The organism is Paenibacillus artemisiicola, assembly GCF_017652985.1.
GTDB classification, from domain to species: Bacteria; Bacillota; Bacilli; order Paenibacillales; family Paenibacillaceae; genus Paenibacillus_Z; species Paenibacillus_Z artemisiicola.
On record NZ_JAGGDJ010000001.1, the window covers coordinates 114,817 to 230,159 of the forward strand.

The 115,343-nt window shown below is 63.6% G+C and carries 98 protein-coding genes and 2 riboswitches (2 of these 100 only partly in view); of the genes, 68 read left to right on the plus strand and 30 right to left on the minus strand.

Annotated features, from left to right (window positions below; genetic code table 11):
• On the plus strand, positions 1-413 hold the end of the coding sequence (locus I8J29_RS00530) for a DMT family transporter (protein ID WP_208845640.1). It extends 499 nt beyond the left edge of the window; 413 of the gene's 912 nt are visible here — the last part of the coding sequence; the start codon falls outside the window, past its left edge; the stop codon is at positions 411-413.
• Positions 414-698: 285 nt separating this feature from the next.
• Positions 699-1,007 (plus strand): hypothetical protein, encoded by a 309-nt coding sequence (locus I8J29_RS00535; protein ID WP_208845641.1) that lies wholly within the window; start codon positions 699-701, stop codon positions 1,005-1,007.
• A gap of 117 nt (positions 1,008-1,124) precedes the next feature.
• Here I8J29_RS00535 and I8J29_RS00540 read toward each other — a convergent pair whose 3' ends face one another.
• Positions 1,125-2,543 carry a DHA2 family efflux MFS transporter permease subunit gene (locus I8J29_RS00540; RefSeq protein WP_240545839.1) on the minus strand — a complete coding sequence of 473 codons (1,419 nt, stop codon included), beginning with the start codon at positions 2,541-2,543 and terminating at the stop codon, positions 1,125-1,127.
• A 236-nt stretch (positions 2,544-2,779) separates the two neighbouring features.
• On the opposite strand from I8J29_RS00540, the gene I8J29_RS00545 reads away from it, so the two are divergent.
• The 7 genes from I8J29_RS00545 to I8J29_RS00575 all read left to right on the plus strand — a co-directional run bounded on the left by I8J29_RS00545 (position 2,780) and on the right by I8J29_RS00575 (position 13,050).
• Positions 2,780-4,396 carry a helix-turn-helix domain-containing protein gene (locus I8J29_RS00545; protein ID WP_208845643.1) on the plus strand — a complete coding sequence of 539 codons (1,617 nt, stop codon included), beginning with the start codon at positions 2,780-2,782 and terminating at the stop codon, positions 4,394-4,396.
• Entirely contained in the window at positions 4,396-6,264 is a 1,869-nt protein-coding gene (locus I8J29_RS00550) for a cache domain-containing sensor histidine kinase (RefSeq protein WP_208845644.1), read from the plus strand. The genes I8J29_RS00545 and I8J29_RS00550 overlap by 1 nt, the downstream gene beginning before the upstream one ends.
• Positions 6,261-8,021 (plus strand): extracellular solute-binding protein, encoded by a 1,761-nt coding sequence (locus I8J29_RS00555; RefSeq protein WP_208845645.1) that lies wholly within the window; start codon positions 6,261-6,263, stop codon positions 8,019-8,021. Before I8J29_RS00550 ends, I8J29_RS00555 begins: the two co-directional genes overlap by 4 nt.
• 183 nt (positions 8,022-8,204) lie before the next feature.
• Positions 8,205-9,176: an ABC transporter permease gene (locus tag I8J29_RS00560; RefSeq protein WP_240545801.1), complete on the plus strand. Its 972-nt coding sequence runs from the start codon at positions 8,205-8,207 to the stop codon at positions 9,174-9,176.
• A 22-nt stretch (positions 9,177-9,198) separates the two neighbouring features.
• Entirely contained in the window at positions 9,199-10,077 is an 879-nt protein-coding gene (locus I8J29_RS00565; protein ID WP_208845646.1) for a carbohydrate ABC transporter permease, read from the plus strand.
• A 121-nt stretch (positions 10,078-10,198) separates the two neighbouring features.
• The gene (locus tag I8J29_RS00570; RefSeq protein WP_208845647.1) at positions 10,199-11,986 is read left to right on the plus strand and encodes an extracellular solute-binding protein; all 1,788 of its coding nucleotides are present in this window, start codon (positions 10,199-10,201) and stop codon (positions 11,984-11,986) included.
• A gap of 149 nt (positions 11,987-12,135) precedes the next feature.
• A complete protein-coding gene (locus I8J29_RS00575; protein WP_208845648.1) occupies positions 12,136-13,050 on the plus strand; it encodes a GNAT family N-acetyltransferase in 915 nt (304 codons plus the stop codon).
• Positions 13,051-13,121: 71 nt separating this feature from the next.
• Here I8J29_RS00575 and I8J29_RS00580 read toward each other — a convergent pair whose 3' ends face one another.
• A complete protein-coding gene (locus tag I8J29_RS00580) occupies positions 13,122-13,487 on the minus strand; it encodes a YmaF family protein (protein ID WP_208845649.1) in 366 nt (121 codons plus the stop codon).
• A 151-nt stretch (positions 13,488-13,638) separates the two neighbouring features.
• Here I8J29_RS00580 and I8J29_RS00585 point away from each other — a divergent pair, with 151 nt between their 5' ends.
• Positions 13,639-14,199: a GNAT family N-acetyltransferase gene (locus I8J29_RS00585; RefSeq protein ID WP_208845650.1), complete on the plus strand. Its 561-nt coding sequence runs from the start codon at positions 13,639-13,641 to the stop codon at positions 14,197-14,199.
• A 293-nt stretch (positions 14,200-14,492) separates the two neighbouring features.
• Here the strand turns inward: I8J29_RS00585 and I8J29_RS00590 are convergent, their stop codons facing one another.
• The gene (locus I8J29_RS00590; protein ID WP_240545802.1) at positions 14,493-15,110 is read right to left on the minus strand and encodes a TetR/AcrR family transcriptional regulator; all 618 of its coding nucleotides are present in this window, start codon (positions 15,108-15,110) and stop codon (positions 14,493-14,495) included.
• A 229-nt stretch (positions 15,111-15,339) separates the two neighbouring features.
• Here I8J29_RS00590 and I8J29_RS00595 point away from each other — a divergent pair, with 229 nt between their 5' ends.
• A complete protein-coding gene (locus tag I8J29_RS00595) occupies positions 15,340-16,098 on the plus strand; it encodes an SDR family oxidoreductase (protein ID WP_208845651.1) in 759 nt (252 codons plus the stop codon).
• A gap of 149 nt (positions 16,099-16,247) precedes the next feature.
• Here I8J29_RS00595 and I8J29_RS00600 read toward each other — a convergent pair whose 3' ends face one another.
• Entirely contained in the window at positions 16,248-16,583 is a 336-nt protein-coding gene (locus tag I8J29_RS00600; protein WP_208845652.1) for a DUF1904 family protein, read from the minus strand.
• A 370-nt stretch (positions 16,584-16,953) separates the two neighbouring features.
• Between I8J29_RS00600 and I8J29_RS00605 the strand changes: the two genes are divergently transcribed.
• Both I8J29_RS00605 and I8J29_RS00610 read left to right on the plus strand, forming a co-directional pair.
• Positions 16,954-18,195: an ATP-binding protein gene (locus I8J29_RS00605; RefSeq protein WP_208845653.1), complete on the plus strand. Its 1,242-nt coding sequence runs from the start codon at positions 16,954-16,956 to the stop codon at positions 18,193-18,195.
• Entirely contained in the window at positions 18,192-23,918 is a 5,727-nt protein-coding gene (locus I8J29_RS00610) for a HAMP domain-containing protein (RefSeq protein WP_240545803.1), read from the plus strand. Before I8J29_RS00605 ends, I8J29_RS00610 begins: the two co-directional genes overlap by 4 nt.
• Positions 23,919-24,019: 101 nt before the next feature.
• Here the strand turns inward: I8J29_RS00610 and I8J29_RS00615 are convergent, their stop codons facing one another.
• Positions 24,020-24,415, minus strand: coding sequence for a LysM peptidoglycan-binding domain-containing protein (locus I8J29_RS00615; RefSeq protein ID WP_208845654.1), 396 nt, complete (start codon positions 24,413-24,415; stop codon positions 24,020-24,022).
• Positions 24,416-24,575: 160 nt separating this feature from the next.
• Between I8J29_RS00615 and I8J29_RS00620 the strand changes: the two genes are divergently transcribed.
• The 3 genes from I8J29_RS00620 to I8J29_RS00630 all read left to right on the plus strand — a co-directional run bounded on the left by I8J29_RS00620 (position 24,576) and on the right by I8J29_RS00630 (position 26,873).
• Entirely contained in the window at positions 24,576-25,250 is a 675-nt protein-coding gene (locus I8J29_RS00620; protein WP_208845655.1) for a YetF domain-containing protein, read from the plus strand.
• 256 nt (positions 25,251-25,506) lie between these two features.
• The gene (locus I8J29_RS00625; protein WP_208845656.1) at positions 25,507-25,782 is read left to right on the plus strand and encodes a cysteine-rich CWC family protein; all 276 of its coding nucleotides are present in this window, start codon (positions 25,507-25,509) and stop codon (positions 25,780-25,782) included.
• A 14-nt stretch (positions 25,783-25,796) separates the two neighbouring features.
• Positions 25,797-26,873 (plus strand): NAD(P)H-dependent flavin oxidoreductase, encoded by a 1,077-nt coding sequence (locus tag I8J29_RS00630; RefSeq protein WP_208845657.1) that lies wholly within the window; start codon positions 25,797-25,799, stop codon positions 26,871-26,873.
• 551 nt (positions 26,874-27,424) lie between these two features.
• On the opposite strand, the gene I8J29_RS00635 is transcribed toward I8J29_RS00630, so the two are convergent.
• The 3 genes from I8J29_RS00635 to I8J29_RS00645 all read right to left on the minus strand — a co-directional run bounded on the left by I8J29_RS00635 (position 27,425) and on the right by I8J29_RS00645 (position 29,757).
• Positions 27,425-27,724 (minus strand): hypothetical protein, encoded by a 300-nt coding sequence (locus I8J29_RS00635; protein ID WP_208845658.1) that lies wholly within the window; start codon positions 27,722-27,724, stop codon positions 27,425-27,427.
• Between the two features lie 223 nt (positions 27,725-27,947).
• Positions 27,948-28,613, minus strand: a complete 666-nt coding sequence (locus I8J29_RS00640) for a TetR/AcrR family transcriptional regulator (RefSeq protein WP_208845659.1) — start codon at positions 28,611-28,613, stop codon at positions 27,948-27,950.
• Between the two features lie 235 nt (positions 28,614-28,848).
• On the minus strand, positions 28,849-29,757 hold the full coding sequence (locus tag I8J29_RS00645; protein ID WP_208845660.1) for a DMT family transporter: 909 nt from the start codon (positions 29,755-29,757) through the stop codon (positions 28,849-28,851).
• A gap of 196 nt (positions 29,758-29,953) precedes the next feature.
• Between I8J29_RS00645 and selD the strand changes: the two genes are divergently transcribed.
• Positions 29,954-31,006 (plus strand): selenide, water dikinase SelD, encoded by a 1,053-nt coding sequence (selD, locus tag I8J29_RS00650; protein WP_208845661.1) that lies wholly within the window; start codon positions 29,954-29,956, stop codon positions 31,004-31,006.
• A 60-nt stretch (positions 31,007-31,066) separates the two neighbouring features.
• Positions 31,067-32,128 carry a tRNA 2-selenouridine(34) synthase MnmH gene (gene mnmH / locus I8J29_RS00655; RefSeq protein WP_208845662.1) on the plus strand — a complete coding sequence of 354 codons (1,062 nt, stop codon included), beginning with the start codon at positions 31,067-31,069 and terminating at the stop codon, positions 32,126-32,128.
• 72 nt (positions 32,129-32,200) lie between these two features.
• Here the strand turns inward: mnmH and I8J29_RS00660 are convergent, their stop codons facing one another.
• Complete coding sequence (locus I8J29_RS00660; RefSeq protein WP_208845663.1) at positions 32,201-33,268, minus strand: permease; 1,068 nt, start codon at positions 33,266-33,268, stop codon at positions 32,201-32,203.
• A 375-nt stretch (positions 33,269-33,643) separates the two neighbouring features.
• Here I8J29_RS00660 and I8J29_RS00665 point away from each other — a divergent pair, with 375 nt between their 5' ends.
• From I8J29_RS00665 to msrA, 3 genes are all read left to right on the plus strand, one after another.
• On the plus strand, positions 33,644-34,141 hold the full coding sequence (locus tag I8J29_RS00665; protein ID WP_208845664.1) for an 8-oxo-dGTP diphosphatase: 498 nt from the start codon (positions 33,644-33,646) through the stop codon (positions 34,139-34,141).
• Positions 34,138-34,839, plus strand: a complete 702-nt coding sequence (locus I8J29_RS00670) for an HAD family hydrolase (protein WP_240545804.1) — start codon at positions 34,138-34,140, stop codon at positions 34,837-34,839. The genes I8J29_RS00665 and I8J29_RS00670 overlap by 4 nt, the downstream gene beginning before the upstream one ends.
• A 163-nt stretch (positions 34,840-35,002) precedes the next feature.
• Positions 35,003-35,971, plus strand: a complete 969-nt coding sequence (gene msrA, locus I8J29_RS00675) for a peptide-methionine (S)-S-oxide reductase MsrA (protein ID WP_208845665.1) — start codon at positions 35,003-35,005, stop codon at positions 35,969-35,971.
• A gap of 22 nt (positions 35,972-35,993) precedes the next feature.
• On the opposite strand, the gene I8J29_RS00680 is transcribed toward msrA, so the two are convergent.
• The gene (locus I8J29_RS00680; protein WP_208845666.1) at positions 35,994-36,902 is read right to left on the minus strand and encodes a LysR family transcriptional regulator; all 909 of its coding nucleotides are present in this window, start codon (positions 36,900-36,902) and stop codon (positions 35,994-35,996) included.
• 208 nt (positions 36,903-37,110) lie between these two features.
• On the opposite strand from I8J29_RS00680, the gene I8J29_RS00685 reads away from it, so the two are divergent.
• Positions 37,111-37,749: an HD domain-containing protein gene (locus I8J29_RS00685; protein WP_208846227.1), complete on the plus strand. Its 639-nt coding sequence runs from the start codon at positions 37,111-37,113 to the stop codon at positions 37,747-37,749.
• Between the two features lie 83 nt (positions 37,750-37,832).
• Here the strand turns inward: I8J29_RS00685 and I8J29_RS00690 are convergent, their stop codons facing one another.
• Genes I8J29_RS00690 through I8J29_RS00700 form a run of 3 tightly spaced genes read right to left on the minus strand, consistent with a single transcriptional unit; the run spans position 37,833 to position 38,946 of the window.
• Positions 37,833-38,402: a manganese catalase family protein gene (locus I8J29_RS00690; protein WP_208845667.1), complete on the minus strand. Its 570-nt coding sequence runs from the start codon at positions 38,400-38,402 to the stop codon at positions 37,833-37,835.
• 44 nt (positions 38,403-38,446) lie between these two features.
• On the minus strand, positions 38,447-38,707 hold the full coding sequence (locus I8J29_RS00695) for a spore coat protein CotJB (RefSeq protein WP_208845668.1): 261 nt from the start codon (positions 38,705-38,707) through the stop codon (positions 38,447-38,449).
• 2 nt (positions 38,708-38,709) lie between these two features.
• Positions 38,710-38,946: a spore coat associated protein CotJA gene (locus tag I8J29_RS00700; RefSeq protein WP_208845669.1), complete on the minus strand. Its 237-nt coding sequence runs from the start codon at positions 38,944-38,946 to the stop codon at positions 38,710-38,712.
• A 160-nt stretch (positions 38,947-39,106) separates the two neighbouring features.
• Between I8J29_RS00700 and I8J29_RS00705 the strand changes: the two genes are divergently transcribed.
• The 3 genes from I8J29_RS00705 to I8J29_RS00715 all read left to right on the plus strand — a co-directional run bounded on the left by I8J29_RS00705 (position 39,107) and on the right by I8J29_RS00715 (position 42,125).
• Positions 39,107-40,648: an FAD-dependent oxidoreductase gene (locus I8J29_RS00705; protein WP_208845670.1), complete on the plus strand. Its 1,542-nt coding sequence runs from the start codon at positions 39,107-39,109 to the stop codon at positions 40,646-40,648.
• A 217-nt stretch (positions 40,649-40,865) separates the two neighbouring features.
• Positions 40,866-41,483: a class I SAM-dependent methyltransferase gene (locus I8J29_RS00710; protein ID WP_240545805.1), complete on the plus strand. Its 618-nt coding sequence runs from the start codon at positions 40,866-40,868 to the stop codon at positions 41,481-41,483.
• Between the two features lie 48 nt (positions 41,484-41,531).
• Positions 41,532-42,125, plus strand: a complete 594-nt coding sequence (locus I8J29_RS00715) for a pentapeptide repeat-containing protein (protein ID WP_208845671.1) — start codon at positions 41,532-41,534, stop codon at positions 42,123-42,125.
• 568 nt (positions 42,126-42,693) lie between these two features.
• Here I8J29_RS00715 and I8J29_RS00720 read toward each other — a convergent pair.
• Entirely contained in the window at positions 42,694-43,416 is a 723-nt protein-coding gene (locus I8J29_RS00720) for an amino acid ABC transporter ATP-binding protein (RefSeq protein ID WP_208845672.1), read from the minus strand.
• Positions 43,409-44,899 (minus strand): ABC transporter substrate-binding protein/permease, encoded by a 1,491-nt coding sequence (locus tag I8J29_RS00725; protein ID WP_240545806.1) that lies wholly within the window; start codon positions 44,897-44,899, stop codon positions 43,409-43,411. Before I8J29_RS00725 ends, I8J29_RS00720 begins: the two co-directional genes overlap by 8 nt.
• Before the next feature lie 289 nt (positions 44,900-45,188).
• Between I8J29_RS00725 and I8J29_RS00730 the strand changes: the two genes are divergently transcribed.
• From I8J29_RS00730 to I8J29_RS00740, 3 genes are all read left to right on the plus strand, one after another.
• Positions 45,189-47,678 (plus strand): WG repeat-containing protein, encoded by a 2,490-nt coding sequence (locus I8J29_RS00730; RefSeq protein ID WP_208845673.1) that lies wholly within the window; start codon positions 45,189-45,191, stop codon positions 47,676-47,678.
• Between the two features lie 311 nt (positions 47,679-47,989).
• Positions 47,990-50,326 (plus strand): cobaltochelatase CobT-related protein, encoded by a 2,337-nt coding sequence (locus tag I8J29_RS00735; protein ID WP_208845674.1) that lies wholly within the window; start codon positions 47,990-47,992, stop codon positions 50,324-50,326.
• A 46-nt stretch (positions 50,327-50,372) separates the two neighbouring features.
• Complete coding sequence (locus I8J29_RS00740) at positions 50,373-50,735, plus strand: GIY-YIG nuclease family protein (protein ID WP_208845675.1); 363 nt, start codon at positions 50,373-50,375, stop codon at positions 50,733-50,735.
• 181 nt (positions 50,736-50,916) lie between these two features.
• On the opposite strand, the gene I8J29_RS00745 is transcribed toward I8J29_RS00740, so the two are convergent.
• Positions 50,917-51,660: an SDR family NAD(P)-dependent oxidoreductase gene (locus tag I8J29_RS00745; RefSeq protein ID WP_208845676.1), complete on the minus strand. Its 744-nt coding sequence runs from the start codon at positions 51,658-51,660 to the stop codon at positions 50,917-50,919.
• A 254-nt stretch (positions 51,661-51,914) separates the two neighbouring features.
• Between I8J29_RS00745 and I8J29_RS00750 the strand changes: the two genes are divergently transcribed.
• The 18 genes from I8J29_RS00750 to I8J29_RS00835 all read left to right on the plus strand — a co-directional run bounded on the left by I8J29_RS00750 (position 51,915) and on the right by I8J29_RS00835 (position 75,690).
• Complete coding sequence (locus I8J29_RS00750) at positions 51,915-53,039, plus strand: sensor histidine kinase (protein ID WP_208845677.1); 1,125 nt, start codon at positions 51,915-51,917, stop codon at positions 53,037-53,039.
• Positions 53,040-53,076: 37 nt separating this feature from the next.
• A complete protein-coding gene (locus tag I8J29_RS00755; RefSeq protein WP_208845678.1) occupies positions 53,077-53,634 on the plus strand; it encodes a GNAT family N-acetyltransferase in 558 nt (185 codons plus the stop codon).
• Between the two features lie 97 nt (positions 53,635-53,731).
• Entirely contained in the window at positions 53,732-55,516 is a 1,785-nt protein-coding gene (locus I8J29_RS34360) for a sensor histidine kinase (RefSeq protein WP_208845679.1), read from the plus strand.
• A gap of 123 nt (positions 55,517-55,639) precedes the next feature.
• Entirely contained in the window at positions 55,640-57,376 is a 1,737-nt protein-coding gene (locus I8J29_RS00765) for an extracellular solute-binding protein (RefSeq protein WP_208845680.1), read from the plus strand.
• A 63-nt stretch (positions 57,377-57,439) separates the two neighbouring features.
• Positions 57,440-58,339: an ABC transporter permease gene (locus I8J29_RS00770; RefSeq protein WP_208845681.1), complete on the plus strand. Its 900-nt coding sequence runs from the start codon at positions 57,440-57,442 to the stop codon at positions 58,337-58,339.
• A gap of 52 nt (positions 58,340-58,391) precedes the next feature.
• On the plus strand, positions 58,392-59,276 hold the full coding sequence (locus I8J29_RS00775) for a carbohydrate ABC transporter permease (protein ID WP_208845682.1): 885 nt from the start codon (positions 58,392-58,394) through the stop codon (positions 59,274-59,276).
• Positions 59,277-59,307: 31 nt separating this feature from the next.
• A complete protein-coding gene (locus tag I8J29_RS00780) occupies positions 59,308-60,420 on the plus strand; it encodes a glycoside hydrolase family 172 protein (protein ID WP_208845683.1) in 1,113 nt (370 codons plus the stop codon).
• A gap of 161 nt (positions 60,421-60,581) precedes the next feature.
• The gene (locus tag I8J29_RS00785; RefSeq protein ID WP_208845684.1) at positions 60,582-62,270 is read left to right on the plus strand and encodes a response regulator; all 1,689 of its coding nucleotides are present in this window, start codon (positions 60,582-60,584) and stop codon (positions 62,268-62,270) included.
• 43 nt (positions 62,271-62,313) lie between these two features.
• Positions 62,314-64,368, plus strand: a complete 2,055-nt coding sequence (locus I8J29_RS00790; RefSeq protein WP_208845685.1) for a hypothetical protein — start codon at positions 62,314-62,316, stop codon at positions 64,366-64,368.
• Positions 64,365-65,615: a right-handed parallel beta-helix repeat-containing protein gene (locus tag I8J29_RS00795; protein WP_208845686.1), complete on the plus strand. Its 1,251-nt coding sequence runs from the start codon at positions 64,365-64,367 to the stop codon at positions 65,613-65,615. The genes I8J29_RS00790 and I8J29_RS00795 overlap by 4 nt, the downstream gene beginning before the upstream one ends.
• A 241-nt stretch (positions 65,616-65,856) precedes the next feature.
• Positions 65,857-66,939: a glycoside hydrolase family 172 protein gene (locus tag I8J29_RS00800; RefSeq protein WP_208845687.1), complete on the plus strand. Its 1,083-nt coding sequence runs from the start codon at positions 65,857-65,859 to the stop codon at positions 66,937-66,939.
• Positions 66,940-66,941: 2 nt separating this feature from the next.
• Entirely contained in the window at positions 66,942-68,099 is a 1,158-nt protein-coding gene (locus tag I8J29_RS00805; protein ID WP_208845688.1) for a glycoside hydrolase family 88 protein, read from the plus strand.
• A gap of 367 nt (positions 68,100-68,466) precedes the next feature.
• Positions 68,467-69,939, plus strand: a complete 1,473-nt coding sequence (locus tag I8J29_RS00810) for a PTS mannitol transporter subunit IIBC (protein WP_208845689.1) — start codon at positions 68,467-68,469, stop codon at positions 69,937-69,939.
• Positions 69,940-70,000: 61 nt separating this feature from the next.
• Positions 70,001-72,055 (plus strand): BglG family transcription antiterminator, encoded by a 2,055-nt coding sequence (locus I8J29_RS00815; RefSeq protein ID WP_208845690.1) that lies wholly within the window; start codon positions 70,001-70,003, stop codon positions 72,053-72,055.
• A gap of 29 nt (positions 72,056-72,084) precedes the next feature.
• The gene (locus I8J29_RS00820) at positions 72,085-72,522 is read left to right on the plus strand and encodes a PTS mannitol transporter subunit IIA (protein ID WP_208845691.1); all 438 of its coding nucleotides are present in this window, start codon (positions 72,085-72,087) and stop codon (positions 72,520-72,522) included.
• Positions 72,519-73,673: a mannitol-1-phosphate 5-dehydrogenase gene (locus I8J29_RS00825; RefSeq protein WP_208845692.1), complete on the plus strand. Its 1,155-nt coding sequence runs from the start codon at positions 72,519-72,521 to the stop codon at positions 73,671-73,673. The genes I8J29_RS00820 and I8J29_RS00825 overlap by 4 nt, the downstream gene beginning before the upstream one ends.
• 20 nt (positions 73,674-73,693) lie before the next feature.
• Positions 73,694-75,430, plus strand: a complete 1,737-nt coding sequence (gene ptsP / locus I8J29_RS00830) for a phosphoenolpyruvate--protein phosphotransferase (RefSeq protein WP_208845693.1) — start codon at positions 73,694-73,696, stop codon at positions 75,428-75,430.
• Entirely contained in the window at positions 75,427-75,690 is a 264-nt protein-coding gene (locus I8J29_RS00835) for an HPr family phosphocarrier protein (protein ID WP_208845694.1), read from the plus strand. Before ptsP ends, I8J29_RS00835 begins: the two co-directional genes overlap by 4 nt.
• Before the next feature lie 164 nt (positions 75,691-75,854).
• Here I8J29_RS00835 and I8J29_RS00840 read toward each other — a convergent pair whose 3' ends face one another.
• Complete coding sequence (locus I8J29_RS00840) at positions 75,855-76,352, minus strand: DinB family protein (RefSeq protein ID WP_208845695.1); 498 nt, start codon at positions 76,350-76,352, stop codon at positions 75,855-75,857.
• A gap of 165 nt (positions 76,353-76,517) precedes the next feature.
• On the opposite strand from I8J29_RS00840, the gene I8J29_RS00845 reads away from it, so the two are divergent.
• The 5 genes from I8J29_RS00845 (at position 76,518) to I8J29_RS00865 (ending at position 79,142) form a co-directional block, all read left to right on the plus strand.
• Positions 76,518-77,078, plus strand: coding sequence for a CGNR zinc finger domain-containing protein (locus I8J29_RS00845; RefSeq protein WP_208845696.1), 561 nt, complete (start codon positions 76,518-76,520; stop codon positions 77,076-77,078).
• A 104-nt stretch (positions 77,079-77,182) separates the two neighbouring features.
• Entirely contained in the window at positions 77,183-77,368 is a 186-nt protein-coding gene (locus I8J29_RS00850) for a hypothetical protein (RefSeq protein WP_208845697.1), read from the plus strand.
• 186 nt (positions 77,369-77,554) lie between these two features.
• Positions 77,555-78,019, plus strand: a complete 465-nt coding sequence (locus tag I8J29_RS00855; RefSeq protein WP_208845698.1) for an RrF2 family transcriptional regulator — start codon at positions 77,555-77,557, stop codon at positions 78,017-78,019.
• A 62-nt stretch (positions 78,020-78,081) separates the two neighbouring features.
• Positions 78,082-79,002, plus strand: coding sequence for an NAD(P)/FAD-dependent oxidoreductase (locus I8J29_RS00860; protein WP_208845699.1), 921 nt, complete (start codon positions 78,082-78,084; stop codon positions 79,000-79,002).
• Positions 78,999-79,142, plus strand: a complete 144-nt coding sequence (locus tag I8J29_RS00865) for a hypothetical protein (RefSeq protein WP_208845700.1) — start codon at positions 78,999-79,001, stop codon at positions 79,140-79,142. The genes I8J29_RS00860 and I8J29_RS00865 overlap by 4 nt, the downstream gene beginning before the upstream one ends.
• A gap of 88 nt (positions 79,143-79,230) precedes the next feature.
• On the opposite strand, the gene I8J29_RS00870 is transcribed toward I8J29_RS00865, so the two are convergent.
• Together I8J29_RS00870 and I8J29_RS00875 are read right to left on the minus strand one after the other, a co-directional pair.
• Entirely contained in the window at positions 79,231-79,566 is a 336-nt protein-coding gene (locus tag I8J29_RS00870; protein WP_208845701.1) for an ArsR/SmtB family transcription factor, read from the minus strand.
• 149 nt (positions 79,567-79,715) lie between these two features.
• Complete coding sequence (locus I8J29_RS00875; protein WP_208845702.1) at positions 79,716-80,816, minus strand: copper amine oxidase N-terminal domain-containing protein; 1,101 nt, start codon at positions 80,814-80,816, stop codon at positions 79,716-79,718.
• Between the two features lie 129 nt (positions 80,817-80,945).
• A riboswitch (purine riboswitch) is annotated at positions 80,946-81,004 on the plus strand.
• A 103-nt stretch (positions 81,005-81,107) separates the two neighbouring features.
• Between I8J29_RS00875 and ade the strand changes: the two genes are divergently transcribed.
• From ade to I8J29_RS00900, 5 genes are all read left to right on the plus strand, one after another.
• Positions 81,108-82,877: an adenine deaminase gene (gene ade, locus I8J29_RS00880; RefSeq protein ID WP_208845703.1), complete on the plus strand. Its 1,770-nt coding sequence runs from the start codon at positions 81,108-81,110 to the stop codon at positions 82,875-82,877.
• 111 nt (positions 82,878-82,988) lie between these two features.
• The gene (locus I8J29_RS00885) at positions 82,989-84,227 is read left to right on the plus strand and encodes a DNA glycosylase AlkZ-like family protein (protein WP_208845704.1); all 1,239 of its coding nucleotides are present in this window, start codon (positions 82,989-82,991) and stop codon (positions 84,225-84,227) included.
• 126 nt (positions 84,228-84,353) lie between these two features.
• A complete protein-coding gene (locus I8J29_RS00890) occupies positions 84,354-84,902 on the plus strand; it encodes an RNA polymerase sigma factor (protein WP_208845705.1) in 549 nt (182 codons plus the stop codon).
• Positions 84,886-85,746 (plus strand): hypothetical protein, encoded by an 861-nt coding sequence (locus I8J29_RS00895; RefSeq protein WP_208845706.1) that lies wholly within the window; start codon positions 84,886-84,888, stop codon positions 85,744-85,746. Before I8J29_RS00890 ends, I8J29_RS00895 begins: the two co-directional genes overlap by 17 nt.
• Before the next feature lie 230 nt (positions 85,747-85,976).
• Positions 85,977-88,298 carry a xanthine dehydrogenase family protein molybdopterin-binding subunit gene (locus tag I8J29_RS00900; protein ID WP_208845707.1) on the plus strand — a complete coding sequence of 774 codons (2,322 nt, stop codon included), beginning with the start codon at positions 85,977-85,979 and terminating at the stop codon, positions 88,296-88,298.
• Positions 88,299-88,387: 89 nt separating this feature from the next.
• On the opposite strand, the gene I8J29_RS00905 is transcribed toward I8J29_RS00900, so the two are convergent.
• Together I8J29_RS00905 and I8J29_RS00910 are read right to left on the minus strand one after the other, a co-directional pair.
• Entirely contained in the window at positions 88,388-89,662 is a 1,275-nt protein-coding gene (locus tag I8J29_RS00905) for a CynX/NimT family MFS transporter (RefSeq protein WP_208845708.1), read from the minus strand.
• 45 nt (positions 89,663-89,707) lie between these two features.
• Positions 89,708-90,415: a FadR/GntR family transcriptional regulator gene (locus I8J29_RS00910; protein WP_208845709.1), complete on the minus strand. Its 708-nt coding sequence runs from the start codon at positions 90,413-90,415 to the stop codon at positions 89,708-89,710.
• A 231-nt stretch (positions 90,416-90,646) separates the two neighbouring features.
• Between I8J29_RS00910 and I8J29_RS00915 the strand changes: the two genes are divergently transcribed.
• Positions 90,647-91,099, plus strand: a complete 453-nt coding sequence (locus I8J29_RS00915) for a MarR family winged helix-turn-helix transcriptional regulator (protein ID WP_208845710.1) — start codon at positions 90,647-90,649, stop codon at positions 91,097-91,099.
• A 200-nt stretch (positions 91,100-91,299) separates the two neighbouring features.
• On the opposite strand, the gene I8J29_RS00920 is transcribed toward I8J29_RS00915, so the two are convergent.
• The 3 genes from I8J29_RS00920 to I8J29_RS00930 form a co-directional block, all read right to left on the minus strand.
• A complete protein-coding gene (locus tag I8J29_RS00920) occupies positions 91,300-91,776 on the minus strand; it encodes a glutathione peroxidase (protein WP_208845711.1) in 477 nt (158 codons plus the stop codon).
• Between the two features lie 270 nt (positions 91,777-92,046).
• Positions 92,047-92,637 (minus strand): TetR/AcrR family transcriptional regulator, encoded by a 591-nt coding sequence (locus I8J29_RS00925; RefSeq protein WP_208845712.1) that lies wholly within the window; start codon positions 92,635-92,637, stop codon positions 92,047-92,049.
• A 186-nt stretch (positions 92,638-92,823) separates the two neighbouring features.
• Complete coding sequence (locus I8J29_RS00930; protein WP_208845713.1) at positions 92,824-93,456, minus strand: CBO0543 family protein; 633 nt, start codon at positions 93,454-93,456, stop codon at positions 92,824-92,826.
• A gap of 189 nt (positions 93,457-93,645) precedes the next feature.
• Between I8J29_RS00930 and I8J29_RS00935 the strand changes: the two genes are divergently transcribed.
• Together I8J29_RS00935 and I8J29_RS34120 are read left to right on the plus strand one after the other, a co-directional pair.
• Positions 93,646-94,125: a GAF domain-containing protein gene (locus tag I8J29_RS00935; RefSeq protein WP_208845714.1), complete on the plus strand. Its 480-nt coding sequence runs from the start codon at positions 93,646-93,648 to the stop codon at positions 94,123-94,125.
• A gap of 175 nt (positions 94,126-94,300) precedes the next feature.
• Entirely contained in the window at positions 94,301-94,513 is a 213-nt protein-coding gene (locus I8J29_RS34120) for a KGG domain-containing protein (protein WP_208845715.1), read from the plus strand.
• Between the two features lie 185 nt (positions 94,514-94,698).
• Here the strand turns inward: I8J29_RS34120 and I8J29_RS00945 are convergent, their stop codons facing one another.
• The gene (locus tag I8J29_RS00945; protein WP_338113000.1) at positions 94,699-95,160 is read right to left on the minus strand and encodes a hypothetical protein; all 462 of its coding nucleotides are present in this window, start codon (positions 95,158-95,160) and stop codon (positions 94,699-94,701) included.
• Positions 95,161-95,468: 308 nt separating this feature from the next.
• On the opposite strand from I8J29_RS00945, the gene I8J29_RS00950 reads away from it, so the two are divergent.
• The gene (locus I8J29_RS00950) at positions 95,469-96,281 is read left to right on the plus strand and encodes an SDR family NAD(P)-dependent oxidoreductase (RefSeq protein ID WP_208845716.1); all 813 of its coding nucleotides are present in this window, start codon (positions 95,469-95,471) and stop codon (positions 96,279-96,281) included.
• A gap of 103 nt (positions 96,282-96,384) precedes the next feature.
• Here the strand turns inward: I8J29_RS00950 and I8J29_RS00955 are convergent, their stop codons facing one another.
• Genes I8J29_RS00955 through I8J29_RS00965 form a run of 3 tightly spaced genes read right to left on the minus strand, consistent with a single transcriptional unit; the run spans position 96,385 to position 100,126 of the window.
• On the minus strand, positions 96,385-97,494 hold the full coding sequence (locus I8J29_RS00955) for a GerAB/ArcD/ProY family transporter (protein ID WP_208845717.1): 1,110 nt from the start codon (positions 97,492-97,494) through the stop codon (positions 96,385-96,387).
• Between the two features lie 5 nt (positions 97,495-97,499).
• Entirely contained in the window at positions 97,500-98,585 is a 1,086-nt protein-coding gene (locus I8J29_RS00960; RefSeq protein ID WP_208845718.1) for a Ger(x)C family spore germination protein, read from the minus strand.
• A 53-nt stretch (positions 98,586-98,638) separates the two neighbouring features.
• A complete protein-coding gene (locus I8J29_RS00965) occupies positions 98,639-100,126 on the minus strand; it encodes a spore germination protein (RefSeq protein ID WP_208845719.1) in 1,488 nt (495 codons plus the stop codon).
• Between the two features lie 206 nt (positions 100,127-100,332).
• A riboswitch (Lysine riboswitch) is annotated at positions 100,333-100,519 on the plus strand.
• A gap of 138 nt (positions 100,520-100,657) precedes the next feature.
• On the opposite strand from I8J29_RS00965, the gene I8J29_RS00970 reads away from it, so the two are divergent.
• The 4 genes from I8J29_RS00970 (at position 100,658) to I8J29_RS00985 (ending at position 106,878) form a co-directional block, all read left to right on the plus strand.
• The gene (locus tag I8J29_RS00970; protein ID WP_208845720.1) at positions 100,658-102,091 is read left to right on the plus strand and encodes an amino acid permease; all 1,434 of its coding nucleotides are present in this window, start codon (positions 100,658-100,660) and stop codon (positions 102,089-102,091) included.
• Between the two features lie 211 nt (positions 102,092-102,302).
• On the plus strand, positions 102,303-103,574 hold the full coding sequence (locus I8J29_RS00975) for an FAD-binding protein (RefSeq protein ID WP_208845721.1): 1,272 nt from the start codon (positions 102,303-102,305) through the stop codon (positions 103,572-103,574).
• A 124-nt stretch (positions 103,575-103,698) separates the two neighbouring features.
• Positions 103,699-105,618 (plus strand): PAS domain S-box protein, encoded by a 1,920-nt coding sequence (locus I8J29_RS00980; protein WP_208845722.1) that lies wholly within the window; start codon positions 103,699-103,701, stop codon positions 105,616-105,618.
• Between the two features lie 303 nt (positions 105,619-105,921).
• Positions 105,922-106,878 (plus strand): ring-cleaving dioxygenase, encoded by a 957-nt coding sequence (locus I8J29_RS00985; protein ID WP_208845723.1) that lies wholly within the window; start codon positions 105,922-105,924, stop codon positions 106,876-106,878.
• Positions 106,879-106,958: 80 nt separating this feature from the next.
• On the opposite strand, the gene I8J29_RS00990 is transcribed toward I8J29_RS00985, so the two are convergent.
• Positions 106,959-107,765, minus strand: a complete 807-nt coding sequence (locus I8J29_RS00990; protein WP_208845724.1) for a helix-turn-helix domain-containing protein — start codon at positions 107,763-107,765, stop codon at positions 106,959-106,961.
• A gap of 130 nt (positions 107,766-107,895) precedes the next feature.
• On the opposite strand from I8J29_RS00990, the gene I8J29_RS00995 reads away from it, so the two are divergent.
• The 3 genes from I8J29_RS00995 to helD all read left to right on the plus strand — a co-directional run bounded on the left by I8J29_RS00995 (position 107,896) and on the right by helD (position 113,116).
• Entirely contained in the window at positions 107,896-108,750 is an 855-nt protein-coding gene (locus I8J29_RS00995) for a phytanoyl-CoA dioxygenase family protein (protein ID WP_208845725.1), read from the plus strand.
• A 377-nt stretch (positions 108,751-109,127) separates the two neighbouring features.
• Positions 109,128-110,357, plus strand: a complete 1,230-nt coding sequence (locus I8J29_RS01000) for a multidrug effflux MFS transporter (protein ID WP_208845726.1) — start codon at positions 109,128-109,130, stop codon at positions 110,355-110,357.
• A gap of 308 nt (positions 110,358-110,665) precedes the next feature.
• Positions 110,666-113,116 carry an RNA polymerase recycling motor HelD gene (helD, locus tag I8J29_RS01005; protein WP_208845727.1) on the plus strand — a complete coding sequence of 817 codons (2,451 nt, stop codon included), beginning with the start codon at positions 110,666-110,668 and terminating at the stop codon, positions 113,114-113,116.
• 109 nt (positions 113,117-113,225) lie between these two features.
• Here the strand turns inward: helD and I8J29_RS01010 are convergent, their stop codons facing one another.
• A complete protein-coding gene (locus I8J29_RS01010; RefSeq protein ID WP_208845728.1) occupies positions 113,226-114,536 on the minus strand; it encodes a hypothetical protein in 1,311 nt (436 codons plus the stop codon).
• 309 nt (positions 114,537-114,845) lie between these two features.
• Between I8J29_RS01010 and I8J29_RS01015 the strand changes: the two genes are divergently transcribed.
• Positions 114,846-115,343, plus strand: partial view of an AEC family transporter gene (locus I8J29_RS01015; protein WP_208845729.1) — the 5' portion only. Its footprint extends 420 nt past the window's final position; only the first 498 of its 918 coding nucleotides appear in the window; it begins with the start codon at positions 114,846-114,848; the stop codon falls past the right edge of the window.

A 115,343-nucleotide genomic window follows, 5' to 3' on the forward strand; every position in this document is an offset into this window, starting at 1 on the left:
TCATCCGCAAGCTGACGACGGGCATGAGCTCGTACGAGGTGACGATCTACGCGACGGTCATCGGGACGATCCTCATGTCGCCGGCCGTGGGCTACGAATCGCTGGCGGGCCAGGCGCAATGGAGCCATCACGCGGCCAGCTGGCTGCTGCTCGCCGGCGTCGCCGTGATCGGGCAAGGCCTCGCGGGCTTCTGGTGGAACAAAGGCATCGCCGTCGCCGGTCCATCCGTCAGCGCGATGTTCATGAACATTCCGCCGTTCGTGGCGATCGTCGTCAGTCACTTCGTGCTGGGGGACCCGATACGCGCCGCTCAGATCGGCGGCGGCGTCCTGATCCTGGCCGGCGTCGCGCTGGCCAATTGGAGGCCGCGTCCGCGGCCGAGAGCGAAGGGGCAGGAAGCGGTCGGATTGTAGCCGAATGTCGGCGGGTGTTCGGTGGAAGGTTGCATGAACGCGGGTCGCCGCACCTTTTCGCCGGGGCGCATCGTCGCCGGGGCGCATCGCCGCCGCGGCCGACCGGTGCCGCCGATCGCTGCCCGCCAATCGTTGCCCGCTATCGCTGCATCCGTCCGCTCGCAATCGTCCCGATAAAAGCCGCGCCCCCCCCGCGCGGTTTTTATCGTTTTTTGCGATCATTTTCACTTTCCTTTCAACATGTCACCTTGCCGAACATATGGTGGAGCAAGGTGGTGATGAACAATGCATTACGGACTCTCGCTCGGGGATTGGGTCGTCTATACGATGTGGGGCGTATTCGCCTTCATGATCCTGGACTTCGCGGTCGCCTTCGCCCGTTCGTTCTGGTCGGGCTCCTTCGATACGACGTTTCTCGGGTATTTGAAGGATATTTTGTTCTATGTCGTGCCACTGAATCTCATCCTCTCGATGACCTCGATCGACCCTACGCATTACACGCTGATCGTGCTTTACTTTATCGGCGGCGCGTCGGTCATTATCAAATACGCCGCAGACATCGTCAAACGGTTCCGCGTGCCGCAAACCGACTAACACTCGAGGGCTCGCGACAGCAAAAAAAAGCACCCTGCGTCCATTCCGAGCTTCCCCGCATGTGGGGCCCGAAACGGACGGTAGGGTGCTTTTTCACGGATCGGCCGGCGCTTGGCGTTAAGCCACTTCTTGCTTGTTCTCTTCCTTCGGCGCCGTGACGCGCTTGATGAAGAAGCCGAGCACCAGCGCGACGAGGCCGATGAAGAAGCCGATCAGGAAGGCGTCCTGCAGGCCGGCGACCAAGCCTTCGGCCGGGGTCGCGTTCGGCGATTTCGTCATGAAATCCTTCGTGCCGGACGACATGATGCTGATGAACAGCGCCGTGCCGATCGCGCCGGCGACCTGCTGCAGCGTATTCAGAATCGCGGTGCCGTGCGGGTACAGCTGGCGCGGCAGCTGATTCAGCCCCGTCGTCTGCGCCGGCATCATGACGAGCGAGATGCCGACGAGTAGAATAATATGGAGCGTGACGACGTAACCCGCCGTCGTGTCGACGGAGATGTCGGTGAACAGCCAGACCGCGAGCAGCACGAGAATGAGGCCGGGCACGACGAGCACGCGCGGTCCGAACTTGTCGAACAGCTTGCCGGAGACCGGCGCCATGACGCCGTTGATGATGCCGCCCGGCATGAGCGTGAGGCCCGCCTTGAACGCCGTCATCAGGAGCGCCGTCTGCAGGAAGAGCGGCAGCAGGATCATCGTGGAGAACAGCGTCATCATGAGGACGAGCATCATGACCGTGACGAGCGAGAACATCGGGAATTTGAACGCCCGCAGGTCCATGATCGGCTCGCGCACGAGCAGCTGGCGGATGACGAAGAGCACGACGCCGACGGCGCCGACGGCGATCGTCCAGACGACGACCGGATCCGTCCAGGAGCCTTCGCCGGCTTTGCTGAAGCCGTAGACGATGCCGCCGAAGCCGACGGTCGAGAGCAGGATGGACAAGACGTCCACCTTCGGCTTGGTGATGTCGGACACGTTGCGCAGGTATGCCGCCGCGAAGGCGACGGAGAACGCCGCGAGCGGAATGACCAGGTAGAACAGCCAGCGCCAGTCCAGCTGGTCGATAATGAGGCCGGCCAGCGTCGGGCCGATCGCCGGTCCGAACATGATGACGAGGCCGATCATGCCCATAGCGCCGCCGCGCTTCTCGGGCGGGAAGATGACGAGAATCGTGTTCATCATGACGGGAAGCATGAGCCCCGTTCCGAGCGCCTGCACGACCCGGCCGACGAGCAGCATCTCGAAGACCGGCGACGCGCCGCAGATGATCGTCCCGGCCAGGAACAGAATCATCGCGCTCAGGAACATCTGCCTCGTGGTGAACCATTGCTGAAGCAGCGCCGTGACCGGCACGAGGATGCCGATGACGAGCATATACGCCGTCGAGAGCCATTGGATCGTGGCCGGCGAGATGTTGAATTCGATCATAAGGTCGGGGAAGGCGATGTTCAGCAGCGTCTCGTTCAGAATCGCCACGAACGCGCCGATGATGAGCGCGGCGACGATCGGCCCTCGCTTGATGCCGCTCAAATCGGTTGAAGCGCGTTCCGCTTCGGTGGAAACGTTCACTTTTTTGCTCCTCCTTTAAATGGGCGATTGGATAACTGGAAAATGCCCTTATCTTTTCCATCTTAGCATCTTCCGGACATTCGAACAACTGTTCGTTTTTGCCGAATAGAAGTTAACGATTGCCAAATCCGCGGGGCATGGCGTATGGTATTGCTTAAGAACGCCGAGAACGGATCACCCGTCGGGGGAGGGGCCGCATGTACAGCGTCATGATCGTCGAAGACGAAATGCTCGTTCGCTTGGGCTTCAAAAACGCGGTCGCGTGGGAAAGGTACGGCATGGCGGTCGTCGCGGACGCGGCGAACGGCCGGGAAGCATGGACGCAGTACAGCGGCGGGCGGAGGCCCGACGTCGTCATCACCGATCTGCGGATGCCGATCATGGACGGCCTGGAGCTGATCAAGAAGATCCGCGAGCGCGACGCGCAGACGCGCATCGTCATCCTCTCGTGCCTGGAGGATTTCGATCTCATGCGCCAGGCGATGCAGCTCGGCATCTCGAGCTACATTTTGAAGCTGACGATGACCGAGGAGGAAATCCACCAGGTGCTGTCCCGCGTGCGGGACGAGCTCGGCGCGCAGCGGGCGATCGGTCCTTCGACCGGCATCATCCGCAATCCCGGCCTGCTGAAGGAGAACGTCATCAAGAATTTCGTCTTCTACAGGCTCTATTCCAAGGAGGAATTCGCCCGCCACATCGACCAGCTGAAGCTTCGCCTGCATCCCGAGCGCCTCGTCGTCTGCACGATGGAGATCGATCACTTCGAGCGCGTCCGCGCGAAATTCAACGACGCCAAGGGCGAGCTCATCCGCGTCACGTTCCTGAACGTGCTGAACGAGCTGCTCGACCAGGCGGAGCGCGGCGAGGTCGTCGCCGACGAGGATAAGCGGTACCTGTTCCTGTTCAGCTTCCGGGATGTCGCGAGCGAGCTGAAGATCCGCGAGGAATTGTCCGCCGTTCTGCTTCAGGTGCAGAAGGTCATGAAGCGGTTCTTCAACATCTCGGCCTCGTTCGGCGTCAGCGGCATGCGGACCGGCTACGGCGCGCTGCACGAGCTGTACCGGGAAAGCGAGCAGGCGATCGGCTGGAAATTCTTCTTCGGCACGGAGCGCCTCCTGTTCAGGAGCGACATCGATCCCGCGGCGGTCGAAGCGGGCGCGCGCCGCAAGATCGGGCTGTTCGGCGAGCAGTGGGCCGGGGACGAGGGCATCGGCCGGCAGGAGCTCGAAGCGATCGTGCGGACCTTCCTCGCGTCCGGCCAACCGGGAAGCGAGCAGGACGTGCGGAAGCTGTTCGTCCGGCTGCTTCACGGGCCGGCGGTCGCCGCGGCGCTGAGCGAGGTCGAGGCGACCGCGCTCGCCGCGAGCCGCGGCGAGGAGATGCAGGCCTGCGAGACGCTCGACGAATGCGCGGACGCGTTCGCCGGCTTCCTGCTCGACGTCGCCGCGGCGCGCGGGACGAAGAAGCGGCTGAGCCCGGACGTCGCCCGGGCCGTCCGGCACGCGCAGGAACGGTACGGCGAGGAGATCTCGCTGCAGGGCGTCGCCGAGCGGCTCGGGCTGTCGCCGAACCACTTGAGCGCGCTGTTCAAGAAGGAGCTGCAGCTGAATTTCACCGAATACGTGAACCGGGTCCGGCTCGAGAAGGCGAAGGAGCTGCTGCTGAACACGAACCTCAAGTCGTACGAGATCGCCCGCCGGGTCGGGTTCGCCGACGACAGCTACTTCAGCCGGGCGTTCAAGAAGCATACCGGCGTCCGGCCGAACGGCTTCCGCCGGCTGTGGATCGACGACCGGCCGGGAGCGGCGGACTGATGGCGCGAGGAGGCCGGCCGCGGCTCGCCGGATTTTCGCTGAAGGCGCAGCTGATACTGTCGTTCATGGCCGTGACGCTGCTCGTCCTGTCGGTCAGCTCGTATTACAGCTATTCGCGGACGCTCGAGCTGTTCAACAAACGGACGCGGGAGACGACGCTGTCGCAGTTTCGCCAGATCGAAATGAATACGCTTACCATGCTGCGCGAGGTCGACAAGCTGTCGAATACCTTCCTGCTGGAGAGCAAGGTGCAGGCGTTCCTGCAGAGCGACCGGCCGACCGACCTGGAATTCATCGCGCTGGAGCGGGACATCACGGAGCGGATCATTCAGTATTTGACGAATTACGATTACCTCGATTCGATTTACATTTTCGGCGAGAACGGCGTCGTCATCGGGGGCACGCTGGCGCAGAACCAGAGCACGAACGCCCTCGGCCGGCAGTATCCGTTCTACGGGACGGACTTGTACGCGCGCGTGAAAGAAAGCTTTCCGCAGCCGATCTGGCAGGGCGGGCTGACGACCGCCGATTTCATGCGGACGTCGATTCCGGCCGGCCTGAACGATAACCGCTTGATCTCGTCGCTGCGCGGCATCCGCTGGATCGGCGGCAGCCGGATCAACGCCGTCCTCGTCTTCAACGTCGACGAACGCTACTTCAATTCCAGCTACGGCAGCCTGCAGAGCACGCCGGACGGCTCGCTCACGATCGCCGACGACGGCGGCCGGGTCATCTCCAGCACGCTGACGGACAGCATCGGCGCGCCGTACCTGTTCGGCGGCGAGGTGCGGGCGAAGCGCGGCTTCGGCAGCTTCGCGGCCGACCGCGGCGGAACGCCGGAGCAGGTGCTGTACTACCGGATGGACGACACCGGCTGGCTGTTCCTGAACGAGGTGCCGACGGCGCATTTCACGAAGGACGTCGCGGAGATCCAGCGCTTCATCGCGGCCGTGTTCCTGCTGTCGCTCATCCTGATCGTGGCGTTCGCGTCGTTGTGGATGAACCGGATCATGAAATCGCTGCAGCTGCTGGTCAAGGGCATGAAGCACGTGGGCCGGGGGCGGGCGGGCTTGACGCTGGAGCAGGCGTCCAATAAGGAAATCGGCGTGCTGATCGAGCAGTTCAACCGGATGTCGACCGGCATTTTGGAGCTGATGCGGCAGAACGAGGAAGCGGAGGGGGAGAAGCGGCGGCTGGAGGTGGAAGCGCTTCAATCGCAGATCAACCCGCATTTTCTGTTCAACGCGCTGAATACGGTCAAGTGGATGGCGGCCGTGGCGAACGCCCCGAACATCATGGAATGCATGACGAGCCTCGGCAGCATGCTGCGGCCGATTTACTACGATCCGTCGCCGTTCTGGACGATCCGGGAGGAGCTGGCGTTCGTCAAGCATTACGCGAACGTCATGAATTTCCGCTACGGGGAAGAGATCCGCCTCGAATTCGACGTGCCGGAGCCGCTGCTCGATTGCCGGACGGTCCGCTTCATGATCCAGCCTTCGGTCGAGAACGCGCTGCAGCACGGCGAGAACCGCAACGGGACGATCCGGGTGTCGGCCGCGGAATCCGGCGGCGAGCTGTCGGTCGTCGTGCGCGACACGCGCGGCGGCATGCCGCCGGAACGGGTCGAGGCGCTCAACCGGATGCTGAGGGACGCGGAAGCCGGCGACCGGCCGTCCAAGGGAATCGGCCTCAGCAACGTCAACAAGCGGATCCGGCTGCATTTCGGCGAGCGGTACGGCATCAAGGTCGGCAGCGCGGAGCACGCGGAAACGCGGGTGACGATGAACATTCCGGCCATTTACGGGCATGCGGCGGATCAGCCGGCGCCGACCGGCGACGACGAAATCGGGAGGCGGAGGGCATGAAGCGGAACGCGACGAAACGCGGAATGGTCATGATCGCGCTTGCCGCCGCGCTGGCCGCGGCGCCCGCCGGCTGCGCGGACGGCGGGGAAGGCGCGGCAGGACCGCCGCCGGGAGGCACGGCCCCGAACGGCGGCGCCGGTTCCGGGCGGAACGGGCAGGACGCCGCCGCCGGCGCGACGGACAGCCGGCCCGTGACGCTGAAGGTCCAGGTCAACAGCACGGGGAAGGACTTCGAGCACACGGAGGTGTACGACGAGATCAAGCGCCTGACCGGCGTTACGATGGACCTCGAGACGTACGACGAGCAGAAGTTCAAGGTCGAGCTGGCCGGCGGGGACTTGCCCGACATCATTCAGGTGCCGAACAAGAACATCAAGGAGCTGATCGAAGGCAACAACATCCTTCCCCTCGACGAGCTGGTCCGGACGCACGGCCCCGACATCGGCCAGCCGGCGCTCGTGCCGAGCTTGGACTATATCCGGCGCTTCTGGAGCGACGGCACGAACAAGCTCTACATGGTGCCGGTTCAGGTCGGCGAGACCGGCTTCGGCTTCGAGCAGCAGGTCGGGCTCAATCTGCGCTGGGATTACTACAAGGAGCTCGGCTATCCGGCCATCCGCAGCATCGAAGACATGGTCGGCGTCATTGCCGAGATGACGGCGATGCACCCGACGACGGCGGACGGCAAGAAGGTGTACGGCGTCGGGATGTGGAACGACTGGGGCTTGTGGGGACTGCGCAGCATCGGGCTCGTGACCGGGAACAACACGTACGACGTCCGGACCGGCCGGCTCGTGAACGACTACGCCGATCCCGACAGCGGCATTTGGGACACGGCGCGGTTCCTCTTCCTGGCCCAGCGGAAGGGCATCCTCGATCCCGACGCTTTCACGGCCAAGTACAACGACGTCGTGGCGAAGGCGTCGCAGGGCACGTTGATCTCGTCGTTCGCGACCTGGCCGTTCGAGCCGGTCAATGCCGAGCTGCTGAAGCAGGGGCCGGACAAAGGCTTCGTGACGATTCCGCTCGACTGGGGCTTCACGAACGCCGGCGGCAGCACGGTCGCCGGGTGGAGCGACCGCGCTTGGGCGATCTCGCGCAACTGCAAGGATCCGGAACGGGCGATGGAGCTGATCGATTTCCTCGTCTCGGACCGGGGCTCCCGGCTGATCGCGAGCGGCATCCAGGGCACGCACTGGGACTACGTCGACGGCATGCCGCGGATGAAAGCGGAGACGGTGAAGCTGGCGGCCGAGGGCGGCGACGAATGGAAGCGGACCGGCATCGGCATGTTCGCCAACCAGCAAGGCTTCACCGACCAGGCGAAGACGAGCGACGGCGGCGTGGTCAGCCTGTTCGAGACGCCGGACGTCTACGCGGCGAAGATCAATTCGCTGAACGCGGATTACGACCGCCATTACGGCGTCGCTTACCCGGCGGAGGCCTACAAGCGGCTGGCCGAGCAGGGCAAAGTGAAGACGCTCGATCACGTGCCGCAGGACATCCTGAACGCCATGCCGCCGAAGCCGGACGACATCATCCGCATCCAGGCCAAGCTCGACGAGCTGCTCGTCAAGGGGATGCCGGCCGTCGTGCTCGGTTCGGCGAACGAGACGGCGTTCGCGGCGAACAAGGCGGCGCTTATCGCGCAGTTGAACGAAGCCGGCGCCGGGACGTATTTCGCCTGGTTCCAAAGCGCCTTCGAGGAGGCGAAGGCGCGGCTTGCCGAAACGCCGCCTGCCAAGACCGCCAAGTAACGCGGCGCCATACCGTACGGACCGGCCTCTCGCGGCACTGCCGCCGAGAGGCCGGTTTTTTGCGCGCTTTCGGCCCGGCGGCGGCTCGCTTCAGTCCAAAAATCGTAGATAACTTCATAGTTCCGTCCGATTCGGTCCCGTATACTGGGGGCATCGACCGAAACCAGATTGGAGGACGGAGTGATGCGCATGCTGACTAAGGAAGCCGGCCGTATGGCGCCGCAAGCGGCTTCGACGGGCGCGCGGACCCGCAGGAAGAAGCCGAAGGCCGCCCGGCTGACGCTGCTGGCCATGGTGCTGCCGTTCGTCGCGCTCGTGTTCGTGTTCAACTACATTCCGTTATTCGGGTGGATCTACGCGTTTTACGATTACAAGCCCGGCATTCCGCTGGCGCATACGCCGTTCGCGGGGTTGAAGTATTTCCGGCTCGTGCTGGACGACAAGGACGATCTGGTCCGGGTGCTGACCAATACCCTCGCGCTCAGCTTCCTCTCGATTCTGGCGTCGCCGCTCGCGGCCGGCTTCGCGATTCTGCTGAACGAGACGAGCGGCAAGCTGTTCAAGAAGGCCGTTCAGACGCTGACCACGCTGCCGAATTTCATCAGCTGGATCATCGTGTATTCGCTGGCGTCGGTTCTCTTCTCCTCGGGCGGTCTGCTCAACGCCGTCTTGTTCAAGCTGCATTGGATCGACGAGGCGACCAACGTGCTCGGCAACGAAGCGGCGACGTGGTGGTTCCAGACGGCCGTCTCGGCGTGGAAAGGGCTCGGCTTCGGCAGCATCATCTACCTCGCGGCGATCGCGGGCATCGACCAGGAGCTGTACGACGCGGCCAAGGTCGACGGCGCGGGGCGGTTCCAGCGGATCATGGCCATCACCGTGCCGGGCATCCTGCCGACCTTCTTCGTCCTGACGCTGCTGAACATCGCCAACGTGCTGTCTTCGGTCAGCTTCGAGCAGAATTTCGTCTTCTACAACTCGCTCGTCGCCGACAAGATCGAGACGCTGGATTATTTCGTCTACCGTACGGGCATCGCGACCGGCGACGTCTCGTTCGGCACCGCGGTCGGCATCGCCAAATCGCTCGTCAGCATCGTGCTGCTGTTCTCGATGAACGCCTTGTCGAAGCGCGTCCGGGGCCAGTCGGTATTCTAAGCGGAAAGGAGCCCGCGCAAGCATGAAAAACGAATCCAGCCTTGCGTTCAACGTCTTCAATTACGGCATTCAGCTCGCGTTCACCCTGATGTGCGTGTTTCCGTTCTACTACATTTTCATCTATTCCGTCAGCGATCCGCAGCAGGCGCTGAAGGGCGTGCTCCTGCTGCCCAAGGGCTTCACCCTCGTCAATTACACGCATATTTTCCGGCTCGACAACATGCTGAATTCGTTCGTCGTGTCGGTGCTGCGCACGGTCATCGGCTGCGCGCTCACGATCGCCTGCAGCTCGTGGTTCGCCTACGCCGTGACGAAGAACGAGCTGTATTTCCGCAAGACGATCTACCGCTTCCTCGTCGTGACGATGTACTTCAACGCGGGCCTCATCCCGTGGTACATCACGATGAAGGAGCTGGGGCTGAAAAACAACTTCCTCCTCTACGTGCTGCCGGGCGCCGTCGTCGCGTACTACGTGGTCCTGCTGAAAACGTTCATCGAACAGCTGCCTCCGGCGCTGGAGGAATCGGCGACGATCGACGGCGCCGGCCATGCCGCGATATTCGCGCGGGTCATCTTCCCGTTGTCGATGCCGATCGTGGCGACGATCGCCGTGTTCGCGTCGGTCGGCCAATGGAACACGTGGACCGACAACTACTTTCTCGTCTCGAGCGACCGCCTGCAGACGCTCCAGCTGATCCTGTACAACTACTTGACGGACGCCCAGCAAATCGTCAACAGCAGCAATCTGCAGGACTTGAACCGCGGACTGGCGACCAAAATATCGCCCGAGTCGATCCGCATCACGATCACGATGGTCGTGACGATTCCGGTCATGCTCGTCTATCCGTTCCTGCAGCGGTACTTCGTCAAAGGCATCATGCTCGGCGCGATCAAAGGATAAGCCGACGCTCGGGCGATCGCGGGGACGGCCCGCGCATGGAATCACGGATGAACCGGCTTCCTTCGAAGCCGTCATCATAGGGACTAGAGGGGATTCACACTTTCGATCGGGAGGTCAAGCGATGAAGGGAAACAAGTCGTTCAAAGGAAGCATGCTCCTCGCGATGACGGCCATGCTGGTCACGCTGACGGCATGCGGCGGCAACAGCGGCGGCAACGGCGGCGGGAACGGTACGGACGGCGCGAACGCGACGTCGGAGAACAACGGAGCGGCCGTGCCGGACAACGGTTCGGGTACGGGGAACGACGCGGCCGGGAATGACGCGGCGGGGAACGGCGGCGCGGCCGCGAACGACGGCGGCGGCACGGACGCGCCGGCGAAAGCGCCGGTCACGATCAAGCTGGAAGTGAACAGCACGCAGAAGGATTTCGAGAATACGGACGTCTACAACGAAATCAAGAAGCAGACGGGCGTGACGATGGACCTGCAGACGTACGACGAAGAGAAATTCAAGGTGGAGCTGGCGAGCGGCGACCTGCCCGACGTCTTCCAGGTGCCGAACAAGTATTTGGCGCAGCTGATCGACGGCGGCAACATCATTCCGCTGGACGATCTGGTGGCGTCGAACGGACCGGACATCTCGAAGCCGCTGTTCCAGAAAAGTCTGAGCTACAGCAAGCAATTTTGGAGCAACGGCACGGGCAAATTGTACGTCATTCCCGTCCAGGTCGGTCAGGCGGGCTGGGGCTTCGATCAGCAGACCGGCTTCAACGTCCGGTGGGACTATTACAAGGAGCTCGGCTTCCCGGCCGTCAAGAGCGTCGACGACATGGTGAACGTGCTCGCCGACATGGTCGCGAAGCATCCGAAGACCGCGGACGGCAAGAAGGTGTACGGCACGGCGATCTGGAACGATTGGGGCACCTGGGGACTCAACAGCATGGGCATGATCGTCGGCAGCGGCGCGGTCGCGAACAACTACACGGACGTGCCGAACAGCGGGTTCTGGCAAACGGCCGAGTTCCTGTACAAGGCGAAGCAAAAAGGCATTCTCGATCCCGACGCGTTCACGGCCAAGTACAACGACATCGTCACGAAGGCGTCGCAAGGCACGCTGCTCAATTCCGCCGCGACGTGGCCGTTCCAGGCGGTCAACGCGGAGCTGTTGAAGGAAGGGCCGGATCATGGCTTCGTCACGCTTCCGCTCGATTGGGGCTTCGCTTGGGTCGGCGGCTCCACGGTCGCGGGCTGGTCGGACCGGGCATGGGCGATCTCGTCCAAGGCGAAGGATCCCGCGCGCGCCATGGATCTCATCAATTTCCTCTCGTCGGAGCAGGGCTCGCGCCTCATCGCGAGCGGCATTCAGGGCGTGCATTGGGACCTGGTCGACGGCAAGCCGCGGATGAAGCCGGAGATCGTGCAGCTCGCCGCGGCGGGCGGGGACGCGTACAAGAAAACCGGCATCGGCATGTTCGCGAACCAGCAGGGCTTGACCGACTTCACGGCGCTCGGCGACGGCAGCGTCGTCAACCTCTTCAACACGCCGGAGGTGTTCGCGACGAAGGTCAACTCGCTGAACAAGGATTACGATGACCATTACGGGGCGACGTATCCGGCCGAGGCGTACAAGAAGAACGCCGACGCGGGCAAGGTGCTGACGCTCGACGTCGTGCCGCAGGACGTGCAAGCCGCGATGCCGGCGCCGCCGGACGACGTCAAGCGCATTCAGACGAAGCTGGACGATCTGATCACGAAGGGGATTCCGGACATCGTGCTGCATGCCAAGGACGACGCGGATTACAAGAAGAAGCAGGACGCGCTGATCAAGAAGCTGAACGACGCGGGCGCGGACAAATACTGGACGTGGTATATGCAGGCTTTTAATGACACGAAGGCGAAGTTTGAATAAGGGCGAAATCGAAGTTTCCGCCAGAGCGAAAGCGAAGTTTGCATAAAAAAAGTCCGACATTCATGGCGAAGCGATGACGAAGCGACTTGAGCGAGGCCGCAAGCCGACGGATAATAAGGGTATCAACGGGGAAGGGCTGGGATCGCCGAATGAACCAAAACGTCAAGCTGCGGAGACTTAGCGAGTTGTCGTACGAAGCGTCGCTTACGCTGTGGAACGAAGGATTTTCGGGCTATTACGCCGACATGACGCGGACGTTGGCCCAGCATGTGAAGTATATCGGGACGGCGAACATCCAGCCGGAGCACTCCGTCGTGGCGGTCGCGGACGGCGAGCCCGTCGGCTTCGTCCTGACCGGCTTGCGCCGGGACGGCGGCCGGACGCTCGCCTGGAACGGAGGCACGGCCGTCGTGCCCCGATATCGCGGCACGGGCGTCGGGACGGCCATGATGCGCGAAGCGATCCGCGTCTACGAAGAGCTCGATGCGCATGCGGCCAGCCTGGAAGCGATCACGGCGAACGACGCGGCCGTCGCGCTGTACCGCCGCTGCGGCTACGCGATCCGCGAACGGGTGCTGATCCTGGCGCAGCCGAAGGAACCGGCGAATAAGCCGTTGTTCCCGGACGGCGCGGACGGCGGACGCGCCGGTGCCGGCGCCTACGCGCTGCGCCGCGCGCACCCGCGCGAGGCCGGGCGCCTGCCGTACTATCGCGGCGACGCGCCGTGGTGCTCGCAATGGCCGAACGCCGCGGACGCGGAAGCGGCGCTGGCGGCGGACGGAAGCGGCGAGACCGCGGGCTTCGCGCTGTACAAGCGCAGCTTCGGCGAGGACGGAACGCCGAGAGGCGTCCATCTCCTGCAGGCCGGGTTCGATCCGGCGCGAGGCGACGGCCGCGAAGCGGCGGCGTTCCTGCTGGCGGCGTTGTACGGCCCCGCGGACGCGCCGATCCGGCGGACCGCCGACAACCTCCCCGAATCGAGCCTCGCGGCGAAGCTGCTTATCGAGGCCGGCTTCGAGACGGCGTTTGCCCAGTACGTCATGGAGCTAACGGTGCGTCCGTAGAATTGGCGCAAGCGCAAAAGCCGCGGATTCCGCGGCTTTTGCGCTGCCGATTTTTCCGGCTTCGCGCGCCGTTAGGTCAACGGGGAATCGATCAAGGTCGCGAAGTTGAATTGGTGCCGATGGTCATCGACGAGGGTCGTCCGGCCGGTGACGAAATGCACGTGCTTGCCGTTGCCGACCGGAATGGCGGGTCCGGTGCGGATTTTGATCAGCTTGTGAAAATGATCGAAGAAATCGGTTCGGTTCAGGACGATTTCGTGCACATGGCTGCTACCCGAGCGAATGGCTTGGCCCGTGACGCCGGCGAAACGGTGATTGTGGCGATCGTTGCCTTCTTCGGCCAATTTCGTGCTGCCTTCGAATTCGTGGATATGCCGCTGCGCCCGATAGCGGGCTTTCGTTTCGTTTTTGAACCGGCTGGCTGTTTTTCTCAACATCGGATTCAGGCCTCCTCGCGGAATGATTACATCGTTATGCTATTAAGCCGGCTCGAGCGGTGTGCTGGGTAGGAGACATGCGGGGACGGCCGCCTCGGATCCCCGTTCGCCCAAGGATTGACAGGCTTGGACGATCGGCGCTACACTACGGATGATTATCGGCTCGCTGCCGGATATCGGCGCGGAGGAAGGGAGCGTTCGGAACGGAATGGAGTTCATCGTTCGTCGGGCAAGCTTGGCGGATGCGGAGGCGTTGCGCGAGCTGTACGTGGAAGCGGCGGCGTGGATTCGCGAGGCGAAGGGCATCGCGCAATGGCAGGAAAGCTGGTTCACGCGGGCGTTCATCGAAAACTTCATCGGCGAGCATGCGGTATTCGCCGCGATGGCGGAAGGCCGCCCGGTCGGCTGCTTCTCGGTGCAGTGGGCGTACGAAGACATCTGGGGCGAGCTGTACCACGAAGATGCCGGTTACGTGCATAAGCTCGTCACGTCGCGCAAGCATCGGGGGCATGGAATCGGAACCCGGCTGCTCGAGCAGGCCGCCGGTTACATCCGGGAGCAGGGCAAGTCGTGGCTGAGGCTCGACTGCATGGCGGACAACCCGGCGCTCAACGCGTTTTACGTCCGGCACGGCTTGACGCTTCGCGGCCGGTTCGACGGGGAATACAGCGCGCATCTGTACGAGATGCGGCTTGATGCCGAGGCCAGATGACGGGATGTTCCGGAGGCGCCGGGACAATTCGAGAGTGTCCGTTTCCCTCTTCGGGAGAATCGCTTGCGGCTGACTTGGCAGCCTCGGCACCGCAGGCGGCTATCGGCTCGCCGGGGCGTCGCGTGCCGGGCCGCCCGGCGCTCTTCTCCCGGCGTTCGCCGGACGAGCCCGCCGCCTCCCGCGCAGCGTACGTAAGCACGCCGTACCGCCGTGCTTTCACGCAGCGTGCGCATCCTGACCAAATCAAAGAAGGCTTCCCGAGCGGGCATATCGCCCGCTCGGGAAGCCTTCTTTCAGTGCTGCGGCCGCTTGACGGTCGACCGGGCCGACGACGGATCCGTGTTGATGATTTTCACCAGCTGCTCCTGCATGTAGGCGGGCGAATAATGGAAGTCGTTCTCGATCCAATAGAAGACGAGCCCGAGCAGCGCATGGATGGCATACACGACGAGCAGTTCCTGGTTAAGCCCGCGCCCGTCGTCCACCGGCTGCAGCTCCTCGACGAGAATCCGCTTCAAGGCGAGCAGCATCGCTTCCTTCACTTTCGGCAGCACTTCGCTCTTCAGCAGCACCGTGTACAACGAGGCGTTCGCGTAAATATGATCGAAAATCATGACCGAATTCGCGGACAGCTCGCTGATCAGAAAGACGTCGGTTCCTTCGTACGGAGCACGGAACGACTGCAGCAGTTCCCGGATGAGCTCGGCAATGATGTCGTCCAGCAGCGCTTCTTTGCCGTCGTAATGCGCATAGAACGTCCCGCGGTTGTAATTGGCCGTTTCGACGATCTCCGTGATGGAGATCGCGCCGAAGCTCTTCTTCTTCATGAGCGCGATCAGGGCGCAGCGCAGCGCTTCCCGGCTGCGCTGGACGCGCCGGTCCGGTTTCTTGTCTTCTTCCGTCATCGTCATCGTTTTCATTCCCTTTGCGCGTTATCGGACATTTCCCATCATACTGTATAGTAAGTCACATTTGAAAGAGGTTTACTGATTGTGGGACTTCCGCGCCAGGCTTATAATCGGCATATACAGACGTACGTTAATGTACATTTGTATATTTTCTTGGCACTAACGGACTGCCCGGCGTCGGAATGAATTCGTGCCGGACAAGCCTACTACACGGAAGCGGAGGAATTCGAACATGAGACTTTCCGGTAAAGCAGCGATCGTGACGGGCGCGGCATCGGGCATGGGCAAGGCGATCGCGGAGCTGTTCGCGGCCGAAGGCGCGAAGGTGGTCGTCGGCGACCTGCGGCTCGATGCGGCGCAAGCCGTCGCGGACGGCATCGCGGCGGCGGGCGGCACGGCGATCGCGGTCGCGGCCAACGTCGCCAAGGAAGACGACGTGCGGCAGCTGGTCGCGAAGACGGTCGAAGCGTACGGCACGCTCGACATTCTCGTCAACAACGCGGGCATCATGGATAATTTCGTGCCGGCCGCGGACCTGACGGACGAGCTCTGGGACAGGGTCTTCGCCGTCAACGCGACGGGCGTCATGCGCACGACGCGCCAGGCGCTGCCGATCTTCATGGCGAAGAAGAGCGGCGTCATCGTCAACATCGCTTCGGCGGGCGGCCTGCAGGGCTCGCGCGCGGGCGCCGCGTATACGGCGTCCAAGCACGCGGTCGTCGGCTTCACGAAGAACGTCGGCTTCCAATACGCGAACTACGGCATCCGCTGCAACGCCATCGCGCCGGGCGGCGTCAACACGAACATCGGCACGTCCATCAACGAGCCGAACGCCTTCGGCATGGAGCGGGCGATGGCCGGCATCCAACTGAATCCGCGGTCGGGCGAGCCGCTCGACATCGCGCGCGTCGCGCTGTTCCTGGCTTCGGACGACGCCGGCTTCGTGAACGGCACGGTCGTGACGGCCGACGCGGGCTGGACGGCTTACTGATTCGAATCCGTCCGGGCGATCCTTCCCCGACATTCGAATCCAACGACAACATACCCCCGGCATCGGATGCCGGGGGTATCGCGCGTTCAGCGGACGTTTGCCCGCGGCCAGCCGCGGCGCGGCGGAAGCCGGCGCCCGTCCGGTCCGGATCAAACGGTCCGGGCTTGGGAATACGAAAGCGGTTTGCCTTCTTTATAATACAGCGAAGGCGAGAGAATGACGAAAAAAATATGAACGTTCTCATAGCCGAAGTCGGTCAGCATCCGGTGCACCTTGGACGCGATGGCGTCATGCAACTCCTGGGCGCGCTGGAACATAAGAATCTCGACGGAGCGGGGGGTGTTCGTAATGAGTTGGATGTCCAGCTGTTCGATCTTCACGATCTCCTTCGGAATGCGGACGAGCTTGGCGAACTCCTCGACGAGCGGCGGCGCGAGCTGCTTCAGAAACGCCGTCGGAAAGCCTTTAAACCGTAAAAATGGCACGCGAATCCCTTCATTTCGTTGGAATGGTCTACTTGTGATTATAATCACAATCTTGGCATTATTCAATGCCGGATGCGCATGATACCGATGCCGGAGCTCGCGCGGTGCCGCGCGCGCGAAGTCCCGATTCGTCCGCGCATGCCGCGCGACGCTTCGAATCGCGTTTTTTCGCGCCCGGTTCCGGGCGCTTCGCCGGTCGTCCGCCCACCGGACGGGCACCCCGTCCCGATGCCGAGGACCCGTTTTCGCGCGGGCTTCGGCTTTTTCTGTCGAGGTCTGCCATAAAGATTCGTTAAAGCGTGATTCATTGTCCGCGAGCGGCGGTGATAAAGGGTATAAGCAACTTTTGAAAAGGAGGGGACGCCGAGCGGTGGAGCCATCCGTACAAGTGCTGATCGTGGACGAACGGCCGGAGCATCTGGCCGCCGTCGAAGCCGCCATCGCCGGAATGCCGGGCCTCGCGATGCGGGCCTATTCGGGGCGCGAGGCGCTGCGCCGCTTGCTGGACCACGACTTCGCCGTCATCGTCCTCGCCGTCCGGATGTCCGAAATGAACGGCTTCGAAACGGCGCGCATGATCAAGGCGCGGGACAAGTCGCGGCATATCCCGATTATTTTTCTTTCCGCGGGCGAACGCGGGGAATCCGGCGAGACGGCGGAATTTCCGGGCGCCGTGGATTATATGGAGTGGCCCGTCATTCCGCAGGTGCTGCGGGCCAAGGTCGAGGGATACATCGGCTTCTACGAGGCGAACCGGTCGCTTAGCCGGCAGAGCGAGCTGCTAAAGCTGCAAACGCATCAGCTGGAGAAAGCGAACCGGGAGCTGCAGCGGGCGAAGGAGGAGGCCGAGGTGGCCTCGCGCGCCAAGTCGGATTTCCTGGCGATGATGAGCCATGAAATCCGGACGCCGCTGAACGGCATCATCGGCATGTCCGATCTGCTGCTGACGTGCGATCTGCCCCGCGAGCAGGCCGAGATGGTCGAAATCATCTTTACGAGCGGGAATGCCCTGCTGAACGTCATTAATCATATTTTGGATTTCTCGAAACTGGAATCCGGCAAATTGGCGCTGAACGAGGAACCGTTCGCGCTCCGCGCGTGCGTGGACGAGACGCTGGAGCTGTTCACGGCGAACGTGCGCAAGCTTCGGCTGACCGTCGGCGTGAACGTCGATCCGGCGCTGCCCGAAGTCATTGCCGGCGATATGCTCCGGCTGCGGCAGGTGCTCGTCAACCTGATCGGCAACGCCGTGAAATTCACGCCGGAAGGCCGGATCGATATCGGCGCGAAGCTGATGGAGGAGCGGGGCGAACGGCTGCTGATCGAATTTTCCGTCCGGGACACGGGCATCGGCATCCCGGCCGGCAAGCTGCGGCTGCTCTTCCAGCCGTTCTATCAGGTCGACGGCTCCGCGAACCGCAAATTCGACGGGACGGGCCTCGGACTGTCCATCAGCAAAGCGCTCGTCGAGCTGATGGGCGGCACGATCGAGGCCGTCCCCGTCCGCGGCCGCGGCGCTTTGTTCCGGTTCACGATCGCGGCGCGACGCGTGCCCGGCGCCGGGCAAGCCAATGGCAAGACCAATCTCGATGAAGGCAGGGATTCCCTATGATCGAACCCGATAACGAATGGCCGATGCAGACGGCCGATCCGCTCGACGCGGGGCTGCTGCTCGGCGCCTTGATGGCGATGAAGAAGGGCGATTTCGCGTATCGGCTGCCCTATCACCTGACCGGCGTATCCGGCAAGGTCGCGGATACGTTCAACGAAATCGCCGATATGATGGAAAGCCTGGTGAAGGAAGCGGAGTCCGTCGCGCGGGTCGTCGGCAAGGAAGGGAAGCTAAGCCGGCGCTTCGTCCACAAGAACCCGGGCGGCTCCTGGGAGACGGCGGTGGATTCGCTGAACGGACTCGTCGTCGACCTCATTCAGCCGACGAGCGAGATGGTGCGGGTAATCAACGCCGTCGCGCAGGGCGACCTGTCGCAGAAGGTGGAGCTCGAGTTCGAGGGGCGGCCGCTCACCGGCGAATTCCAGCGGACGGCGAACAACATCAACCGGATGGTGAACCAGCTGAGCACGTTCGCGTCGGAGGTGACGCGGGTGGCGCGCGAGGTCGGGACCGACGGCAAGCTCGGCGGACAGGCGGACGTGAAGGGCGTCTCCGGCACCTGGAAGGACTTGACCGACAGCGTCAACAACATGGCGAGCAATTTGACGGATCAGGTCCGCAACATCGCCGCCGTAACGACCGCCGTCGCGAACGGCGACTTGTCCAAACAGATCACGGTCAGCGCCAAAGGCGAGATCATGGAGCTGAAGAACACGATCAACACGATGGTGGACCAGCTCTCGACGTTCGCCTCGGAAGTGACGCGGGTGGCGCGCGAGGTCGGGACGGAAGGCAAGCTCGGCGGGCAAGCGGACGTGAAGGGCGTTTCCGGCACGTGGCGCGATTTGACCGAGAGCGTCAATTACATGGCGAGCAACCTGACGAACCAGGTGCGGAACATCGCGGTCGTGACGACGGCGGTGGCGAACGGCGACCTGTCGAAGAAGATCACGGCGGACGTGCAGGGCGAGATTCTGGAGCTGAAGAACACGATCAACACGATGGTGGACCAGCTTTCGACGTTCGCCTCCGAGGTAACGCGGATGGCGCGCGAGGTCGGCACGGAAGGCATCCTGGGCGGACAAGCCGAGGTCAGCGGCGTGGCGGGCACGTGGCGCGATTTGACCGAGAGCGTCAACTACATGGCGAGCAACCTGACCAATCAGGTGCGGAACATCGCGGAGGTCACGACGGCGGTCGCGAAGGGCGACTTGTCGAAGACGATCACCGTCGACGCGAAAGGCGAGATCCTGCAGCTGAAAAGCACGATCAACACGATGGTGGACCAGCTGAGCAATTTCGCCTCCGAGGTGACGCGGGTGGCGCGCGAAGTCTCCAACGAAGGCATCCTGGGCGGCCGGGCGGACGTGCAAGGCGTATCGGGCACGTGGAAGGATCTCACGGACAGCGTCAATTTCATGGCGAGCACGCTGACCGATCAGGTGCGGAATATCGCCGAAGTCACGACGGCGGTGGCGAAGGGCGACCTGTCGAAGCACATCACGGTTAGCGCGAAGGGCGAGATCATGGAGCTGAAGAACACGATCAACACGATGGTGGACCAGCTCTCGACGTTCTCCTCCGAGGTGACGCGGGTGGCCCGCGAGGTCGGCACGGAAGGCATCCTGGGCGGACAAGCCCAAGTGCGCGGCGTGGCGGGCACCTGGTACGACTTGACCGAAAGCGTCAATTACATGGCGAGCAACCTGACGAACCAGGTCCGCAACATCGCGGTCGTGACGACGGCGGTGGCGAACGGCGACCTGTCGAAGAAGATCACGGCGGACGTGCAGGGCGAGATCCTGGAGCTGAAGAACACGATCAACACGATGGTGGACCAGCTCTCGACGTTCGCCTCCGAGGTGACGCGGGTCGCCCGCGAGGTCGGCACCGAAGGGAAGCTCGGCGGCCAGGCGCAGGTGAAGGGCGTCGGCGGCACGTGGCAGGATTTGACCGAAGGCGTCAACAGCATGGCCCGCAACCTGACCGACCAGGTGCGCAACATCGCGGAGGTCACGACGGCGGTGGCGAAGGGCGATCTCTCGAAGAAGATCACGGTCGACGTCAAGGGCGAAATTCTCGAGCTGAAAAATACGATGAACACGATGGTGGACCAGCTGAGCAACTTCGCCTCCGAGGTGACGAGGGTCGCGCGCGAGGTCGGCACGGAAGGGAAGCTCGGCGCGCAGGCCGAGGTGAAGGACGTCTCGGGCACGTGGAAGGATTTGACCGACACGGTCAACTACATGGCGAGCAACCTGACCGTGCAGATGCGGAATATCGCCGGCGTCACGACGGCGGTGGCGAACGGCGACCTGTCGAAGAAGATCACGGTCGACGTCAAGGGTGAGCTGTTCGAGCTGAAGAACACGATCAATACGATGGTGGACCAGCTCAATTCCTTCGCGTCGGAGGTCACGCGGGTGGCGCGGGAGGTCGGGACGGAAGGCAAGCTCGGCGGCCAAGCGCAGGTGCGCGGCGTCGGCGGCATCTGGAAGGATCTCACCGATCACGTCAATATCATGGCGACGAACCTGACGGACCAAGTGCGCGGCATCGCCAAGGTCGTGACCGCCGTGGCGAACGGGAACATGAAGCAGAAGCTGAACGTGGAGGCCAAAGGCGAGATCGCCGAGCTGACCGACACGATCAACAACATGATCGACACGCTGGCGACGTTCGCGGTGCAGGTCACGACCGTCGCCCGCGAGGTCGGCGCGGAAGGCAAGCTCGGCGGCCAAGCCCACGTGCCCGGCGCGGCGGGCACGTGGCGCGATTTGACCGATAACGTCAATTACATGGCGACGACCTTGACGACGCAGGTTCGGGCGATTACGAACGTCGCGACCGCCGTGACGAAGGGCGACCTGTCGCGGACGATCGACGTGGCCGCGGCGGGCGACGTGGCGACGCTGAAGGATAATATCAACGAGATGATCCGCAACCTGAAGGAGACGACGCGGATCAACACGGAGCAGGACTGGCTGAAGACGAACCTGGCGAAGTTTTCCCGCCAGCTGCAGGGCCAGCGCGACCTTAACGCGGTCTGCCGGATGATCCTGTCGGAGCTCGCGCCGCTCGTCTCGATGCAGCACGGCGTGTTCTACATCAACGAGACGGCGAACGGCGAGCCGTCGCTCGCGCTGTTCGCGAGCTACGCCTACCAGCAGCGCAAGCATCTGTCCAATGCGTTCCGCGCGGGCGAAGGGCTCGTCGGCCAGTGCCTCATCGAGAAGCAGCGCATCCTGCTCACGAACGTCCCGAACGACTACGTCGTCATCTCCTCGGGGCTCGGCGAGGCGACGCCGCTCAATATCGTGCTGCTGCCGATCATTTTCGAGGATCAGGTGCTGGCGGTGCTGGAGCTGGCGTCCTTCCGGCGGTTCACGGAGATCGACATCGCCTTCCTGGACCAGTTGACGGAATCGATCGGAATCGTCATCAACACGATGCAGGCGAACCTGCGGACGGAGCAGCTGCTGGCGCAGTCGCAGCTGTTGACCGAGGAGCTGCAGAAGCAGCAGGACGAGCTGAAGAACACGAACGAGGAGCTGGAGGACAAGGCAAAGCTGCTCGTCATCCAGAAGGCCGAGGTCGAGAGCAAGAACAACGAGGTCGAGCTGGCGAAGCGCTATTTGGAAGAGAAGGCGGAGCAGCTCGCGCTGACGTCGCGGTATAAATCGGAGTTTCTCGCGAACATGTCGCACGAGCTGCGCACCCCGCTGAATTCGCTTCTGCTGCTGGCGGAGCAGCTGGCGGAGAATTCCGAGGCGAATCTGTCCGAGCAGCAGGTGAAATTCGCCAAGACGATTCAGGAATCCGGGCTCGACCTGCTCAATCTGATCAACGACATTCTCGACCTATCCAAAATCGAATCCGGCACGGTGACCCCGGAATACGGTAACGTCTCGCTGGCCGATCTGACCGGCGGATTGGACCGGATGTTCCGGCAGATCGTGACGAACAAGCAGCTCGACTTTCGGCTGACGACGGAGCCCGGCGTGCCCGCGGTCATCTCGACGGACGCGAAGCGCTTGCAGCAGATCCTGAAGAACCTGCTGTCGAACGCGTTCAAGTTCACCGAGCAGGGCCAGGTCATGCTGCAGATCCGCCGGGCGGACGGCGGGTGGAGCGCGGACAACGAGGCGCTGAACCGGGCGAAGACGGTGCTCTGCTTCTCCGTCAGCGACACCGGCATCGGCATCCCGGCCGAGAAGCAGCAGATCATCTTCGAGGCGTTCCAGCAGGCGGACGGCAGCACGAACCGCGAATACGGCGGCACGGGGCTCGGCCTCGCGATCTCCAAGGAAATCGCGGCGATGCTCGGCGGCGAGCTGACCCTCTACAGCGTGCCGGGCATCGGCAGCACGTTCAACTTCTATTTGCCGCTCGACGCCGAGGCGGACGAGCCGGCGCCGAAGCCGGCTTACGTGCCGGAGGTGATCGACGTCGCGCCGCAGGTCCGGTCGCGGAGCTTGTCCGCGTACTCGGGCGAGCCGGCGATCGACGACCGGGAAACGATCGCGCCGGGCGACCGGGTGTTCCTGATCGTGGAAGACGACATGAAGTTCAATGAGATTTTGCTCGATCTGCTGCGAAAGAAAGGCGTGAAGGCGATCGTCACCACGAAAGGGGCCGACGCGCTGCACCTGGCCGTCCGTTACAAGCCCGACGCCATCACGCTCGACCTGCGGCTCGGCGACATGGACGGCTGGCTCGTGATCGAGCAGCTGAAGAACAATCCGGACGTCCGCCACATCCCGATCTGCGTCATTTCCGTCGAGGAGGACGCCGTCGAGCTGCTGCGCAAGGGCGTCACCGATTGCATCCGCAAGCCGGTATCGCACGAGGAGCTCGACCGGGCGCTGGAGCGGCTCGGCGCGGAAGCCGGCCGCGGCGTCCGCCAGCTGCTCGTCGCCATGCACGACGAAGAGCGCCGCGGCCGCATGGCGGAGCTCGTGGCCGGCAAGGACGTCAAGCTCGTCGCCGTGGACACGCAGCGCAAGGCGGCGAACCAGCTGAAGGCGAAGGCGTTCGATTGCGTCGTCGTCGACAACGACCTGCCGGACTTCGCGCTCGCCGCGCTGGTACGCGACCTGCAGAAGCTGCCGGAGCGGCGGCATGTGCCGATCGTGCTGCACGCGAGCCGAAAGCCGCTGCCCGGCGAGGCTCGGGAAGCGGAAGAGCTGGCGCGGCACGCCGTGCTGAAGGAGGCCGGGACATGGGTGACGCTGCTGGAGGATACCGCGCTGTTCCTGCATCGCAAGACGGAAAACCTAACGGATTCGTCCCGGGAGATGCTCGTCCGGCAGCGGACGTCCGACGAGTCGATCGCCTTCAAGAAGGTGCTCGTCGTCGACGACGACATCCGGAACATCTTCGCGCTGACGACGATTCTCGAACGGCACAACATGCAGGTGCTTCCGGCCGAGAACGGCCATGACGCCATCCGGACGCTGGAGCAGAATCCCGACGTCGACATCGTGCTGATGGACATCATGATGCCGGTCATGGACGGGTACGAGACGACGCGGGCGATCCGCGAACGAAGCGCGTTCGCCGAGCTGCCGATCATCGCCTTGACCGCGAAGGCGATGAAGGGCGACCGGGAGCTCTGCCTGGAAGCGGGCGCGTCGGACTACATCACGAAGCCGGTCAACAGCGCGCAGCTGCTGACGATGATCCGCCATTGGCTGGGCAAGCCGGTATTGGAGCCGAGATAAGTCGATGCGCGGGGCGGACGAGGTGAGGCAAACGATGGCAGGGAAATCGTAAAGAAAAGGGCAGCCGAGGCTTCGGCTGCCCTTTTCGCCCGGGTCCGGGATTAGTTTTGCTGGCCGTTCGCCATGCCTTGCTGGCCGGCCGCCATGCCTTGCTGAGCGGGCGCTTCCGCGTACGTCTTGTGGCAGTGCATGTTGGAGATGCGGGGAATGGTGACCGTTTCGCCGGCCTTCAGCTGGTTCGGGTTCAGGTGCGGATTCGCTTCTTCCATCATGACGTGCGGCATGTTGTATTTGTGGCAGATCGAAGCCATCGTGTCGCCCGGCTTCACCTGATGCTGGGCGAAGATCATGTCGGCCGCTTGATCGTCGCGGAAGAACGGAAAGAAGAACGGGGAGAAGAAGAACGTCGGGAACAGGAAGCGGCCCGGGAAAAACGGGCTGGGGAACGGGCGGAAGAACGGGCGTCCGAAGCCGCCGCCGAAAAATGCGCGATTCATGGTATTACCTCCGTTGTTTTTAGTGATAGTCAAAAGTCTATATATCGTATTACGCTCCCGCCCATTGGTGACAGTTCAGGACGTTTTTTCCGGCTTCACGCCGCCCGGCCCCGGGTAAAGTTCTTGTAAAAACGCTGCGAAGCGACGGGGGTTGAGAAGGATGGACTATACGATGATCGCGTTGAAGCTCGCGACGGGCTTCTTCGGGCTGTGGCTGATGACGAAGCTGCTGGGCAAGAAGGAAATTTCCCAGCTGACGCCGTTCGACTTCGTGTCGTCGCTCATGTTGAGCGAGCTCGTCGGCAATACGATCTACGACCGGCAGGTGCATTTCCTCGAGCTGATCTACTCGCTCGCGCTGTGGATGGCGCTGTCGCTCGCGCTCGAGAAAGCGGTTCAGCTGCTGCCTTGGTTGTCGGTGCCGCTAAGCGGCAGGCCGGATATCGTCATCCGCGACGGGGAAGTCGATCTCCGCGCCATGCGGCGCAACAAGCTCGACATGCACCAGATCGGCATGCTGCTGCGGGAGCAGGGGGTATTCAGCGTGAAGGAGGTCGCGTTCGCCGTATTCGAGCCGAACGGCAGCCTGAGCATTATGAAGAAACCGGACGAAGAGCCGCCGAAGCGGCGCGATCTCGGGCTTTCGGTCAAGCCGGCGTCGCTGCCGCGCATTCTCATCTCGCAGGGGTACGTGCAGCACGACGAGCTACGGGAGCTCGGGAAGGACGAAGCGTGGCTGCTGGCGCTGCTGCGGGAACGGGGCGTCGAACGGCCGCGGGACGTGTATTATGCGGAATGGTCCGAGGATGCGGGCCTTCACGAACAGCGGTACTGAAGTCGGCTTGCGGCCAGCGGCCTGGCTTATCTCAGAGCTGACGAAGGCGGGTCCGGTCGAAGGAGAGATCCGTCGACCGGACTCTTTTTGGCGCGTCCGTCGATGCGCGGTCGAAACGGCCTTTTCCGTTTTCCGGATGGCGGCTATCTTGGATCGGAATACCCGCGCGCTTGAAATGAGGCCGGCAATGGGGCGATAATGGCGGTACGGCGCTTCCGTTCGGAAGCGCGATGCTCGGGAGAGGGGCGCGGGCCGGATGAGAGAGGCGATTAACGAGGCGATCGGCGAGACGCTTAACGAAGCGGTCTGTCCGCTATGCGGCGGCGTCAACGCGTGCGCGGGCAGCCGGGCTTGCTGGTGCGCGGGCGAAGCGTTCCCGGAGGGGTTATTCGCGTTCGTCCCGCCGGAGGCGCGAGGAAGGGCGTGCATCTGCCGGTTCTGTCTCGAATCTTATAAGGAAACGGGTCACCCCCTGCGGAAGGAGACGCGCGCGAAGGAGAGCGGATCATCCGGGGAGCCTTCGGGCGCATAAGGAGGAGAACGAGCATGAATCTTCGATTGGATACGGACGTCTGCCGGCTGTTCGGCATTCGGTATCCGTTGTTTTTGGCGGGGATGGCCGGCGGACCGGGAACCGCGGAGCTGGCCGCGGCCGTCTCGGAGGCGGGCGGGCTCGGCTTCCTGGGCGCGGCGTACATGGAGCCGGAAGCGATCCGGGAAGCGATTCGCGCGATCCGCGCGAAGACGGGCGCGCCGTTCGGCGTCAATTTGTTTACCGTCTCGCTGACGGACCGGAACGACGGCGTCGAGGCGGTGCAGGGACGGTTGGACGCCATTCGCGACCGGCTCGGCATCGAACGGGCGGGCGCGGCGCCGGTGCGAACGCCGGACCGGTTCGAGGAGCAGGTCCAAGTCGTGCTGGACGAGCGCGTGCCCGTGATCAGCACGGCGTTCGGCTTGCTGCCGGAGCGGCTGGCGGCGCGGGCGAGGGAGGCCGGCATGCGGATCGTCGCGATGGCGACGACCGTGCGCGAGGCGATGCTGGCCGAGCAGGCGGGCTGCGACGCCGTCGTCGCGCAAGGCGCCGAAGCCGGCGGCCATCGCGGCACGTTCGAGCTGGACGAGCACCCGATGGGAGCGGCGGTCGGCACGTTCGCGCTGGTGCCGCAAATCGCGGACCGCGTGCGCATCCCCGTCATTGCCGCGGGCGGGATCATGGACGGGCGCGGGCTCGTCGCCGCCCTGGCGCTCGGCGCTCAAGGCGCGCAGCTCGGGACGCGCTTCCTGACGGCCGCCGAGTCCGGCGCGCAAGCCGCCTACCGGAAGGCGCTGCTCGGTAGCACGGAGGAGAGCACCGTGATCACGAAGGCATTCTCCGGCCGCCCCGCGCGCGGCATCCGCAACGCGTTCGTGCGGGAATGGGAAGCGGGCGGCCTGGAGCCGCTGCCGTTCCCGACGCAAAACACCGCGACGCGCGACATCCGGGGCGCCGCCGCGAAGCAAGGCAACGCCGAATACCTCTCGCTCTGGGCCGGGCAGGGCACGCGGATGCTGACCGACGGACAGCGGGCGGCGGACATCGTCGCGGAGATCGTCGGGCAGGCCCGGGCGATGCTCGGGTGAGCGCAGAAGGTCGTCTACGCATGCGGGATAATAAAGAGATCGATCCGCCTCCGGCGGCTCGCTTGAGCGCCGGCATGGGACCGGTTCGCGAATCGGCGGTGAACGCTCCAAGCAGCGCCGGCGAAGTCGGATCTTCTATCTGGAAGCTGCACCTGTACGCTAAAACGCCAAGAAATCGGATCGATTTCTTGGCGTTTTGATGTTGCGGCTCTGTAGATTCGATTCCGTGAGGTTAGCTGCAAGTTTAGCGGACAGGAGAGACGTTATTCGCAGGATATAAGCCGATCTGACGCGTTTGGCGGACACAGTTGCACTTATTCAGCCTCATACCCTATTCATGGCCGGCAATGGCGGCAATTAACGGAACGTCAGTCCGATCAACGGGCCTAAATCCCAAAAACTAGCCAATAACGGCTTCTGAGTCCGGAAAGTGTAGTGGTGAGCGAAAGACGTCTGTTGAACGAACAATGCTGCTTGATCGAGCTAGCCCGCGGCCCTGCGCCGCCGGCCGCTCGCGGCCCCCGAGCCTCCGATCCCCCTCGCCGGACGCCTCATTCGACGCCGTCGTTAAAATGCTTCTCGTAATGCTTGTCGCCTTTGTGCTCGAGATCGCAGACCGTTTTCTCCAGAATTTGGACGATTTGCTCCTTCACCTGCGAGAGTGTTTCGTAGAACAGCACTTCCTCGCTGCCGACGATCCTGTAGCCGTTGATCGCGTGCATCGCGGTCAGCAGGCGATGATGCTCCGCCAGCTCGTTGATGGCTTTGAGCGTATGCGCGGTTTGCAGAAACAGATCCTTGTGCTGCTGCTCGATAAGCCGGCGTTCCAGCAGTGCCATTCGTTCGTTCATGGATTTCCTCTCCTTCGCTCGCGGGCGACGCGGATTCGGCGCACCGAGGTGGGCCGGTACACTGATTTTTATGAACGGAAGAGGCTCGGCATGACTGCGCGGCCGGCACGGCGGAGGCACCGCCAATTGCGCCGCCGAGCGCGGACGCAGCAAAAAAGCCGCGCGGACGCGGCTGTTCCGGCTTCCCTATGAACGACCGGCAGGATAGGCGCGAAGGCGTTCGTCAATTCAAGGCCCGGTTGAATTTCCCGGCGAAGTGGTCGATGACGGGCTCGATCAGGGCGTCGTCGAGCAGGTCCAGCTTCCCGGCTTGGAACAGTTGGATCTTTTTGAACCGGTAGTAGTCGCGCAGCACTTCATGGACGGTCGTCTGGTTGTGCAGCAGATACTTCACGTTCAAAATCTCGCGAAGCAGCACGTTATCCTGGAGCAGAATGAACTTCTCGTTGATGGCGTTGAAAATCCCTCTATCCTGGCCGTCCCGGTAGAACCGCAGCGTCTGCTCCTCGCGCTTGTGCAGCACTTGCTTCAGTTCGTCGTACAGCTCGGGAAAGGCAGCTTGCAAATCCTTCAGGAATACGTCGGATATTTTGCCGACGAGCGCGATCGATTGCTCGAACAGCTGTTGAAACCAGGTCCCGAACGACCGCTCGTCGCCGTCCTCGGTCCGCTCCTCGAGCTTCTCGATATAATCGATGAAAATCCGCACGACGCCCTCGATGACCTCCTGCTTGGAGGAGAAGTGCTTGTACATCGTGGCCCGGCTGACGTCCATGCTTTTCGCGATATCGTCCATGCGCAGCGATTGAAAGCCCTCTTTCGTGAAGGAGTCGATCAATTTCTTCAGCAGCTTCGTTCTCGCCGGATAATCTTGATTCTCGTTCGTCATATTCGTCGTCTCCTCAGCCGATACTTTTCTCCGTATTATACATGAGTCGTGAACGGATTACACATATTGCGCGCGAAAGACAAATTGGATGCACCTTGATCATTCGGGCTCAGCGCGTGCGGCGCGCCTAGAAAATGACACCCTATGCAAGTTCCTCCAAGAACCGATACCGGCCCGGCGAACAAACAAAAAAGCCTCGCAACGAGGCTTTTTTGTTTGTTCCAGGCTCGCCGAATTACGGCCGGTCGCCTTCCAACGGGACCCCGGTGCCGCCGCGCCGCTCTTTTCGCAGCAGCGGCCGGGCGAGCGCGCCGATCAAGCTGCCGAACAGCAGGAGAATGCCGGCGGTCTGCAGCGGGTCCGGGCGGAAGCCCGTCACGCCGACGTCCAGGAGGATGGCGACGGCCGGGTCCACGAAGACGAGCAGCGACACGGCCGCGGACGGCAAATGCCGGATGCTGCGGAAGAACAGCAGGTAGACGAAGCCGGTATGGATGACCCCGGTCAGGACGGCGAACCGCCACTGCGACGGATCGAGCCCCGAATAGGACGCGAAACGAACGAAAGGCAGCAGCGCCAGCGCGCCGATCATCATCTGGATGAGCGTCGTCGCGTACACGCTCGTCCGGCGGACGCTTCGGCCGAGAAGCATCGTCGCGGCGTAGAAGAACGCGGCGGCGACGGCGTACAGCATGCCCCGCCAATCGGGCGCCGACGCGCGGAAGCCGTCGGCGCCCATCAGCAGCAGCGTGCCGGCGAAGCAGCCCGCGAGCGCGACGACCGAACCGGTCTTCAGCCGGTCCCGGAACAGGAAGCTTCCCGCCAGCAGCACGAGCACGGGCGCGAGGTGATAGAGCGAGATGGCGATCGTGACGGAGATCAATTCGAACGACTTGAACAGGAAGATCCAGTTCAGCACGTTCGTGACGCCGCACGCCGCGATCAGCAGCGTTTCTTTCGCGGACCAGCGCTCGCGCCCGAAGCTGCCGGACAGCACCCACGCGGCGGACAGGAGGGCGATCGCGCACAGGCAGCGCGCGAAGACGAGCTCGAGCGCCGGCAGTCCGGCATGGCGCGAGAAGAAGCCGATCGAGCCGAAGATCGCCATGGCGAGCAGCAATTGCAGCAAAGCGGGTTTATTCATCGCGAACAGTCTCCCGGTCAACGGATTAGGATGCGCATGCGCAACGTGACAGTTGGTATTGTATGACGAACCGGCGGCCGCTTGCAATGCCGATTTGCGCCTGCGGACGGGCGGTGCCGATTTGATCGACGGGGTAAATTGAGGTACGATAAAAGGATACAGGAGATTGGAATGACGGGAGAGGAACGTGACGATCATGAATTCCGAAACAGGCATCAAACTCACTTCGCTGTCGAGCAAAGGCGGCTGCGGCTGCAAAATCGGACCGGCGGACCTGGAGCAGGTCATTCGCCGTCTGCCGAAGGCCGATCCGAATCCCGACCTGCTCGTCGGGCTCGATACGAGCGACGACGCGGGCGTTTACCGGCTGAGCGCCGATACGGCGATCGTGCAGACCGTCGACTTTTTCACGCCGATCGTGGACGATCCGTACGCGTTCGGCCAGATCGCCGCGGCGAACGCGATCAGCGATATCTACGCGATGGGCGGCAAGCCGCTGACGGGCTTGAACATCGTGGCGTTCCCGATCGCGACGTTGGACAAGGGCATTCTGGCCGAGATCATGCGGGGCGCCGCGGATAAAGCGAAGGAAGCGGGCGTGACGATTCTCGGCGGCCATTCCATCGACGACAAGGAGCCCAAGTTCGGCATGGCCGTGACGGGCGTCATCCATCCGGACCGCATCCGGACGAACGCGGGCGCGAAGGCCGGCGACCGGCTCATCCTGACCAAACCGATCGGCGTCGGCATCATGACGACGTCCATCAAGAAGGACCAGCTGTCGGCCGAAGAGACGGCGCGCGTGACGCAGGTCATGGCAACGCTGAACAAGCGGGCCGCCGAGATCATGGACCGCTACGACGTGCATGCCTGCACGGACGTGACCGGCTTCGGCCTGCTCGGACATGCCCTCGAGATGGCCAAGGGCAGCGGCGCCGCGATCACGATCCGCAAGCGGGACGTGCCGGTGCTGCCGCGGACGCGTGAGCTGGCCGAGCTCGGCTTCGTTCCCGGCGGCACGAAGAACAATTTCGCGCATATCGCCGGCAGCGTCACGTTCCCGGACGGCATGGACCAGATCGATCAATGGATTCTGTGCGATGCGGTGACGTCAGGCGGCCTGCTGATCTCCGTCGCGGAAGGCGACGCGGACGCGCTGCTCGCGGACCTCTTGGAAGCGGGCGTCGAAGCCGGCTTGATCGGCGAAGTGACGTCGGCGGGCAGCGGGCATATTCACGTCGAAGCGTAACCGGCGGCGGCCCGGCTGCCGTACATCCCGCAACGCGGACGAACGCAAGGAGCAACCGATATGTTTCAAGACATTACACTCGAGAACTGGCGGGCGCTGAAGGACGATGGAGGCATCACGACGATCGACGTCCGGTCGCCGTCGGAATTCCGCTCGGCCACCATTCCGGGCAGCCTGAACATCCCGCTGTTCGACGACGAGGAGCGTGCCGAGATCGGCACCCTCTACAAGCAGGTCAGCGTGGAGGCGGCGAAGCAGCGCGGCCTCGAAATCGTGTCGGCGAAGCTGCCGGCGTTCATTCGCGAATTCGCCGGCGTTCCCGGCAAAAAAGCGGTGTTCTGCTGGCGGGGCGGCATGCGCAGCAAGACGACGGCGACCGTGCTGTCGCTGATGGGCATTCACGCGTATCGCTTGAACGGCGGCTACCGCGCTTACCGGCAGTACGTCGTCGCTGAGCTGGAGACGATGGCATTCGCGCCGCGCGCCGTCGTGCTGCACGGCAATACGGGCAGCGGCAAGACGGAAATTTTGCGCCGGCTCAAAGCCCAGGGCCGTCCCGTGCTCGATCTGGAGGGCATGGCCGGCCATCGGGGCTCGATCTTCGGCGAGATCGGCCTTCACGCCACCAACCAGAAGATGTTCGACGCGCTGCTGCTGGAGGAACTGTGGGCGACCCGAAACGAACCGTTCTTCGCGGTCGAGGCGGAGAGCCGGCGGGTCGGCAAGGTCGTCCTGCCCGAGCTGGTGATGCGCAAGAAGGAAGCGGGCGTCGGCATCCTGATCGAGCTGCCGCTGCGCGAACGGGTGCTGCACATCGTCGGGGATTACAAGCCCTGGGAGAATCCGGAGGCATGCCTGACGGCGTTCAAGCGCATCAAGGCGCGGCTGCATACGCCGATCGCGCACGAAATCCAGAGCTGCCTGGAGAAGGAATCGTACGAGAAGGCGGTCGAGCTGCTGCTCGTCCATTATTATGACCCGCGGTACGCGCATTCCGCGGAGCAATACGAAGAAGCGCCGCGGTACGTCGTCCGGGCCGGCAGCGTCGAAGAAGCCTACCGCGAGACGGAACGGATCCTGGGCGAGCTGCGGGAGCAGCCGGCGCTCGCGGGCGAGCATTGAATGGACGGGATAGTAACGAAAAGGTCCGCTACCGGCAATCGCCGAGAGCGGACCTTTTGACGTGCGTATCGTTCACAGCGCCAGCTCGCCGACGAAGCCGCAGAGGATGCCGAGCACGACGACGGAAAGCGTGACGAAGGCAAGCACCTTCCGCGGGAATGCCCTCGAAACGAGCAGCAGGGACGGCAGGCTCACGGCCGGCAGCGTGACGAGCAGCACGGCGGCTGGCCCCGCGCTCACGCCGAGCGACAGGAACGACTGGATGATCGGAATCTCCGCCGCGGTCGGAATGACGAACAGCGTGCCGGCAATGGCGAAGAACAGGATTGCTCCCAAGCCGCCATGCAGCCAATTCGGAAGTTCGAAGCTTTGCAGCACGCCGAGCGCGAGCACGGCGACGATGTACACGGGCACGAGCGTGATTGCCATTTTGAATAAGCTCTTGAACCAAGCGACCCACAAGGAGCCTTGCCGAGGCGCGGCTTCGGCGGCCGGCAGCCGCTCCGAGAGGCGCGCGGCCATGGCGCGCGGCGCTTCGAACCGGTTGGCGGCGTAGCTGACGCCGAAGGTGATCAGCAGCCCGAACGCCACCCGGAGCAAGGTGAATTTCCACGACAGCACGAACGTCATGAAGATCAGCGTCGCGGGGTTAAGCAGCGGATTGCCCAGCCAGAACGCCAGGCTGGCGCCGGCCGATACCTGCTGCTTGCGCAGGCCGGCGGCGATCGGAGCGGCGCAGCACGTGCACATCATGCCGGGCAGCGAGGACACGCCGCCGATCAGCGTGCTGCGCATCGACGCGCGACCAAGCACCTTGAGAAGCCAGTTCGCGGGAAGCAGCACTTGGACCATCGAGCCGACGAGCATGCCGAGCACGGCCGCTTTCCAGATGGCCTTGAAGTACGCCTGCGCGTAATCCAGCGACGATTGCCAGACCGACAGCGCATGGTCGGCGCCGGCGCCTTTCAAGATCGAGCCGCCGATGGAATGCTTGTCGGCCGCCGTCAAGGCTTTGCCGTAATACGGCCACCATTTGACGTAGGCTAAGCCGGCCGCGGTAAGGACGAGGAATAGAAGGACGAGCAGCCACGTTTTGCGGTTTGACGCGCTTGGCTGCAAGGTAGGGTTTGCGTGCGACATGGGACCTCCGTTTATCCGATGAGAAGTAGACAGACCTTCTGCATTATAGCACAAACCGGACGGTTAGGGAGCATCGGCGCGGGCAAAAAGCGGCTGCAGAAAAGAGGCGGATCGCCGGATCCGCCTTTCGCCGGCCGCGTTAGCGCAACTAAACGCGGCTGTAGTTGATTTCGTACTATTTGCCGGTCAGCGCGGAAGCCGGGAGCGTCTTGTTCACGCTCGCGACCTGCGTATGGCCCCTCCTCAAAACATGGCCGCAGTACAGGGTGCATCTATTGCCGGAAGCCCTTCGGCGCTTGTCCGCGATCAGCCGCTCTTGCTATAGTGGAGTCAAGCGTCGACGAAAGCCGTCGCGCATCGGAGGAGGGGAACGCGATGGCGGAGAGCGTCCAATATCGGCTGTACACGATGTGCATGATTCAAGACGGGAACCGCGTGCTGCTCGTCAACCGTCCGGACGGGAAGGGCTTTCCCGGCTATCTTGCGCCTGGAGGCAAGGTGGAATTTCCGGAGAGCATCGCGGACGGCGCCGTCCGCGAAGCCGAGGAAGAAACCGGCCTCAAAGTGAGCGGGCTCGTCTTCAAAGGGCTGGACGAGTTCTGCGATACGCACCAAGGCTTGCGTTATATGGTATTCAATTATTTGGCGACCTCGTTCGAAGGCGAGTTGTTGGCGCACCCGCCCGAGGGCGAACTGGTCTGGGTGGAGATCGGGCAGGCGCTCGAGCTGCCGATGCAGCCGTGGTTCAAACGGCGGTTCCCGCTGTTCTTCGAGCCCGGCACGTTCGAACTGAGCTTCGTTCGCGACGGAAGCACGAACGAGACGCTAGGCGCGACCATGCGCCATTACGGGCGGGAGACGCAGCCGATATGACGGCCGATCGGCGAAAGGGAAGCGTGCCGATGCGGACGGAGGCGGTTTTCTTCGATTTGTACGAAACGCTGATCACCGAATTCGAGGATGGCCGGAGACGGTCGAAACGCGCTTACGACTATGACGGACTTCTCGGGCTTAGCGCCGAGACGTTCAAGGCCGAGTGGAGCGCGCGCCAAACGCGGCGCATGAACGGGACGTTCCGCGATTATCCGGACGTCCTTCGCGATATTCTCGCCGCTCGCGGGCTGGCGGTCGACGACCGTGCGGTCCGGTTTTTGCATGAATCGCGTCTTGAAGAGAAGCGCATTCCGTTCGCTCCGATACGGGAGGACGTGCTCGCGCTGCTAGCGCGGCTGCGGGCGCAGGGCATCAAGCTCGGGCTGATCAGCAACTGCGCGCGGGAAGAGGTCGACGCTTGGGAGAGCTCGGAGCTTGCGCCGCATTTTGCCGACCGCGTCTTCTCGTTCGAAGCGGGCTGCAGCAAGCCGGATGAAGCGATCTATCGGCTGGCATGCGGCCGGATGGGCGTGAGGCCGGAAGCGTGCGTCTTCGTCGGCGACGGCGGATCCCGGGAGCTGGAGGGCGCCGAGCGGGCGGGCATGCGGGCGTTCCATGCCTATTGGTACAATACGCATATCGAGAGCGCGTATCCGAAGCTGACCGCGCCGCTTGAGCTTCTGCGCGTGCTTGGCTGACCGCCGGACTCGGGCGCGGATTATCGGCGACGCCGGTCACTGCGGCTCCAGCCGGCCGAAGACGGACCGCCGCGCTGCCCGGCAGGTTGAATCCCGTCCCGCCGGTGCGTCATAATGCAGGTAGACCATATTCGCCAACGAGCTAGGGAAAGGGGCGCATCGCATGAAAATCGGGGAGTACGGGACCGAGCCGGCCACGTTTGCCGGGGGGTGCTTTTGGTGCATGGTGAAGCCGTTCGACGAGCTGCCGGGCATCGTGTCGATCGTCTCGGGGTACACGGGCGGGCATACGGAACATCCGACGTATAAGGAGGTCGGCGCCGAGACGACCGGGCATTACGAGGCGGTGCGGATCGTGTTTCAGCCGGAGGTGTTTCCGTACGAACGGCTGCTGGAAATCTTCTGGCAGCAGATCGACCCGACCGACGACGGCGGGCAGTTCCAGGATCGCGGCCATTCGTACCGGACGGCGATCTTCGCGCATGGCGAGCGGCAGCGGGAGCTGGCCGAGGCGTCGAAGCGGGCGCTGCAGAAGAGCGGGCGATTCAGGAAGCCGATCGTCACGGCGATTCTGGACGCGGGGCCGTTCTATCCCGCGGAGGACGAGCATCAGGACTATTACAAGACGCACCGGGGGCATTACAACAAGTACGTCGAGGCGTCCGGACGGGAAACGTTCGCGAAGCGGCATTGGCATACCGAGCGCGATCGGGAGCGGTGGAAGCGACAGCTGACCGACCGGCAGTTCCGCGTCACGCAGCTGGGCGAAGACGAGCCGGCGTTCGATAACGCCTCCTGGGACGATGACCGCGCCGGCTTGTACGTCGACGTTCTGAACGGCGCCGCGCTGTTCGGCTCGGCGGACAAGTTCGCTTCCGGCACCGGGCACCCGGGCTTCTTACGGCCGATAGAGGAAGGGGCCGTCCGGAGGGAGGCGGAGCTCGGCGGCGGCCGGGCGCGGACGCTGCTGCGCGCGCGGCTGTCGAACGCGTTCCTGGGCGAGCTGCTGCATGACGGCCCCGGCTCCGACAAGCTGCATTACCGCGTGAACGCCGCCGCCTTGCGCTTCGTGCCCGCCGAAGAGCTAGAACGCGAGGGTTACGGTCGTTATGCCGCCCGAATCAAGCCGTGAACCGCGCGAGGCGGTCGGGCGGTCAGACGAACGGCCCCTGCTCCGCAATGCGTTTCTCTTCGACGAAGCGCTGCAGCAGGGCGATGAACGCTTTGACCGGGCGCCCGATGAATTTCTCCCGGTTGTGCACGATGACGACCTCGCGCCTCAAGACCGGATCGACGATCGGGATCGCCCGGATCTTCTCGCTGCCGTACAGTTGAATGAGCGACTTGGAGAGGATGCTGACGCCGGCGCCGGACCCGACGAGGCTGAAGATCGATTCGATCGTGTTCGTCTCGATGATCGGGTTCATGGCGATACCGGACGACTTGCACGTCGCCTCGATCAGCTGGCGGCACTTATGGTCCTGCGGGAACCAGATGACGGGCAGCCGTTCCGCGTCCCGGAACGGAACGCTGGCCGCGTCCGCCAGCGGATGGTCGGGGGCGACGGCCAAATAAAACCGTTCCTCGTACAGCGGCAGCGCCGCGAGCCGTTCGTCGTTCACGGGCATGAACGTAATCGCCGCGTCCAGCTCGTTGTTCACGACCAGCTCGGCGACGTTCTCGACGGCGGAGATTTTGATCTTAATGTTCGGGAACTGCCGATTGAAGGCCACGAGCTGCGAGGCGGCCAGATGATTCAGCTCGCCGGGCAGCGTGCCGACGGAGATCGTGCCGCGGTCGCCCTCGCGGAGCTCCCCGAGTTGATCCTTCGCGCTGCGCAGGGCGCCGAATACGACGGCGGCATGCGTCTTCAGCACGGCGCCCGCCTGCGTCAGGGCGATTCGCTTGCCGATCCGGTCGAAGAGCGGCGTCCCGAGCTCGTCCTCGAGCGCTTTGATCTGGTGGCTGAGCGTCGGCTGCGTGATGCCGAGCTTGTCGGCCGCGCGCGTGAAATGCAGCTCGTCGCAAATCGCGCTAAAATATTCCAGCTGTCTAAGTTCCATGGGACACCGACCTCCGTGCGGGGTTTTCATTGATGACACCTATCATTATAGACGAATGAATGCGGGAAATCTATGATGCGGAGAAGCATGAAATCTAAAATGATCAATTTTATCTATGATTAATATAGAAACGATAGTATTGATCAATGATAGATCGCTTCGTACAATGAAGGCGTAAGCCAACTTGTTCTTATGGAGGTCATTGATGATGTCGAAAACCATTGCCGATATCGCGATCCCGGACAGCCGGCTGGCGTCGCAGGCGGCCGAGCTGCTGCGCGACCACGGCGACGAGCTGCTCTGGAACCATTCCCACCGCGTCTTCCTGTTCGGCGCCCTGCAGGGAAGGCAGGCCGGTCTAGCGTTCGATTCGGAGCTTCTGTATATCAGCGCGCTGTTCCACGACTTGGGCTTGACGAAGCGGTACAGCAGCCCGGACCTGCGCTTCGAGGTGGACGGCGCGAACGCCGCGCGCGATTTTCTTCGTTCGCACGGGGTGCCGGAGGCGTCCGTCCGGCTCGTCTGGGACGCGATCGCCCTGCACACGACGATCGGCATCGCCCAGCACAAAGAGCCCGAGGTCGCGCTCATCTATTCGGGCGTCGGCTACGACGTCATGGGGGAGAATTTCGACGCCTTGACGACGGACGTTCGCGAGCAGGTGACCGCGGCGTTTCCGCGCGACCGGTTCAAGCAGCAGATTTTGCACGCGTTCCTCGAAGGCTTCAAGCACAAGCCGGAAACGACGTTCGGCAACATCAAGTCGGACGTCTGCGAGCTGCTGCTGCCGGGATACAAGCGCCCGAGCTTCTGCGATTGCGTGCTGCACAGCCGCTGGTCGGAATAGCGCCGGGCGGCCCGCCCGCCACGCGCGAAAAAGCTGCCGTCCCTGTCACGGGATGGCAGCTTTTCGCGCGTTTCGCGCCGATGCTAGAAGAAGGCGCGCGTATCCCGGCTTTCCTTCAGCAGCTCCACCGCTTCGCGGAACCGCTGGCCGTGCACGATTTCCCGCTCCCGCAGGAACTTCAGGCCGTCGTTGAGATCGGGATCGTCGCTGAGGTCGATGATGAATTGATACGTTGCCCGCGCCTTCTCCTCCGCCGCGATGTCCTCGTAGAGATCGGCGATGGGATCGCCTTTGCCCGCGATATAGGAGGCTTGGAACGGCACGCCGGCCGCGTTCTCGTAGTAGAGCGCGCTGCCGTGGTTGACGTAGTGCGGCTCGAGGCCCGCTTCCCGGATCTGGTCGGGCGTCGCGTCCTTCGTCAGCTTGAACACCATCGTCGCGATCATTTCCAGATGCGAGAATTCCTCCATGGCGATGTCGGTCAGCAGGCCGATGACCTTGTCCGGAATCGTGTACCGCTGATTCATGTAACGCAGCGCGGCGGCCAATTCGCCGTCGGAGCCGCCGTATTGCTCGATGAGGTATTTGGCCAGCTTCGGGTTGCAGCTGCTCACTTTGACGGGATACAGCAGCTTCTTCTCGTATACGAACATGGAAATTTGCCTCCTTCGCGTTATCTTGCGGGACGTCGCGCGCGCTACAGCTGCCAAGGCCACGGGCCTTCGCTCCAGCTCACGGCTTGTCCGGCCCGGGACGCTTCGCTGCTGCAAAGCGGGCCGAAATCCGCCTCGACCTGTTCCTTCAGCTTCAGCCGCTCGCCCGCGAGCTCGTCGAGCTGCGCCTGCGCCTCCGCGTCGCCGGGATGCGTGTCCAGGTACAGGCGAAGCTCGACGATCGCGAAATCGACGGCTTGCAATTGCTCCAGCTGATTCATCGCTTTGATGGTCGGTTGTTTCATGGTTAATCCTCCTTCTTCCGGGCGCGCGGCTCCGGCTCGAACGGCGATTCGTACGGGCCGAACAAGGCCGGCCAAAGCGTGCCTTTCTTCAGCGCTTCCGCGGGGGCGAACTGTTCGAGACCGGGCTCCTGCACGCCGAGGTACAGGTTGGGCGGCGTCTCGTACGTCTTTTCCTTCAGCGGGGGACAGGGGTCGTGTTTGCCGGGAATCGGCTTCCAGGTTTTGCGATGTTCGCTCATGCGCTTGAACCTCCTTGACGAGATTACGTGTTAATAAACGCCAGCCGGACGGTTGAATCGCGGATCCGTTCGAGGCCTCGCGGGCGGAGATCCGGCGGATGAAGCGTTGGAACGGCTCCGGCAGGTTAATGAATGGCGAGAGACGAACGATGACAGGAGGATGACGATGAACGTATATCCCTACCCCGAATCGTACTGGCTGGCGTCCGCCCCGCTGCCGTCCTATCCTTCGCTGCAAGCTTCCGTCGACGCGGAGGTCGCCGTGATCGGCGGCGGCATCGCCGGCATCACCACGGCTTACCTGCTGGCGCGGGCGGGCAAGCAGGTCGTGCTGGCCACCGCCGGCAAGCTGCTCGGCGGCACGACGGGCCATACCACGGCCAAAATCACGGCGCAGCACGATTTGATCTACGCCGACCTCATTCGCCGCTTCGGCGAGGAGCAAGCGCGGCTCTATTACGAGGCGAATGCCGAGGGACTGCGGTTTATGCGCGAGACGGTCCGCGAACTCGGCATCGACTGCGATTTTCGCGACGAAGAGGCGATCGTCTATGCGACGTGCGAGCGGCAGGCGGAGCGGCTCCGCGCCGAATACGAGGCTTACGCCAAGCTGGGCATTCCGGGCGAATGGCGCGAGCGGCTCGCGCTTCCGTTCGCGGCGAGAGGAGGTCTTGCCATGAAGGACCAGGCGCGGTTTCATCCGGTGCCGTATCTCGCCAAGCTGGCGGAAGCTTTCGTCCGTCTCGGCGGACGGATCTACGAAGAGACGACGATCGAAACGGTCGAGGAAGGCGAGCCGTCCATCGCGGTTACGGCGGACGGGGCGAAAATCGCATGCGAGAACATCGTGTCCTGCGCGCATTTTCCCGTCTTCGAAACCGGGCTGTTCTTCGCTAGGCTGCACGCGGAAAGCTCGTACGTCGTCGCGGCCCGGGTCCCCGGCGAGCATCCGAAGGGGATGTACATTAGCGCCGGCGAACCGAAGCGGTCCATCCGCTCCGTCGCGTTCGGCGGGGAAGAGCTGCTGCTCATCGGCGGCGAGACGCATAAGACGGGACAAGGCATCAACACCGTCGAGCATTACGAGGCGTTGGAAGCCTGGGCGCGGGAAACCTTCGGCGCGGCGGCGTTTCCGTACCGGTGGTCGGCGAACGATTTCATTACGCTCGACCGGCTTCCCTATATCGGCCGGGCGACGAGGAAGCGGCCGCATAGCTTCGTCGCGACGGGCTTTCGGAAATGGGGCATGACGACGGGCACGGCCGCGGCGCTGCTGCTGCGCGATCTGCTGACCGGCCGGAGCAGCCGGTACGAAGCGCTGTTCGCGCCGTCCCGGTTTCACGCGCCGGACGTCAAACCGCTCGTGGCGGAGAACGCCGGCGCGGCCAAGCATTACATTCAGGGCAAGCTGGAATGGTTGGGCCGCAAGCCGGAAGAGCTGAATCGCGACGAAGGCGCGCTCGTGCGCGTGAACGGCCGGAAAGCAGGGGCTTACGTCGATGCGGACGGTACGCTGCATCTCGTCGACGCGACCTGCACGCACATGGGCTGCGAGGTGGAATGGAACAGCGGCGACCGGACGTGGGACTGCCCGTGCCACGGATCGCGGTTCGACTATCGCGGCCGCGTCGCGGAAGGCCCGGCGACGGAGCCGCTCAGCGAGCTGCGGGCCGCGCCGCCTGTGCCGAAACCGGCGCGGTGAGCGAGGAAGACGCAGGTTCGGATTGACGTTCGTTCAAGCGGCTGGACGATTGGATAGGCGGGAAGCCGTTTCTCGCGCGCATATGCGCAAGGGACGGCTTTTTCGCGCTGCGCCGGTCATTCTTGCGCCGGACCCGACGGTTTCCGCGTCCCAAACAGGAGAAAACGGCCCGGGCGTGGAAGTAGGTAGCATCAACCGCGTGAAGGAGGAAAACGTCTTGTTGCAAAAAAGCGATCTCGCCCGCGCTTACGACCGCGAAGCCGAGCGGCGTTCGAATTCCGTTCCGGCGGAATGGAAGCGGTACGAACGGGAGTCGTTCGCGCGCCTGCTGCGGAGCGAAGGGAAGCGGACGCTGCTGGAAATCGGCTCGGGTCCCGGAACGGACGGACGCTATTTTCAAAGCCGGGGCCTGGAGGTCGATTGCGTCGACTTGTCGCCCGAGATGGTCCGCCATTGCCGGGAGATAGGGCTGCGGGCGCGCGTCATGGATTTTTATGCCTTGGACTTTGACGAAGAGGCTTTCGACGCCGTGTATGCGCTGAATTGCCTGCTGCACGTGCCGAAGCGGGACATCGGCGGCGTCCTTGCCGGCATCCGGCGCGTGCTCAAGCCGAACGGCTTGTTCTTCATGGGTTTGTACGGAGGCGCGGACGCTGAAGGCGTTTGGGAGCAGGACGCGTACGAACCGAAGCGATTTTTCGCGTCGTATACCGACGACGAGGTGCGCGCGCGCGTCCGCCCGTACTTCGGGGAACTAGCCTTCCGGGCGATTCCGGTGCCGGGCGGCGGCCCTCATTTTCAATCGCTGACGCTCCGGAGGCGCGAGGACGGCTAACTTGCGCAAGTGGTTCCGCGCGTAACGAACAGGAGTGGAGGAATGGAAATGTTCAACGAATCCGAATACTACGACGAGTCCTTCGGCGAGCTCCGCTTCGAAGAGGAGAAGCTGGAAGGCGTCCGGTTCTACGACTGCGTGTTCACGGATTGCCATTTTGCCGGCACGGCGTTCCGGGACTGCAAATTTTCGGGCTGCAGCTTCGTCCGCTGCGACCTGAACGGCGTGCGGATCGCGGATACGGCGTTCGCGCAGGCATCGTTTACGGGCTCCAGGCTGGTCGGCGTCAATTGGACCGAGGCGGACTGGCCGCGGATTGCCGTGCCGGGCTTGCTTACATTCGAAGGCTGCACGCTGAATCACGCCACGTTCATCGGCCTCGAGCTGCCGCAATGCGTCTTCAACGGCTGCCTGGCCAAGGACGTGGACTTCCGGGAAGCCAATCTGGCGCAGTCCGACATGCGCGACACGGACTTCAGCGAAAGCTTGTTCGGCGATACGGATCTTCGCGGCGCGGACTTCTCCGATGCCGTCAACTACCAGATCGACCCCGGCGCCAACCGGCTCTCGCAGGCGATCTTCTCGCTTCCGGAGGCGTTGTCGCTGCTGCATAATATGGATATCCGGCTGAATGAAGATTGAGCCGGCGATCGTTCCAACCCCCAATTCGCGTTAGAATCAAGCTGAGCGGACACGAAAGCCGTTATTTTGCGATATTCGCCATTTTTGTGAGTTTGGCGGACAGGAGATCCGTTATGGAGGGCGAATGCGCCGAAATGCGGCCGTCTTAGTTCCATGGCGGAACTTGCGGCCGCTTAAACGGAAACAAGGGCGATTTAGCTTAAATAACGGCTGCTGTGTCCGCTTGAGGCGCGGTTCGCGCGAGCATGCATGCGGCGGACAATCTACGTACCCGCATCGTGCCACCTTTAGCAGCGTCCGCATCCGCTCGGCTTTACGCGGTCTCCGCGCCGCGCCGCCGACGCTCGAACGCTCCGCGCCGCCGACGCTCGAACGCCTCCGCTTCGCCGCCGCTTGAACGCTCCGCGCCTCCGACGCACGAACGCTCCGCGCCGCCAGCGGCGAAGCGCAACCGCGCCGCCGCCAAAACTTCCGTGCTGCACTGCCGCCACAATTCGCGCCACGCAAGAAAATAGCCCCGGACAAGGTTCGCTCAACCTTGCCCGGGGCTATTGCGCATGCGGGGCCGCTACAGCACGCGCTCCAGAAACCGCTGCGCGCGTTCGCTCTGCGGAGCGGTGAAAAACCGCTCCGGCTCGGCCTTCTCGACGAGTTTGCCGTCGTCGAGGAAATAGATCGTGTCCGCCGCTTCGCGGGCGAACTTCATTTCGTGCGTGACGATGAGCATCGTCATGCCGGAATCGGCGAGGCCGCGCAGCACCTCGAGGACCTCTTTGACCATCTCGGGGTCGAGCGCGGACGTCGGCTCGTCGAAGAGCATGATCTCCGGATCCATCGCCAGGCTCCGCGCGATCGCGATCCGCTGCTTCTGCCCGCCGGACAGGCGGGACGGGAAGGCGTCTGCCTTCTCCAGCAGCCCGACGCGCTCGAGCAGGCCCATGCCTTTCGCGCGCGCTTCCTCGCGGGACAGCCCCTTGACCTTCACCGGGGCGAACATGATGTTGTCGATGACGGACATGTGCGGGAACAGGTGGAAGTGCTGGAACACCATTCCGATCCGCTGCCGGAAACGGGTGATGTCGGTCTTCGGATCGGTGATCGCCGTGCCGTCGATCTCGATCCGGCCGCCGCTCGGCGTCTCGAGCAGGTTGAGGCAGCGGAGGAACGTCGATTTGCCGGAGCCCGACGGGCCGATGACGGCGACGACCTCGCCGCGGGCGACGTCCGTCGTGATGCCGCGGAGCACCTCGTGCTTGCCGAAGCTTTTCGTTAATTGGTCGACCTTAATCACTGCGGCGCAGCCTCCTTTCGAGCAATCGGGCGAGCGAGGTCAGGACGAGCACGAGCACGTAATAGATCGCGCCGACGAACAGCAGCGATTCGAGCGCGCGGTACGTGGCGGCCTGCACTTCGCTCGCGCGGCGGAGCAGGTCGGCGACGCCGATGACCGAGACGAGCGACGATTCCTTGATCAGCGCGACGCATTCGTTCACGAGCGCGGGCAGGATGTTCTTCACCGCCTGCGGGAAAATGATGCTGACCATCATCGTCCGGTACGGAATGCCGAGCGCCATCGCCGCTTCCCGCTGCCCGCGGTCGACGGCCATGATGCCGCCGCGGATCGTCTCCGACAGGTACGCCGCGGAGTTGAGGCCGAACGCGAGGCCGGCGGCCAATAACGCGGGGATGTCGTAGCCGGTCAGCTGCGGCGTCGCGTAGTAGATGAGCACGAGCTGCAGCAGAAGCGGCGTGCCGCGGAAGACCGACGTATAGACGGTCGCGAACCATTGGAGCGGCTTGACCGTCGACAGCTTGAACAGCGAGAGGATCGTGCCCCAGATGAAGCCAAGCAGGGCGGATACGAGCGTGAACAGCAGGGTGACGAGCGTCCCGCGCAAAATGAAGCCGGTGTAGCCGTCGAGCGAGCTGAAGTCGATCAGCCCCGACTTGGCCTGGACGGCGTCGTGCTTGCCGAACCACGCGTCGATGATGCGCTGCTTCTCGCCGCTCGCGTCCATGTCCTTCAGCGCCTCGTTGAAGGCCGGCGTCAGGCTCGAGCCTTTCGGGAACGCGATCGCGTACCCTTCCTCGGTTGCGCCGGCCGGCAGCATCGCGAAGGACAGGTCCGGGTTCGTCTCGATGTTGTCGAGCGCCACCGCGTCCTCGATGATCGCGGCGTCGATGCGGTTCGATTTGATTTCTTGAATGAGATCGGTAACTTTGTTCAGCTTCTTGACCGCGGCGCCGTCGATGGCCGCGGCGACGCTCTCTTGGGTCGAGCCGAGCTGCGCGCCGACGCGCTTGCCCGCCAATTGATCGAGCGACTGGTATGCGTTTTCCTTGGCCGAGACGATGGTGTTGCGCGCGACGTAGTACGTATCCGAGAAATCGACGCTCTTCTTGCGTTCCTCGGTGACGGACATGCCGGACATGACGAAATCGACCCGTCCCGTCTGCAGCGCCGCGATCAGGCCGTTGAAGTCCATGCCGGTTATCTCGAGCTTGCAGCCGAGCTTGGCCGCGATCGACTTGGCGATATCGATGTCGAGGCCGATAATCGCGCCGCCGTTCTTGGCGTCCGTGTTCTCGTAAGGGGGATAATCGGGCGAGGTGCCCATGACGAGCGTCTTCCCTTGGCAGACGTCGCCCGCCGCGGCGGCCGCGGTCCCGGCCGTCGCCGCGGCCGGCGTCATGCTGACCGCGCCGAATGCCGCAAGCAGCAGCAAGAGCGCGACGAGAACGCGCCCGGCCCGGATGTTCGTGATGTTGTTCATTCCTGACTCCTTCCGGTTCCTTCCGTTCCTGCCTTTTAAACCATTGTTTACTATGCCCTAACGGAAGAAACGCAGTCAATAGTCCTTTTTTGGGATTGCCAGGAGAGGAGCCCGGGTTCGAACGAACGAGCAGTTCCGAAGTCTCTTGTCCGACGTCCGAAAGCAGGCGTTCCGAGAGCCGTCCCGCAAGCGCGGCATTCGGGCCGGTACATCTGCGGACCTAGGCATATCTTCCCGCGCGCCGCATACGATTAGGCGAACGAGAAGGGAATGGGGGAGGCTGCGGAAAATGAACGGATACGACGTTCGGCTGGCGCAGCTGGCCGCGGCGCATCTGCCGGCCGGCGCGGAGCTGGTCTGGATCGACAAGCCTTATCCGCATGCGGCGGTGTGCGCGGCGGACTTGAACGGGGACCGGCGGCCCGAGATCGCGGCGGCGTATCGGGCGAACGGGGAAAACCGCCTGCTCGTGCTGCATTACCGGAACGGCGCCTGGACGGAAGCCTGCCGGGCGAGAGGGCTCGGCTACGGCGTCTCGCTGTTCGGCGCGCTGCCCGTGACGCGCGCGGGACGGCCGAACCTGACCGTCGGCTGGCAGCTCGAAGGCGGCTACACGAAGCCGTCGGTTTACGAGTGGAGCCAAGGCGGGCTGCGGGACGCGGCGCCGCCGGATATGTTCTGCAATCATATGGAAGCGGCGGATATGCCGGGGTTCCGGGGGACGGACGGCAAGGCGGAGCTCGCGCTGTGGACGCATGTCGCGGGCGGCGCGTACCGGGTCGACGTCGTCGGCTGGACGAACGGCGCCTTCGCGCCGGCGCGGGAGTCCTACGCGCATTATTATCCCGGCGTCGCCCGCTATCACGAGGCGCTGACCCGGCAGGACCCGGGCAATGCGTTCTATTGGTATTACCTCGCCGAAGCCCAATGCCTGGCCGGGCTGCCGGAGCCCGCGCTGGCGTCGGTGCGCCGGGCGCTCGGCTGCGCGCTTCCGCCGTCGCGCGAGGAGATGCTGGACCTGGAGCGCGGCTTGCTGGCCATGCTGGAGCCGGACGCGGATTCCCGGGCGGCCGGGCTGTACCCGGCTTCGGTCAAGACGGTAGGCGGGCTGCGCTGGGGTTATATCGACGAGGCCGGCAACATGACCGTGCCGCCGCGCTTTGACGACGCGAACGATTTTCAGCCGAACGGACTGGCCGTCGTGGCGGAACGCGGCAAGTACGGCTTGATCGACGCCTCGGCCAACTATGTCGTGAAACCCGTCTACGATTCCGTCAGCGACTTCTCCGAAGGACGGGCAACCGTCATCGACGCCGACGGCTTCAAGCTGATCGACGAACGGGGACGCGTCCTGACGAAGCGGGCGTATCCGTTCATCGCGGGGATGCGCGACGGCCGGGCGATGTTCTACGTCATGCCCGAAGGCGGCGCTTCGCGTTACGGTTACCTGGACGCGCAAGGCGCCGAGATCATTCCCGCGCGGTTTGCGGAAGCCTATGATTTCGAAGACGGCAAAGCGCTCGTGAAAATCGCCGACAACGAGTACGCGCTCATCGACAGGGACGGGACACGGCTCGCGACGTATGCCTATCCGTACGTCGGTCCGCCCGGGGACGGCCTGCTCGCCTTCCAGAAGGAAGCGAACGGGAAGTACGGCTATCTGGACGAACGCGGCACGATCGTCATTCAACCGGCGTATACGTCCGCCTTGCCGTTCCAAAACGGCCGGGCCATCGTGAACACGGCCGAGGATTTCAAGGACAGCTACGGCATCATCGACAAGCAGGGCCGGTTCATCGTTCAGGCGGGCTACAACGATATCCGGGATCTCGGCCAGGACCGGTTCGCGCTCGGCACGGCGATCGACCCCGAGCAGCCGTTCATCGGCTCGCGGTATGCGATCGCGGACCGCGGCGGCAAGCGGCTGACGGATTTCCTGTACCGCGACGTCGGCGAGTTCAAGAACGGACTCGCTTCGGCCGAGGACGCGAGCGAGACGTATTTCGTCGACCGGTCCGGGAAGCCGGCCCCGGGGCATCCGCGGGTGGCGGGAAGCGGCACGCTGACGATGGAGCCGGGCGGGTTGATCAAGGCGTACGTCGACAGCCGGCTGTCCTACTTGCGGCGCGACGGCCGCATCGCATGGAAACAGAATACCGTGATTCCGCTGCGTCCGCCCTATGCGGTCAAGGAGCTGAAGTTCAAACCGAACCGGGATTACCTCGTCTATTATCCGCAGGTGGAGGGCATGGCCGACCGGACGGCGGAGCGGAGCGTGAACGAGAAGCTGAAAACGATGTCGCAGGTCAAGCCGGTTCCCGCGGACGAGCAGCTCGGCTATACGTACAGCGGCGATTTCGAGGTGGCGTTCTACAAGCAGCAGCTGCTGGAATTGGATCTGACCGGCTATAACTTTCCCTTCGGAGCGGCCCACGGGATGCCGACGAAAACCTACGCGATCGTGGATTTGACCGACGGCCGGATGTTCGCCTTGAAGGACTTGTTCAAGCCCGGAAGCGATTACGTGAAGGTGCTGAGCGGCATCGTCGGCAAGCAGATCAAGGAGGACCCGCAATATTCCTACGTGTTCCCGGACGCCTACAAGGGCATCGCGCCGGACCAGCCGTTCTACGTCACGGAGAACGCGCTGCATCTTTATTTCGCCCCGTACGACATCGCGCCGTATTCCGCGGGCTTCCCGACGTTCACGATTCCGTTCACGCAGGTCGGGCAAATTCTCGATACGAACGGGCCGTTCTGGAAAGCGTTCCACGCTTGAACGGATGCGGAGCTGAGACGGCAGTCGCGGCGCGGCTGGACGTCGTCAAGCGGAAGAAGCGGATTCCGGAATCGGGATCCGCTTTTTTGATTGTTCGAGACGCGAGGATAGCTGCCCGTTGACGCCGGCAAAGGGATGGGGCTATAATGACGATGTATTTACTAAATTACTAAATAATTATGCGAGTTAAATTAGTAAATTACTAACTTAAAGGTCGTTCGATGCGATTCCGACCCCAATCTCAACTCAACCCAAACCCAATCCACAAGCCTTGGCGGCCGGCGGCCGCCGATCGAAAGGAGCACGACCCCATGAACCGACCGCCCCATGAACCGTTGTCGCCGGACAGGCGGCTGACGGCCGACGAACGGGCGCTCGTCTGGACGAAGCCGCCCACGCACGCGGAAAGCGACGAAGAGCGCCGAATCAGCCGCGAAGTCCGGCGCAACTGGCACCGCGGCGACCTGAAGATCGCCACGATCCTGCTCGAGGGCGACGCCGGCTCCGGCAAGACGCAGCTGGCGAAGGCGCTGTCGGCGAACTTCGGCCTTCCTTATACGAAAATCACGTGTTTCGCCGACATGGACAAAACCGACGTCATCGGCGCCATTTTGCCGGTCATCGCCCCCGAGCGGCAGCAGGGCCTGGAGCCGGACGACCGGACGGCGCTGCAGGCGTTGTACGCGAGCGACGGCTTCCGCGGCGCGGGCGAGCTGATCGCGGACGCGCTCGGCCTTACCCCGGAATCGGCGTCCGCCCGGTTGAAGCGATTGATCGGTCTCGTCTCGGCGCAAGCGGGCGGCGAGGCGGTGGCATACCGGTTCTACCCGTCCGAGATCGTCCGGGCGTTCGAGCGGGGCTACCTGCTCGAAATTCAGGAGCCGACGGTCATCCGCGACGCGGCGGTGCTTATGGCGCTGAACGCGGCGCTCGAGCCGGACGGCGCGCTCAATCTGCCGACGGGGCTCCTGCGGCGGCATCCGGATTTCGTCGCCGTCATCACGACGAACCGCGGCTACGCCGGCGTCCGGCCGCTCAACGAAGCGCTGCGGGACCGCGTGCAGCACGCGGAGAAGATGGATTTGCCCGCCAGGGAAGTCATGATCGGGCGCGCCGCCGCCAAGACCGGCTGCCGCGACATACGGGCGCTCGGCACGCTCGCGGACGTCATCCTGGCGCTGGACCGGACGGCCAAAGCGCACGCGATCAAAGGCGTCGCGGGCATGCGCTCGTACTTCGCCTGGGCGGACGCGGTCGCGGACGGCGTGGATGCGCGGGAGACGCTGTACACCAAAGTCATCTACAAAATCTCGACCGACCCGGAAGAAGTCAAGCTGCTGGAGGAGGCGCTGGCGCAGGGCGGGCTGTTCCGCGAGCTGGAGGACCTTGACGCAGCGACGGCCCGCGAGCCGCGCGACGGCGGCGAGCCGTCCGACCGACGGCGGGAGACGCGCGCGGCCGAGACGGAGCCGGACAGCGAAAAGGAAATGGACATCGAAAAGGAAATGAAGATCAAACAGGAAATGGAAAAGGAAACGAAGATCGAAATCAAAACCTGGGGCGCCGCGGAATCCGTCTTGGAAGACGGGTCCGAACCGGAAGCCGATGGCGAGCGGGCGCTCGCGCTGAAGCGGTCGGCCGACAGCGAAGACGGCTCTTCCGGCGCTTCGGCGAAGGATGCCGCCATGGAGCGCTCGGACCGCGAGGAAGACGGAGCGCCGCGGGTTCACGGCGCCGGGCAAGACGAAGCCTCTGCGGAGGAGGTCAAGCAGCGCGAGAAGGCGTTCCGCAGGCAGCTGAACCAAGAAGCGCGCGGCGCGGTCGAAGGGTCCATGCATCAGGGCGTAAAGCTCGTCGTGCACCGCCCGGGCTTCGACGAAGCCGACGAGCGGGCCTACGGGCGCCTTCGCGCCGAGCTGCTGCCGGTCGTGCGCGAGATCGCCGCGCAGACGCTCCCGCTGCTCGAGCACGAGCAGGCGCCCGACTTCGCGCGGCATCAATTCTATGGCGCGCGGTTCCAGGCGGACAGCGCCGCGCGGCGCGATTTCCGCCATTTCGCGAAGAAGCGGCCGCCGTCCGATTCGCCGTCGCTCGCCGTCGGGCTGCGGATCGACGAATCCGGCTCGATGGCGGCGTTCGGCCGGCTGGAGGCCGCGCGGCGCGCGGCGGTCGCGGTGTATGAATTTTGCGCCATGTGCGGCATTCCGGTGCTGATCTACGGCGACACGGCCGACGTCTCGCGGCTGGAGCAGATGTCCGTCTACGCATATGCCGATCCCGCCGGGCCCGACGCCGGGGACCGCTTCAGGCTGATGGGCATCCGCGCCCGCGGCAACAACCGCGACGGCATGGCGCTCCGCATCGCGGCGGACCGGCTCGCGGGCATGCCGCAGAGCGCCAAGCTGCTCATCAGCGTCAGCGACGGACAGCCGAAAGCGATGGACGATTACGCCGGCGAGCGTGCCGCCCGCGACATGCGCGCGGCGATCTCGGACTACGAGCGCAAAGGCGTCGCGTTCGTCGCGGCGGCGATCGGCCAGGACAAGGAAATCATCGGCCGCATCTACGGCGGCGAGCGGTTCCTCGACATCGCGAAGCTCGAGGACCTCCCGGCCAAGCTCGTGCGAATCGTCGCCCGGCATTTATAACGGTCATTACCGAATGGATCCGATCGAACGGAGAGGAAGGAACGCCATGGATAAACAGAAGCGCAAAGAGCTGCAGGAAGCCTACAAGGAAATCAAAACCTACATGGGCGCCATTCGCATCGCGAACGCCGCGAACGGCAAAGTCTACGTCGACGCCTATCCCAACCTGAAAAACAAGTGGCTCACGATCCGCGCCCAACTGGACATGGGCCGCTTCGCCAACGCGGAGCTGCAGCGCGACTGGAAGACGTACGGGGAAAGCGCGTTCGCCTACGACGTGCTGGAGGAGAAGGATGCCGGCGAGGTCGCCGACGTCCGCTGGGAAACGAAGCAGATGGCCAAGCGCTGGCTGGAGAAGCTGGAACCCTACGGCGACAAAGGCTATAACAAGCCGCCGAAGCAGCCGTAACTCAGGCCTGAATATCAAGAACCGGGTCCGCGTTGGCGGACCCGGTTCTTTCTGTTGGCATCGGCGCGGGAAGCAACGATAGGGTTCGGCAAGCCGGCTGCCCGTCAAGCGCCGAAGCGGGGAAGCCGCGGCCATGGCGTAATCGCCGCTTCCCGCCGGAAGGACGCCCGGCGGCTTCGGGCTATTCCTCGTACATCATTTTCCGCGTCATGCCGCCGTCGACGACGAGGTTCGCGCCCGTCACGAAGTCGTTCCCGGGATCGGTCAAGTACAGGCAAGCCCGCGCGATATCGTCCGGCCGGCCGACGCGCTGCGCGGGATGCTGGGCATGGTCGACGGGACGCAGGGCGGCGTAATCGCCGTTCTCGATCCAGCCGGGGCTGATCGCGTTGACCCGGATGCGATCGGGGCCGAGCGAGAGGGCGAGCGCGTGCGTGAGCGCGAGAATGCCTCCCTTGGACGCCGCGTACGCTTCGGAGTTCGGCTCGGACATGAGCGCCCGCGTCGAGGCGATGTTGACGATCGCCCCGCCGCCGGTTTCCCGCATCAGCTTGGCCGCCTCCCGCGCGCACAGGAACGTGCCCCGCAGATTCGTGTTCAGGACGTAATCCCACTCCGCGACGGACAGGTCGTAGACGGACTTCCAGGCGCCGAGCCCGGCGTTGTTGACGAGCGCGCCCAGCTTGACGCCGCGCTCCCGCAGCCAGGCGAAGCAGGCTTCGATCTCGGCGGGATCGCTCAGATCGAGCGCGCGAACGAGCGGCTCCCGGCCTTCGGCGCGCGCGAGCGCGGCCGTCTGCTCCAGCGCCTCGGCGTTCCGGTCCACGAGGACGACGTTCGCGCCCCGCTCGGCGTAGGCAAGCGCCAGTCCGCGGCCGATGCCGCCGCCGGCGCCGGTGATCAGGACGGTTAGTTCATGGGTCATGGTCGTTCGCTCCTATCGTTCGATGCTGAAATCGGGAAGGCTTCCATTTTGGTATACCTTTATTGCCAACCATTGTCAAATCGGATGTTCGTCCGCAGAGAAATATATGGTATTTTGGCGACGGAGCAGGAATACTTCTCGGCATGTGGAAATAGTACTACGTTTCTTTTCGTTTATTTTTCGATTATTTTTCGTTTATTTTTCGTTGCGTTTATCGGCAACTCTCTAATTTTACTTCTAATCGGAGCGATCCCATGAGCGAACTCAACCGTTTTTTTGACACCCAGCAGGACATCATCGTCGAGAGTTGGATTTATCGCATGGAACAAGCCTACCCGGGTTACTTCGATTTGGACGAGCTCCGCATACAAGGCAGGAAGTACGTTCGTTTGGTGGCCGACGTCGAGATTCCGATGAAAGAGCATCCGCTGTTCAAGGAATACGAACGCTGGTGCCAGATGCTGTTTCAAAAAAAAGTATCCATCGAGCATATCTTGAACAGCTCGCAGTTCTTCCGCGAGGCGCTTCTCGACGCGCTCGCCGAATACGACGTCGAACGCGCGGCGTTGACCCGTTTGATCGCCGGCGTCATTTCCCGGATCGATCATTTTCAATCCGCGATTTATATCTATTTTTGGGATCATGCCCATTACCGGATCGAGCGGCAGGACAAACTGATCGAAGACATGCACGACGAGAAGCTGAACCTGATCGGCAAGATGGCGTCCAGCATGGCGCACGAGATCCGCAATCCGCTCACGACGATCCGGGGCTTCTTCACCCTGATCCGCAAGACGCTGCCGGCGGGGGAGCTCGGGGCGGTCGATCGGTACATGGATATCATCGACAAGGAATTCCATACGATCGAAATGCAAATCACCGGTTTTCTCAGCTTTTCCCGGAAACCCATCGCCGATGAAGACAGCGTTTACATCTCGCTGAACGAGCTGATCGAACGGACGCTGTTGCTCGTCGGCCCGCTGCTGCTCAACGAGAACATCGAGCTCGAGCTGTCGCTGCAGGAGAGCCTTCGCGTGAAGATCCAGCGCTCCTCGGTCATGCAGGTGCTGTCCAATTTGCTGAACAATGCGATCGACGCGCTGCGAGACGCGGAAGGGGAACGCAAGATTTTGGTACATACTTATAGCGAGGGCGAAACGGCATGCGTCCGGATCGGCAATACCGGTCCGGAAATCCCCGCCGAACTCCGGCCGACGCTGTTCGACCCGTTCGTCACGACCAAGTCCGACGGCACGGGCCTCGGCCTCGCGATCTGCAAGCAGATCGTCGAACGCAACGGCGGAACGATTACGTTCGAGTCGGACCCGGAACGGACGACCTTCACCGTGGCGTTCGACAGCGCGGCGGAGCGGGAATGACGACGGACGCCTATCCCGACGGGAAGAAGGTGCAGCCATGGAACATGTAACGACCGCGCAATGGGACGAAGCGCTGTGGGCGGAAGCGGAGCCGATCTACGAGGAAGGCTTCCCCGAGCACGGACGGAAGCCGCGCCGCATCGTACGCCGGATGTTCGAGCGGAAGCTATGCGCGCTTCACGTATGGCGCGAGCAAGGGGAGGCGGCCGCCATGGCGCTCACCGCCTTCGACGCGCCGATGGACGTGCTCGTCGTCGATTACATGGCCGTCCGGCATCGGCTGCGGGGCCGCGGCATCGGCCTGCGCTGCGCCGCGTCGCTGCGCGGCTGGGCGCTGGCGGTCCGCCCCGGGTGCCGCGGGATCGTCATCGAGGCGGAAGCGGAAGCGACGGCGGAGAACGCGGCGCGCATCGCCTTTTGGCAAAAAGCGGGGTATGTCGCTACCGAATATGTACACGCGTACATTTGGGTGCCGGAGACGTATCGCGCGATGCGGCTCGGCTTCGACCCGGAGCGGCCGCTGACGGACGACGGCCGCGAGCTGTTCAAGGCGATCGCGCGTTATCACGAGAAGGCCTACCGCGGCGGCACGTAGCGGCGCGAGAAGGGCCCCGGGATGCAGGAAGGGATTCACAGATCACGATCCGCGTTCCTTGCGACGCGGTTTTTTTATTAGGGGGAGGTTGATTCACGTGCAGCAGCAAGTATTCGCGGGACTCCGGTCCAAATCGATTTATCCCAAGATTCTCATCGTGTTCATGCTCGTCGTCGCGCCGCTCTGCGTGCTTAGCCTGGTCGTCAACGCGAAGGGCGAATCGGCGGTCAAGCAGGAGATCGACAAGTCGATCGGCTCCAAGACGGCTTATTTCGTCGACTCGCTCGAGACGGAGGCGAACCGGATGTACGAGCATCAGCAGGGCTTCAACCTGGACAAGGACCTGCAGCGGCTCGTCTACGTCGATTCGACGCTCGGCCGCTTCGAATGGGGCGAGACGATCAAGCGGCTGCAGGAGAAGATGGAGATCATCAAGACATCGAGCAAGTACATCGATACCGTCAGCGTCCAGATGCTTACGCTCGGCAAGGCGATCTCGAACGAAGACCCGTACAATTCGCTCGACCGCGAGGCGGTCGACGCATTCATGAGCCAATATAAAGAGAAGGGCACCTCCATCATCAACGTGAACGGGCGGCTGCTGCTCGGCTACGTCAATCCGGTCGCCATCTTGGCGCAGAAGAAGCCGGACTACATCATTTTCATCCAGCTGTCGGTCCCGGAGCTGCGCAAGGCGATGGCGCAATTCGCGAATTATCCCCATTCGGGAGCCGTTCTCGCGGACGCGGAACGGAAGTGGACGATCGCGACCGGCGCCGACAAGGAACTGCTGGCCGCCATGAACCGGTTCGCGGACGAACGGAGCGGCACCGATGGCCCGGGAGAGACCGAGACGCTGAAGGTCGGCGGGACGACCTACCTGATGTCGTATCAATATTCGACCGCCATCCACATGAAGCTGCTCGTCTGCGTGCCGGAGAAGGAAGTGCTGGGCGACCTGGATTCGTACCGGATCTGGTTCTGGGTGCTCGCGCTGTTGTCGATGCTGATCATCGCCGTGTTCTCGACATGGATCTACCGGCTGATTCATAAACCGCTGAACAAGCTCGTATTCGCGTTCCGCAAAGTCGAGGACGGCTACTTGGAGCCGACCGTGCTCCCGACCGGACAGGACGAGTTCCGCTACCTGTTCGAGGGCTTCAACTCGATGGTCGTCAAGCTTAAGGAGCTGATCCACAAGCTGTACGAGCAGGAAATCCGGGTGAAGAGCTCGGAGCTGAAGCAGCTGCAGTCGCAGATCAACCCGCATTTCCTGTACAATACGTACTTCATTCTGCACCGGCTCGCCAAGATGGACGACATCGAGAACGTCATTTTGTTCAGTCAATACCTCGGCGAATACTTCCAGTTCATCACGCGCAACGGCGCCGCGGAAATCCCGCTCGAGGACGAGGTCAAGCACGGACGGCTGTACGTGGAAATCCAGCAAATCCGCTTCTCGAACCGGATCGACGTCGAATTCGACGAGCTGCCGGAAGGATGCAGGCAAGTCATGGTGCCGAAGCTGATTCTGCAGCCGATCCTGGAGAACGCTTATAAGTACGGCATGGAACGCAAGAAGGACGACGGCCTGATCACGGTGAAGATCCGGCAGGACGACGCCGCGATCCGGATCTCCGTCGAAGACAACGGCGCGGGCATGACCGACGAAGAGCTCGGCAAGCTCCAATCGCAGCTCGGGCTTCAGCTCGAGGGCGGCGAAATCACCGGCCTGCGCAACGTTCACCGGCGTCTGCAGCTGCAGTTCGGCAAGGACAGCGGCCTCCGGCTGCACCACGGAAGCGAAGGCGGATTGCGGGTCGACGTCACGATCCGGGACAAGGCCGGACAGGCCGCGAACGAACCGGACAACAACGCTTGAAACGTCAACGGATCACAAAAGTTTATTATATAAGCGCCTTGTCCTCCGACCCTATAATGAACATGTAGCAGCCAGAATTCAAAAAGTTCTTAAGATTCAGACATTAAAAAGGGGGACTCATGAATGGGCAAACGAAACGTGAAACTGGCCTTCGCGGCGAGCCTTGCCGCCATGATGATGTTGTCCGCATGTTCCGGCAATTCGGGCAACGGCGGGAACGGAAACGGCAACGCGGCCAGTAACGGCGGCAACGCGTCGTCCGGAAACGCGGCGAACGCCGGCAACGCGGGCGGCGACGCGAACCCGCTCGGCAAGTACGATCCGCCGATCGACCTGTCGACTTTCCGCTGCATGAACGACGCCGAGACGTATCCGCCGGGCGACTCCATCGACAAGAACGTCTGGTACACCGCGTATCAGGAAGAGCTCGGCATCAACGTGACGAACAAGTGGACGGTCAGCACGACGCAGTGCGAAGAGAAGACGAACCTCTCGATCGTCTCCGGCGACCTGCCCGACTTCTTCCCGGTCGACACGAAGCAGCTGAAGAACCTCGTCGACGCCGGCATGGTCGAAGACATGACCGAGGTGTTCGACAAGTACGCGTCGCCGCTCGTGAAGGAAGCGTACGCGGCCAATAACGGCGTGGCGACGACCGCCGCGACGTTCGACGGCAAGCTGATGGCGATCCCGGGCACGACGCGCGGCCTGAACAACGTCGACATGGTGTGGATCCGCGAGGATTGGCGCAAGAAGCTGAACCTGCCGGAGCCGAAAACGATGGACGATCTGCTGAACATCATCAAGGCGTTCGTCGATCAAGATCCGGACGGCGACGGCAAGAAGGACACGATCGGCCTCACGATGGGCAAGAACTTCTACGACGGCTACGCCGGGCTGGCCGGCTTCTTCAACGCCTTCCACGCGTATCCGTACACGAGCGCTTCGACCTCTATGTGGATCCAGGACAAGGACGGCAAGCTCGTCTACGGCGGCATTCAACCTGAAATGAAGCCGGCTTTGCAAGCGCTTCAGGACCTGTATAAGGCCGGCGCGATCGACCCGCAGTTCGTCGTCTACGACGGCGCGAAAGCCGCCGAAGCCGAGAACCAGGGCAAAGCGGGCGTCCACTTCGGCTACTTCTGGAACATCGGCTGGCCGATCGACGGCATGGCCAAGAAGAACGATCCGAGCATCGAGTGGAAGCCGTACCCGGTCCCTTCCGTCGACGGCACGCCCGCGATGGTGCAGGTGCCGGATCCGACGGCCTTCTGGAACTTCGCCGTCAAGAAGGGCACGAAGCATCCGGAAGCGATCGTGAAGATGATGAACCTGTTCTTCGAGCATATTTTCAGCGACAACGCCGAACCGGAGAAATACCACTCGGGCACGGTCGACGGCAAGAGCTACGGCTACTTCGATTACGCGGCGGTGCAGGGCGAGCATCCGGAGAAGAACCAGATCGCGTTCCGCAAAGTCAGCGAGGCGATGAAATCCGGCGATGCGTCCGGCCTGAATCCGGAGCAGAAAAAATACTACGACGCGTTGAAGAAGTACCAGGAAGGCGATCTGACGCAGTGGGGCGGGGACCGCACGTGGGGACCGGAAGGCTCGTTCTCCGTCCTCGAGAACTACAAGGACAACAACCTGATCAAGATCAACGAATTCCTGGGCGCGCCGACGAACACGATGGCGACGAAGGGCTCGATCCTGATGGACCTCGAATCGAAGATGATCACGAAGATCATCCTGGGCGACCCGGTCGATTCGTTCGACCAGTACGTCCAGACGTGGAAGCAGTCCGGCGGCGACCAAATCACGCAGGAAGTCAACGACTGGTACGCGAAGAACCATCAATAACCGAAGCGGGGAGAGAGGGGAGCGATGCTTCCCTCTCTTCATAAAGAAAGGAAGGGAGCGGCCATGAACAAGAGATTCAAGCTCGGCGATTACAGCTTATACCTCATGCTGTTGCCCGGCCTGGCGCTGATCGTCATCTTCAACTACGTCCCGATGGCGGGACTGGCCATCGGCTTCCAGCAGTTCAATCCGACCAAGGGGCTGTTCGGCTCCGACTACATCGGCTTCGACAACTTCAAGTACGTCTATTCGCTCGACGACACCATGAACGTGCTGCGCAACACGGTTTCCATCGCGGTGATGAAGATGGCCGCCGGCCTCGTCGTGCCCATCGTCGTCGCTCTGCTGCTGAACGAAGTCGGCAAGGCGTTTTTCCGCAAGGGCGTGCAGACGATCATCTACCTGCCGCACTTTCTGTCCTGGGTCATTCTCGCGGGCATTCTCATGGACGTCCTGTCGCCCTCGACGGGCATCGTCAACCAATTTCTCGCGTTTCTCGGCTTCAAGCCGATTTTCTTCCTCGGCACCCCGTCCTGGTTCCAGCCGGTGCTCGTCCTATCCGACGTCTGGAAGGAATTCGGCTTCAATACGATCGTTTACCTGGCCGCGCTGACAGGCATCAATCCGAACCTGTACGAAGCGGCCCAGATGGACGGCGCCGGCCGATGGAAGCAGACGTGGCACATCACGCTGCCCGGCATTCTCCCGATCATCATCCTGCTCGCGACGCTCAGTCTGGGCAACGTGCTGAACGCGGGCTTCGACCAAGTGTTCAACATGTACAGTCCGGTCGTTTACTCCACCGGCGACATTATCGATACGTACGTCTACCGGCTCGGCATGATCAACTTCCAGTTCGGGGTCGCGACCGCGGTCGGCCTGTTCAAATCGGTCGTCTCGTTCGTGCTTATCTCGGTGTCGTACCTGCTCGCGTACCGTTTTGCCAATTACCGGATTTTCTGACGGCCGCCTAGCGCCGAAATCATCACTTACCGCCATTTAAGGAGGGGCCGTTATGGTACAACGAAACAGTCCGGGCCGCACGGCCTTCGTATACGCCAACTATGCGCTGCTGGTCTTGCTCGGCTTGCTCTGCATTTTCCCGCTGATCCAGGTGCTGGCGATTTCCTTCAGCTCCAGCTCCGCGGCCGCAAGCGGGCTCGTCAAGTTCTTCCCGGTCGACTTCACGTTCGACGCGTACAAGTACGTCGCGACGAAGCCGGAGTTCATCCGGTCGTTCGGCATTACGCTCGAGCGGGTCGTGCTGGGCGTCGCGATCAACATGGTCGTCACGGTGCTGCTCGCGTATCCGCTGTCCAAGGATGCGTCGCAGCTCCGGTTCCGCACGGGCTTCGTCTGGCTGTTCGTCTTCACGATGCTGTTCAACGGGGGACTGATCCCGACCTACGTCGTCATCAAGAACCTGCATATGCTGAACTCCATCTGGGCGCTGGTACTGCCGGGCGCCGTGCCGATCTTCAACGTCATCCTGCTGCTGAACTTCTTCCGCAACATCCCGAAGGAGCTGCTCGAGGCCTCGTACATCGACGGCGCGAGCCAGTGGAGCACGCTGTGGCGCATCGTCGTGCCGGTGTCGCTGCCCGCGCTCGCCACGATCACGCTGTTCGCGACGGTCGGCCACTGGAACGCCTGGTTCGACGGCATCATCTACATGAACCAGCCCGAGAAGTACCCGCTGCAAAGCTACATGCAGACGATCATCGTGGCCCGGGACATGAGCAACCTGTCGCTCGACGACATCGAGAAGCTGAAGAACGTGTCGGACCGGAACATCAAGGCCGCGCAGATCTTCCTCGGCTCGCTGCCGATCCTGCTGATTTATCCGCTGCTGCAGCGCTTCTTCATGACAGGAATCGTGTTGGGCAGCGTCAAAGAATAATAGGAACCCGTTCAGAGAGGGGATACTTCGCATGCTTTACTCCTGTCCAACGCACGTCCGCTCCTATGCCGCCACGGCGGAAAACCAAACCGCGGCGCGGGGCGCCGGCGGCCAGGCGAACAACGGCCGGAAAGGCTCGGCGTGCATCCATCCGTTCAAGGCCGGCGCCGTCCATACGCTGCTCGACGCCGAAGGACCGGGCATCGTCCGCCATATCTGGTGCACCGTGCCGCCCGGCAATCCCGCCGTCATGCGCAATCTGATCATTCGGATGTATTGGGACGGCCAAGAGACTCCGAGCGTCGAAGTGCCGCTCGGCGACTTCTTCGGCGTGGCGCACGGCCGGCAGCGCAGCCTCGTCACGGATTACGTCACGATGCAGAGCGGCAAAGGCTTCAACTGCTGGATCCCGATGCCGTTCCGGAAGCGGGCGCGCATCACGGTCGAGAACGACGCGGGCTTCGACGTCGACATGCTGTTCTATCAGGTCGATTTTACGCGCGGCGACCGGCTGGACGAAGACGCGGGCTACTTCCACGCGCAATTCAGACGGCGGAATCCGTGCCCGCTGTACGAGGATTTCGTCATTCTGGACGGTATCGAGGGACCGGGCGTCTACCTCGGCACCGTCATCGGCGTGCGCAGCATCCTGCAGGCGAAGACGTGGTTCGGGGAAGGCGAGATCAAGTTCTTCATCGACGAGGACGAGACGCACCCGACGATCTGCGGCACCGGCCTCGAGGATTACGTGGGCAGCGCGTGGGGACTGCAGGAGGTCGTCACGCCGGAGCAGGGCGCGCCGCTCGTCGAGTACGAGAAGACGCTGTTCTCCATGTACCGGTTCCACGGGAAGGATCCGATTTACTTCCGCGAGTCGCTGAAGGCGACGCTCCAGCAGCTCGGCTTCGGGCCGCGCGAGTCGTCCGACGCCTTCTACGGCGAACGGTCGGTCTGCTACGCCGCGCCGGGCGTGCCCGAAGACAGCGAGAACTGCCTGTTCGAGCGCAGCGACGACGTCTGCTCCGTGGCCTATTGGTACCAGACGCGGCCGACGAAGCCGTTCCCGGCGCTGCCGGACCGCGAGGCGCGCACCGCGGACCTGATGGAAGACGGGGAGAAAGGGCCGGAACGCGCCGACGTGTAAGCGAACGAATGCACGGGAAACCGCTCGCCCGGCTCCGGCCGCGCGGCGCGGATCGCGCGTCACGCCATATCGGGCAAGGCCGATGTACGGGAGGAAGCCGGGCTTCCTCCCGCGCATGTCATTAAGCACGCAGGAACGCGGATGAGGAGGAGGATGGCGAGATGTACAGACTGCTGGTCGTCGACGACGAACCGATCATCGTGGACGGATTGATCGATCTGTTTTCCGATCCGGCGCACGAGCCGGAGCTGGAGCTGTACTGGGCGTATTCGGCGGCCGACGCGCTGGCATGCCTGAACGCGACGCGGATCGACATCGTCCTGACGGACATCGAGATGCCGGAGATGAACGGGCTTGCCCTGCAGAAGGAGATCAACGCGCGCTGGCCGCGCTGCAAGGTGATCTTCCTGACCGGCTACAACGACTTCAATTACATTCAGGTGTCGAGCCGCAGCGGCGCGACCGATTACGTGCTCAAGACGGAAGGCGACGCCCAGATCGTGGCGGCCGTCAAGCGCGCGGCGGCCGGCCTCGACGAGGAGCTGGCCGTGCGGCAGCTCGTACGGAAGGCCGAGAGCCAGCTCTCGCTCGCCCTGCCGCTCATGCAGCGGGAGTTCGGGCTTGAGCTGCTGAAGGGAGCGGAGCCGGCGGCCGATCCCGCGGCGGCCGGCCGGACGCTGAAGGAGCTGAACATCCCGCTCGCGGCGGGCGAGCCGCTTTACATGATCATGGGACGGATCGATTCCTGGCGGGCGGAGATGAGCCAATCCGACAAGATGCTCCTGATGTACGCCGTGCACAACATCGCCGAAGAATATTTGTCCGATTCGTTCCGGATGTTCCATATCAAGTACGGGCAGGACCGGTTCGTCTGGCTGCTGCAGGCGAAGGACGGGGGAGCCGGCGCGGAAGACGGGACCGCAGGCGCGGCCGCGTCGGCGGCCAATCCGCTCCGCCGGCTGAACGGCTACCTGGAGCTCGCGCAGTCGGCCTGCACGCAGTATCTGCGCGTGCCGTGCTCGTTCGTGCTCGTGAGCGAGCCGTTCGGCTGGCGCCAGATCGCCCACAAGTTCGATACGCTCTCGTTCCTGTTCGCCCGCGGTCTCGGGACGCGGCAGGAAATTTTGCTGTCGGACCAGCAGCTCGTCGACGCGTTCCGGGAGCAGCACGACGGCCGGGTCAAGATGCGCTCGCTCCAGCTGCTGGACGAATATTTGGACAAAGGCCAGAAGGCGGAGTTCTTCGAGCTGTACCGCCAGTTCATGGAGCTGGTCGAAGGCGAATCGGTGTCCAAGACGGGCGTCGCCGTCGAAATCTTCTACTCCATGGTGTCGATGTTCATCACGTACATCAACCGCTGGGGCTTGATGAAGACCGTTACCGACCGGTTCAACCTGAACCAGCTGTTCAACATCGGCGAGCACGCCACGTGGCGGGAGACGACCGCGCGCTTCGAGGGGCTCGCGAATTTGTTGTTCGAGGAGACGGCGAGCGAGAACGAGAAGCAGACGAACGACGTCATCTGGAAGGTGCAGGATTATATCCGGGACAACCTCGGCGGCGATCTGTCGCTGACGAAGCTGGCCGAGCTCGTCTACCTGTCGCCCTCGTACCTGTCCAAGCTGTACAAGCAGGAAACCGGCCAGAGCCTGAAGGATTCCATCATCGACGCCCGGGTGCAGAAGGCGAAGGAGCTGCTGCTGCAGCGGGAAATGAAGATCCACAAGATCGGCCGCGCGGTCGGCTTCGAGTCCGCCGCGTACTTCACCCGCTGCTTCAAGAAGATGACGCAGCTGAGCCCGCAGGAATTCCGGGACGGCAAGCGGGTCGCGGCGGAAGCACTGGAGTAAGCCCGCGCCGGCGGCCGCATGCCCACGAATAGGAGGAACTACCGTGTCCAACGAAACTACCCGCGTGCCGCTTGACGGCGCGCTCGCCGCGTTCATCGCGAGCATGGAGGCGGCATCGCTCGGCGGCGTCCGCCCCGCGGTCGACGCGACGCGCGCCGGCGTCGGCCGGGTGAACGTCAAGCTGCGCTTCGAGCTGCCCGAGCCGGTCCGTCAGGACGATTGGCGGATCGACATCGCGCCGGCCTTCGCGCCGACCTTCCATTGGGCGCCGCATCTGACGCCGACCGACCGCCATATCATCGACCAGCACGGCTTTCGCTCGCCGGCGCTGATCGTGCACGACGCGGACCGCTGGCTGGCCGTCGTGCCCGACCTCGACCTGCTGCTCGCGGGCTCGCCTGTCCGCTGGTACATGGATCTGAACGCCCGGGATAACCGGCTTACGCTCGGCATGAGCCGCTACCGCGTGGCCGAGCACGTGCTGTACGAACGGGAAGCCGGCGCGGCGTATCCTGCGGGAACCGTCGAATTCGGCTTCTTCGTGCTGACCGGGGAAGGACCGGATTACGCGCGGAATCCGTGGCGGCCCGTCCTCGATCTGCTGTGGAGCGGGTGGGGCGGCCCGCTGTTCCGCGCCGGCGAGCCGCTCGGACGGCCGCTCGAGCCGTACGTCGACCACGCGTACCGCTGGGCGTTCGAGGACTGGAAGGACGCGGTGTGGCAGCAGTTCGAGCTGGACGGCAGGACGGTCGGCGCGCCGGTGTTCATCGTGAACGTCACGCAGAGCCCGAACTACCCCGGGCCGGTGAACGAACGGGAATTCCGCTCGATCTGGAATCAAGCCTGGTTCAGCTCGCTCCGTTCGGCGCAGGGGCTGTACCGCTACGGGCTGGAGACCGGCAACCGGGAGCATCTCGAGCGCGCCCGGCTGATGAAGGAGCTGGCGCTGTCGGCGCCCCGGCGGGAGGGCTTCTTCCCGGCCGTCATCGCGGCCGAGATGGAGCAAATCGACGCCGGCGGCAGGACCGTGAGCCGCGCGAAAGGCTGGGAGACGGCGTACTGGGGCAATTCCAACCGCAATCCCGTCACCCGCTCGGCGAAGGAAGCGCCGTACCATATCCTCGACATGAGCTTCACCGCGCTGCTCATGCTGCGCTGGCACGAGGAGCTCGAACCGGACGAACGCCTGCTCGCGTACGCGGAGCGTTACGGCGAGGCGCTGCTGCGCCTGCAGGACGGCAAAGGGTTTTTCCCGGCCTGGCTGGACGCCGCGACGCTGCAGCCGCTGCCGGTCCTGGCGGAATCGCCGGAGACGTCGATGTCCGTGACGTTCCTGCTGAAGCTGTACGAGCTGACCGGCAGCGACGCGTACCGGACGGCCGCCCTGAAGGCGATGGACGCCGTGGCGGAGGAGATCGTTCCCGTCGGACGCTGGGAGGACTTCGAGACGTACTGGTCGTGCTCCGGCTATGGCAGCGATACGCTGCTCGGCCGCAAGGCCGAGCGCAACGACATGTTCAAGCAGTGCAATTTCTCTATGTTCTGGACGGCCGAAGCGCTGCTTGCTTGTCATCGGACGACCGGCGAGGACCGCTATCTGCGGCTCGGCGAGCGCTGCCTCGACGAGCTGCTCATGACGCAGGCTTCGTGGCAGCCGCCGTACATTCACGTGAACGCCCTCGGGGGCTTCGGCGTCATGAACGCCGACGGCGAATGGAACGACGCGCGCCAGAGCTTGTTCGCCGAGCTCATCCTCGACTACGGCCAGCTGCTCGGCCGGCAGGAATACGTCGAACGCGGATTGGCCGCGCTGCGCTGCGCGTTCGTCATGATGTACTGCCCCGAGAATCCGAGGACGAAGGCGCAGTGGGAGAAGGCGCATCCGTTCTTCGGCGAGCGGGATTACGGCTTCATGATGGAAAACTACGGCCACGGCGGCGTCGCGGACGAGAACGGCGAAGGCATCGGCGAATTCACGATCTTCGATTGGGGCAACGGCGCGGCAGCGGAAGGCTTCCTGCGGGTCAAGGCGCACCGGCGCGCGCTGCTCGAGAAGTACGGGCTGACGGAACCGTCGGCGGAAGGAGCGCCGCTATGATCCGGGAATCCATGCTGTCCGGCACGGGCAGAACGATCACGGTCGGCGGGCCGGGCGCGGAGGTTCAAGGCTTCTCCTCGGCCGCCGTTCAAGCGGCCGTCGAGGAGCTGCGCCGCGGCGGGGAAGGGGGCACGATCCTGCTGGACGAAGGCGAGTACCGCGCGACCGGCCCGATCCGGCTTTACGGCGGCATGACGCTGCAGGGCCGCGGCCCGAACACCGTGCTGAAGAAAAGCGGCGGCGTGAAGACGCGCTTCGTGACCGACGCCGATTACGGCGAGCTGCAGGCCGAAGTCGAGGATCCGTCCGGCTTCGAGCCGGGGACCGGCCTTCAGCTGTTCGACGACAAGCAGAAGTGGGGCTGGGACGAGAGCACCGCGGTCGTGACGCGCGTCGAGGGGCGGATGCTGTACTTCGACCGCCATCTGGAGCGCGATTACATCGCCGACCACGGCGGCACGGTGACGAACGCGTGCTCGGTCATCGAGGTGCGCGACGCCCGTCATGTGCGCATTCTCGACCTGACGGTGGACGGAAGCGGCGAGCGGAACGAACCGATCGGCGGCTGCCGCGCGGGCGGCATTTACCTGTACAAGGCCGGCGACTGCCGCATCGAGAACGTGGCCGTCCGGAATTTCAACGGCGACGGGATCTCGTGGCAGATCACGGAGCACGTGGAGGTGCGCCGCTGCGCGGTGACGGACTGCGCGGGCTCCGGCCTGCACCCCGGCGCCGGGACGGCCCGCACCGTCGTCGCGGACTGCCGGCTCGAGGGCAACGGCTTGGCCGGCCTGTTCATCTGCTGGCGGGTGCGGTACGGCGAGTTCGTCCGCAACCGGATGAACGGCAACGGCAGCTGCGGCATCTCCATCGGCCACAAGGACTCGTACAATTTGTTCGCCGACAACGAAATCCGCGGGAACGGCGAATGCGGCGTCGACTTCCGCGAAGAGAAGCCGGGCAACGGGGCGAACGGCAACCGGTGGCTGCGCAACGCCATCGCGGACAACGGCGGCGAAGACGGAGAGGGCTGCGGCATCGTCGTCCGCGGAGCGGCGGCGGACAATGTCTTCATCGGAAACGCGATCGACGGAGCGGCGGACGCCAAGCCGGCCGCGGCGACGGCGGCGGCCGGCGGCGCGACGGAGGCGAGGATGACCGGCGAGCAGGCCGCAGCCGCGCCTCAAGGACGCCAGCGGACCGCCGTTCGGCTCGGCGAAGGCGCGGCGCGCTTCACGTTCGAATAGCGGAATGGGCGCGCGGAAGCGGGCGAAGGCGATCGGGCCTCGCCCGCTTTTTGATTTTGGATAACGAAGGTCAACGGATGTCCGGTTTTTAGTATATGGCGAAGGGCCCGCGGCATCTATAATTACGCTCAGAAGCAACCGGAGCCGCGCTTTCGCTTCCCGATGGAAGAGGAACGGCATGCCGTTCCTCTTCCATCGGGAAGCGGACCATCCATATCTACCGACAGGAGGAAACGACGCAATGAACGGATTCAACGGACTGGGCTTGCATTTGGGCAATTTGCACCTGCTGTCGGACGCCAAGACGCGTTCGACCAGCGCGGAAAATTTCGACGGGGCGAAGGGCCGCGGGGGAATGGCGACGGAGGGCACGGGCGCGGGCTGCGCGCGCGATCTCGGGGTCGGCTGGAAGGTGTCCCCGTCGGTCGAACTTCAGCCGGGCGCGACGTTCGCGATGGCGGACATCGACGGCCCCGGCGCGATCCAGCATATTTGGCTGACCTGCTCGCCGAACAACTGGCGCAACCTGATTCTCCGCTTCTATTGGGACGGAGAGGCGGAGCCTTCCGTCGAGGTACCGCTCGGCGACTTTTTCTGCAACGGCTGGTGCGAGCGCAGCAACGTCAATTCCTTGCCGATCGCGGTCAATCCGGCCGGCGGCATGAACAGCTATTGGACGATGCCGTTCCGCAAGCACGCGCGGCTTACGGTGGAGAACCGCTCGGTCAAGCCGGTCATACTCTATTATCAGGTGACCTATACGCTAACCGACGTGCCGGACGACGCGGCGTACTTCCACGCGCAGTGGCGCCGCAGCAACCCGCTGCCTTACAAAGACGTCCATACGCTGCTGGACGGCGTGACGGGCAAAGGGCATTACGTCGGGACCTATATTGCCTGGCAGGTCAACAATACCGGCTGGTGGGGCGAAGGCGAGATCAAGTTCTTCCTGGACGGCGACAAGGAGTACCCGACGATCTGCGGCACCGGCACGGAAGATTATTTCGGCGGGGCGTGGAACTTCGAGCATCCGTACGGCGAATACGGCAGCTTCTCGACGGCGTACCTGGGCATGCCGCAGGTGATCAAGCCGGACGGGCTGTACAAGAGCCAGCAGCGCTTCGGCATGTATCGCTGGCACGTCATGGACCCGATCCGCTTCGAATCCGACCTGCGCGTGACGATCCAGGCGCTCGGCTGGCGTTCGGAAGGACGTTACCTGCCGCTGCAGGACGACATCGCGTCCGTCTCGTACTGGTACCAATCGGAGCCGCACGCGCCGCATCCGGCGCTGCCGGACCCGGACGGCCTGGAGGTGATCTGACCATGACGCGCGAAACGGATACGAACGCAAGGGGACAAGCGGCCGATACGGAAGCGTGGATCGCGTCGGCTTGGAATCGAACGGCCGCCAAGATCGCCCGCAACGCGGCCGACATCGGCGCGAGCTTCCCGCACGCGTCGCTCGGCGGCCGGTACAATGCCTGCCCGGCGCACGATTGGGGCGCGGGCTTCTGGCCCGGCCTGCTCTGGCTCGCCTACCGCGAGACCGGCGACGCCAAGCTGCGCGAGACGGCCGAGGCGCTGGAGCGGAAGCTCGCCGAGACGCTGACCGCGTACGACGAGCTGCACCACGACGTCGGCTTCATGTTCAGTCTGAGCAGCGTCGCGCAGCATAAGCTGCTCGGGGACGCGGACGCCCGGCGCCACGGCCTCATGGCGGCCAACCTGCTGGCCGGCCGGTTCAACGTGAACGGCGATTTCATCCGCGCCTGGCCGGACTGGAACGGCGAGGACCACAGCGGCTGGGCGATCATCGACTGCATGATGAACCTGCCTTTGCTCTACTGGGCGTCGAAGGAACTCGGCGACCCGCGGTACAAGCATATCGCGATGCGGCACGCCGATATGGTCTTGCGCGAGTTCGTCCGCCCGGACGGCTCTGCGTACCATATCGTCTGCTTCGACCCGGAGACGGGCGAACGCGTCGGCGCGCTCGCCGGCCAGGGCTACGCGCCGGAGTCGGCCTGGGCCCGCGGGGCGGCCTGGGCGCTGCACGGCTTCGCGCTCAGCTATGGCTACACGGGGGAGCATCGGTTCTTGAACGCCGCGAAGCGGGTCGCGCAATTCTTCCTCGCCCGGCTGCCGGAGGACAAGGTGCCGTACTGGGACTTCAGGCTGCCGGACGTATCGGGCATGCCGCGCGATTCCTCGGCTGCTGCGATCGCCGCCTCCGGCCTGCTCGAGCTCGCTTCCCACGCCGGCGGCGCGGACGCGGAGTTTTACCGTTCCGCGGGCGCCGCGATCGTCCGGTCGCTCGACGAACGCTACGGCGCGTGGGAGCAGGACGAGCAGGGGCTGCTGCTGCACGCGACGGGCTACTACGAGAAGAACGCGTACGTCGACGTGCCGATTATTTACGGCGATTACTTCTTCGCCGAGGCGCTGCTGAAGCTGAAGGGGCGGACGGCTTTTTTCTGGTAGGGTGACCGCGATGCGGGGACCTGTAGTCGAGACAAACCGTTCCTCTTAGTTGGACCGTGACCGTCGTTTTTACTTTTCCGTGCAACGCCGAGAAACCGCGTCGCTCCATCCGGGAGCGACGCGGTTTTTTTGGCGTTCCCGGGGTCGCTCGGGCCGCGGAACGGGCGCCGCGCCGCGCTCGGAAACTCCCGCATCGAACCGGGTTCGGCGGGCATACTAGCGGCGTTCGTTTCCGGTCAGCGAAAATGATGTCAACATCGATCATGACTGAAAGCGATTTACATTTGATTGAACCCTCGGCCGCTTGGCTTTACGATAAGGACACAAACCAAGCAACATATATTTCGCAACTGGGGAGGCTATCCTTATGGATACAGCAGCACAACAACGCGCGTCCGCCGGCGGCGCCAGAGTCCGCGTACAGCGGTTCGGCCGCTTCCTGAGCGGCATGGTCATGCCGAATATCGGCGCTTTCATCGCGTGGGGCCTCATCACCGCGCTGTTCATCCCGACGGGCTGGATTCCGAACGAGGAATTGGCGAAGCTCGTCTCGCCGATGATCACGTACCTGCTTCCGCTCCTGATCGGGTATACGGGCGGGACGATGATCCACGGCACGCGCGGCGGCGTCATCGGCGCCGTCACGACGATGGGCGTCATCGTGGGCACGGACATTCCGATGTTCATGGGCGCGATGTTCGTCGGGCCGTCAGCGGCGTGGGTGCTCAAGCGCTTCGACAAGGCGATCGAGGGCAAAGTCAAGTCCGGCTTCGAGATGCTCGTCAACAACTTTTCGTCCGGCATCATCGGAGGCATCCTGGCGATCATCGCCTACCTGGTCGTCGGACCGGTGGTGGAGGTCGTGAGCAAGACGCTCGCCAACTGCGTGCAGGCGCTCGTCGACGCCAACCTCCTGCCGCTCGCGAACGTGCTGATCGAGCCTGCCAAGGTGCTGTTCCTGAACAACGCGATCAACCACGGCGTCCTCAGCCCGATCGCGCTCGACCAAGCGTCGAAGACGGGCAAGTCGATTCTGTTCATGCTGGAGTCGAATCCGGGTCCGGGTCTCGGCGTCCTGCTGGCGTATTGGCTGGTCGGACGCGGATCGGCGAAAATGTCCGCGCCGGGCGCGGCGATCATTCACTTCTTCGGCGGGATTCACGAAATCTACTTCCCGTATATTCTGATGAATCCTCGCCTCATCCTGGCGGTCATCGCGGGCGGCGTCACCGGCACGTTCACGTTCTCGATGTTCCACGCCGGCCTGGTCGCGCCGCCTTCGCCGGGCAGCATCTTCGCTTACGCCGCCATGGCGCCGAAGGGCGGCCTGCTCCAGGTCTTCACCGGCGTCATCTCGGCGGCGGTCGTCTCGTTCCTCGTGGCGGCTTTGCTGCTGAAGACGGGCAAGCAGGCCGAAGGCGAGGACGAGCTGGAGCAAGCGTCCGAGAAAATGAAGCAAATGAAGCAGGCGCCGATCGCGGCGGCGGCAGCCGCATCCGCGGCACCGGCAGCGGTGACGGCCGCACCTTCGGCGGGAGCATCCGTTAACGCCAAGGCGGCGGCGGACGTGCGCAAGATCGTCTTCTCCTGCGATGCCGGCATGGGCTCGAGCGCCATGGGCGCCTCCGTGCTCCGCAAGAAGATGAAGGACGCGGGCGTCGGCGTCACGGTCGTCAATACGGCGATCAGCGAGATTCCGGCCGACGCGGACATCGTCGTCACGCACAAGTCGCTGACGGACCGGGCGCGCGGCCAGGCGCCGCAGGCCGAGCATATCTCGATCGACAATTTCATGAAAAGCCCGGCCTACGACGAGCTCGTCAAACGGCTGAGCGAATAAGACAAGGTAACGCTGGCCGCCAAGCCGGCGTTATCTCCATTTCCGCAAGAGGTGTACGCGCATGAAATTGACCCACAGGCATCGGCAGATTCTGGAGCTGCTGCTCGGCCGGAGCGAGGAAGTGACGGCGGGCGAAATCGCCGCCGAGATCAACGTCAGCACCCGAACGGTGCACCGGGAGCTCGCGGAGCTCGAGGACGCCGCCCGGGAGGCGGGCGTGACGCTGCTTAAGAAATCCGGCCGCGGCATCCTGCTGCAGGGCGACGCCGAGCGGCTGCAGACCCTGCGCCGGTCGCTTCGCGCCTCGTCCGCCGTCGAGTATTCCGCCGAGGAGCGCCGGCTGCTCATCGCCTGCAGCCTGCTGCGGGAAGCGGAGCCCGTCAAGCTCTTCGCGCTCGCCCACGAACTCGGCGTCACCGTGCCGACGGTTACGAGCGACCTGGACGAACTGGAAGAGCCGGTCAAGCAAGCCGGGCTGATCCTCGTCCGACGGCGCGGGTACGGCGTCGGCCTGAACGGCGCCGAGGCGAACATGCGCCGGATGATTTGGCGCCTCGCCGATAATTTCCTGGACGAATCGGATTTGTTCGGGAAGGCCGATCCCGCCGCGAGGCCGTTGACGAAGCGGCTGCTCGAGCTGGCCGGCAAGCCGTTCTTCGCCCAAGTGGAGGAGGCGCTGTGGAAGGCGGAGGACGCCGGGCTGAGCGCCTTGTCGGAGCACGCCTACACGGAGCTGCTGATCCGAATCGCCATCGCGGCGGCGCGGATCGGCCTCGGCCGGCCGATCGAGCTGCGGCCGGAGCAGCAGTCCTTCCGGCAGAGCGAGCTGCTGACGGCCGTCATGGCGCATCTGGCCGAAGCGACCGGACTGTCGTTCTCGACGGCCGAGACGGCGTATATCGCCGGACTGCTGGAGCCGCGCGGGCAGCCGCATCCGAACCAGCTGCTGCCCGAGGAGGAGCTCGGCTACATGGAGCTCGTCTGGCGGCTCGTCCGCGCCATGGAGGCGCGGACGGGCGTCCCGTACAGCGAAGACCGCCTGCTGCGCGACGGCCTGCTCAGCCACCTCGAATCCGCGCTGGACCGGCTGCGGGCCGGCGCGATCATCCGCAATCCGCTGCTCGCGCAGATCCGCAAGGATTACGAGCCGCTGTATAACGAGCTGCGCGCGGCGGCGGACGAGACGCTGACCGCCTACCGCGTCCCCGAAGAAGAAATCGGCTACCTGGTGATGCATTTCGGCGCGTCGCTGGAGCGGCAGAAGCTCTTTCCCCGCAACGTCCGGGCCGTGCTCGTCTGCACGAGCGGGCTCGGCACGTCCCGGATGCTCGCCGTGCGCCTGACGAAGGAGCTGCCGCAGGTGGAGATCGTCGGGCACGCCTCCTGGTTCGAAGCGGCGCGCATTCCGGAGGAAGCGTACGACCTCATCATCTCGACGGTGGAATTGCCCCTCGGGGACGAGCGGTACATCAAGCTCAGCCCGCTGCTGACGGGGGAGGAAGCGGAGCGCCTGCGGCTCTTCATCCAGAACGTCACGCTGCGCAACGACGAGCTCGGCCGCCGCGAACAGACGGTGCCGGTCTACGGGCCGCGGGCCGACCTGCAGAAGCGGATTCAAGCCTACGTCGCCGAAATCGTCCATATTCTCGATCAGTTCCGCGTCTACCGGCTGGATCAGCCGTTCGAGGGCCTGCTCGAGACGCTGGAGGCGATGTGCGGCTTTGCGCGGCGGGCCGGCGTCATCGCGGACGAAGCGCCGGTCGCGCGGCTGCTGCTGCAGCGGGAACGGCAGAGCAGCCAGGTCATCCCCGACACGGGACTGGCGCTCTTCCACGTCCGCAGCGAGCTCGTGCGCGTCCCGTCGCTCAGCCTGTACCGGCTGGAACGGGACCTGGTGCTCGATCAGGTCCTGCCTTCCGGCGTCCGGCAAGTGCTGCTCATGCTCGGGCCGCGCGAGCTGGCGAAGGAGAGCCTGGAAGTGCTGAGCGAGATCAGCTCCTACCTCCTCGTGCCGCGCATGATCGAACTGCTGCGGGACGGCGGGGAGCAGGAGATCAAGGAATATTTATCGCAAGAGCTTGAGCAATTCCTGGAGACCAAAAAACAAAACGGATAGAATCAAAACGAATAGAGGAGAAATCTACGATGAGCATACTTTCGATCGACAAAGTGAAACTGCAGGCGCGGCCAACCGATAAATCCGACGCGATCCGCATGGCGGGCCGGCTGCTCGTCGACGCCGGACACGCGGCGGAAGGCTACATCGACAAAATGCTGGAGCGCGAAGCGACGCTCTCGACGTACATGGGGAACGGGCTGGCGATTCCGCACGGCACCGGCGACTCCAAGGAGCTGATCCGCTCGACGGGCTTGTCCGTCGTGCAAATCCCCGGCGGCGTCGATTTCGGCGAAGGCGAGAAGGCGGTGCTCGTGATCGGCATCGCGGCCGCGGGCAACGACCACCTCGATATTTTGACCAACGTGGCGATGATCTGTTCCGAGGACGAGAACATGGAGCAAATCATGAACGCGACGACGGCCGAAGAGCTGGTGCGCATCTTCGAAAGCGGGATGGAAGCGTGAGGGCGCTCCATTTCGGCGCGGGCAACATCGGCCGCGGCTTCATCGGCTTGGTCTTGTCCCGCGCGGGCTACGAGGTCATCTTCTCGGACGTGAACGACGGGCTGGTCGAGCAGCTGAAGGAGCGGAAGGCGTACACGGTGCGCCTGGCGAGCGAGCTGCAGGAGGCCATCCGCGTCGAGAACGTCACGGCCATCAACGGCAAAAACCTCGACGACGTCGCGGAAGCCGTCGCGCAGGCGGACCTCGTCACCACGGCGGTCGGCGTCAACATCCTGCCGCATATCGCGCCGGGCATCGCGAAAGGGCTGGCGTTGCGCATGGCGCGGGACGCGGCGCCGCTGCATATCATCGCCTGCGAGAACGCGATCGGCGGCAGCACGCAATTGAAGGCGCACGTCTACGCCCTCCTGACCGAAGAGCAGCGGGCGCGGGCGGAACGGTTCGCGGCGTTCCCCGATGCCGCCGTCGACCGGATCGTGCCGATCCAGCATCACGAGGATCCGCTCGAGGTCCAGGTCGAACCGTTCTACGAATGGGTCGTGGACGAATCGCAGCTGCTTCCGGGCGAAGGCCGCATCGCGGGCATCCATTACGTGAACGGGCTCGAGCCGTATATCGAACGGAAGCTGTTCACGGTGAACACCGGCCACTGCGTCGCCGCCTACTTCGGCCGCTATTACGGATTCGCGACGATCCAGGACGCGATGGCGAACGGGCCGATCGCCGCGCTGGTGCGTCACGCCATGGAAGAGACCGGCGCGGTGCTGGTCAAGCGGTACGGCTTCGACGAAGCGGAGCATGCGGACTACATTCATAAAATTTTGGACCGCTTCGTCAACCCGTACCTGACGGACGAAGTCGCGCGCGTCGGCCGCTCGCCGATTCGCAAGCTGTCGGCCGGCGACCGCCTCGTGCGTCCCGCGCTGCAGGCGCACGAGCTGGTCCTCGGCACGAAGCATCTGACGCTCGGCATGGCGGCCGCGCTGTTGTTCGATAATCCGGACGATCCGGAGGCCGTACAGATCCAGACGGATCTGCGCGAGATCGGGCTGAATCGCACGATCGCGAAATACACGTCGATCGCCGAGGAGCATCCGATCCACGCCGCGGTCGCCGCGCAATACGAGCAGCTGAAGCAAGCGAAATCCTGACGAGAGGGCGTGGGCCACAGATGAATACGACAACAAACCGATTGAGCGGCATCGCGGCGTCTCCGGGCATCGCGATCGCCAAAGCTTACAGGCTGCGGCAGGACCGCTTCGTGCCTTCGGCGGACAAAGCCGCGGATCCGGGCGCGGAGAAGGAGCGGCTGGATGCGGCCGTCGCGGCCGCGAAGACGGAGCTGGAAGGCATTCGGGCGATGACCGAGGCGAAGATGGGCGCCGCGAAAGCCGAGATTTTCGAAGCGCATCTGCTGCTGCTGGACGATCCCGACCTGATCGACGGCATCCTCGAGCGGATCGACAACGACGGCGCGACCGCCGAATACGCGCTTCACGAGACGGCGAACGGCTTCGTCGAATTGCTGCTCGCGATGGACAACGAGCTCCTGCGTGCGCGCGCGGCGGACGTCCGCGACGTCGCCGGCCGGATCATGAGCCGGCTGCGGGGCCTCGACTATGCCGCGGCATCGGCCATCAGCGAGCCGTGCGTCCTGATCGCGGAGGACCTGACGCCGTCCGATACGGCGCAGCTGAACGCGGATTACGTGCTCGGCTTCGTGACCGAAATCGGCAGCCGCACGTCCCATTCCGCGATCATGGCCCGCTCGCTCGAAATTCCGGCGATCGTCGGGGCAGGCGCCGCGGCCGGCGGCATCGAGACCGGCGCGACGGTTATCATGGACGCGGTGGAAGGAACCGTCATCGTCAGGCCGAGGGAGGACGAACTCGCGGCATACCGGGCCCGCAAAGCCGACTACGACGCGCGGCAGGCGGAGCTGCGCAAGCTGCTGCACGAGCCGTCCGTCTCCAAGGACGGCCACCGCGTCGAGCTGGCCGCCAACATCGGCAGCGTGGAGGACCTGCAGAAGGTGCTGGCGAACGGAGCCGAAGGCGTCGGCCTGTTCCGGACGGAATTCCTGTACATGGGCCGCGGCGCGCTGCCGACCGAAGAAGAGCAGTTCCAGGTCTACAAGCACGTGCTGGAGCGGATGGAGGGCAAGCCCGTGGTCATCCGGACGCTCGACATCGGCGGCGACAAAGAGCTGCCGTACATGAAGCTGCCCGCCGAGAGCAATCCGTTCCTCGGCCTGCGCGCCGTCCGGCTCTGCCTGGACCGGCCGGACCTGTTCCGGACGCAGCTGCGGGCGCTTCTCCGGGCGAGCGTGCACGGCCAGCTGAAAATCATGTTCCCGATGATCGCGGTCGCCTCCGAATTGCGGGCCGCGAAACAACTGCTGGAAGAGGAGAAGGCGAAGCTGACCGCCGAAGGACGCGCCGTGGCTGAGGGGATCGAAGTCGGCATCATGATCGAAGTGCCGGCCGCCGCGCTGGCCGCGGATACGCTCGCGAAGGAAGCCGACTTCTTCAGCATCGGCACCAACGACCTCATTCAGTACACGATGGCGGCCGACCGGATGAACGAGAACGTGGCGTATCTGTACCAGCCGTGCCACCCGGCGATTTTGCGCTTGATCCGCATGGTCATCGCGGCCGCGAAGCGGGAAGGCAAGTGGGTCGGCATGTGCGGCGAGATGGCGGGCGACCGGACCGCGATTCCGATCCTGCTCGGCCTGGGGCTGCACGAATTCAGCATGAGCGCGAGTTCGATCCTTCCCGCGCGGGCGCTGATCAAGGCGCTCTCCCGCGAGGAGTGGGCCGCGCACGCGGAGGCGATCGTGAACATGGACAGCCAAGAGACGATTCAAGCATTCGTCCATCAACATACGAGGAGCGACAACCGATGACATCCCAAACCTTTACCGTCTTGAACCCGTCGGGCTTCCACGCCCGGCCGACCAAAGTGTTCGTGCAGGCCGCGAGCGAATTTCCGTGCAAGATCAGCGTCTCGAAGGGCGGCAAAAAAGCGAACGGCAAGAGCTCGCTCAGCATGCTGACGCTCGGCATACAGCCGAACGACGACGTGACGCTGGAAGCGGACGGCGAACGGGAAGCGGAAGCCGTAGAGACGCTCGGCGCGCTGCTGACGAAGATTTTCGAGGAATAGCGGCGGGGCGGCGGATCCGCCGGCGAGTGCCCTCATTTTGCGCGCATACAGCGAGCATCGTGAATAAACGGAAAGAAACCTCCGGTTCCGGCATGCGGAAAACGGAGGTTACTTTGCGTTTCGGCGCGTCTTAGCGCGGGGCTTGGAGGGAGCCGCCGCGGGCGTCAGTCGAACGAACGATGCGACGGCCAGGAGCCTTGGAGCTTGCGGATCAGGATGATTTGGCCGGTGTGGTAAGCGTCGTGCAGGGCGAGCGAGTTAGCCCAAATTCCAAACGGCAGCCGCTGCCCGGGAAGCTGGCGCTCGAAATCGTGTTCGTTCCAGGCCGCGATGCGGTCGCGGATGGCTTGGTGCACCTCGGCGAGACGCGCCGCCGCCGCGTGCCAATCCTCCGGCTCGCCGGGCCTCGCCGCGAAGGTGTCATCGTTCGTCACGCCCGGAAGATAAGCGGTTTCTTCCCCGGTCAGCCGGCGGAGGAGCCGCTCCTTGTAAAAAATCAAATGATGGACCGTCTCCCGGATCGTGTTGGCGTGCTCGCCCGCGGGATGCCAATCCGCCTGTTCGGCGGTCAGGCCGTTCAACGCGTCCGCGAGCGGCGGATACCAGTCCTCCTTGTCATGGCAGGCATCCCAATTGCGAAGCAGCAGGTCGTTCGCGTTCATGACGAAACCTCCTCGTTTCCTTTTTCGTTTCCGAAGTTGTAACGAGCTAATGAATGATTAACGGGTTACGTTGCCAAATTTACCATGCGGGGCGCACAGCGTCAAGTAACTAGCAAGCGATCTGTTAGCATGTTACAATATCGAAAAACAACCGGGGGCTTGGCCATGCTTTGGGACGACTTTTTGAATAGTTTGCATCATGATTGGAGAGGCGACGGCGCGATCGACGATCGGCTGGACCGCGCCGATTGGCTCGCCGGCTGGCTTGGCGGTTACGGCTTGTCGGCGCCGGTGCCGCCGTCGGCGGAGGAGCTGCGCGCGCTGAAGCGGATGCGCGACGAGCTGCACGGCATGGCAGCCGGCTTTGCGGCGGGGGCGGCGCCAAGCGAAGCGGATCTCGCGACACTGAACGCCTATATGGCCGCGAGCGCCGTAGTCCGGCGGCTGACGGCGTCCGAGGACGGCGGCTTGCGGATCGGGCATATTCCGGCAGGCGATGGATGGACGGCCGCGCAGGCGGAAATCGCGGCGTCGATGGCGCGGATGATCGCGGCCGGCGATCCGTCGCGGGTGCGCATTTGCCAGAACCCGAGCTGCCTGTGGGTGTATTACGACGAGACCCGCAACCGCTCCAAGCGTTACTGCGACGATAAGATGTGCGGGAACCTCTTGAAGGTACGCCGCTTCCGCGCCAAGCGGAAGGCGCCGGACGCCCCGGCGGAGTGACCGGCCGGAAGCGGCCGACGCCGATCGGCGGCTGAACGGGACAACGAGGTTCGTTTGCGAGGCGGGCATAGTGGAGAGGCTAACGCTAAAAAGGAATTCTCCGCATGATTCTTCGGATCGCTTCCGTCCTTTCGTTCAACAGGCTCGCTTTCCGTCTGAACCGCGTCGGCGGCCGCCAACAAACGGCCAGCGTCCGGGCGTTCACGATGGCGATCCAGCTATTGTTCGACCTGCTCTTCGATTTCAAATTCAAGGGCTATCGGTACGTCGAGAAGAATTCCGTCGATTGAACCGCTGGTGGAACAGCGGCCGCCCGGCCGTCGTCGATCCGATTTTGTTCTTAGTCGTTCTCTTACCGCTGCTTCATTCAATCGCGATAATTCGGATTCCCCCTTGCGTAAGGAGTTCGAAGCGTTTATTATGGACATTATAGGTCCGTAATGGTTGTTAAGGGTCTTGGAAGGAGGAGCGGTCCCATGCAATTCTCCAAAAGCACCGGCAACGCGCTGCATGCCTTGATCCATCTGGCTCACGCGGAGTCCGGACGGCACGTGGGCATCAAGGAACTGGCCGATTCGCTAGGCGTTTCGGACAGCTATCTGTCGAAGATCATGTCCAAGCTGCGCCAGGACGGGATCGTTCGCGCGGTCACGGGCGCCAGCGGCGGCTACGAGCTCGCGCGGCCGCCGGGGCAGATTACGTTCCTCGACGTCGTGCAGGTGATCGAAGGGCGGCAGCAGCTGTACGAATGCTTGAACGCGAACGCGCTGCATCATCCGGTCGAGGGCGGCGAAGGGGAGAACGAAGGTCCGCCGCGCCATGCGGAATGCCTCGTCGAGAAGGTGATGAACGGCGCCGAGCGGGAGCTGCAAGCGTACCTGCGCCGGCATTCGATTCAATGGGTGCTGGATGCGGCGGCGGCCGCGGGCTCGCCGCAATGATTGGCAATCGGCGCCATGCGCGCTTTTAGTATGGATATTACAAGTCCGGGAGGTTGATGACTATGGGAGAGAAGTTCGAAGCGGACGTCGCGATTATCGGCGGAGGACCGGCGGGGCTGAGCGCGGCGCTGGTGCTGGGCAGGGCCCGGAAACGGGTCGTCGTGATCGATGAAGGCCGGCCGCGGAACCGGGTGACGAAAGAAACGCACGGATTCCTGACGCGCGACGGGGTCGCGCCCGGCGAGTTCCGGCGGATCGCGCGGGAGCAGCTGCGGGCGTATCCGTCCGTGGCGTTCCTCGAAGACGCTGCCGTCTCGGCGGCCGGAACGGACGGCGACTTCCGCATCGCGACGGCAGGCGGCGCGGCCGTGCGCGCGAAGAAGCTGCTGTTCGCGGTCGGGATGCGGGACCTGCCGGTCGGCATCTCCGGCTTGAACGACGTATACGGCAAGAGCGCGTTCGTCTGCCCGTACTGCGACGGGTGGGAGCTTCGGGACCGCTGGCTCGCGCTGATCGCCAAAGGAGCGCGGGCGCTGCACATGGCGAAAATGCTGGCGGGCTGGACGCGTAATTACGCGATTCTCACGAACGGTCCGCACGAGCTGACGGATGAACAGCTGCAAGAGCTATCGCGGCACGGCGTGCCGGTCTTCGACGCGCCGATCCGGCATATCGTTTCGAGCGAAGGCATGGTCGAGGCGATTCTGCTGGAGGACGGCAGGAACGTCGCGTGCGAAGGGATCTTCTTCGCGCCGAAGCTGGCGGCCGGCTCCGAGCTGCCCCGCTCGCTCGGCTGCCGGGTGACGGAAGGCGGCACCGTCGTGGTGGACGCGTTCGGCAAGTCGAGCGTGCCGGGCGTATACGCGGCGGGGGATGCCGCCTCGGAGCTGTACCAGGCCATCTCGGCCGCGGCGCTCGGCTCGCTCACCGCGGCCGGAATCAACAACGAGCTGCTGCATGACGCGTGGGAGGCCGTGAATTGAAGGTTGCGGCAACCGGATTGAAATATAACGAGCATCGCGCGGCAACCCCGCGCGATGCTCTTTTTTGCGGCGCGGATCGCGTTGCGGCTCAGACGGCGGCCGGCGGCGAGCTTGCCGGCAATGCCCGCGGCTCCGATTGAGGGCGAGCATGGCGCCGATTTCATTACCGGACATGTGCTTCACACGCCCGTGAAGAAACGAAAAAGAGGAGCCCGAAGGCTCCTCTTTCTAGGGAACAGGATGAGAGGGTTCGTTCATGGGATCTGCCGGTCGTCCGCGGCGAGGGACGATCTCCGCCAACCGGTTCACGTACGCTTGAAGCACGTCTTCCTGAAGGACCAGGCTCATGAATTTGCCCTCGCGGATGCTCTGCACGAGACCGGCTGTTTCCAGCTCTTTCAAGTGATGGGAGACGGTCGCGGCGCTTACGTTATGCGTCTCCAGCAGCATGCCGCAGGGCAGCGGCTCCTTGGACGCGCCGATCTCCTTGAGCATCCGGTAACGTCTCGGCTCGGCCAGCGCGCGCGAGATGCGGGAAAATTGCTGATCGGACAGATCGGACATGGCGGTCGACTCCTTTAGCGGGGCTGGCGTTCCGTCCCTAACCAGCAGGCCGGAAGCCTCTCCATCATAGCACAATCAAACGGCCATTGCCCGCCCAACGCGGAGCGCCGCGCTTGATCCGCCAGGCCCTGTCAACCCTCTCGGAGCGATTATTTCGCCTGCGGCGTAAACTCGGCCTGCACGTCCGCGAGATAGAGCGTGCTCAGCCCTTCGTAACCGGAATCCGTGCCGATGACGAGATACGCCTCGCCATTGGCGTTCGTCGTGACGGAGGCCTCCAGATGAATCGGCTTCAGCTGGTAGCCTTCCTTGGCCGAGTCCGGCTTGGAGGCGTCGCCGACCAAGCGCATGTCTTTGCCGTCCGTCGCCTGGTTGCCCTTGTCGAGGTTCATCCGGTAGTCGCCTTCGGTCTCGACCGCCTTCGGCTCGACGTTCACCACGCCCGCCTTGACGTAGACGGATTGGCCCGGCGAGCCGCCGATGCCGACCGAATCGGAGGCTTCGTTCGTCGCCAGCCGGAAGCCGAGCTTCACGGCGTACGCCGTATTCGGCTTCAAGCCGTCCGCGGCGCCCAGCTTTTTGACGGCGTACATGAACAGATCGTCGCTGCGGTTCATGCCGCTTAGCTTCAGGCCGTTCAGCTGCTTGCCGTCGATTGCCGGCAGCGCCGACCAGTTGAAGGCGAGCTGGTAATCCGCGTCTTCGTGCTGGACCGGCAGATCGGCGAAGCCGCCCGTCCAGCCTTGGGCGTCCTTCTCGAACGCGTAGCCGACGGATACCGGCTGCTCGGCGGAAGCGGCCGCGCGCACGACGGCGGTCTTGGACGCCGGGTTCCAGGCGATGCCGGCGCCGAGCGCTTCGGCAGCGGCGCGAAGCGGGATATAAATTTTGCCGTTTATATTTTGAACGCCGGCCGGCAGCGCGACGGTCTTGCCGCCGGACTGCAGGCTGCTGCCCTGCAGCTTGACGGACAAGCCGCCTCTGGTGAGCAGCAGGCTGCCGTTCGTCCATTGCGCGGCGGCGTTCAAGCCGAGCGCCAGCTCGCGCGCCGGCACCATCAGCGTGCCGGCGTGCAGGAAGGGCGCCTTTTGGACCTGGATTTGCCGGGTGCCGATCTCGACCAGCGTGCTGTCTTGGCGGAAGACCGCGCTGCCGCTTGCGTCTGCCGAAGCGGCGTTCGCCTGCGCGGCGGCCGTCGTGCCCGCCAGCACGGCGGAAAGCATCAGGAGAGATTTTATCGTCGGTTTCATGGATTCGCGAGCCTCCTCTGGATAGTTGCACCTCCTAGACGGGGGGCCGGTCCGAAAGGTTGCACGCCGGCGCGTTGACGCGCCCGGCGCCGGCGTATTATGATGGAGCGGACAACTCCATACCCGAACGTATAACTTCGGCGATACGGGCCGAGGGTCTCTACCAGGAACCGTAAAATCCTGATTACAAAAAGCGCAGCCATGCTTCTTTGTAGTCGGGATTTTTTGCGTTCGCGGCTGTTAACGGGTTCGGGATTTACAAATACTTATCGTTAAGGCAGGGTGAATCCAATGGAACAAACGAACCGATTGAAACGCCTCATCGAGGTCGCGGCGAAGCGCGAGCCGGCCGATCTCGTCATCAAGAACGGCAAGATCGTCAACGTCTTTACCGGCACGGTCACGGAAGGCGACGTGGCGATCGCGGACGGCCGCATCGCCGGCATCGGCGCGTACGCGGGGAAGGAAACCGTCGACGCGGGCGGCCGCCATATCGCGCCCGGGTTCATCGACGGCCATGTCCACATCGAGAGCTCGATGCTGACGCCGCGCGAATTCGCGAAGGTGCTGCTCCGGCACGGCGTGACCGCCGCCGTCACCGATCCGCACGAGATCGCCAACGTCGCGGGCACGGACGGGCTCGACTACATGCTGCGCAGCGCCGAAGGGCTGCCGCTCGACATCTTCGTGCTGCTGCCGTCCTGCGTGCCGGCGACGCCGTTCGAGACGAACGGCGCCCGGCTCGAAGCGGAGCAGCTGGCGCCTTATTACGGGCATCCGAAGGTGCTCGGTCTCGCCGAGGTGATGAATTTCCCGGCCGTCGCCGGCGCGGAGCCGGGGATGCTGGGCAAGCTCGCGGGCGCGGAAGGGCGGCATATCGACGGCCACGCGGCGGGCATCGGCCGCGAAAGCTTGAACGTCTACGCGGCGTCGGGCATCCTCACGGACCACGAATGCGTCACCGCGGACGAAGCGCGGGACCGGCTGGAGCTGGGCTTCTACCTCATGATCCGGGAAGGGACGGTCGCCAAAAACCTCGCCGCGCTGCTTCCGGCCGTCACGCCGCGGAACGCGCGGAGATGTCTGTTCGTCACCGACGACAAGCTGCCGGGCGACCTGATCGAGGAGGGCAGCGTGGACCATATCGTCCGGCTGGCGATCCGTTCGGGCCTCGATCCGGTCACGGCGATCCAGATGGCGACGATCAACGCCGCGGAATGCTTCGGGCTGCGCGGCAGAGGCGCCGTCGCGCCGGGCTACGCGGCCGATCTGCTCCTGCTGGACGACCTTGAGGAGGTCCGGATCCGGGCCGTATACAAGGACGGGGTGCAGGTCGCGGAACGGGACGTCTTGCGCGAAGAAGCCTTTCCGCTTCCGGACGCCGGCGAATCCGGCGACCGGCCGTCGTCCGTCGCGGCGCTGCGCGTGAAGCCCGTCGCGCCGAAGGATCTGGAGCTGCCGCTGAACGGCGCGCGCTGCAACGTCATCGGAATCGTGCCGAACCAGATCGTCACGCGCCGGCTGCTCGAAACGGTCGACGTGCGCGACGGGCGGTTCGCGCCTTCCGTCGCGAAGGATCTGCTCAAGCTGGCCGTCGTCGAGCGGCATCACGCGACCGGCAATATCGGGCTGGCGATTGTCAAAGGGTTCAAGCTGCGCAAAGGCGCGCTCGCCTCGACCGTCTCGCACGACTCGCATAATCTCGTCGTCGTCGGCGCCTCGGACGAAGACATGCTGGCCGCCATCGCGCATCTCGCGGCCTGCGGCGGCGGGCTTGCCGTCGTCGCGGACGGGCGCGTGACGGCGTCGCTGCCGCTGCCCGTCGCCGGCTTGATGTCCGACCGGCCGCATGACGAGGTCTACGCCGGGCTGCGGGCGATTAAGCGAGCGTTGGCCGACATCGGCGCGCCGGACGACTTCGATCCGTTCCTGACTCTGTCGTTCCTGACGCTGCCGGTCATCCCGTCGCTCAAGCTGACCGACCGGGGTCTCTTCGATTTCGAGGCGTTCGGGCATATCGCGGCGGAAGCGGGCGGGGCGGAAGGACCCGGCGCGGGCTAGCCGTCGTGAGACGGGGGCATGAAAAGGAACGAACGCGGTGCGAACGGCCGCCTGAACGTGTATACTGGGAGATAACGGAAATTCGGACGAGGCGAGGAGGAAGACGGAAGGATGAAACCGATACGGACGACGAAGCGGGCGCTGCGGCGCCTGCTTCTGGAACGCCAGCTGCTGCTCGGCCCGCCGGCGAAGCGCGCCCGTTCCGCGGCGGAGCTGCGCCGGCACGTCGTCGCCGCGCTGGAAGCGCTCGAATGCGTGCAGATCGATCCGGTGGCCGCCGTGCGCCCGAACCAGCATTTGGCGCTCGCCGCCCGGATCGCCGGCTACGAGCCGCGCGTGCTGAACGGACTGCTGCGGGACAAGGAAGCCTTCGAATATTTCGCGAACGCCGCCTGCATCATTCCGTTGAAGGATTACGCGATGTTCGAGCCGGTCCGGCAGCGGATGCGGGCGCGCACGAGGGACGCGATCGAAGGGCTCCGCTCCGTCGTCGACGACGTGCTCCGCAAGCTGGAAGCCGAAGGGCCGCTCCCGGCGAAAGCGTTCGAATCCGAGGAGCGCGTGCACGGCTACTGGGACAACGTCGCCGCCAAGACGAAGGCGACGTCGCACGCGCTCAATTTGCTGATGGACGCTTCGTTCATACGCATCGTCGGCCGCGAGGGGAACCAGCGGCTGTTCGATGTATCGAGCCGTAGCGTGCCGGAGGATCTGCTGCGGGAAGCGGAGACGATCGGGCCGGAGGAGGCGTCCGACCGGATGCTGCGCAAATACTTCCGCGCGTACCGGGTATTCGAGCCGAGCGACGCGCGATTCGGCTGGCAGCGGTTCGGCGCGAGCGAGCGGCGGGAAGCGCTGGAGCGGTACGTGCGGGCGGGCGAGGCCGCGCCCGTCGAGATCGACGGCTTGAAGCAGCCGTACTTCATTCTGACCGAGGATGCGGAGCTGCTCGAACGGCACCGGGAGGCGGAGGAAGGGCTGCGCGAGGACGAAGGACCGGTGCGCTTCCTGCCGCCGCTCGACAACTTGCTGTGGAGCCGGAAGCGGCTCGAGGATTTGTTCGGGTTCGCGTACCGGTGGGAGATCTACACGCCCGCGGTCAAACGGACGTACGGCTATTACGCGATGCCGATCCTGGCCGGGGACCGTTTGATCGGCCGGATGGATCCGCGCCTGGACGCCAAACGGAAGCATCTGACGGTCGAGCTGCTGCACATCGAGCCGGAGATCCGGTATACCGCGAAGCTGAGACGGAACGTCGAACGGGCGCTGGACGCATTCGCCCGCGCGCACGGCGCGGAGACCGTGTCGGTCGAGCGGCAGGCGATCGGGCAGGCCTTGCGTCCGTGACGGCCGGTTCAGCGGGGAGAGCCACAGCGATTGTGGCTCTTTTTGCGTTCGGCGGATTTTTTTGCGCGGGCAAGGGAACATTCGAGCTTCGGCGTTGTCTAGTCTATGGAAGGGGAGGGCGGCAAAGTGGAGGACGATTATCTGAGGCACGTCACGCGGCTGAACCCGCCCGAAATCGACGCGCTCGTCCGGCATTATTGGCATGACGTCTGGCAGTACGCGTATTTTCTCGTGCGGAACGAGCATCTGGCGGAGGACATCGCGCAGGAGACGTTCATCCGGGCGTTTCGGGCGATCGAGGCGTTCCGCGGCCAATGTCCGGTGAAGAGCTGGCTGTTCAAGATCGCCCGCAACACGGCGTTCAATTTCCGCAAATCGGCGTTTCTCTGCCGGGTCGTGCTCGCGGGGCAGCCGCCGGATACGCGCCGCGCGCCGTCGGCGGAAGCGGAGTATTGGGACGGCCGGCGGACGGACGACGTCTGGGCGGCCGTGCTGGACTTGCCGCGGGCGCATCGGGAAATGCTCATTCTCCACGCGCATTACGGGCTGACGTACGCCGATCTGGCGGAGGTGCTCGGCGTCGGCGAGGGCACGGTCAAGTCGCGGCTGCACCGCGCCAGGGCGAAGCTGGCCAAACGAATGAAGGAGGCGATTGCGCATGACGACGGGACGTAATCGGGAGGATACGGCTGCTGGCGATCCATGGCTTGCCCGGATGCGGCAAGCCGCGCCGGTCGCGGAGAAGCGCAACCCGCCGGAATGGCGCATCGCCGAGATTCAGCGGGAGACGGCTGCCCCCGAGCGGGCGGCCGCGGCATCGAGAAGGGGATGGCTGGTCTGGTCCGGCGCCGCGCTCGTCTTCGCGATGTTCCTGTTCGCGCTTGCGTACGCGTACGACATGCCGGGCGGCATCGCGGATTGGCGCTATTCGCGCGCGTCGGGTCTTCAGGGGACCGCGCATATCCCGCTCGAGCGGACGCCGGAGGAAGCGGCGCGGAAGGTCCGGGACATTTCGACCATGGACGTGGTGCATCGGGAAAACGTGAACGGCGGAGCGCTCTTATTCGTTAATTGGAGCACGAAGCCCGGCCAAGTCACCTTCGGCGTCGAATTCGTCCGCAAGTCGTGGCTGGGGTGGAAATGGGTGACGGGCGGGCAGTACGGGTTTTCGGGCGCCGGCGTCGACAGCCGAAAGGCGGATTATATGAGCTTGCCGGCCGCGAAAGGCCTTCCCGCGCCGGCGATCCTATTCGGCCAGCTCCTGTCGCCGGACATCGCGAACGTGACGGTCACGATCGGCGGACCGGACGGCGGCGACTATGCGGCGAAGATCGTCCCGTACGGCAGCGAAGGGCGGCGAATCTGGTTCGCCGTGCTTCCGCGGACGGCCGCGGCGCCGTACGGCATATCGGCGACCGGCGCGTCGGGCAGCGCCGTCGCAGGCATCTCGTTCGACGACCCGACGAAGTTCGGCATCCTCCCGCTGGCCAAGGGGCAAACGCTATCCCGGCAGCCGTAGCCGCGAACAATGCCCTCATTTGCATGGGGTTGCCGATACTAGCAGGCACGATTAGCCGAGCGTGCATCCTGCGAGGGCCGGAAGCCTTCCGCCCTATGGCGGAAGGCTTCTTCGCGTCGGCGCATAGGACAACGGTCCTCCGCCATACGATGGTAGAAAAAGCACGCGCGGCGCGCGGCCCGACCGGCGCCCGCGCCGCCGCGTGCCGGCAAGAAGGGAAGCGTGGAGCGATGGAAACCGTCGGCAAAGCCGTACCGCGCGTCGAATCGCGGGAGAAAGTGTCCGGTCTCGCCAGATACGCGAACGACTGCCAATCGCCGGATCAGCTGCACGGCTGGCTCGTGACGAGCCCGTACGCCCATGCCCGGATCGTCGCGATCGACTGCGCGGCGGCGCGCGCGTTGAGCGGTGTACATGCCGTGGTGACGGGCGAAGATTACCCCGTGCTGACCGGCAATTTTTTGGCGGACCGGCCGCCGATCGCCTTCGGCAAGGTCCGTTATTTCGGCGAGCCGGTCGCGGTCGTCGTCGCGGAGACGGAACGGCTGGCCAAGCACGCCGCGTCGCTGATCCGGCTCGAGCTGGAGCCGCTGCCCGTCGTGCGGTCGCCGAGCGAGGCGTTGAAACCGGACGCGCCGCTCATCCATGAAGAGCTGGGCGCGTACCGGACGTTCGGCGGCGCTCTGCCCGTGCCGGGCACGAATATCTGCAACCGGGTCCGCATTCGCAAAGGCGACATGGAAGCCGGCTGGGCCGCCAGCGAGGTGACGGTCGAAGGGAGCTACGCCTTCAACACCTCCGACCATGCCGCGATGGAGCCGCGCTGCTCCATCGTCGAGGCGATGCCGGACGGCACGATCGAGGTGACCACGTCGACGCAGGATCCGTTCATCCTGAAGCGGCTGTTCAACCGCTTCTTCGGTGCCGACCAAGCGAAGGTCATCGTCCGCGCCCCGCTCGTCGGCGGCGGATTCGGCGGGAAAGGCTCCGTGTTCCTGGAGTACGTCGCGTATCTCGCCTCGCTTGCCAGCGGCGGGCGTCCCGTTAAGATCAATAACACGCGCGAAACGGACATCGTCAGCGCTCCGTGCCATATCGGCCTGGAAGCGCGGGTGAAGCTCGGGGCGACGCGCGACGGCAAGCTGACGGCGGCGGAATTCACGCTGCTGTTCGACAACGGCGGCTACGCCGACAACGGGACGATCGTCGTGCAATCGGCGGCGGTCGACTGCACCGGGCCGTACCGGATCGACAACGTGCATTGCGACGCGCTCGCCGTCTATACCAATCATCCGTACGCGACGGCGTTCCGGGGCTTCGGCCATCTCGAGAATCATTTCTGCATCGAACGGACGATGGATCTGCTCGCGAAGAAGCTCGGTCTCGATCCGCTCGAGCTGCGCGCGCGCAACGCGATCTTGCCGGGCGACACGACGCCGACCCAAGCGCCACTGAACCGCAGCAACCTCGGCGATCTCCCGGCTTGCATCGCGAAGCTGAAGCCGCTGATCCGCTGGGACGAAGGCGACCGCGTGGCGGTCGACCGCGACCGGATTCGCGCGAAAGGCTACGCCTGCATCTGGAAGACGTCGGGCACCGAGATCGATACGGGCTCCGGCGCATTCGTGACGTTCAATCACGACGGGTCCATGAACCTGAGCGTCGGCGCCGTCGAGCTCGGGCAGGGCAACCGGACCGTCATGGCGCAGCTGCTGGCCGAACGGATGCGCGTGCCCGTCGACCGGGTGCACGTCATGCTCGCCGTCGACACGCAGGTGACGCCGGAACATTGGAAGACGGTCGCGAGCTGCTCCACGATGAATGTCGGCCGCGCGGTGCTGGACGCGGCGGACGACGCGGCCGGCCAGCTCAAGCGCAACGCTTCGCTTGTCCTGGGCGTGCCGGAGGGCGAGCTCGACTACGACGGCGGCTTCGTGTTCGTCCGGGCGGATCCCGATAAGAAGCTCAGCTTCGCCTCGCTCATGAGCGGCTATATGGACGCGAACGGCAGCGCCATCGGGGAGCCCGTCTTGGGCCGCGGGCGTTTCCGGGTACACGGGCTGACTACGATCGACCCCGAGACGGGCAAAGGCGTTCCAGGCGAGCAATGGACGGTCGGCGCCGAGGCCGTCGAAGTGGAATTCGACACCCGCGATTGCACGTACCGGCTTCTTAAGGCCGTCTCGGTCATCGACGCGGGGAAGGTCATCAACGAAGGGACGGCGCGCGGGCAAGTGACGGGCGGCATGAGCATGGGGCTAAGCTTTGCCTCGCGGGAGAGCTTCCAATACGACCCGAACGGCGTCGTGCTGAATCCGCAGCTGCGTGCCTATAAGGTCATCCGTTACGGCGAGACGCCGGAATACGTGGCCGCTTTCGTCGAGACGCCGTACGCGGATGGTCCGTACGGCGCGCGCGGCATTTCGGAGCACGGGACGATCGGGATGCCCGCCGCGCTGGCGAACGCGCTGTCGGTCGCGGCGGGCGTCGAGCTGAACCGGCTGCCGCTCACGCCGGAGACGATCTGGCGCTGCGCCGCCGGGAAGGATTGATCGGAAGCGAAGGCGGGTCATCCGGACGGAAGCGCACGGAGCAGCAACGAAAAAAGCCCGCGGAAGCGGGCTTTTCGGCGTTGCGCGGGCTAACGCCGCGGCTGCGCATCCGGCTGCGGTTTCGGCGTCTCTTCGTCCGCGAAAACGAACCGGCCGCCGCGGGAAGGCGCGATCCCCGCGAGCAGCAGGGCGGCGGCCGCGAACGCGAGCAGCAGCATCGGCACGGTCCAGTTGCGGACGGCGTCGTGCAGGAGTCCGAACAGGAACGGGCCGACGGCCGCCAGCAGATAGCCGGCCGATTGCGCCATGCCCGAAATTTCGGACGCTTCCCGCGCGGTTCGCGTCCGGAGGCTGAAGAACATCATCGCCAGGCTGAACGAAGTGCCGCCGGCGATGCCGAGCACGATGACCGATGCGGCGGTCATCGCGAGCCCGCCGTTCGCGAGCGTCAGGCCCGCGAAGCCGGCGAAGTAGAGGCCGCACGTCAGGACGAGCAGCACGAGCTGGCTCGACAGGCGCGCGGCAACGATCGGCACGAGGAACGCGAACGGAATCAAGCCGATCTGCAGCAGCGACAGCATGTATCCGGCCTGCGAGTCGGTCATGCCTTGATCCAGCAGCATGTCCGTCAGCCAGGCGACGAAGACGTAGAAAATGAGCGACTGCAGCCCCATGAAGAGCGTAATCTGCCAGGCCAGCCGCGAGCGCCAGACGGAGCGCCGCTTGCCCGCCGGGTTGCCGGAAACGCGTACGGCCTTGGCGTTATGCTTCAGCTGCGGGATCCAGAACGCGGCGGCGATCAAAGTGACCGCCGCGATCGTCAGGAAGGTGCCGCGCCAGCCCAGCGCCGTGCCGTCCGCGATGGGCACGCTGACGGCCGACGCCGCGGCGGCGAAGACGTTCATCGCGATCGAATAGAGGCCGGTCATGAGGCCGATTCGAAGCGGGAATTCCCGCTTGATCAGCGCGGGCAGCATGACGTTGCCGGCGGCGATGCCGAGACCGGCGATGACCGTTCCGGCCGCAAGGGCGAAGGCGCTGCCGCCTTCTCGGGCCAGACCGCCCGCCAGCATGGCGAGCAGCGCGCCGAACAGCATGGCCTCCATGCCGAACCTGGCCGCGAGGCGCGGCACGAACGGGGAGAGGGCGGCGAACGCGAGCAGCGGCAGCGCGGTCAGCATGCCGGCAAAAGTGCCCGAGATCGGCATATCCTGCCGGATCCGCTCGATCAGCGGACTGAGCGACGTGATCGGCGTGCGCAAATTCGCGGCGATCAAGAGGATGCCGGCGAGCAGCAGGGCGGCGCTGCGGCGCGGCTGCGCGTCCGCGTCCGAGAGCGCCGCAGGGTAGGTTCGTTGGTTCATGATGGTCAACACTCCATGCGAGTTATATTTGAAGCGGGCAATTCATTAATCGTTCTTGGCGGCCGAGACGTCGGCCGACCGGGTCAAATCCCGAACCAGGCTTTTGTTCACGGCGATGTAGGCGTCGACTTCGGCGGCGGCCTGGCCGGCGTTCCGCGCTTCGATCGCCTCCAGCAGCCCGGGATGGCCGACGAGGGAATCGCTGCCGAACTCCGTCGAGCTCGCGATGGACAGCTGGATCTCTTCGAACAGGTTGGCGTAAATATCGGTCATCAGCGCATTATGCGCGGACGCGACGATCGCCCGGTGGAGCAGCCAGTCCGCTTTGACGAACCGTTCCAGGCTCTGCGCCCGGAACGCCGCCGTGCAGAGATCGCGGCACCGGCGGAGCTCGGCGAGATCCTCGTCCGTCCGGTTCAGGCACGCGAGCGCGGCGGCCTGGCGGTCGAGGGCGTGGCGGACCTCCATCGTTTCCAGCACCGTCGAATGGCGGATCCGCTTCCGCAAGATCGCGTTCAGCTCGCTCGTCGCCACGACGAACGTGCCGTCGCCCTGCTTCGTCTCCAGCAGGCCGACGTGGACCATGGCGCGGACGGCTTCGCGCAGCGTATTGCGGCTGACCCCGAGCTGCTCCATCAGCGCGGTCTCGCTCGGAATGCGGCTGCCAAGCAGCCATGTCCCCGATTCGATCATCCGTTCCATCTCGGCGTACGTCTGGTCGGCGAGCGAGGTACGGGTAACTTTGTTCAGCAAAATGGCGTCTCCTTTCGTAATGAACGAATGCTATAATGCGCGATGAATCAAACGTAGGATGTTTGGTTGATTGGGTATGCACCCCATGATACGCCGGCCGCTCTGCTTTGTAAAGCGCCCCGGCTAAAAAATACGGCCGTCAGCGGATAAACTCCGAATGGATTGTGTAAAATTAAATAGGGCGTTATACTAGGTGGCGCGAGGCGTTTACACGGGAAGGAGTGGAGGGTCATGGCGGATAACGAAGGGGCGTTCGGCATCGACGAGATGCTGTGCTTCGCCGTCTACGCGGCATCCCGGGAGCTCACGCGCCTGTATCGGCCAACGCTGGAGAAGGTCGGCTTGACCTATCCGCAGTACTTGGTCATGGTCATGCTCCGACAGCACGGGGAGAGCAGCGTTACGGACATCGGCGAGAAGCTGCTGCTCGATTCCGGCACGCTGACGCCGCTGCTGAAGCGGCTTCAGGAAGCGGGGCTGATTTACCGGAGACGTTCGCAAGGCGACGAGCGGAAGGTCGAGGTCGGATTAACGGAACAAGGGCTGGCGCTAAGCGAACGAATCAAGGACGTGTCCAAGGACTTGTTTACCGAGCTGTGCAAGACCGAAGAACGCTACTTCGAGCTGTTGAACTCGGCGCGCGCGCTGCTGCGGGACGCGCATGAGCTCGCAAGGCGGGAGTAAACGGAAATAAGGAGCAGCCGGCAGAAGATTCTGCGCGGCTGCTCCTTATTTATGCGGCTATATTGAGGAAGATGTTGAAGGGTGGCCTTACTTGTCCGTCCAAGCTGCTTCGTCTATTCGGATCCGGCTTCAATTCGGCGTATCCGATTCGGCCCGTGTTGGCGCGGTTTCTTATCCGATCCTATCCGCCAGGGCGGATGTTACAGAAGGGCCGCGACGTCCTTCTCCATCTGGGACGGCTTCTCGGCGGAGCCGAACCGTTTCAGCACCTTGCCGCGGCGGTCGACGAGGAACTTCGTGAAGTTCCACTTGATCGATTTGGAGCCGAGCACGCCGGGCGCGGCTTCCTTCAGATGCCGGAACAACGGATGAGCGTCGTCGCCGTTGACGTCGATCTTCCCGAACAGCGGGAAGGAGACGCCGAAGTTGATTTCGCAGAAGGATTCGACTTCTTCGTTCGAGCCTTTCTCGCCGCTGCCGAACTGGTTGGTCGGGAAACCCAGCACGACGAGACCGGCATCCTTGTATTTGGCGTAGAGCGCTTGTAGTTCTTTATATTGAGACGTAAACATGCAGCTGCTCGCCGTGTTGACGATAAGCAGCACTTTGCCTTCATAGTCGCGGAGCGATTTCGTTTCGCCGCGCACGGTCGTTGCTTGGTAATCGTAGATGGACATATGCGATCTCCCTCTCATCGTGTTTTCTCAAATTAAATTGTGCACAATGTTTATGTGACGCTTCTGAGTATAACGCCGTATTAGGCTTTCGTCAATTATATTTTTCACAATTTAATTTTGCGCTAAATGCAGGAAACCGACAACGCGGAATTACGCTGCTGGCTGTTTGCCAATCTTGGGAATCGAATGTGCACGAACGGATGGGATCACCGAATCCGGACACATCAAAAACCCCCGATGCGGCGATCGGGGGTTTGGCTTTTGGGGTGGTCAGGCGCGCGGAACGGCGCTCAGTTCCTTATCGATAAAACGTCGGATCCGGTCAAGCACGGCATCCATCGCATCCGGGTAGAGCTTGCGGAGCAGGATGCCGCCTTCAACGGCGGAGAAGAGGAACAGCGCCGCTTCGCGCGGCTCGATCCCGGGCCGCATCTCTCCGCTTGCGATGCCGTCCGCGATCGTCGCTTCGATGAACCCGAGGATGTCGTCCATTGCCGCTTTCGCGCGGCCGAAGAGCGGCCCGGAGACGGCTTCGGCCTCGATCACCACGTTCGCGATCGGGCAGCCGCCGGGATAATCCATCAGGCAGTACGCCTCGATGTACGTCATCAGCCGTTCGACGGAGCCGGGAGGCGCGGCTTCCAGCCGATCCCGGATGATCGCCTCGACGGCGCGGCAGTTGTGGCCGAACGACTCGAGCGACAGCTCCTCCTTGTCGCGGAAATGATTGTACAGCCCGCCCTTCTGCAGCCCCGTCGCTTCCGTGATTTCCGACAGCGGGGTAGACAGATAGCCCCGTTTGTTCAGCAGCAGGGACGTCGTTTCGATGACGTGCTGCTTCGTTCGTTCGCCCTTTCGCATGCGATTCCCTCCGTGCTTGCGCGTTTCCCAACATTGTAAGCCCGGAGCGGCGGCAAGTCAACGGTTAAAGACAGACCGTTCGTTTTCTTGAAGGGGAAACGCGCATGCATCGCCTGCCCTGATTGTCATATGCAAGCAATCGAGTCGACGCGAGAGGGTTCGTGACCGGCCGCTTCACGATGCCTCCTATTTCGCTTTCTCCCGGCCGCCGAACCGGCCGAAGCGCGCGCGGCGCACGTCGCGGTCGTCGGCGCGGCCGCGTTTTTGCGCGTATACGAACAAGTCCGTGATCAGCTTCGCCACGACGACGACGACGACGTACAGCAGGAACAAGTAGACGTAATTCATGCCGTTCAGGATGGCGAACAGATCGGCGGACACCATGATCGGCTTGACGACGAACGCGAACAGGGCGGACATGAGGACGGCGTACAGGTAGTAACTTTTGCCTCGGTTTACCGTCCATTGATAGAGCAGCATGTAGGTCACCGGCACGATGGACGTGTCCAGCGCCAAGCTCACGGGGAGAAACGGCATGAATTTGTAGGGATAATTCGTTAAGCCGTGCGTCGTCGTGGCGAGGTCGCTATAGTGGAACCACGCATGGACGTTCAATCCGTAGAAGCCGATCAGCAGCGCCTTGGAGCGATCGAGATACGCGTACAGCACGATCAGCGGCACGATCAGAAGCACGAGCAGCAGCCAGAACTGCCAAGTTCCCATGTTCGAATAGGAGGTCCAGTAGTCGGACATCGCATCGGTCGTATCCGTCAGCATTCGGACGGTCTTGCGAAAGGCGCTCTCTTGCTCCGTCGTCACCGTTTCCGCCCCCTTTACCTTGGTTTTGATGTTAGGCTTCCCCCCGCAGGAGTCGAAATATGTGAGATCCCCGTCGTTTTTTCAAGCCTGCCGAAGGGCGGGGGCGGAAGGCGGCGCCTGTTGCTCCGACGCGGATTGTGAGCTACAATGAACGGGCATTCCCATTCGCCATATAAGGAGAGCCATCCTATGTTTCATACCGAACGATACGATGGAGCGCGGGAGGAGCAGTACGACCTCGTGATCCGTCAGCTGCAGGCGCTGCTGGAGGGCGAACCCGACCGGATCGCCAACCTGTCCAACGCTTCGGCGCTGCTCAATCAATTTCTGGACCGCATCAACTGGGTGGGGTTCTATCTCTATCGCGACGGCGAGCTCGTGCTCGGACCGTTCCAAGGGCTGCCGGCCTGCGTCCGCATCCAACTGAACCGCGGCGTTTGCGGGAAAGCGGCGAGCGAGCGGCAAACGGTGCTCGTCCCGAACGTGCACGAATTCCCCGGGCATATCGCGTGCGACGCGGCCTCGCAATCCGAAATCGTCGTGCCGATCGTTAAGAACGGCGAGCTGCTCGGCGTCCTCGATATCGACAGCCCGGAGCTCGAGCGCTTCGACGAGACGGACCGCGCCGGCTTGGAACGCTTCGTCGAAGAGCTCTTGCGGCATCTGTAAGCTAGACGAAAACCCGCCGAACGATCGGCGGGTTTTCCGTTTTTGCTCTTGCGCTTGCAATGCGGGACTTTGGTCCTGTTTTCGGATTGAAGGGTTTATCTCGCCCGGACAAGGGTAAATAGAACATGTGAGCGGATGTTGCTCGCAAGCGATCAACCTGAAGGAGTGATTCGTAATGGCACAGCATGATGGCAAGATGAGCCGTGAAGAAGCAGGACGGATGGGTGGAGAAGCGACCGCGAGGACACACGACAGGGAATTTTACCAGGAGATCGGCGCCAAGGGCGGCAAGTCCAGGGGCGACGAGCGAAGGGACGACGGCAAAATGAGCCGCGAGGAAGCCGGGAGGCTGGGCGGCGAAGCAAGGGCCAGGCAACGGGACAGGTAATAGGCCCGTTCAGGCCGCGGCGAAACGGAGCGGCTGGGCGCGGAGTCCGACGCAGATCGTGCTCGAGTTAACGCGTTGTTTGAGTTCATAGGGTAAGATTTCATGCGATCCCGTCATTCACCCATAAACAAGAAGCGAGCAGCCGCACGTGACGGCTGCTCGCTTTTTTTTAGGTTCGGCGCGGCTTAGGCGGATTGGTCCATGAGCGCCTCCCGGTAGGGGCGGAGCGATTCCGCGACAATCGCGCCGAAGAACGCGCCGTCGCGCTCCGGCAGCAGCGCCTCCGCGTACCGCCAGGCGTTCTCTTCGATCCGCAGCGCGGTCTCCAGACGCTCGCGCTCCGTGGTTCCGCGCTCCAGCGCGTCGACGAGCGCGGGCAGCTCGCCGTCTTCCGCATGGCCGAGCTCGTGGGCCAGGATGACGGCCGCGTACTCCCGCAGCCGTTCAGCCGAACCGAACAGCTGCATGCACTGTTCGGCGATCACGCCGCGGTACAGCGTGACGGCGTGGCTGCGCATGGCGTATTTGCCGCCGATCAGCCGGCCTCCGGGAAAACGGTCCTCGACCGCGACCGCGGCGCGGCTCCCTGATTTGGCGATGAGTCCTTCTATGATGTCTTCGTACGACCCGAGCGGCAATTCCTTCACCGGCCTTCCTGGATGAATAAGGCAATATGGATGCTATTATAGAGAACCGGCCGCGATCCGTCAACGATTGGGGCAGCGGCGGAGCGCGTCCGTGCGCGTCTGCCGTCCGCCCTCCGACGAAGGGGATCGGCGAAACGCCCTGCGTCGCGAAATAGTCGTTGACAACGGTTGATTTGAATGGTTAAATAAAAAATGAACGGTCTGTCTTTTTTATATTCGCCCGCTAGTTTTCTTGTTCTCTGATTCGTTCTGAAGTTGATTCCCGGCTTCACCGCACCAAACATTCTTTCATTTCCGGAGGTTTAACGATGAGCAAAGTATGGTTTATTACGGGTACGTCTTCGGGCTTCGGCCGCCAATTCGTGGAGCAGCTGAGCGGTACCGGCGACAAAATCGTCGCGACCGCGCGCAACCTGGACGACATCGCCGATCTGCAAGCCGCCTCGCCGGACAACGTCCACGTCGCCGCGCTCGACGTTACGGACAAGGCGCAAATTCAAGCCGCGGTCCGGGAGGCGGTCGAACGCTTCGGCCGGATCGACATCGTCGTCAACAACGCCGGCTACGGACTCTTCGGCATGCTGGAGGAATATACGGACGAGCAGATTCGCCGCCAGTTCGACGTCAACGTGTTCGGGATGCTGGACGTCATCCGCGAAACGCTGCCCGTGTTCAAGCGGCAGGGATCCGGCCACTATGTGAATCTCTCCTCGGTCTTCGGGGTGTGGGCGATCCCCGCTTTCAGCCTTTACGCCGCATCCAAATTCGCGGTCGAAGGCTTCTCGAAGGCCATGGCGGCCGAGCTCGCGCCGTTCGGCATCCGCACGACGATCGTCGAGCCGGGCATTTTCAAGACGGAATTCATGGGCGGATCCATGAAGCAGGCCGACCGGCTGCCGGAATACGCCCCGGTCTACGAGGCGTTCGACAAGAGCTACGCGGCGGTCCATAAGGGCGAGCAAAGCAAAGCGGTCGAAGCGATCATCGCGATGATCGACAGCGAGAATCCGCCGGAACATTTCCCGGTCGGTTCGACGGCGACGTTCGGCATCCGGGACCAGCTCGGCAAGCGGATCGAAGAGGCCGCGGCTTGGGAGCAGGTTTCGCTGCTCGCGGATTGAACGAACGAGAGCCGTCACGTTCGCGCTTAAAGATCCTCCAGGCATGCGCAAGCGGCCGTCCCTGCCGAAGGGACGGCCGCTTTTGCGCTTTGCCGCGACCGGCTCAGGCGGCTTCGCCCGAGACCGGTTTGCGGAGCAGGTTATGCGCGAACACCCCCAGCGCGAGCAGGGGGACGTAACCGTACAGCAGCGCGCTCCCGGCGGCTTGCGCCGTTGCTTTGAGCAGTTCGACGGCCGCGGCGTCCTTGGGCCAGGCGACCAGGGCGTAAACGAAGGCCGCCGCGAGCCAGAGCGACGGCCGTCCGGACAGAGGCGTCGACGCGCGAAGAATGCGCATGCAGCCCCAGAGCGCCAGACAGCACGGCGGCGTGATGACGAAAATCCAATTGAAGATGTAGAAGTAATCGAAGCGCTCCAAGAAGGAGAACGTGATGATCTTGGACAAGCCGAGCGTCGGCCAGACCGAGTGGCCGAGCTCGCCCAGGTTATAGTACGCAAACGTCGCGGCGGTCACGATCAAGTAGAGGACGTACGTATGCAGAACGCCGATATGCGCCCACTTGGATGCATCGGCATTGTTCCGGATGTACGGATAGTAGAGCAGCAGCAGTTCCGCGCCCATGTAGAGCGGCACGCTGTTCGCGGCCGAACGCGCGTAATCCGGCAGCGCGTGATTGAACGCCGGCAGGAAATTGCGCCAGTCCGCGTACTGCAGCGGGATGAACAGCGTGGCGATCAGCAGGGACGGAATAAGCACGAACCAGAACGAGATGCCCGTAATGACGCGAAATCCGCCGTGCACGATATACGCGAACATCAGGATGAAGACGAGCGCGATCCGCCAGGCCGGGCTATCCGGAAACACGAGCGTCTGGATCACCTGCGTATAGGCCGTGAGCTGGTAGCCGATGAACAGCAGCAAGTACAGCAGGAAAGCGGCGTTCAGCAGCGTCCCCAGTCCTTTCCCGAACAGTTGGACATGCAGCGAGATGACGTCGCCCTTCTTCGCGTGTTTCAGCGCGTACAGAATCAAGAACACGACCAGATGCATGGAGAGTCCGGTCAGCAGCACGGACACCCAAGCGTCCTGACCGGCTCCCGGGGCGATCTTGCTCTGGAAATCGAGCATGGCAATGCCTGTTTGCGACTTATGCACCAGAAACCAAAGGAGATAGGGCGATACGGTTTTGGTAAGCGAGGCCTGATAGCTCATGGTCGTTATTCACCGGCTCCCGAATTTTGTAGATTCGCCTTAACGCGTACGTCGAAGGTCAAGACGGGATAGACGTCGCGGTAGAACGCGGCCGCGTTCCACTTCCGGTCCACGGAGCGGTAGCATTCGCCGATGCCGAGCGAATCCAGGCCGGCGGCTTGGATTTTCCGGAGCAGCGCGAGCAGCCGGTCCCGCATTTGAAGCTCGATCGCCGCCGCGAAAGGGCCGGAACGGGCGATGTCGCTCGCGAGGCGGTTGCCTTGCAAATTCCGAACGCTGCCGTTCACGCGCACGTCGAACCGGAACGCGCCCGGCCGCGCATCTCCGACGCTCCACCGCATCCGGCCGTTATGGAGCGAAAGCGAGTAATGGTTCCCGCCGTAGTCGAACGGCAGCTCGCCAAGGACCCGTTTGCCGTTCAGCACCTCGAACAGCGTCATTTCGACCGGGCTCAGCACGAGCTTCAGACGATCCTGCTTGAACAGGGCGTAGCCGTCGATCTTCAGCGCGTGCGTCTCGTCGAGCGTGATGCTCGGCATCGACGGGTCCTTGCCTTCCGCGTAATAATCGTGCAGGAAGAGATGCAGGTTGGAGACGGGCACGCCTCCGCTGCGGATGTTCTGCTTCACGATATTATAGGGCGAATTTTCCAGCTCCTGGCGATCCAAGCTCGCGATGACGGATGCGGCCGAACACGACGATACGGCCAGCAGCACGTTGCTGCCAAGCGCCGGATCGCGTATGACGGTGCTGATCGCCTCGCCGAGGCCTTGCTTCGCGATGTCATGGCTGAAGACGATCGTATCGAGCTTGTTGTAGCGGACCTTCCTCGGCGACTCCCGTTCGAACTGATCCATGATCATCTTGGGCTCCTTGCCCCGTCCTTTCAGGATCGCAAGGCTGCCTTTGCGCTGAATGTAGTTCGGATACGCGGCGGTGCCGACGCATTGTCCGCCTTCCCGGTCGAACCCGACCGCGATCAAGACCTGAATCCGGTTCACGATATTGGCGTTGCCGCAGCCCGCGAGCAGCGCCGCGAGCAGAAGGAGGGAGAGCGCAAGCCGAAGCGGCCGTTTCGAATCCGGTCTCATGCCATCCACCTTCATGCCTTTTCAACCTTCATGCCATTCAATCCTCATGCCGCTCAATCCTCATGATCGATATCTTCCTTCTTCCTGCCGGGCCGATAGCGCTTCGTTCGCTGCGGATTCAAGAACAACGTCCGGTTGGTCGTGTACTGGTACGATGACCGGATCAGGCTGTCGTTCAGATTGCCGCTCCGGAACGGAAAGAACGGCACCAGGTACGGCGTATCCAAGCTTTTGAGCTGAAGCAGATGGGCCAGCAAGAGGGTGAACCCGACAACGATCCCGAAGCCCCCGAGCAGCGCCGAGAGCAGGATGAGCGGGAAGCGCAGCACCCGAATCGTATTGGCCATCTTGTAGATCGGAGTCGTGAACGAGGCCAAGGCGGACAACGCCACGATAATCAGCAAAATATTGCTGGTCAGCGCAGCCTGCACCGACGCTTCCCCGATCACGATGCCGCCGACGATGCCGAGCGTCTGGCCGATCTTGGCCGGCAGCCGGGCGCCGGCTTCCCGCAGCAGCTCGATGGTCGTTTCCAGGAACAGCACCTCCATCACGGGGGAGAAGGGCACGTGCAGGCCCGAAAGCATGATGGGATGGAGCAGCCGGGTCGGAATGACCTCGAAATGATAAGTCAGCACGGCGATATAGATCGGCGAGGCGAACAGCGAGAACAAGACGCTGAGTAAGCGGATGACCCGGAAGAAGGAGCCGGAAATCCAATTCAAATAATAATCCTCGGGCGAGACGAAGAAGTCCATGAACGTCGAAGGGCCCGAGAACACATAGGGCGAGCCGCTCGTCAGCACGGCGACTTGGCCGGACGAGATGACGTACGAGATGCGGTCGATCCGTTCCGTCGTCAGGAAGAGCGGGAAGGGCGTGTTGGAGTTGTCCGCGATCGCCTGCTCGATGAACGAGCCGTCGTACACGATATCGAGATCGATGTCCTTGATCCGGTCGCGCATGGCCGAGACGAGCTCTGCATTCGTCAAGCCCTCGATATAGGCGAGGACGACCGTCGTCTTCGACAAGGAGCCGACCGTCAGTTCTTCGAAAATCAGCTGCGGAATGGCGATCTGCTGCCGCAGCAGATGCAGGTTGACGGTCAAATTTTCGACGAAGCCTGCCTTCGGTCCGATGACGCTGAATTCGTTCTCGGTATCGTTGTCCGAACGGCGCCCCCGCGCTTCGTCGGCGACGTTCACGAGCAGCGCCTCGTCCGCGACGGCGTCGGCTTGAATCAGGATGCAGCCTTGCTGCAGCTTCTCCGCTATCCGGGCGGGCTTCGTCTCGGGCGCGACGTCGTCGTACGGCAGCCATTTGACGAGATCCGCCCACGCGCGGACGGGCGCTTCGATGCGCTGCAGGGCGGGCAGCAGGTTGTCGTGCAGCTCGCGGGCGTCCGTCAAGGACGGATAGAAGCTAAGCGTCAGGCGATTGGGACCGGCCTCCACGCCGATCCGGGAGAAGTCGCAGGATTTGCCGACGATCGAGAGCAGCTGGTCGAGCGAATCGATGGTGAACTGTTCGGACGGCTTCATGCCGGCAGCGCTCCTTCCCCGAAACGGCCAAACGGCCTCCCAACTCTTGGCATGGATAGAACTGAACGTAGTGTGGCCCCGAAACGCGATCTTATACTTGCGCCGGCGGCCGCGGCCTTTCCATAAAGCACCATTGCCATTGCTTCGTCAACTCGTTAACATAGTGAATTGTTCGTCTGATTAACTACTAAAATCCTCGTCCGCCTGGGCGAGGTAGAGGTCGCGAAGATGAAGAGTACGACGGAGGAAGCCCGGCAAGGCTGCCGATTCCGCCGGAAAGGCATCGTCGCCGAAGCCGCGGCGGTTTGCTGACCGTCCCGGCTGGGGCCGCTTCCGAAAGGAGCGGAACTGTCATGCCGCCGCGTTCGCGGGGCATGTTGCGCTATCAAGGTCCAGGACGCATGAGGGAGTCGCAAAGCTGCCTTGTTCCGCGAGGCGGCTTTTTTGCGTCCGCGGATCCGCGCGCCGGCGAACGGCCGGCCGGGAGCCGCGGCTGCGACAATACGGCACGAAGTAAAGGAGATAGATTTCATGGATAACCATTCACTCCGCAGGGGGTTGAAATCGCGCCATATGACGATGATTTCCCTCGGCGGTTCGATCGGCACGGGCTTGTTCCTCGCGAGCGGCGGCGCCATTCACGACGCGGGGCCGGGAGGCGCGCTGCTCGCTTATAGCGTCATCGGCATCATGGTGTATTTTCTCGTGACGAGTCTCGGGGAGATGGCGACGTACATGCCCGTATCCGGCACGTTCAGCACGTACGCGGCGAAATTCGTGGATCCGTCCCTCGGCTACGCACTGGGCTGGAATTACTGGTATAACTGGGCCATCACGATCGCGGCGGAGCTGTCCGCGGCGACGCTCATCATCAAATTCTGGCTGCCGGACAGCCCGTCGTTCCTCTGGAGCGCGCTGTTCCTCGCGCTCATGGTCGGCCTCAATCTGCTGTCCGTCAAAGGCTACGGCGAGTCGGAATACTGGTTCGCCATGATCAAGATCGTGACGGTCGTCCTCTTCATCGCGATCGGCCTGCTCATGATCGTCGGCATCTGGAACGGACACGCGGTCGGCTTCCGCAACTTCGCGGCCGGCGACGCGCCGATCTCGGGCGGATTCTTGTCCGTGCTCGGCGTCTGCATGGCCGCCGGCTTCTCGTTCCAGGGCACGGAGCTCGTCGGGATCGCGGCCGGCGAATCCGAGGATCCGCGGCGGAACGTGCCGCGCGCCATCCGCAGCGTGTTTTGGCGGATTCTGCTCTTCTACGTCCTGGCGATCTTCGTCGTCGGGATGCTGATTCCTTCTGCCGCGGATACGCTGTCGAGCGACAGCGTGACGGCCAGCCCGTTCACGATTATTTTCGAGAAGGCCGGCCTCAGCCTGGCCGCGTCCGTCATGAACGCCGTCATCCTGAGCTCGGTGCTCTCGGCCGGCAACTCCGGCATGTACGCTTCCGCGCGCATGCTGTGGGTGCTGGCGAAGGAAGGCAAGGCGCCGCGGGCGTTCGCCCGGCTGAACGCCCGCGGCGTCCCGGTGCCCGCGCTGCTCGCGACGGCCGCCGTCGGCATGCTGGCGTTCCTGGCGTCGTTCTTCGGCGACGGTCAAGTGTACGTCTGGCTGCTGAACGCCTCCGGCATGTCCGGCTTCATCGCCTGGCTCGGCATCTCGGTCAGCCATTACCGGTTCCGCAAGGCGTATGCCGCGCAGGGACGGTCGCTCGCGGATTTGCCGTACCGGTCGAAATGGTTCCCGTTCGGACCGATCCTGGCCGGCGCGATGTGCATGGCCGTCATCGTCGGCCAAAGCATCGGCGCCGTCTCGGACGGCAAGGTCGACTGGACGTTCCTGTTCGCCTCCTATATCGGCATCCCGCTGTTCCTGGCCATCTGGCTCGGGTACAAATGGAAGCACGGCACGAGGCTGCTGAAGCCGGAGGCATGCGACTTGGAGACGGAAGAAGGCTGATCGGAGGCGAACTGCCGGATGCGCCCCGAACTCAAGGCCGAAGACAGAGGCAAGAGCGGAGGCCGCGGCGGGCCTTCGCTCTTTTTGTTTGCCGCGGCGCCGCGTCCACGGGAGGGAATCGCGCGCCGTTCGCGAAGTGTATGAAGGCAACCGGATACGACGGTATGCGGCAGCACCACCAACATTCGCGCTCGCATGGAGGAATGAATCAATGGAACAGCATCGCAATTGGGCCGGCAATCTCGCGTACGCCGCCTCGAACGTTCAGTATCCCGAATCGGTCGCGCAGCTGCAGGAATTGACGGCTGGCGGCAGCACGGTCAAGGCGCTCGGCACGCGTCATTCGTTCAACGACATCGCCGATACGGAAGGGACGCATATCTCGACGCAGAAGCTGAACCGCGTCGTCTTGCTCGACCGCGAACGCCGCCGGGTGACGGTCGAAGGCGGGATCCGGTACGGCGACCTGTGCGGCTATTTGCACGACAACGGCTTCGCGCTGCATAATTTGGCGTCGCTTCCGCATATTACGGTCGCGGGCGCCGTCGCGACGGCGACGCACGGCTCCGGCGTCCGGAACGGGAACCTGGCCACGGCCGTGGCGGGGCTCGAGCTCGTCCGGGCGGACGGCGAGCTGGTCTCGTTCTCCCGGGACGACGAGACGGGCGACTTTCACGGCGCGGTCGTCGGGCTCGGCGCGCTCGGCGTCGTCGCGAAGCTGACGCTGGACCTCGTGCCGGCGTTCGACGTCGCCCAGACCGTCTACGAGAATTTGCCGCTCGCGGCGCTCGAGACGGGCTTCGACGACGTTATGTCGAGCGCGTACAGCGTCAGCCTGTTCACGGATTGGAAGCAGGTGGGCTTCAATCAGGCGTGGGTTAAGCGCAAAGCGGGCGAGTCGGCGGACGGTCCTTCGGCCGCGGAACGGGCCGGCGCGACTCCGGCTGCATCGCCGCTTCATCCGGTGCCGGGCTTCTCCGCGGAGAATTGCAGCGCGCAGCTCGGCGTGCCGGGACCGTGGCATGACCGCCTGCCGCATTTCCGGATGGCGTTCACGCCGAGCGCGGGCGAGGAGCTGCAGAGCGAATTTTTCGTGCCGCGGACGCAAGCCTTCGAGGCGCTGAGCGCCGTCGCGGAGCTGCGCGAGTCGATCGCGCCGCTGCTTTACGTGACCGAGGTGCGCAGCGTCGCGGCCGACCGCCTGTGGCTGAGCCCGAGTTACGGGCAGGATGCGGTTGGCATCCATTTCACGTGGAAGCCGGACTGGGAAGCCGTCCGCCGGCTGCTGCCGGTCATCGAGGAGCGCCTCGCGCCGTTCGGGGCCCGTCCGCACTGGGGGAAGCTGTTCACGATGGCGCCGGAGCGCCTTCGCCCGCTGTACGCGCAGCTGCCCGAATTTCGGCGCCTGGCGGCGGCCTGCGACCCGGAGGGCAAGTTCCGCAACGCGTTTTTACAAAAATTTATCGCCGAAAGCGGCAGCTAGCTGTTTCGATTCCGCGGGAAACGTTTAGTTATTCTAGGGGTAAAAAAGCATCCGTCCGGCGCGGCATCGGGGAGCTTCCCCAAGAATCAACGGGTACCATGCGGCTCGTCGGGAGGTAGGCTTCATGCAGGAATTGGACGTGGTCGGTCAGCAATCGGTATTTGAACACGCCTTTAAGCACGCGCCCATCGGCATCGCGGTCGTGTCGCTCGAGGGCAATTGGATCAGCGTGAATCCGGCCGTCTGCCGCATCTTCGGCATCTCGGAAGAAGAATTGCTCAGTCTGCCCGCGGCGGGCTTCATCTATGCGGACGATGCCGGCGTCAACGCGCGCCTGATGCAGGAGCTGGTCGAAGGAAAGCTCCACACGATCGAAATCGAGAAGCCGTTCGCGCATCGCGGCGGTACCATCTGGACGTCCCTGCACATCTCGCTGGCGCGCTCCGAGGAGGACGGCCTACCGCTCTATTATATCGCGCAGGTGTTGGACATCACGGCCAGCAAGGCGACGGAGTTGAAGCTGCAGGAGAGCATCGAACGCTACACGTCGCTCAAAAAATACAACCATGACGCCATCGTCTCGTTCTCGCTGGACGGCAAGATCATCAATGGCAACAACATGACCGAGCAGCTGACCGGTTACCGCATACCGGACCTGATCGGGACGAGCATCGCCAACCTGATCGGGGAAGCGAATCTGCGCAACGTGCTGCTCGCGCTGGAAGATTACGCGGCGGCCGAGAACGGCATCACCCACGTGCGCCACAAGAGCGGCCACGAGGTGGAGGTGCTGGCGACGATCGCGCCGATCATCATTCACGGCAAGAACGTCGGCTTCTATCTGATCGCGAAGGACATGACGGAGCAGAAGCGGCTCATTATCGAGAAAGAGGCGGCGGAGAAGACGAACCGGGCGAAGAGCGATTTTCTGGCCATGATGAGCCACGAAATCCGCACGCCCATGAACGGCGTCATCGGCATGACGGACCTGATTCTTCAGACGGCGCTGGACGACGAGCAAAACGAGTACGTCCAGATCATCAAGAAGAGCGGGGCGACGCTGCTCGCGATCATCAACGATATTCTCGATTTCTCCAAAATCGAATCGGGCAAGTCCGAGATCGTGGAGGAACCGTTCAACGTCCGGACGACGCTGTCGGATACGCTGAACGTCATTTTGCCGAAAACGCTCGAGAAGAACCTCGATCTGCGGACGTCCATCGAGCCGGACGTGCCTCCGATGCTGATGGGGGACGTGACCAAGCTGAGGCAGGTGCTGATGAATCTGCTCAGCAACGCGATCAAGTTCACGCCGAACGGCGCGATCGCCGTTCACGTCAAGTGCGGCGGCATGGAGAGAGACCGCATCCGGCTGCGCTTCTCCATCCGCGATACCGGACTCGGGGTGCCGCCGGACAAGGTGCCCCATCTGTTCGATCCGTTCTACCAGGCGGATTATTTCATGACGCGGCAGTTCGAGGGCACCGGGCTCGGGCTGGCCATCTGCAAGAAGCTCGTCCATCTGATGGAAGGCGAGATCTGGCACGAGGATAACGGCGAGCAGCCGGGATCGACCTTCGTGTTCACGGGGAAGTTCGGTCTCCTCGAGGATCCGGCGCACCAAACGCAGGAGGCAGGAGCGAAGGAATCGCCGTACGACAATTCGCTGCGCATCCTGATCGCCGAAGACAACGAAGTGAACCAGATGGTGCTGAAGAAGATGATGGAAAAGCTCGGCTACAACTCCACCGTCGTCTCGAACGGCGCCGACGCGATCGAAGCGGTGAAGCGGATGCCGTACGACATTATTTTCATGGACATCCAAATGCCGCTGATGGACGGCATCCAGGCGACCAAGCATATCAAGGACATGCTGGCGGGGAACGAACGGCCTTACATCGTGGCCGTCACGGCGCATGCCTTGAAGGGCGACCGGGAACGCTATATCGCGGCAGGCATGGACGAATACATCAGCAAGCCGATCCAGATGGAGGCCGTCGCGCAGATCATCCGCACGTGCGAAGACTGGAAAGCCGTAACCTAGACGTTTCCAGGGTACGGCATGCCTGATCTCCGATCGGCCGAAACGCCAAGCGCCCTGCGAGGGGCGCTTTTTTTGGCGTTGGCAGCGCCGCGGAAACGGCCGCGATGCGCATGCGCACGTACGGGAGCGCTTGACAAGGAACGCGCCGCCATGACAGCATGGAGAAGAACGGACGCAGGACAAGCAGGCGAGCGGAAGCGGCGGATCGAAGACGCCCGAACGAAGAAGGGCGGATGATTAGGCACAGACGAAGAGGCAGGAAGAAAGAGGACGATCAGAAGCGGAAAATAAGGAGCGATCAACATGACCGATCGGACGGCAGGCATTCACCACATTACGGCGTTCTCGCGAGACCCTCAGGCGACCGTGGACTTTTATACAGGCGTGCTGGGGCTCCGCCTCGTCAAGCAGACGGTCAATTTCGACGCGACCGATACGTATCATCTCTATTTCGGCGACGAAGCGGGCTCGCCCGGCACGGTGATTACATTCTTCCCTTCCGCCCGCGCGCGCGTCGGCCAAGTCGGCGGGGGACAGGTCGGGGTGACGACGTTCGCCGTGCCGCCGGGAACCGCCGGCTACTGGGAGGAGCGCTTGTCGGACCGCGGCGTCGCGACCGAAAGGGAAGCGAGATTCGGCGAAACGTACGTGCGCTTCGCGAACGCCGAGGGACTGCGGATGGAGCTGATCGAGCGGGAGGAAGGCGCCGAGCGGAGCGCCGCGTACGCGGGCATACCGGCCGGCCGGGGCATCAAGGGCTTCGGCGGCGCGGTGCTGTTCAGCCGGGATCACGCCCGGACCGCCGCCGTGCTCGAGACGATTCTCGGCCTCGCCAAGACGGACGAGGACGGCGAATACGCGAGGTACCGGTCGTCGTCGGCGATCGGCGGCGTGATCGATCTGCCGCTTTCGAACCTCGAATGGGGGAAGGGCGGCGTCGGCACGGTGCACCATATCGCGTTCCGCGCGCCGGACGAGGACGCGCTTGCGGCCTGGCGGGAGCGGATCGTCGGCTTCGGCCTGAAGCCGACGGAGATCAAGGACCGGCAGTATTTCAAAGCGGTGTATTTTCGCGACGAAGGCGGCATCCTCTTCGAAATCGCCACGGATCCCCCGGGCTTCGCGCGGGACGAGCCGTCCGGCGAGCTGGGGCGGAAGCTGATGCTGCCGGCCTGGTTCGAGCCGAACCGGGCGGAGCTGGAACGGGGCTTGCCGCCGATCGCCGTGCGGGCGACGGATGACGCGGACGGCTTGGGCTAAGCGTCGCGCCCGGATCGGGAGCGGCGCTTAGCCGCTGCACCGCCGCTGAACCGCTTATAGCGGCTTGAACGCCGCGAGGGCTACCGCCCGCGGCGATAATCGCGGGGCGCAGCGCCGTAGCGCTGCTTGAACAGTTTGGAGAAATGGAATTCGTCATAGAACCCGAGCGCCGCCGCGATTTCTTTCACGGCGGCGTTCGTCGTCTCCAGCGCCGCTTTGGCGGACGCGAGCCGCAGCTCCTGCATGTACCGGGCCGGCGACATGCCGGTGCGGGCACGGAAGCGCGCGAAGAACGCGGTGCGCGACAGGCCGCTGCGCCGCACGAAGTCGTCGATCGGCGGCGGTTCGCCGATCCGCTGATGCATGCGGAACAGGATCCCGTCCAGCTCGGGATGGCGGCTCCGGGCGTTCGCCGCCTGTTCGCGCGCCAAGACGAGCAGCAGCTCCTGCGCCGCATGCTGCGCGGTGAAGCCGTAGCCGACCGGATGGACGATGAGGCAGTCGATCAGGCGCTCGCACAGCAGGGATGCTTCCGGCAGCATGGAGGTAGTCGTCGGCTCTCCGACGGCGAGTTCCAGCTGAAGCGCCATGTCGAGCGGATCGAAGTGGAGGAAGCAGAATTTCCAGTCGCCGCCTACGCAGCGGTAGGCGCAAGGCTCGCCCGGACGGACGATCATGTACGTGCCGGCTTCCAGCCCGCGCGAAACGCCTCCGGATTCGAAGCGGCCTCTTCCTTCGAACGTCACGAAGATGCCGGGATACGGAAAGCCTTTCGGCTGCGCCGCTTGGTAGCTGTCGTCCGCGTGCACCTTCCAGATCATCTTGAAACGGAAATCGGGCAGGTCGACAGAGTCGTCGAGCCCGTAGGGAATATTCATGTAGGCCATTGCCGTTCGTTCCCCCCTGTCAGCGCGTCTTTGTGTACGATTATACATGTTTTCGCGATGGTCTTCCATGGCCGGAAGCGCTTGCGGCCCGTACAATGAAGCTATCACGGCATGGAGAGGGTGGCAGGCGATGTACGTAAAAGTCGGAAGCCGGGAGCTGGAGCTCGGCGGGCCGGATTTGACGGAGCTGAGGGATTCGAGCGGGATCGCGGACGATATCGAAGCGCTGCGCGCGAGGCTGGCGGAGGACGGCTATCTGCTGCTGCGCGGCTTTCACGACCGGGAGGACGTACTGACGGCGAGGCGGGCCGTGCTCGAGAAGATGCGGCGGATGGGCAAGCTCGAGCGGGATACGCTGTTGGAGGAGGCCGTCATGGCGGACGGTTCCAAATCGCTCTTCTTGGGCGGGACGAACGAGGATCTGCCGGAGCTGCTGAACGTGCTGAACGGCAGCGCGATCATGGGCTTTTTCGACCGATTGTTCGGGGCGTCTTCGCTGACGTACCATTACAAGTGGCTTCGGGCTGTCGGCGGGGGCGATTACACGGGGGCGCATTACGACATCGTCTATATGGGCCGCGGCACGCATAACCTGTACACCGTCTGGACGCCGCTCGGCGACGTCGATTACCGGACGGGCGGGCTCGCGCTGTGCTTGGGGTCCCATCGGTTCGAAGACCTGAAGCGGACGTACGGCTCCAAGGACTCGGACCGGGACGGCGTCGGCCATTATACGGATGATCCCCTCGTCATTACGGGCAAGTTCGGCGGGCAGTGGGCGACGACGGAGTACCAAGCGGGCGACGTACTCATCTTCGGCATGTACCTCATGCACTGCTCGCTCGAGAACACGACGAACCAGTACCGGCTCAGCGTCGACACGCGCTATCAGCCCGCGCACGAGGAGATCGACGACCGCTGGAGCGGCAAGAAGCCGCGCGCCCATTACAAAGACGCGCCGGTCTCGCCTCCGAACCCGGCTTAAGCGGGAGCCGTCGGCGTTAGCTCGGCTGGATCCCGGATGATGGTAAGCGATGGCCCTCCGCTCGGCGGCCCGGACAAAGCCGGGTATCAGGCGACGTGGAGGGTCTTTGCGCTGTCTGAACAGGATAGCTACTATACTAAATGTAACCTGCTATTCAAGATTTCACTTCTTCCGGGCGGGGAGAACTCCGCCTATAATGGATACACGTCTAGGCGAACGCTTCGCGCGACCGGAAGAGCCGGCCAAGAACGGCGGAGCAGGGCAGAGGGGAGCTGCCCGCGCGACCGGTTGCCGGCGAGCATTCGCGACGTTATCTACGCTTCTCGTTTCGCCGCAAGCCGCCGTAGAGAAAAAAGATCCAGGATAGGAGAACCCGCGTGCAACCACAACCTAACAACCGTTGGCGGCTCGTGCTGCTGCTCGGCGCCTTCTCGGCGCTCGGACCGCTTACGATCGACATGTACCTGCCGTCGTTTCCCGAAATCACGGCCGACTTCGGCACGAAGGCATCGCTCGTGCAATTAAGCCTGACGGCCTGTCTGATCGGCCTCGGGCTCGGCCAAATCATCATGGGGCCGCTGAGCGACGTTCACGGACGCCGCCGGCCCGTCATTATTTCGCTCGCGCTGTACCTGCTGGCGTCGTTCGCCTGCGCGGTGTCGCCGAACATCTACGTCTTCATCGCGGCCCGCTTCATTCAAGGCTTCGCCGCTTCCGCGGGCATCGTCATCTCGCGGGCGGTCGTCCGCGACCTGTACAGCGGGCCGGAGCTGACCCGGTTCTTCTCGATGCTCATGCTCGTCAACAACCTGTTCCCGCTCATCGCTCCGGTGGCGGGCAGCGGCGTCATCTCGTTCACGACGTGGGTCGGCGTGTTCGTCGTGCTCGGCGCGGTCGGCATCACGCTCGTGCTGCTCGCGACCGCGGGGCTGAAGGAGACGCTGCCGCCGGAAAGGAGAATGGCCAGCAATTTCGGCCAGCTGTTCCAGGGAATCCAAACGCTCGTTCGCGACCGGCAGTTTCTCGGCTACGCGCTGGCGCAGGGTATTATGATCGGCGGGGTCTTCGCGTACGTGTCCGGCACGCCGTTCATCTATCAGAAGATTTACGGCGCATCGCCGCAGCTGTTCGCGGTCTTGTTCGGCTCGAACGGCATCAGCCTGATCATCGGCTCGCAGCTGGTCGGCCGGCTGAACGGCAAGTTCTCGGAGCGGCAGTTCCTCGTATTCGGGCTGCTGCTGTCCGCAGCGGCGAGCCTGACGGCGCTCGCGGTCATCCTGCTGCACGGGCCGTTGTTCGCGCTCGTCGCGCCGTTGTTCTGCTTCGTGGCGTCCATCGGGATCACGTCGACGGCGTCGTTCTCCCTCGCGATGGAATCCCAAAGCCACATGGCCGGCAGCGCGTCGGCGCTCCTCGGATTGCTGCCGTTCGTGCTCGGCGCGGTCACCTCGCCCTTGGTCGGCGTCGCCGGCGAATACTCGGCCGTGCCGATGGGCGTGATCATCCTGTCGACGAGCATGCTGGCGCTGCTCGCGTATTACGGCTTGGCGCAAAAGAAGAAGCAGCCGGGCGTCAACGTTCCCGTCCGCCAGAAGCTGAGCTCGTAAGGGCGCAAGAAAGGGGCGCGGTAAGCGGCGGTTAAGCGCCGCGTACCGTCCTGTCCGAGATACGCTCCGCCATCGACAGGCGACTGTTATGGCAAATTTAAAAAAGCCGCAGGCAAATGCCTGCGGCTTTATGTATTGCGCATCGCGAAACGCTATGGTAAGATGAAGTCTCCATTGTGTCTGTTTTTTAATTGTGGGTGAAGTAAGGCTATCTTAACTTACAATTAAATGATAACACAGGGACGCACGGAATGTCAACTCATCGTTTGCATTCTCCATTACATGACGCAAAGGAGCGTGTTGTCGGCATGAGCAACGCAACGGACTGGGGACGGGAACGGGAACGGCTGACGCTGGTGGAGGCTAAATTAGCGGCCAAAATCGCCGAGCTGGATCCGCAGGTCGACGGGCTGCATGAACAGGCGGCGGACATTCGGAAGCGGTTTTGGGAAGAGGTCACGGTCAATACGAGCACGTCGGAGGACTACGAGGAGACGTTCTTCAGCATCCGGCAGCAGGAAGCGGTGCTGGCCGAACGGGAACGCAGCCAGCGGCTGCTGCTGCGGCAGCGGAACAATCTCCGGCGGCTGCAGGCGTCGCCTTATTTCGGCCGCGTCGATTTTCGCGAAGCGGGCGAGTCCGGCGAGGAGCCCGTCTACATCGGCGTCTCGTCGTTCGCCGACGAGGACGCGATGAGCTTCCTCGTATACGACTGGCGCACGCCGGTCGCGAGCCTGTATTACGACCACGTTCCGGGACCCGCGTCTTACGATACGCCCGGCGGCACGGTCGGCGGAACCATGACGCTGAAGCGGCAGTACCGCATTCAGGACGGCGAGCTGCGGAGCGTGTTCGACGCGAGCGTGACGATCGGGGACGAACTGCTGCAGCAGGTGCTCGGCCACGGCGCCGACAACCGCATGAAATCCATCGTCGCGACGATCCAGCGCGAGCAGAACGCCGTCATCCGCGACGATCGCAGCCGCATGCTGATCGTGCAGGGCGCGGCCGGCAGCGGGAAGACGTCGGCCGCCCTGCAGCGGGCCGCGTACCTGCTGTACAAATACCGGGACCGGCTCAAGGCGGACCAGATCGTGCTGTTCTCGCCGAATCCGCTCTTTAACGGCTACGTCTCCACGGTGCTCCCGGAGCTCGGCGAGGAAAACATGCAGCAGACGACGTTCCAGGATTACCTCGACTATTGGCTCGGCAAGTCGTTCCGGCTCGAGGATCCGTTCGACCAGATCGAATACGCGTTGACGCAAACGGAAGCGCCGGACTACGGCGCCCGTATGGCGGGGATGGCATACAAGGCTTCCGAGGCGTACCGGCTGGCGCTCGACGCGTACGCGGCGCGGCTCGGGGAGGAAGGGCTGCGCTTCGCCGGCATCCGGTTCATGGGCCGGGAGCTCATCTCGGCGGAGGACATGGCGGCCCGCTTCTACGGCTTCGATCGTTCGATCCGGCTGCCGAACCGCGTCGCGCTGCTGCAGGAATGGCTGCTGCGCGAGCTGGCCGCGCTGGAGCGGAAGGAACGGAAGGCGCAGTGGGCGCAGGAAAAGGCGCAATACCTCGACCGGGGGCAATATGCCGAATCGTACGACGAGCTGCTGCAGGAATACCGGCGCGACGAAGGCATCTTCATGTTCGCCGAGCAGTACGTCGAAGCCGACGACGCGATCCATAACCGGCGCGAACGGGTCGAGGACGTGTTCGACCTGGCCGACCGGGAAGAAGCGCTGCTCCGCAAGACGATCGTGAAGGAGCGCTTCAAGCCGCTGCGGCGGAGCGTGAAACGGTTGAAGTTCCTCGACTTCGCGGGCATGTACGGCCGGTTGTTCGAGAGCGGGTCCGCCTACGCGGAGCTGACGAACGGGACGGACGCGCCGGCGGAGTGGGCGGAGATTTGCCGCCAGACGGCGGAGAAGCTGAACCGGCGCGAGCTGTTCTACGAGGACGCGACGCCGTATTTGTACCTGAAGGAGCTGATCGAGGGCGTCCGGACGAATACGCAGGTGCGGCATGTCTTCGTCGACGAAGGACAGGACTATTCGGTGTTTCAGTACGCGTATCTTCGCAAGCTGTTTCCGCATGCGCGCATGACGGTGCTCGGCGACTTCGGCCAGGCGATCTTCGCGCAGGCCACCGAGCTGGGCGGCGCGGAGTCGCCGCTGCTCCGGCTGTACGGCGAAGCGGACACGAACGTGATCCGGCTCGCGCGCAGCTACCGGTCCACGCGGGAAATCGCGGCCTTCACGCGCGCGATGCTGGCGGGCGGCGAAGAGATCGTGCCGTTCGACCGGCCGGGTCCCAAGCCGCTGCTCGTCCGGACGGAGAGCGGCGACGCGCGGGCGAAGCGCATCGCCGCGGATCTCGCCGCGCTGACCGCGGAAGGCTTCGGCTCCGTGGCCGTCGTGACGAAGACGGCCGCGGAGGCCGAGGCCGCCCGCCGCGCGCTGGCCGCTTGCGGCCGCGAGGACGCGCGGCTCATCGACAAGGCATCGCCGTCCTACGAGAAGGGGATCATGGTCATCCCCGCCTACCTCGCCAAGGGCGTGGAGTTCGACGCCGTGCTGATCCATGACGCCGGGGAGGAAGCGTACGCGCAGGAAAGCGAACGGAAGCTGTTCTATACGGCGTGCACGCGCGCGATGCACCGGCTGACGCTGTACGCCGCCGGGGCATGGTCGCCGTTCGTGCGCGCGCTGGATCCGGCGTTGTACGAGACGGCGGCGGAGCCGATCGGACCGCGCGAATGAAGCGCGCGCCGGTCATGACAAGCGAATGCGCCGAAGAGCGGCAGTCCGGGACGGGGTCCGGGCCTGCCGCTCTTTGCGTTGCCGCTGTTTTCGCCGCCGATGCGCCGCGCTAAGCTTTGGACGCTTCGCCGCGGGCGAACGCCTTGTTCGCTTTGTCGACTTCGGCGAAGAAGTGCCGCAGCTCCTTCTGCGCCGCCTCGCGGACGAAGGGAAGCTCCTCGCCCATCAGGTCCGGCGTCCACTTCCGTCCGAGGTTCGCGTGGACGATTTCGTCCGCCCAGTCGTAATCCTGGAACTGCGCCATGAGCGGATGCTTCGCTTCGTCGCGGCACCACTCGTACTCCTTCTTCTTGCCAAGGCTGATCATCGCGCCTTCCTCGATGCCGATGCTGAGCCACGCGTACTGCACGGCGGGAATCTTGTCCGCGTTGATGTCGTAATCGGACGTGTACTGCGGCCGGGACATCCATTCGTGCCCGTCGGCTTCGAGCGCCGCCTGCCCGAACATGGCGTGCCGCGCTTCGTCCCAAATATGGCGCGCGAGATCGCGGTAGAACGCCCACGGCATGTTCTTCTGGCCGTACAGCACCGCCGCGACCAGGTCGCACGCGGTCATCTCCTCCTGGCGGACGCGCATCTTCATGAGCAGCTCGCGCCCCGCGGGATCGTCCGGCGGATTCGCGACGCTCGTCCGCGCCCACGTCGTTTCGCCCATCTTGCGGGGATCGCGGACGGATCTGCCCGGCACGGCATACGTCGTCCGGGAGCGCCCGCGGCGCGGCAGATCCGTCGGCCGGGACAGCTCGCCCGCGACGCCGCCGGCCGCCGCGAGGAAGGCGGCGATCGCGTCGGCGAACGGCGGCGCGTCCTGCGCGGCAGCCGCTTCAGCGGTCGCGTCAGCGGTCGCGTCCTGCGCGGCCGCCGAGGCGCGCAGCTCGGCCAGGAACGCTTCGCCCCATTCGAGCTGCGCTTCAAGATCGAGAATCGCGCCGCGCAAAACGCGGATCGTCGGCTGGTCGACGATCTGCTGGGTGGCCGCCATATGTTCCCGGTAAGCGGCCAGCAAAGCCGGCTTGACGACTTCGTAGACGGCGGACGCCCATTCCAAGTCGCTCCCGGCGTGGACGAGCTCGTCCATCAGAAGGGAGAGGACCGGGTCGGGCTCTTTCGATAGGACGGCGCTCGACGTGCGGAGCTCCGGAATCCGCTCGCGCCACTGGTTCGCGATCTCGGCGTCCTCGTACATGTGGCGGCACATGGCCACCCGAAGATCCCAATCCTCGCGGCCGGGGAGTTGCCCGGCCGCCGCTTTCAGCAGACCTTCGTGCAGGAAGCGATAGCGCTGCAGGACGCGGGCATTTTGCTCGACGCCGTATTTGCCGAGCGCGTACGGGTTGGCGATGCCGGAAAATTTCAACATGCGGATTCCCCTTTCCGAAACGGCTGGTATCGCTTGCTTGCCCCTATTATGGCAGATCGCCCGCGCCGAAGCCTATGGCCCGAACCGCGCAATTGATGTGTTATTTTGATGCGGCCCGAAACAAGCGAGCCAAGACGGGCGATGATAACCGGCCCCCGATCGCCGCGTTGCTATCGGTATCGCCGTCATCGCCGCCTCGCTATAGGCTGAATTTATAAAACTCATTCGATTTATATATTTCAATGCCCGGCCGCCGCCGTATACAATGACAAGTAAATCCAGCGGTTACGAAAGAAGGCGGATGTTCCCATGCAAGCTTATTTCGCGATATTCGGCTCGGTCAGCGTGCCGATCTTGATGGCGTGTCTCCTCGGCTATCTCTACCAGGCATTCAAGTCCCCGGATACGAAGATGCTGGCCGACCTCAGCCTGTTCGTCCTGTCGCCCTGCCTTATCGTCGGCTCGCTCGCCGGCAGCAGTCTCGATTCGTCTTCGTTCGGGCATATCGCGCTGTTCACGGCGCTTCAGACCGCGCTGTGCTGGGCGGCGTCGCTCGCGGCGGGCAAGGCGCTTCGCTTCGACCGCTCGTCGCTCCGGTCCATGGAGATGACGACGATCTTCGCCAATTCCAACAATTACGGGCTGCCGCTGCTCCTGCTCGCGTTCGGCACGGAAGGCTTCGCGATCGGCGTGACGAACGTGGTGCTTCATATCGTGCTCGTCAACACGCTCGGGCTGTACATTTCGTCGCGCAGCTCGTTCAGTCCGCGCCAGGCCGCCGTCGCGATGGCGCGCAATCCGCTGATC

What these genes read in the sequence shown, in the direction of transcription:
- I8J29_RS00615 (WP_208845654.1), bottom strand. Translation starts at nt 24,415, where the DNA reads ATGAATCGCGCATTTTTCGGCGGCGGCTTCGGACGCCCGTTCTTCCGC.
- I8J29_RS00560 (WP_240545801.1), top strand. Translation starts at nt 8,205, where the DNA reads ATGCGCATGCTGACTAAGGAAGCCGGCCGTATGGCGCCGCAAGCGGCT.
- I8J29_RS00585 (WP_208845650.1), top strand. Translation starts at nt 13,639, where the DNA reads ATGATTATCGGCTCGCTGCCGGATATCGGCGCGGAGGAAGGGAGCGTT.
- I8J29_RS00645 (WP_208845660.1), bottom strand. Translation starts at nt 29,757, where the DNA reads ATGAATAAACCCGCTTTGCTGCAATTGCTGCTCGCCATGGCGATCTTC.
- I8J29_RS00620 (WP_208845655.1), top strand. Translation starts at nt 24,576, where the DNA reads ATGGACTATACGATGATCGCGTTGAAGCTCGCGACGGGCTTCTTCGGG.
- I8J29_RS00545 (WP_208845643.1), top strand. Translation starts at nt 2,780, where the DNA reads ATGTACAGCGTCATGATCGTCGAAGACGAAATGCTCGTTCGCTTGGGC.
- I8J29_RS00985 (WP_208845723.1), top strand. Translation starts at nt 105,922, where the DNA reads ATGACCGATCGGACGGCAGGCATTCACCACATTACGGCGTTCTCGCGA.
- I8J29_RS00610 (WP_240545803.1), top strand. Translation starts at nt 18,192, where the DNA reads ATGATCGAACCCGATAACGAATGGCCGATGCAGACGGCCGATCCGCTC.
- I8J29_RS00780 (WP_208845683.1), top strand. Translation starts at nt 59,308, where the DNA reads ATGCTTTACTCCTGTCCAACGCACGTCCGCTCCTATGCCGCCACGGCG.
- I8J29_RS00770 (WP_208845681.1), top strand. Translation starts at nt 57,440, where the DNA reads ATGAACAAGAGATTCAAGCTCGGCGATTACAGCTTATACCTCATGCTG.
- I8J29_RS00660 (WP_208845663.1), bottom strand. Translation starts at nt 33,268, where the DNA reads ATGTCGCACGCAAACCCTACCTTGCAGCCAAGCGCGTCAAACCGCAAA.
- I8J29_RS00550 (WP_208845644.1), top strand. Translation starts at nt 4,396, where the DNA reads ATGGCGCGAGGAGGCCGGCCGCGGCTCGCCGGATTTTCGCTGAAGGCG.
- I8J29_RS00685 (WP_208846227.1), top strand. Translation starts at nt 37,111, where the DNA reads ATGTCGAAAACCATTGCCGATATCGCGATCCCGGACAGCCGGCTGGCG.
- I8J29_RS00955 (WP_208845717.1), bottom strand. Translation starts at nt 97,494, where the DNA reads ATGAGCTATCAGGCCTCGCTTACCAAAACCGTATCGCCCTATCTCCTT.
- I8J29_RS00855 (WP_208845698.1), top strand. Translation starts at nt 77,555, where the DNA reads ATGCAATTCTCCAAAAGCACCGGCAACGCGCTGCATGCCTTGATCCAT.
- I8J29_RS00905 (WP_208845708.1), bottom strand. Translation starts at nt 89,662, where the DNA reads ATGAACCAACGAACCTACCCTGCGGCGCTCTCGGACGCGGACGCGCAG.
- I8J29_RS00820 (WP_208845691.1), top strand. Translation starts at nt 72,085, where the DNA reads ATGAGCATACTTTCGATCGACAAAGTGAAACTGCAGGCGCGGCCAACC.
- I8J29_RS00785 (WP_208845684.1), top strand. Translation starts at nt 60,582, where the DNA reads ATGTACAGACTGCTGGTCGTCGACGACGAACCGATCATCGTGGACGGA.
- I8J29_RS00895 (WP_208845706.1), top strand. Translation starts at nt 84,886, where the DNA reads ATGACGACGGGACGTAATCGGGAGGATACGGCTGCTGGCGATCCATGG.
- I8J29_RS00715 (WP_208845671.1), top strand. Translation starts at nt 41,532, where the DNA reads ATGTTCAACGAATCCGAATACTACGACGAGTCCTTCGGCGAGCTCCGC.
- ade (WP_208845703.1), top strand. Translation starts at nt 81,108, where the DNA reads ATGGAACAAACGAACCGATTGAAACGCCTCATCGAGGTCGCGGCGAAG.
- I8J29_RS00900 (WP_208845707.1), top strand. Translation starts at nt 85,977, where the DNA reads ATGGAAACCGTCGGCAAAGCCGTACCGCGCGTCGAATCGCGGGAGAAA.
- I8J29_RS00755 (WP_208845678.1), top strand. Translation starts at nt 53,077, where the DNA reads ATGGAACATGTAACGACCGCGCAATGGGACGAAGCGCTGTGGGCGGAA.
- I8J29_RS00725 (WP_240545806.1), bottom strand. Translation starts at nt 44,899, where the DNA reads ATGAACAACATCACGAACATCCGGGCCGGGCGCGTTCTCGTCGCGCTC.
- selD (WP_208845661.1), top strand. Translation starts at nt 29,954, where the DNA reads ATGAATTCCGAAACAGGCATCAAACTCACTTCGCTGTCGAGCAAAGGC.
- I8J29_RS00665 (WP_208845664.1), top strand. Translation starts at nt 33,644, where the DNA reads ATGGCGGAGAGCGTCCAATATCGGCTGTACACGATGTGCATGATTCAA.
- I8J29_RS00950 (WP_208845716.1), top strand. Translation starts at nt 95,469, where the DNA reads ATGAGCAAAGTATGGTTTATTACGGGTACGTCTTCGGGCTTCGGCCGC.
- I8J29_RS00975 (WP_208845721.1), top strand. Translation starts at nt 102,303, where the DNA reads ATGGAACAGCATCGCAATTGGGCCGGCAATCTCGCGTACGCCGCCTCG.
- msrA (WP_208845665.1), top strand. Translation starts at nt 35,003, where the DNA reads ATGAAAATCGGGGAGTACGGGACCGAGCCGGCCACGTTTGCCGGGGGG.
- I8J29_RS00625 (WP_208845656.1), top strand. Translation starts at nt 25,507, where the DNA reads ATGAGAGAGGCGATTAACGAGGCGATCGGCGAGACGCTTAACGAAGCG.
- I8J29_RS00570 (WP_208845647.1), top strand. Translation starts at nt 10,199, where the DNA reads ATGAAGGGAAACAAGTCGTTCAAAGGAAGCATGCTCCTCGCGATGACG.
- I8J29_RS00925 (WP_208845712.1), bottom strand. Translation starts at nt 92,637, where the DNA reads ATGCGAAAGGGCGAACGAACGAAGCAGCACGTCATCGAAACGACGTCC.
- I8J29_RS00575 (WP_208845648.1), top strand. Translation starts at nt 12,136, where the DNA reads ATGAACCAAAACGTCAAGCTGCGGAGACTTAGCGAGTTGTCGTACGAA.
- I8J29_RS00730 (WP_208845673.1), top strand. Translation starts at nt 45,189, where the DNA reads ATGAACGGATACGACGTTCGGCTGGCGCAGCTGGCCGCGGCGCATCTG.
- I8J29_RS00690 (WP_208845667.1), bottom strand. Translation starts at nt 38,402, where the DNA reads ATGTTCGTATACGAGAAGAAGCTGCTGTATCCCGTCAAAGTGAGCAGC.
- I8J29_RS00815 (WP_208845690.1), top strand. Translation starts at nt 70,001, where the DNA reads ATGAAATTGACCCACAGGCATCGGCAGATTCTGGAGCTGCTGCTCGGC.
- I8J29_RS00850 (WP_208845697.1), top strand. Translation starts at nt 77,183, where the DNA reads ATGATTCTTCGGATCGCTTCCGTCCTTTCGTTCAACAGGCTCGCTTTC.
- I8J29_RS00810 (WP_208845689.1), top strand. Translation starts at nt 68,467, where the DNA reads ATGGATACAGCAGCACAACAACGCGCGTCCGCCGGCGGCGCCAGAGTC.
- I8J29_RS00695 (WP_208845668.1), bottom strand. Translation starts at nt 38,707, where the DNA reads ATGAAACAACCGACCATCAAAGCGATGAATCAGCTGGAGCAATTGCAA.
- I8J29_RS00795 (WP_208845686.1), top strand. Translation starts at nt 64,365, where the DNA reads ATGATCCGGGAATCCATGCTGTCCGGCACGGGCAGAACGATCACGGTC.
- I8J29_RS00920 (WP_208845711.1), bottom strand. Translation starts at nt 91,776, where the DNA reads ATGTCCATCTACGATTACCAAGCAACGACCGTGCGCGGCGAAACGAAA.
- I8J29_RS00775 (WP_208845682.1), top strand. Translation starts at nt 58,392, where the DNA reads ATGGTACAACGAAACAGTCCGGGCCGCACGGCCTTCGTATACGCCAAC.
- I8J29_RS00535 (WP_208845641.1), top strand. Translation starts at nt 699, where the DNA reads ATGCATTACGGACTCTCGCTCGGGGATTGGGTCGTCTATACGATGTGG.
- I8J29_RS00735 (WP_208845674.1), top strand. Translation starts at nt 47,990, where the DNA reads ATGAACCGACCGCCCCATGAACCGTTGTCGCCGGACAGGCGGCTGACG.
- I8J29_RS00870 (WP_208845701.1), bottom strand. Translation starts at nt 79,566, where the DNA reads ATGTCCGATCTGTCCGATCAGCAATTTTCCCGCATCTCGCGCGCGCTG.
- I8J29_RS00705 (WP_208845670.1), top strand. Translation starts at nt 39,107, where the DNA reads ATGACGATGAACGTATATCCCTACCCCGAATCGTACTGGCTGGCGTCC.
- I8J29_RS00965 (WP_208845719.1), bottom strand. Translation starts at nt 100,126, where the DNA reads ATGAAGCCGTCCGAACAGTTCACCATCGATTCGCTCGACCAGCTGCTC.
- I8J29_RS00805 (WP_208845688.1), top strand. Translation starts at nt 66,942, where the DNA reads ATGACGCGCGAAACGGATACGAACGCAAGGGGACAAGCGGCCGATACG.
- I8J29_RS00995 (WP_208845725.1), top strand. Translation starts at nt 107,896, where the DNA reads ATGTACGTAAAAGTCGGAAGCCGGGAGCTGGAGCTCGGCGGGCCGGAT.
- I8J29_RS00635 (WP_208845658.1), bottom strand. Translation starts at nt 27,724, where the DNA reads ATGAACGAACGAATGGCACTGCTGGAACGCCGGCTTATCGAGCAGCAG.
- I8J29_RS00990 (WP_208845724.1), bottom strand. Translation starts at nt 107,765, where the DNA reads ATGGCCTACATGAATATTCCCTACGGGCTCGACGACTCTGTCGACCTG.
- I8J29_RS00835 (WP_208845694.1), top strand. Translation starts at nt 75,427, where the DNA reads ATGACATCCCAAACCTTTACCGTCTTGAACCCGTCGGGCTTCCACGCC.
- I8J29_RS00750 (WP_208845677.1), top strand. Translation starts at nt 51,915, where the DNA reads ATGAGCGAACTCAACCGTTTTTTTGACACCCAGCAGGACATCATCGTC.
- I8J29_RS00875 (WP_208845702.1), bottom strand. Translation starts at nt 80,816, where the DNA reads ATGAAACCGACGATAAAATCTCTCCTGATGCTTTCCGCCGTGCTGGCG.
- I8J29_RS00590 (WP_240545802.1), bottom strand. Translation starts at nt 15,110, where the DNA reads ATGACGATGACGGAAGAAGACAAGAAACCGGACCGGCGCGTCCAGCGC.
- I8J29_RS34120 (WP_208845715.1), top strand. Translation starts at nt 94,301, where the DNA reads ATGGCACAGCATGATGGCAAGATGAGCCGTGAAGAAGCAGGACGGATG.
- I8J29_RS00595 (WP_208845651.1), top strand. Translation starts at nt 15,340, where the DNA reads ATGAGACTTTCCGGTAAAGCAGCGATCGTGACGGGCGCGGCATCGGGC.
- I8J29_RS00565 (WP_208845646.1), top strand. Translation starts at nt 9,199, where the DNA reads ATGAAAAACGAATCCAGCCTTGCGTTCAACGTCTTCAATTACGGCATT.
- I8J29_RS00915 (WP_208845710.1), top strand. Translation starts at nt 90,647, where the DNA reads ATGGCGGATAACGAAGGGGCGTTCGGCATCGACGAGATGCTGTGCTTC.
- I8J29_RS00980 (WP_208845722.1), top strand. Translation starts at nt 103,699, where the DNA reads ATGCAGGAATTGGACGTGGTCGGTCAGCAATCGGTATTTGAACACGCC.
- I8J29_RS00740 (WP_208845675.1), top strand. Translation starts at nt 50,373, where the DNA reads ATGGATAAACAGAAGCGCAAAGAGCTGCAGGAAGCCTACAAGGAAATC.
- I8J29_RS00670 (WP_240545804.1), top strand. Translation starts at nt 34,138, where the DNA reads ATGACGGCCGATCGGCGAAAGGGAAGCGTGCCGATGCGGACGGAGGCG.
- I8J29_RS00970 (WP_208845720.1), top strand. Translation starts at nt 100,658, where the DNA reads ATGGATAACCATTCACTCCGCAGGGGGTTGAAATCGCGCCATATGACG.
- mnmH (WP_208845662.1), top strand. Translation starts at nt 31,067, where the DNA reads ATGTTTCAAGACATTACACTCGAGAACTGGCGGGCGCTGAAGGACGAT.
- I8J29_RS00700 (WP_208845669.1), bottom strand. Translation starts at nt 38,946, where the DNA reads ATGAGCGAACATCGCAAAACCTGGAAGCCGATTCCCGGCAAACACGAC.
- I8J29_RS00555 (WP_208845645.1), top strand. Translation starts at nt 6,261, where the DNA reads ATGAAGCGGAACGCGACGAAACGCGGAATGGTCATGATCGCGCTTGCC.
- ptsP (WP_208845693.1), top strand. Translation starts at nt 73,694, where the DNA reads ATGAATACGACAACAAACCGATTGAGCGGCATCGCGGCGTCTCCGGGC.
- I8J29_RS00680 (WP_208845666.1), bottom strand. Translation starts at nt 36,902, where the DNA reads ATGGAACTTAGACAGCTGGAATATTTTAGCGCGATTTGCGACGAGCTG.
- I8J29_RS00840 (WP_208845695.1), bottom strand. Translation starts at nt 76,352, where the DNA reads ATGAACGCGAACGACCTGCTGCTTCGCAATTGGGATGCCTGCCATGAC.
- I8J29_RS00630 (WP_208845657.1), top strand. Translation starts at nt 25,797, where the DNA reads ATGAATCTTCGATTGGATACGGACGTCTGCCGGCTGTTCGGCATTCGG.
- I8J29_RS00935 (WP_208845714.1), top strand. Translation starts at nt 93,646, where the DNA reads ATGTTTCATACCGAACGATACGATGGAGCGCGGGAGGAGCAGTACGAC.
- I8J29_RS01010 (WP_208845728.1), bottom strand. Translation starts at nt 114,536, where the DNA reads ATGTTGAAATTTTCCGGCATCGCCAACCCGTACGCGCTCGGCAAATAC.
- helD (WP_208845727.1), top strand. Translation starts at nt 110,666, where the DNA reads ATGAGCAACGCAACGGACTGGGGACGGGAACGGGAACGGCTGACGCTG.
- I8J29_RS00580 (WP_208845649.1), bottom strand. Translation starts at nt 13,487, where the DNA reads ATGTTGAGAAAAACAGCCAGCCGGTTCAAAAACGAAACGAAAGCCCGC.
- I8J29_RS00800 (WP_208845687.1), top strand. Translation starts at nt 65,857, where the DNA reads ATGAACGGATTCAACGGACTGGGCTTGCATTTGGGCAATTTGCACCTG.
- I8J29_RS00960 (WP_208845718.1), bottom strand. Translation starts at nt 98,585, where the DNA reads ATGAGACCGGATTCGAAACGGCCGCTTCGGCTTGCGCTCTCCCTCCTT.
- I8J29_RS00885 (WP_208845704.1), top strand. Translation starts at nt 82,989, where the DNA reads ATGAAACCGATACGGACGACGAAGCGGGCGCTGCGGCGCCTGCTTCTG.
- I8J29_RS00845 (WP_208845696.1), top strand. Translation starts at nt 76,518, where the DNA reads ATGCTTTGGGACGACTTTTTGAATAGTTTGCATCATGATTGGAGAGGC.
- I8J29_RS00745 (WP_208845676.1), bottom strand. Translation starts at nt 51,660, where the DNA reads ATGACCCATGAACTAACCGTCCTGATCACCGGCGCCGGCGGCGGCATC.
- I8J29_RS00765 (WP_208845680.1), top strand. Translation starts at nt 55,640, where the DNA reads ATGGGCAAACGAAACGTGAAACTGGCCTTCGCGGCGAGCCTTGCCGCC.
- I8J29_RS00640 (WP_208845659.1), bottom strand. Translation starts at nt 28,613, where the DNA reads ATGACGAACGAGAATCAAGATTATCCGGCGAGAACGAAGCTGCTGAAG.
- I8J29_RS00860 (WP_208845699.1), top strand. Translation starts at nt 78,082, where the DNA reads ATGGGAGAGAAGTTCGAAGCGGACGTCGCGATTATCGGCGGAGGACCG.